This window comes from Streptomyces sp. NBC_01446, from assembly GCF_026340095.1.
Taxonomy (GTDB): domain Bacteria; phylum Actinomycetota; class Actinomycetes; order Streptomycetales; family Streptomycetaceae; genus Streptomyces; species Streptomyces aureus.
The window spans coordinates 1,076,079-1,190,375 of sequence record NZ_JAPEPO010000002.1 but is presented as its reverse complement, the minus strand read 5'-3'; the positions used below and the strand labels follow the sequence as shown (position 1 = coordinate 1,190,375).

General features: G+C 71.1%; 99 protein-coding genes, 3 pseudogenes and 1 riboswitch (2 of these 103 running past the window's edge). Of the genes and pseudogenes, 42 read left to right on the top strand and 60 right to left on the bottom strand.

Annotated features, from left to right (window positions below; genetic code table 11):
• The 3 genes from OG456_RS43165 to OG456_RS43155 form a co-directional block, all read right to left on the bottom strand.
• Positions 1-483: the 5' portion of a DUF3105 domain-containing protein gene (locus OG456_RS43165; protein WP_266570548.1), read on the bottom strand. Its footprint begins 174 nt before the window's first position; 483 of the gene's 657 nt are visible here — the first part of the coding sequence; its start codon is at positions 481-483; its stop codon lies off the left edge, out of view.
• 128 nt (positions 484-611) lie between these two features.
• A complete protein-coding gene (locus tag OG456_RS43160; RefSeq protein WP_266570546.1) occupies positions 612-1,064 on the bottom strand; it encodes a hypothetical protein in 453 nt (150 codons plus the stop codon).
• 65 nt (positions 1,065-1,129) lie between these two features.
• Positions 1,130-2,209: a cation diffusion facilitator family transporter gene (locus tag OG456_RS43155; protein ID WP_266570544.1), complete on the bottom strand. Its 1,080-nt coding sequence runs from the start codon at positions 2,207-2,209 to the stop codon at positions 1,130-1,132.
• 106 nt (positions 2,210-2,315) lie between these two features.
• On the opposite strand from OG456_RS43155, the gene OG456_RS43150 reads away from it, so the two are divergent.
• The gene (locus OG456_RS43150; RefSeq protein ID WP_266570542.1) at positions 2,316-2,696 is read left to right on the top strand and encodes a metalloregulator ArsR/SmtB family transcription factor; all 381 of its coding nucleotides are present in this window, start codon (positions 2,316-2,318) and stop codon (positions 2,694-2,696) included.
• 111 nt (positions 2,697-2,807) lie between these two features.
• On the opposite strand, the gene OG456_RS43145 is transcribed toward OG456_RS43150, so the two are convergent.
• From OG456_RS43145 to OG456_RS43135, 3 genes are all read right to left on the bottom strand, one after another.
• Positions 2,808-3,329: a cupin domain-containing protein gene (locus tag OG456_RS43145; RefSeq protein ID WP_266570540.1), complete on the bottom strand. Its 522-nt coding sequence runs from the start codon at positions 3,327-3,329 to the stop codon at positions 2,808-2,810.
• A 302-nt stretch (positions 3,330-3,631) separates the two neighbouring features.
• The gene (locus OG456_RS43140; RefSeq protein WP_266570539.1) at positions 3,632-4,174 is read right to left on the bottom strand and encodes a GNAT family N-acetyltransferase; all 543 of its coding nucleotides are present in this window, start codon (positions 4,172-4,174) and stop codon (positions 3,632-3,634) included.
• A gap of 147 nt (positions 4,175-4,321) precedes the next feature.
• A complete protein-coding gene (locus OG456_RS43135; RefSeq protein ID WP_266570538.1) occupies positions 4,322-4,951 on the bottom strand; it encodes an alpha-ketoglutarate-dependent dioxygenase AlkB in 630 nt (209 codons plus the stop codon).
• Between the two features lie 80 nt (positions 4,952-5,031).
• Here OG456_RS43135 and OG456_RS43130 point away from each other — a divergent pair, with 80 nt between their 5' ends.
• Complete coding sequence (locus OG456_RS43130) at positions 5,032-5,691, top strand: ATP-dependent endonuclease (RefSeq protein ID WP_266570537.1); 660 nt, start codon at positions 5,032-5,034, stop codon at positions 5,689-5,691.
• Between the two features lie 81 nt (positions 5,692-5,772).
• Here OG456_RS43130 and OG456_RS43125 read toward each other — a convergent pair whose 3' ends face one another.
• Both OG456_RS43125 and OG456_RS43120 read right to left on the bottom strand, forming a co-directional pair.
• Positions 5,773-7,215 (bottom strand): VWA domain-containing protein, encoded by a 1,443-nt coding sequence (locus OG456_RS43125; protein WP_266570536.1) that lies wholly within the window; start codon positions 7,213-7,215, stop codon positions 5,773-5,775.
• Positions 7,212-8,081 (bottom strand): MoxR family ATPase, encoded by an 870-nt coding sequence (locus OG456_RS43120; protein ID WP_127826944.1) that lies wholly within the window; start codon positions 8,079-8,081, stop codon positions 7,212-7,214. The genes OG456_RS43125 and OG456_RS43120 overlap by 4 nt, the downstream gene beginning before the upstream one ends.
• 197 nt (positions 8,082-8,278) lie before the next feature.
• Here OG456_RS43120 and OG456_RS43115 point away from each other — a divergent pair, with 197 nt between their 5' ends.
• The 3 genes from OG456_RS43115 to OG456_RS43105 all read left to right on the top strand — a co-directional run bounded on the left by OG456_RS43115 (position 8,279) and on the right by OG456_RS43105 (position 10,498).
• Positions 8,279-8,776 (top strand): helix-turn-helix domain-containing protein, encoded by a 498-nt coding sequence (locus OG456_RS43115; protein WP_266570535.1) that lies wholly within the window; start codon positions 8,279-8,281, stop codon positions 8,774-8,776.
• A gap of 127 nt (positions 8,777-8,903) precedes the next feature.
• The gene (locus OG456_RS43110; RefSeq protein WP_266570534.1) at positions 8,904-9,440 is read left to right on the top strand and encodes an SRPBCC family protein; all 537 of its coding nucleotides are present in this window, start codon (positions 8,904-8,906) and stop codon (positions 9,438-9,440) included.
• Positions 9,440-10,498 carry an LLM class flavin-dependent oxidoreductase gene (locus OG456_RS43105; protein ID WP_266570533.1) on the top strand — a complete coding sequence of 353 codons (1,059 nt, stop codon included), beginning with the start codon at positions 9,440-9,442 and terminating at the stop codon, positions 10,496-10,498. The genes OG456_RS43110 and OG456_RS43105 overlap by 1 nt, the downstream gene beginning before the upstream one ends.
• On the opposite strand, the gene OG456_RS43100 is transcribed toward OG456_RS43105, so the two are convergent.
• The 6 genes from OG456_RS43100 to OG456_RS43075 form a co-directional block, all read right to left on the bottom strand.
• A complete protein-coding gene (locus tag OG456_RS43100; protein ID WP_266570532.1) occupies positions 10,499-10,903 on the bottom strand; it encodes a VOC family protein in 405 nt (134 codons plus the stop codon).
• An 83-nt stretch (positions 10,904-10,986) separates the two neighbouring features.
• Positions 10,987-11,682 (bottom strand): alpha/beta hydrolase, encoded by a 696-nt coding sequence (locus tag OG456_RS43095; protein ID WP_266570531.1) that lies wholly within the window; start codon positions 11,680-11,682, stop codon positions 10,987-10,989.
• Between the two features lie 116 nt (positions 11,683-11,798).
• The gene (gene rocD / locus OG456_RS43090; protein WP_266570530.1) at positions 11,799-13,022 is read right to left on the bottom strand and encodes an ornithine--oxo-acid transaminase; all 1,224 of its coding nucleotides are present in this window, start codon (positions 13,020-13,022) and stop codon (positions 11,799-11,801) included.
• Positions 13,019-13,810, bottom strand: coding sequence for a dimethylargininase (gene ddaH / locus OG456_RS43085; RefSeq protein WP_354006145.1), 792 nt, complete (start codon positions 13,808-13,810; stop codon positions 13,019-13,021). Before ddaH ends, rocD begins: the two co-directional genes overlap by 4 nt.
• Positions 13,811-13,954: 144 nt before the next feature.
• Positions 13,955-14,458, bottom strand: a complete 504-nt coding sequence (locus OG456_RS43080) for an Lrp/AsnC family transcriptional regulator (RefSeq protein ID WP_266570529.1) — start codon at positions 14,456-14,458, stop codon at positions 13,955-13,957.
• Entirely contained in the window at positions 14,455-15,654 is a 1,200-nt protein-coding gene (locus OG456_RS43075) for a CdaR family transcriptional regulator (RefSeq protein WP_266570528.1), read from the bottom strand. Before OG456_RS43075 ends, OG456_RS43080 begins: the two co-directional genes overlap by 4 nt.
• A gap of 123 nt (positions 15,655-15,777) precedes the next feature.
• Between OG456_RS43075 and OG456_RS43070 the strand changes: the two genes are divergently transcribed.
• The 6 genes from OG456_RS43070 to OG456_RS43045 all read left to right on the top strand — a co-directional run bounded on the left by OG456_RS43070 (position 15,778) and on the right by OG456_RS43045 (position 24,239).
• Positions 15,778-16,371 carry an urease subunit gamma gene (locus OG456_RS43070; protein WP_266570527.1) on the top strand — a complete coding sequence of 198 codons (594 nt, stop codon included), beginning with the start codon at positions 15,778-15,780 and terminating at the stop codon, positions 16,369-16,371.
• Positions 16,368-18,053, top strand: coding sequence for an urease subunit alpha (locus tag OG456_RS43065; protein ID WP_266570526.1), 1,686 nt, complete (start codon positions 16,368-16,370; stop codon positions 18,051-18,053). The genes OG456_RS43070 and OG456_RS43065 overlap by 4 nt, the downstream gene beginning before the upstream one ends.
• A 16-nt stretch (positions 18,054-18,069) precedes the next feature.
• Entirely contained in the window at positions 18,070-19,725 is a 1,656-nt protein-coding gene (locus tag OG456_RS43060) for an amidohydrolase (RefSeq protein ID WP_266570525.1), read from the top strand.
• A gap of 62 nt (positions 19,726-19,787) precedes the next feature.
• The gene (locus OG456_RS43055; RefSeq protein ID WP_266570524.1) at positions 19,788-21,149 is read left to right on the top strand and encodes an MFS transporter; all 1,362 of its coding nucleotides are present in this window, start codon (positions 19,788-19,790) and stop codon (positions 21,147-21,149) included.
• Positions 21,146-22,819 (top strand): thiamine pyrophosphate-dependent enzyme, encoded by a 1,674-nt coding sequence (locus OG456_RS43050; protein ID WP_266570523.1) that lies wholly within the window; start codon positions 21,146-21,148, stop codon positions 22,817-22,819. Before OG456_RS43055 ends, OG456_RS43050 begins: the two co-directional genes overlap by 4 nt.
• Positions 22,812-24,239 carry an aminobutyraldehyde dehydrogenase gene (locus tag OG456_RS43045; RefSeq protein WP_266570522.1) on the top strand — a complete coding sequence of 476 codons (1,428 nt, stop codon included), beginning with the start codon at positions 22,812-22,814 and terminating at the stop codon, positions 24,237-24,239. Before OG456_RS43050 ends, OG456_RS43045 begins: the two co-directional genes overlap by 8 nt.
• A 29-nt stretch (positions 24,240-24,268) precedes the next feature.
• On the opposite strand, the pseudogene OG456_RS43040 reads toward OG456_RS43045, so the two are convergent.
• Positions 24,269-24,799: pseudogene (locus OG456_RS43040) on the bottom strand (hypothetical protein).
• 262 nt (positions 24,800-25,061) lie between these two features.
• Here OG456_RS43040 and OG456_RS43035 point away from each other — a divergent pair.
• The 5 genes from OG456_RS43035 to nhaA all read left to right on the top strand — a co-directional run bounded on the left by OG456_RS43035 (position 25,062) and on the right by nhaA (position 30,365).
• Positions 25,062-25,733, top strand: a complete 672-nt coding sequence (locus OG456_RS43035) for an HAD family phosphatase (protein WP_266570521.1) — start codon at positions 25,062-25,064, stop codon at positions 25,731-25,733.
• A 79-nt stretch (positions 25,734-25,812) separates the two neighbouring features.
• The gene (locus OG456_RS43030; protein WP_266570520.1) at positions 25,813-27,036 is read left to right on the top strand and encodes an acyl-CoA dehydrogenase family protein; all 1,224 of its coding nucleotides are present in this window, start codon (positions 25,813-25,815) and stop codon (positions 27,034-27,036) included.
• A 171-nt stretch (positions 27,037-27,207) separates the two neighbouring features.
• Complete coding sequence (locus tag OG456_RS43025) at positions 27,208-27,885, top strand: TetR/AcrR family transcriptional regulator (RefSeq protein ID WP_266570519.1); 678 nt, start codon at positions 27,208-27,210, stop codon at positions 27,883-27,885.
• 38 nt (positions 27,886-27,923) lie between these two features.
• A complete protein-coding gene (locus OG456_RS43020) occupies positions 27,924-28,301 on the top strand; it encodes a hypothetical protein (protein WP_266570518.1) in 378 nt (125 codons plus the stop codon).
• Positions 28,302-28,466: 165 nt separating this feature from the next.
• Positions 28,467-30,365, top strand: a complete 1,899-nt coding sequence (nhaA, locus tag OG456_RS43015; RefSeq protein ID WP_266570785.1) for a Na+/H+ antiporter NhaA — start codon at positions 28,467-28,469, stop codon at positions 30,363-30,365.
• On the opposite strand, the gene OG456_RS43010 is transcribed toward nhaA, so the two are convergent.
• The 5 genes from OG456_RS43010 to OG456_RS42990 all read right to left on the bottom strand — a co-directional run bounded on the left by OG456_RS43010 (position 30,359) and on the right by OG456_RS42990 (position 37,259).
• On the bottom strand, positions 30,359-31,522 hold the full coding sequence (locus OG456_RS43010; protein ID WP_266570517.1) for an ADP-ribosylglycohydrolase family protein: 1,164 nt from the start codon (positions 31,520-31,522) through the stop codon (positions 30,359-30,361). The two genes, nhaA and OG456_RS43010, sit on opposite strands and share 7 nt — an antisense overlap.
• 77 nt (positions 31,523-31,599) lie before the next feature.
• Positions 31,600-32,676: a serine/threonine-protein kinase gene (locus tag OG456_RS43005; protein ID WP_266570516.1), complete on the bottom strand. Its 1,077-nt coding sequence runs from the start codon at positions 32,674-32,676 to the stop codon at positions 31,600-31,602.
• 226 nt (positions 32,677-32,902) lie between these two features.
• Positions 32,903-34,882: a TrkA family potassium uptake protein gene (locus tag OG456_RS43000; protein WP_266570515.1), complete on the bottom strand. Its 1,980-nt coding sequence runs from the start codon at positions 34,880-34,882 to the stop codon at positions 32,903-32,905.
• A gap of 98 nt (positions 34,883-34,980) precedes the next feature.
• The gene (thiD, locus tag OG456_RS42995) at positions 34,981-35,826 is read right to left on the bottom strand and encodes a bifunctional hydroxymethylpyrimidine kinase/phosphomethylpyrimidine kinase (protein ID WP_266570514.1); all 846 of its coding nucleotides are present in this window, start codon (positions 35,824-35,826) and stop codon (positions 34,981-34,983) included.
• Positions 35,823-37,259 (bottom strand): cytosine permease, encoded by a 1,437-nt coding sequence (locus tag OG456_RS42990; protein WP_266570513.1) that lies wholly within the window; start codon positions 37,257-37,259, stop codon positions 35,823-35,825. Before OG456_RS42990 ends, thiD begins: the two co-directional genes overlap by 4 nt.
• Positions 37,251-37,345: riboswitch (TPP riboswitch) on the bottom strand. (Overlaps the previous gene by 9 nt.)
• A gap of 206 nt (positions 37,346-37,551) precedes the next feature.
• On the opposite strand from OG456_RS42990, the gene OG456_RS42985 reads away from it, so the two are divergent.
• Positions 37,552-38,697: a serine hydrolase gene (locus OG456_RS42985; protein WP_266570512.1), complete on the top strand. Its 1,146-nt coding sequence runs from the start codon at positions 37,552-37,554 to the stop codon at positions 38,695-38,697.
• 58 nt (positions 38,698-38,755) lie between these two features.
• On the opposite strand, the gene OG456_RS42980 is transcribed toward OG456_RS42985, so the two are convergent.
• Positions 38,756-40,078, bottom strand: coding sequence for an MFS transporter (locus OG456_RS42980; protein ID WP_266570511.1), 1,323 nt, complete (start codon positions 40,076-40,078; stop codon positions 38,756-38,758).
• A gap of 153 nt (positions 40,079-40,231) precedes the next feature.
• On the opposite strand from OG456_RS42980, the gene OG456_RS42975 reads away from it, so the two are divergent.
• From OG456_RS42975 to OG456_RS42960, 4 genes are all read left to right on the top strand, one after another.
• Entirely contained in the window at positions 40,232-41,980 is a 1,749-nt protein-coding gene (locus tag OG456_RS42975; protein WP_266570510.1) for an IlvD/Edd family dehydratase, read from the top strand.
• Positions 41,981-42,013: 33 nt separating this feature from the next.
• On the top strand, positions 42,014-42,967 hold the full coding sequence (locus OG456_RS42970) for a dihydrodipicolinate synthase family protein (RefSeq protein WP_266570509.1): 954 nt from the start codon (positions 42,014-42,016) through the stop codon (positions 42,965-42,967).
• 112 nt (positions 42,968-43,079) lie between these two features.
• Positions 43,080-43,799, top strand: coding sequence for a FadR/GntR family transcriptional regulator (locus tag OG456_RS42965; protein WP_266570508.1), 720 nt, complete (start codon positions 43,080-43,082; stop codon positions 43,797-43,799).
• 60 nt (positions 43,800-43,859) lie between these two features.
• Positions 43,860-45,023, top strand: a complete 1,164-nt coding sequence (locus tag OG456_RS42960) for a pentapeptide repeat-containing protein (RefSeq protein ID WP_266570507.1) — start codon at positions 43,860-43,862, stop codon at positions 45,021-45,023.
• Between the two features lie 195 nt (positions 45,024-45,218).
• Here the strand turns inward: OG456_RS42960 and glgB are convergent, their stop codons facing one another.
• From glgB to OG456_RS42935, 5 genes are all read right to left on the bottom strand, one after another.
• Positions 45,219-47,480, bottom strand: coding sequence for a 1,4-alpha-glucan branching enzyme (glgB, locus tag OG456_RS42955; RefSeq protein WP_323136447.1), 2,262 nt, complete (start codon positions 47,478-47,480; stop codon positions 45,219-45,221).
• A gap of 64 nt (positions 47,481-47,544) precedes the next feature.
• On the bottom strand, positions 47,545-48,915 hold the full coding sequence (locus OG456_RS42950; RefSeq protein ID WP_266570506.1) for a phosphotransferase: 1,371 nt from the start codon (positions 48,913-48,915) through the stop codon (positions 47,545-47,547).
• A 55-nt stretch (positions 48,916-48,970) separates the two neighbouring features.
• Complete coding sequence (treS, locus tag OG456_RS42945; protein WP_266570505.1) at positions 48,971-50,683, bottom strand: maltose alpha-D-glucosyltransferase; 1,713 nt, start codon at positions 50,681-50,683, stop codon at positions 48,971-48,973.
• Entirely contained in the window at positions 50,680-52,689 is a 2,010-nt protein-coding gene (locus OG456_RS42940) for an alpha-1,4-glucan--maltose-1-phosphate maltosyltransferase (RefSeq protein WP_323136446.1), read from the bottom strand. The genes treS and OG456_RS42940 overlap by 4 nt, the downstream gene beginning before the upstream one ends.
• A 251-nt stretch (positions 52,690-52,940) precedes the next feature.
• Positions 52,941-53,213, bottom strand: a complete 273-nt coding sequence (locus OG456_RS42935) for a DUF5133 domain-containing protein (protein ID WP_266570504.1) — start codon at positions 53,211-53,213, stop codon at positions 52,941-52,943.
• A 304-nt stretch (positions 53,214-53,517) separates the two neighbouring features.
• Between OG456_RS42935 and OG456_RS42930 the strand changes: the two genes are divergently transcribed.
• Positions 53,518-54,093, top strand: coding sequence for a pep a2 (locus OG456_RS42930; RefSeq protein WP_266570503.1), 576 nt, complete (start codon positions 53,518-53,520; stop codon positions 54,091-54,093).
• 172 nt (positions 54,094-54,265) lie between these two features.
• Positions 54,266-56,395, top strand: coding sequence for a glycogen debranching protein GlgX (gene glgX / locus OG456_RS42925; protein WP_266570502.1), 2,130 nt, complete (start codon positions 54,266-54,268; stop codon positions 56,393-56,395).
• 52 nt (positions 56,396-56,447) lie between these two features.
• Here glgX and OG456_RS42920 read toward each other — a convergent pair whose 3' ends face one another.
• From OG456_RS42920 to OG456_RS42900, 5 genes are all read right to left on the bottom strand, one after another.
• Positions 56,448-59,462 (bottom strand): glycoside hydrolase family 38 C-terminal domain-containing protein, encoded by a 3,015-nt coding sequence (locus tag OG456_RS42920; protein ID WP_266570501.1) that lies wholly within the window; start codon positions 59,460-59,462, stop codon positions 56,448-56,450.
• A gap of 120 nt (positions 59,463-59,582) precedes the next feature.
• Positions 59,583-60,854, bottom strand: coding sequence for a glycosyl hydrolase (locus tag OG456_RS42915; protein ID WP_266570500.1), 1,272 nt, complete (start codon positions 60,852-60,854; stop codon positions 59,583-59,585).
• 62 nt (positions 60,855-60,916) lie between these two features.
• Entirely contained in the window at positions 60,917-61,801 is an 885-nt protein-coding gene (locus tag OG456_RS42910) for a carbohydrate ABC transporter permease (protein WP_266570782.1), read from the bottom strand.
• A 32-nt stretch (positions 61,802-61,833) separates the two neighbouring features.
• Entirely contained in the window at positions 61,834-62,805 is a 972-nt protein-coding gene (locus OG456_RS42905) for a carbohydrate ABC transporter permease (RefSeq protein WP_266570499.1), read from the bottom strand.
• A gap of 18 nt (positions 62,806-62,823) precedes the next feature.
• Positions 62,824-64,116: an ABC transporter substrate-binding protein gene (locus OG456_RS42900; RefSeq protein WP_266570498.1), complete on the bottom strand. Its 1,293-nt coding sequence runs from the start codon at positions 64,114-64,116 to the stop codon at positions 62,824-62,826.
• 256 nt (positions 64,117-64,372) lie between these two features.
• On the opposite strand from OG456_RS42900, the gene OG456_RS42895 reads away from it, so the two are divergent.
• Entirely contained in the window at positions 64,373-65,443 is a 1,071-nt protein-coding gene (locus OG456_RS42895; RefSeq protein WP_266570497.1) for a LacI family DNA-binding transcriptional regulator, read from the top strand.
• Positions 65,444-65,509: 66 nt separating this feature from the next.
• On the opposite strand, the gene OG456_RS42890 is transcribed toward OG456_RS42895, so the two are convergent.
• Entirely contained in the window at positions 65,510-65,980 is a 471-nt protein-coding gene (locus OG456_RS42890; RefSeq protein ID WP_266570781.1) for a luciferase family protein, read from the bottom strand.
• A 142-nt stretch (positions 65,981-66,122) separates the two neighbouring features.
• Positions 66,123-66,279, bottom strand: a pseudogene (locus tag OG456_RS42885) (aminoglycoside phosphotransferase family protein); the annotation flags it as partial.
• A 130-nt stretch (positions 66,280-66,409) separates the two neighbouring features.
• On the opposite strand from OG456_RS42885, the gene OG456_RS42880 reads away from it, so the two are divergent.
• A complete protein-coding gene (locus tag OG456_RS42880; RefSeq protein WP_266570496.1) occupies positions 66,410-66,955 on the top strand; it encodes an HAD domain-containing protein in 546 nt (181 codons plus the stop codon).
• Between the two features lie 28 nt (positions 66,956-66,983).
• Here OG456_RS42880 and OG456_RS42875 read toward each other — a convergent pair whose 3' ends face one another.
• Both OG456_RS42875 and OG456_RS42870 read right to left on the bottom strand, forming a co-directional pair.
• Positions 66,984-67,889: an aminoglycoside phosphotransferase family protein gene (locus tag OG456_RS42875; RefSeq protein WP_266570495.1), complete on the bottom strand. Its 906-nt coding sequence runs from the start codon at positions 67,887-67,889 to the stop codon at positions 66,984-66,986.
• A gap of 59 nt (positions 67,890-67,948) precedes the next feature.
• Positions 67,949-69,268: a transposase gene (locus OG456_RS42870; protein ID WP_266570494.1), complete on the bottom strand. Its 1,320-nt coding sequence runs from the start codon at positions 69,266-69,268 to the stop codon at positions 67,949-67,951.
• 26 nt (positions 69,269-69,294) lie between these two features.
• Here OG456_RS42870 and OG456_RS42865 point away from each other — a divergent pair.
• Positions 69,295-69,496: pseudogene (locus tag OG456_RS42865) on the top strand (transposase); the annotation flags it as partial.
• A gap of 39 nt (positions 69,497-69,535) precedes the next feature.
• Here the strand turns inward: OG456_RS42865 and OG456_RS42860 are convergent.
• Complete coding sequence (locus OG456_RS42860) at positions 69,536-70,450, bottom strand: MerR family transcriptional regulator (RefSeq protein ID WP_266570780.1); 915 nt, start codon at positions 70,448-70,450, stop codon at positions 69,536-69,538.
• Between the two features lie 111 nt (positions 70,451-70,561).
• On the opposite strand from OG456_RS42860, the gene OG456_RS42855 reads away from it, so the two are divergent.
• Positions 70,562-72,076: an alpha/beta fold hydrolase gene (locus OG456_RS42855; protein ID WP_266570493.1), complete on the top strand. Its 1,515-nt coding sequence runs from the start codon at positions 70,562-70,564 to the stop codon at positions 72,074-72,076.
• Here OG456_RS42855 and OG456_RS42850 read toward each other — a convergent pair.
• Positions 72,073-72,507, bottom strand: a complete 435-nt coding sequence (locus tag OG456_RS42850; protein ID WP_266570779.1) for a MarR family winged helix-turn-helix transcriptional regulator — start codon at positions 72,505-72,507, stop codon at positions 72,073-72,075. The genes OG456_RS42855 and OG456_RS42850 overlap by 4 nt on opposite strands.
• A 54-nt stretch (positions 72,508-72,561) precedes the next feature.
• On the opposite strand from OG456_RS42850, the gene OG456_RS42845 reads away from it, so the two are divergent.
• Positions 72,562-73,167, top strand: a complete 606-nt coding sequence (locus tag OG456_RS42845; RefSeq protein ID WP_266570492.1) for a TIGR03086 family metal-binding protein — start codon at positions 72,562-72,564, stop codon at positions 73,165-73,167.
• Positions 73,168-73,222: 55 nt separating this feature from the next.
• Here the strand turns inward: OG456_RS42845 and OG456_RS42840 are convergent, their stop codons facing one another.
• The 5 genes from OG456_RS42840 to OG456_RS42820 are packed head-to-tail and all read right to left on the bottom strand — an operon-like array spanning position 73,223 to position 78,492.
• On the bottom strand, positions 73,223-73,879 hold the full coding sequence (locus OG456_RS42840; RefSeq protein ID WP_266570491.1) for an ABC transporter permease: 657 nt from the start codon (positions 73,877-73,879) through the stop codon (positions 73,223-73,225).
• A complete protein-coding gene (locus OG456_RS42835; protein WP_266570490.1) occupies positions 73,879-74,613 on the bottom strand; it encodes an ABC transporter permease in 735 nt (244 codons plus the stop codon). Before OG456_RS42835 ends, OG456_RS42840 begins: the two co-directional genes overlap by 1 nt.
• Positions 74,610-75,584, bottom strand: coding sequence for an ABC transporter ATP-binding protein (locus OG456_RS42830; protein WP_266570489.1), 975 nt, complete (start codon positions 75,582-75,584; stop codon positions 74,610-74,612). Before OG456_RS42830 ends, OG456_RS42835 begins: the two co-directional genes overlap by 4 nt.
• On the bottom strand, positions 75,581-76,477 hold the full coding sequence (locus OG456_RS42825; protein ID WP_266570488.1) for a glycine betaine ABC transporter substrate-binding protein: 897 nt from the start codon (positions 76,475-76,477) through the stop codon (positions 75,581-75,583). Before OG456_RS42825 ends, OG456_RS42830 begins: the two co-directional genes overlap by 4 nt.
• 2 nt (positions 76,478-76,479) lie before the next feature.
• The gene (locus tag OG456_RS42820) at positions 76,480-78,492 is read right to left on the bottom strand and encodes a CocE/NonD family hydrolase (protein WP_266570487.1); all 2,013 of its coding nucleotides are present in this window, start codon (positions 78,490-78,492) and stop codon (positions 76,480-76,482) included.
• Positions 78,493-78,670: 178 nt separating this feature from the next.
• On the opposite strand from OG456_RS42820, the gene OG456_RS42815 reads away from it, so the two are divergent.
• From OG456_RS42815 to OG456_RS42805, 3 genes are all read left to right on the top strand, one after another.
• Complete coding sequence (locus tag OG456_RS42815; protein ID WP_266570486.1) at positions 78,671-79,498, top strand: N-formylglutamate amidohydrolase; 828 nt, start codon at positions 78,671-78,673, stop codon at positions 79,496-79,498.
• 157 nt (positions 79,499-79,655) lie between these two features.
• Positions 79,656-80,639, top strand: coding sequence for an alpha/beta fold hydrolase (locus tag OG456_RS42810; RefSeq protein WP_266570485.1), 984 nt, complete (start codon positions 79,656-79,658; stop codon positions 80,637-80,639).
• Between the two features lie 140 nt (positions 80,640-80,779).
• Positions 80,780-81,427: a dihydrofolate reductase family protein gene (locus OG456_RS42805; protein ID WP_266570484.1), complete on the top strand. Its 648-nt coding sequence runs from the start codon at positions 80,780-80,782 to the stop codon at positions 81,425-81,427.
• Between the two features lie 18 nt (positions 81,428-81,445).
• On the opposite strand, the gene OG456_RS42800 is transcribed toward OG456_RS42805, so the two are convergent.
• Entirely contained in the window at positions 81,446-82,513 is a 1,068-nt protein-coding gene (locus OG456_RS42800; RefSeq protein ID WP_266570483.1) for a methyltransferase domain-containing protein, read from the bottom strand.
• 250 nt (positions 82,514-82,763) lie between these two features.
• Here OG456_RS42800 and OG456_RS42795 point away from each other — a divergent pair, with 250 nt between their 5' ends.
• Positions 82,764-83,585 carry a VOC family protein gene (locus OG456_RS42795; protein ID WP_266570482.1) on the top strand — a complete coding sequence of 274 codons (822 nt, stop codon included), beginning with the start codon at positions 82,764-82,766 and terminating at the stop codon, positions 83,583-83,585.
• A 9-nt stretch (positions 83,586-83,594) separates the two neighbouring features.
• Here the strand turns inward: OG456_RS42795 and OG456_RS42790 are convergent, their stop codons facing one another.
• A complete protein-coding gene (locus tag OG456_RS42790) occupies positions 83,595-84,362 on the bottom strand; it encodes a sulfite exporter TauE/SafE family protein (protein WP_266570481.1) in 768 nt (255 codons plus the stop codon).
• A gap of 160 nt (positions 84,363-84,522) precedes the next feature.
• On the opposite strand from OG456_RS42790, the gene OG456_RS42785 reads away from it, so the two are divergent.
• Complete coding sequence (locus OG456_RS42785) at positions 84,523-85,254, top strand: class I SAM-dependent methyltransferase (RefSeq protein ID WP_266570480.1); 732 nt, start codon at positions 84,523-84,525, stop codon at positions 85,252-85,254.
• 12 nt (positions 85,255-85,266) lie between these two features.
• Here the strand turns inward: OG456_RS42785 and OG456_RS42780 are convergent, their stop codons facing one another.
• Both OG456_RS42780 and OG456_RS42775 read right to left on the bottom strand, forming a co-directional pair.
• Positions 85,267-86,073 (bottom strand): alpha/beta fold hydrolase, encoded by an 807-nt coding sequence (locus tag OG456_RS42780; protein WP_266570479.1) that lies wholly within the window; start codon positions 86,071-86,073, stop codon positions 85,267-85,269.
• A gap of 118 nt (positions 86,074-86,191) precedes the next feature.
• Positions 86,192-86,383 carry a hypothetical protein gene (locus OG456_RS42775; protein WP_266570478.1) on the bottom strand — a complete coding sequence of 64 codons (192 nt, stop codon included), beginning with the start codon at positions 86,381-86,383 and terminating at the stop codon, positions 86,192-86,194.
• A 441-nt stretch (positions 86,384-86,824) separates the two neighbouring features.
• Between OG456_RS42775 and OG456_RS42770 the strand changes: the two genes are divergently transcribed.
• The 3 genes from OG456_RS42770 (at position 86,825) to OG456_RS42760 (ending at position 91,052) form a co-directional block, all read left to right on the top strand.
• Positions 86,825-88,486 carry an ABC-F family ATP-binding cassette domain-containing protein gene (locus OG456_RS42770; protein ID WP_266570477.1) on the top strand — a complete coding sequence of 554 codons (1,662 nt, stop codon included), beginning with the start codon at positions 86,825-86,827 and terminating at the stop codon, positions 88,484-88,486.
• Between the two features lie 124 nt (positions 88,487-88,610).
• Entirely contained in the window at positions 88,611-90,239 is a 1,629-nt protein-coding gene (locus OG456_RS42765; protein WP_266570476.1) for an MFS transporter, read from the top strand.
• Positions 90,240-90,428: 189 nt separating this feature from the next.
• Positions 90,429-91,052 carry a class I SAM-dependent methyltransferase gene (locus OG456_RS42760; protein ID WP_266570474.1) on the top strand — a complete coding sequence of 208 codons (624 nt, stop codon included), beginning with the start codon at positions 90,429-90,431 and terminating at the stop codon, positions 91,050-91,052.
• A 14-nt stretch (positions 91,053-91,066) separates the two neighbouring features.
• Here the strand turns inward: OG456_RS42760 and OG456_RS42755 are convergent, their stop codons facing one another.
• Positions 91,067-91,705: a LysE family translocator gene (locus OG456_RS42755; protein WP_266570473.1), complete on the bottom strand. Its 639-nt coding sequence runs from the start codon at positions 91,703-91,705 to the stop codon at positions 91,067-91,069.
• Positions 91,706-91,856: 151 nt separating this feature from the next.
• Here OG456_RS42755 and OG456_RS42750 point away from each other — a divergent pair, with 151 nt between their 5' ends.
• Complete coding sequence (locus OG456_RS42750; protein ID WP_266570472.1) at positions 91,857-92,477, top strand: L-threonylcarbamoyladenylate synthase; 621 nt, start codon at positions 91,857-91,859, stop codon at positions 92,475-92,477.
• Between the two features lie 29 nt (positions 92,478-92,506).
• On the opposite strand, the gene OG456_RS42745 is transcribed toward OG456_RS42750, so the two are convergent.
• The 3 genes from OG456_RS42745 to OG456_RS42735 form a co-directional block, all read right to left on the bottom strand.
• Positions 92,507-93,742 carry an epoxide hydrolase family protein gene (locus tag OG456_RS42745; protein ID WP_266570471.1) on the bottom strand — a complete coding sequence of 412 codons (1,236 nt, stop codon included), beginning with the start codon at positions 93,740-93,742 and terminating at the stop codon, positions 92,507-92,509.
• A gap of 10 nt (positions 93,743-93,752) precedes the next feature.
• Entirely contained in the window at positions 93,753-95,090 is a 1,338-nt protein-coding gene (locus OG456_RS42740; protein ID WP_266570470.1) for a M1 family metallopeptidase, read from the bottom strand.
• A gap of 105 nt (positions 95,091-95,195) precedes the next feature.
• Positions 95,196-99,266: a Pls/PosA family non-ribosomal peptide synthetase gene (locus tag OG456_RS42735; protein WP_266570469.1), complete on the bottom strand. Its 4,071-nt coding sequence runs from the start codon at positions 99,264-99,266 to the stop codon at positions 95,196-95,198.
• A 325-nt stretch (positions 99,267-99,591) separates the two neighbouring features.
• Between OG456_RS42735 and OG456_RS42730 the strand changes: the two genes are divergently transcribed.
• Entirely contained in the window at positions 99,592-101,235 is a 1,644-nt protein-coding gene (locus tag OG456_RS42730) for a GMC oxidoreductase (RefSeq protein ID WP_266570468.1), read from the top strand.
• A 39-nt stretch (positions 101,236-101,274) separates the two neighbouring features.
• Here the strand turns inward: OG456_RS42730 and OG456_RS42725 are convergent, their stop codons facing one another.
• Together OG456_RS42725 and OG456_RS42720 are read right to left on the bottom strand one after the other, a co-directional pair.
• The gene (locus OG456_RS42725; protein WP_266570778.1) at positions 101,275-101,754 is read right to left on the bottom strand and encodes a carboxymuconolactone decarboxylase family protein; all 480 of its coding nucleotides are present in this window, start codon (positions 101,752-101,754) and stop codon (positions 101,275-101,277) included.
• Entirely contained in the window at positions 101,754-102,839 is a 1,086-nt protein-coding gene (locus tag OG456_RS42720; protein ID WP_266570467.1) for a dihydrodipicolinate reductase, read from the bottom strand. Before OG456_RS42720 ends, OG456_RS42725 begins: the two co-directional genes overlap by 1 nt.
• Positions 102,840-103,018: 179 nt before the next feature.
• On the opposite strand from OG456_RS42720, the gene OG456_RS42715 reads away from it, so the two are divergent.
• The gene (locus tag OG456_RS42715) at positions 103,019-103,471 is read left to right on the top strand and encodes a hypothetical protein (protein ID WP_266570466.1); all 453 of its coding nucleotides are present in this window, start codon (positions 103,019-103,021) and stop codon (positions 103,469-103,471) included.
• Positions 103,472-103,496: 25 nt separating this feature from the next.
• Here OG456_RS42715 and OG456_RS42710 read toward each other — a convergent pair whose 3' ends face one another.
• The 5 genes from OG456_RS42710 to OG456_RS42690 all read right to left on the bottom strand — a co-directional run bounded on the left by OG456_RS42710 (position 103,497) and on the right by OG456_RS42690 (position 108,648).
• Positions 103,497-103,802 carry a cupin domain-containing protein gene (locus OG456_RS42710; protein ID WP_227299348.1) on the bottom strand — a complete coding sequence of 102 codons (306 nt, stop codon included), beginning with the start codon at positions 103,800-103,802 and terminating at the stop codon, positions 103,497-103,499.
• Between the two features lie 235 nt (positions 103,803-104,037).
• Positions 104,038-104,388 (bottom strand): UBP-type zinc finger domain-containing protein, encoded by a 351-nt coding sequence (locus OG456_RS42705; RefSeq protein ID WP_266570465.1) that lies wholly within the window; start codon positions 104,386-104,388, stop codon positions 104,038-104,040.
• Complete coding sequence (locus OG456_RS42700; RefSeq protein WP_266570464.1) at positions 104,385-105,848, bottom strand: ATP-binding protein; 1,464 nt, start codon at positions 105,846-105,848, stop codon at positions 104,385-104,387. The genes OG456_RS42705 and OG456_RS42700 overlap by 4 nt, the downstream gene beginning before the upstream one ends.
• Positions 105,845-107,521, bottom strand: a complete 1,677-nt coding sequence (locus OG456_RS42695; RefSeq protein WP_266570462.1) for an FAD-dependent oxidoreductase — start codon at positions 107,519-107,521, stop codon at positions 105,845-105,847. Before OG456_RS42695 ends, OG456_RS42700 begins: the two co-directional genes overlap by 4 nt.
• 152 nt (positions 107,522-107,673) lie before the next feature.
• Complete coding sequence (locus OG456_RS42690) at positions 107,674-108,648, bottom strand: threonine/serine dehydratase (protein ID WP_266570461.1); 975 nt, start codon at positions 108,646-108,648, stop codon at positions 107,674-107,676.
• Positions 108,649-108,821: 173 nt separating this feature from the next.
• Here OG456_RS42690 and OG456_RS42685 point away from each other — a divergent pair, with 173 nt between their 5' ends.
• The gene (locus tag OG456_RS42685) at positions 108,822-109,661 is read left to right on the top strand and encodes an ABC transporter ATP-binding protein (protein WP_266570460.1); all 840 of its coding nucleotides are present in this window, start codon (positions 108,822-108,824) and stop codon (positions 109,659-109,661) included.
• Here OG456_RS42685 and OG456_RS42680 read toward each other — a convergent pair.
• On the bottom strand, positions 109,644-110,897 hold the full coding sequence (locus tag OG456_RS42680; protein ID WP_266570459.1) for a transposase: 1,254 nt from the start codon (positions 110,895-110,897) through the stop codon (positions 109,644-109,646). The two genes, OG456_RS42685 and OG456_RS42680, sit on opposite strands and share 18 nt — an antisense overlap.
• Before the next feature lie 283 nt (positions 110,898-111,180).
• Positions 111,181-111,738: an AAA family ATPase gene (locus tag OG456_RS42675; protein ID WP_266570458.1), complete on the bottom strand. Its 558-nt coding sequence runs from the start codon at positions 111,736-111,738 to the stop codon at positions 111,181-111,183.
• Between the two features lie 147 nt (positions 111,739-111,885).
• Here OG456_RS42675 and OG456_RS42670 point away from each other — a divergent pair, with 147 nt between their 5' ends.
• Together OG456_RS42670 and OG456_RS42665 are read left to right on the top strand one after the other, a co-directional pair.
• Complete coding sequence (locus OG456_RS42670) at positions 111,886-112,344, top strand: MarR family winged helix-turn-helix transcriptional regulator (protein WP_266570457.1); 459 nt, start codon at positions 111,886-111,888, stop codon at positions 112,342-112,344.
• A gap of 153 nt (positions 112,345-112,497) precedes the next feature.
• On the top strand, positions 112,498-113,724 hold the full coding sequence (locus OG456_RS42665; RefSeq protein WP_266570456.1) for a SpoIIE family protein phosphatase: 1,227 nt from the start codon (positions 112,498-112,500) through the stop codon (positions 113,722-113,724).
• 52 nt (positions 113,725-113,776) lie between these two features.
• Here OG456_RS42665 and OG456_RS42660 read toward each other — a convergent pair whose 3' ends face one another.
• A protein-coding gene (locus OG456_RS42660) for an FAD-dependent monooxygenase (protein ID WP_266570455.1) crosses the window boundary here: on the bottom strand, positions 113,777-114,297 show its 3' end. Its footprint extends 691 nt past the window's final position; the window shows 521 of its 1,212 coding nt (coding positions 692-1,212); its start codon lies beyond the right edge, outside the window — the gene reads right to left on this strand; the stop codon is at positions 113,777-113,779.

Sequence of the window (114,297 nt, the reverse complement as noted above, 5' to 3'; positions counted from 1 at the left end):
CAGCGAGTAGGGGGTCTTGGCGACCTTCTCGCCGAGCTTCGCGACGTCGGCGTCACCGGCCTTGCCGTTGTACGTCACCCAGACCGCGCCGTGTTCGAGCGAGTGCACGGCGTTCTCGTTCGGTATGGCCTTGGTGTAGACGGTGCCGTCGCAGGTCATCCAGGCCTGGTTGTGGTCCCCGCCGACGGGTGGGTTCATCTTGTAGGTGACGGCCTTGGCGACGTGGTTGCGGCCGAGCTTCTTCGCGTCCCAGCTCTTCTCGCCCCGCACGGGCTCCTTCGCCGCGGCTGTCTGCTGCTCGTCCTTGTCGTTCGCGCTGTCGATGGCGTACGCGCCGAAGCCGACGAGCCCGGCGACGATGACCGTGCTGAGCGTGACGGTGATGATGCGGTTGCGCCGGTCGCGGACCTGCTGGGCGCGGCGCATCTCGTCGATACGGGCCTTGCGTGCGGTGGCCGCTGCCTTCTTGCCGGTTCTGCTCATGGGTATGACTCCTCGCCGCCGCGCGGTGTCGTGGCGCGGCGGTTCTGCGGGACGGCTGATGTCGTGGTGTGCGCGAGCGCGCTGCGGCACGGCGGGGCGATGAGCGCCCGTGCCGGCCCGACATCGGCCTAGGTCCGCTGAATCTGGAGGACGTGGAGATCAGGGGCGGTGCCGGAGGGCGGGAGGCCCGAGGGGCTCGGGGGCGGGGCGTCCGGCAACGCGGCGGCGGGCATCCGGGGCAGCACCGCCGGATGCGGCTGGCCGGGAGCGGAGAGCACGGCGCGTATGCCCCGGGAGACCGGGTCGCAGCACCTGTCCCCGGCCGGGCAGTCGCCCCGGCGCGCGACGGTCTCCACCGCGTGCGGGTACGCGGATCGCGCATGATGCTGAGTCGCGCTGCCGGCCGTGACTGAGGTCACCGTGGGAAGGGAGCCGTCCGCGGTGTCATCGGTGCCGTGGGCCGCGGGGCCCAGGCACATCACCAGCGCCGCGAGCAGCACGCTCAGGGCAGGGCAGAGCGCCGCGATCCGCGTGGCCCACCACGCGCCGCGCCCCGCACGCTGCGTCCTGCTTCCGGTCATCACCGGTGATGTTAAGCGGTGCCTGTGAGTGCCCTGTTGGGCAGGGGGGCGAAGCTCCAGGGTCTCTACGCGGAGTGGTGGGCGAGTACCGCGTGCGGGTCGGGTGCGCCGGGGTCGGGCGCAGGGTCGGCGTGCACGAGCGCGCCGGTGAGCTTGGGGACGGCGTGCAGCAGGGCGTGCTCGGCGGCGACCGCGACCTCGTGGGCGGCTCGCACGCTGAGCGCGCCGTCGACGACGATGGCGACCTCGGCGCGCAGCCGGTGCCCGATCCAGCGCATCCGCAGTTCGCCGACGGCCAGCACGCCGGGGACCTGTTTCAGGGCGTGCTCGGCGCTGTCGACGACGGCCGGGTCGACGGCGTCCATCACACGCCGGAAGACCTCGCGGCAGGCGTCGCGCAGCACCAGAAGGATGGCGGCGGTGATGGCCAGTCCCACGAGCGGGTCGGCGAGCCGCCAGCCGACGGCGGCGCCGCCCGCCCCGATGAGAACGGCGAGCGAGGTGAACCCGTCCGTACGCGCGTGCAGTCCGTCGGCGACCAGCGCCGCGGAGCCGATGTCACGGCCGACGCGGATGCGGTAGCGGGCGACCCATTCGTTTCCGAGGAACCCGATCACGGCGGCCGCGGCCACGGCCGGCAGGTACGTGATGTCGCGCGGGTCGATGAGCCGGTCGACCGCTGTCCAGGCGGCGAAGGCCGCGGAGGCGGCGATGGTCAGGACGATGACGAGCCCGGCGATGTCCTCGGCGCGTCCGTATCCGTAGGTGAAGCGGCGGTTGGCGGCCCGCCGGCCCAGGACGAAGGCGACGCCGAGCGGCAGCGCGGTGAGGGCGTCCGCCGCGTTGTGGACCGTGTCGCCGAGCAGCGCGACCGAGCCCGAGAGGACGACGACGACCGCCTGGGCCGCCGCGGTCACGCCCAGCACGGCCAGCGAGATCCACAGGGCACGCAGGCCCCGGGCCGAGGCTTCGAGCGCCCGGTCGGTCTTGTCGGCGGTTTCGTGGGAGTGCGGGGTGAGGACGTGCGCGAGCCGGTGCCGCCACCGGGCCGCCGACGGCGCGGGGCCGTGGTCGTGGCCGTGGTGGTGACCGTCGCCGTGGTGATGCGGGCCGTCGTGGGGTGCGTGTCCGTGCTGAGGGCTCAAGAGTCGGGCCTTCCTGGACGGGGCGGAGTTCGGAGGTCGCAGGTTGGAGGCTGTGGGATCGGGACCGTGCTGGACACCGGAAGGCGTCCCGTTCCATTATGTGCGTATGAGCGCACGCATGCACCTATCGCCTGCGCACGGTGCGCACCCGCGAGATCCGAGCGACGAGCAGCTTGCCTACGCCGCCGACCTCCTCGGCCTCCTCGCCGACCGCACCCGTCTCGTGCTGCTCCACACGCTCGGCAGGGGCGAGGCGGATGTCACGACGCTCACCGAGACGTGCGGCGCGGCCCGCCCCGCCGTCAGCCAGCACCTGGCGAAACTCCGTCTCGCGGGCCTGGTGACCGCCCGCAAGGAGGGGCGCCGCATGGTCTACGCGCTGCCCGACGGGCATCTGCGACGCCTGGTGAGCGAGGCGCTGAACCTCGCGGACCATCACCTCGGATCCCCGTCCGCCGCGCGCAGTGGGACCGCCCCCTTGGGGTGAGGGGGCGTGAAGGCCCGGTTGCCATCGGAGCGGTGCTGCCCCGATGGCGCTTGAAACTACGGGCTCACCCCCGCGCCGAACCGCTCATGCGACGGTGGCGGTGGAGTGGTGTCAGTTCCCCGTCGGTGAATCCTGGTCGAGTACGTACAGCTCCGGGAGGTTGACGACGATCGCCTCCTGCGTGCTGCGGGCGATCACCACGACCGCCTCCTCGTCCGGGCTCGGGTTCTCCTCGCGGTGCGGGACGTAGGGCGGCACGAAGATGTAGTCGCCGGGTGCCGTGCGGAGCCGGACCTCTTCGGGAGTGCCCGTGGAGTCGTCCAGGAACACGAACTCCGGGTGGCCCTTCACGACATGGATCGCCGTCTCCGACGCCCCGTGGTGGTGGTTGGAGGAGGCGGTGTCGGGGGCCACGTGTGTCTGGCCCATCCAGATGCGCTCGGAGCCGACCCTGCTGCCGCTGATCGCCGCGAACCGCCGCATGCCGCTGGTCTGCGCGGTGTCGCCGTCCAGTTCGCCCGCGCGGATGTGGTGGAGCCGGGCGCGCAGTGGCAGCGGTGTGTCATGGTCCGGGAGGTCGGGGTGGAACGCGTCGCGCTCGGGGGAGTCGCCGGGGTGTGAAGGTGTGGCCATGGCAGTCAGTCCTGCTCGTCGTGGGCGGGCCGTCGGCGGTGGTCCGGCGTTTGGGGCGGTGCGCGGGCCGGTGTGGTGGGTGCCGATGACGACGGGGGCCAGGGAGTTCCGGCTCGCTCGGTGCCGTGCCGTGAACGCTCAAGATCCACGGCCGACCGTAGAGAGCCGGTCGAACGGATGTCAAGGTTTGTCCGTTGCCGCGGCTTCGGGTCCTGATCTCGGTCGGAGCCGTGTCTGACGGTGGCCCGGCAAGGGTGACCGATGGGCCGGTCTCGAAGTTCGGGCGACTGCCTGATGTGCCGTCAGGAGCAGTTGGAACGCGAGGAGTTCAGGGGAACCGCAGGGGCGACGTACGCTCGCATCCGGGCGAGCCGGCCGTCGGCGGTCGTCCAGTCGGCGGTGGACGTGCCGACGTGGCGCCAGCCCGCGCGCTCGTACAGTCCGATGGCGGCGCTCGCGGCCGTCTCGACCTCCAGGACCGGTGTCTGTCCGCGCGCCGCGCCGGTCTCGATCGCCCGGTCGAGCAGCAGCGCAGCCACTCCGCGTCGTCGGGCGCACGTGCTGACGAAGAGCCGCGCGACGGCCAGCAGGCGCCGCTCGGGCAGCCCGGTGGCCGTGGCCAGGGCGAGTCCTGGCGGGGTGAGCGCCATGTGCCCGACGACATCGGCGCTCGCCACGACGACCCAGGCGTCGGTCATGCCGTGGGGAGTCAGCCAGCCCGCCGGGTCGGCGGGCCAGTCCACCGGATAGCGGTCGGCCGCCTGGACCCCGGCGAGGGCCTCGACGCAGCGGGGCAGGTCGGCTTCAGCACGCAGGCGCACCGTGAGTTCGTTCGCGTCCGTCACGCCGGGGATCCTGGCATCCGTGCGGGCTCGCGGGACCACTGCACCTCGTGCGGGCTTGCGGGATCGCTGCACCCCGTGCGGGCTCGCGGGACCAGTGCACCTCGTGCCCTCCCGCCGGATCACTGCACCTCGTGCGGGTTCGCCGGATCACTGAACTCCGTGCGGCCGGAACTGGATGCTGATTCGGCCGCCCGCGGCTCGCGTCGTCTTCGGGACGGCGTGTTCCCACGTCCGCTGGCAGGAGCCGCCCATCACGATCAGGTCGCCGTGGCCCAGCGGCCGGCGAACCACATCGCCGCCGTCGCGCGGACGCAGCAGCAGGTCGCGTGGCGCGCCCACGGAGAGGATGGCGACCATGGTGTCCTCGCGGGCGCCGCGGCCGATGCGGTCGCCGTGCCAGGCGACGCTGTCGCGGCCGTCGCGGTAGTGGCACAGTCCGGCCGTCGTGAAGGGTTCCCCGAGCTCGGCCGCGTAGTGCGCCGACAGCGCCTGTCGGGCCTCGTCGAGGACGGGGTGCGGGAGTGGCTCGCCCGCGCCGTAGAAGGCGAGCAGGCGCGGCACGTCCACGACCCGCTCGTACATCTGCCGCCGCTCGGCCTTCCACGGCACCTCCGTGGCCAGCTGCTCGAACAGCGCGTCGGCGCCGCTGAGCCAGCCCGGCAGCAGGTCGATCCAGGCGCCGTCGCCGAGCACGGTCCTGCGGACCCCGTCCAGCGGGCGCAGTCGCACGTCGTCGCTCTGGTCGAACAGGGACCCCTGGAGTTGGTGCGTTGCCATGGGGACAGCGTACTCCTAGATTCGAACGTGTGAGCTAATTAGCTGGACGCGGACACCCCGTGCCCTGCGAAACTGGGCGTGTGGACGAGATGGGACGGTTCCGTCGGGCGGCCGGAGCGTGGGCGGCGCACGGAGGTGACGACGGGCCGGCCGCGGAGGCGGCCCGCGAGCTGGCCGTCGTGGCCGGTGTGCGCAAGGTCGTCCTGGTCGAGGGGGAGAGCGACCTGGTCGCCGTCGAGGCGCTGGCCCGGCGGCGCGGGCGCAGCCTCGAGGAGGAGGGCGTCGCGGTGCTGCCGCTCGGCGGCGCGATGAGCATCGGGAGATTCCTCGCCGTGTGCGGCCCGGACGGGCTCGACGTCACCGTCGCCGGGCTGTGCGACGCCGGGGAGGAGCACTACTTCCGCAGCGTTCTGGAGCGGAACGGCCCGCGCCCCCACCTCACCCACGCGGACATGGAACAGCTCGGCTTCTACGTGTGTGTCGCGGACCTGGAGGACGAGCTGATCCGCGGCCTCGGCGCGGACACCGTGCAGGAAGTCCTGGACATCGAGGGCGACTTGAGGTCCTTCCGTACCTTCCAGAAGCAGCCGGCGCAGCGGGAACGGGGCGTGGAGCGGCAGTTGCGCCGGTTCATGGGGACGCACAGCGGACGCAAGGCGCAGTACGCGCGCTCACTCGTGGAGCGGCTCGACCTCGACCGGGTGCCACGCCCTCTGGACCGGCTCCTCGCGCATGTCTGACCCCGGCACCCACGCACCCGGCTCCGGCACGCACGTAAGGTCCCCGGCTCGTACAACTGACCCCGTCGCCGCGAAGGGCGGTCAAACAGGCAGCAGCCGCGCGATCAGCGCGCTCAGCTGCTGGGCGTTGCGGCACTCATGCATCTCGACGATCTCCGCATACGTGTCGGCCGCCGAGTCGCCGGTGTCCCACAGCGAGCGCCGTTCGGGGTTGAGCCAGTACACCTTGCGGGCGCGCCCGGCGACGTCCCGCAGCGCCCCCGTGTTGGGGTCGCTCATGTTCGTACGGGCGTCGCCCAGGACGAACACGGTGCTGCGCGGGCCGACCGCGTCCCCGTACCGCTCGGCGAACTCGCCCAGCGACGTGCCGTAGTCGCTGCTTCCGTGCCAGCCCGTCACGGCCGCCGCCGAGAGGATGCGCGTGCTGAGTCCCTCGGGCCCGGCCGCGTCGCGGCCGATGAGGTCGGTCACCTCGTCGACGCGGTTGACGAAGGCGAACACCCGCACCTTGCTGAACTGGTCGTGCAGCGCCTGCACCAGCAGCATCGTGAAGTTGGCGAACCCCGCGACCGAGCCGGACACGTCGCACAGGAGGACGAGCTCGGGGCGCGCGGGACGGCGGCGGCGCAGCACGGGCCGCATCGGGACGCCGCCCGTCGACAGGGACCCACGGAGCGTGCGGCGCAGGTCGATCCGCCCGCGCGCGGCCCGGCGCCGGCGGGCGGCGAGGCGGGTGGCCAGCTTGCGGGCCAGGGGCTGAACCGCCCGGCGCAGCTCGTCCAGCTGGGCGCGCCCCGCGATGAGGAAGTCGACACGGTCGGCGGTGGGTGCGATGGCGCGGCGGGCGATCTCGTCGGTACCGCGACGCTCGGCGACCCGGCGCCGCGCCTCGGTGCCCACGCGCCCGCGGAACGCCTGGATGCGGCGGCGGATCTCGTCCGCCTGGAGCCGGTCGGTGAACTCGTCCTCGCCGGCGGCCCCGGCCCGGATCCCGGCGAGGATCCGGGCGAGCAGGGTCTCCGGGCGCAGCCGGGCCAGCGTCTGGTGCGAGGACCAGCCGTCAGAGCGGCCCGACGGACCCGATCCGCCGGACCCACCCGAGCCGCCCGCCCCGTTCGCCGTGCCGTAGCCGCCGAGGCCGTCCACCGCCTCGGCCGCCAACTGGTCGAGCAGTTCCTGGTCGTTGGCGGCGAGCGCGGCGGCGAGCCGCTCGCGCAGGTCGGCCGTGTCGGAGGCCTGCCACGTACGCCCGGCGCCCGGCTCGTGCCGGGTGTCCTGCGGGGCGCCGACACTCCGGGGAAAGTACAGATCGAAGACGGGGTCGAACACGGACCGCTGCCCCTCGCTGTGCAGCAGCGCCGCCGCCAGGCCCTCCCGCAGGTGCTCGCGGTCGGTCAGGCCGAGCGCATCGACGGCGAGCCCGGCGTCGACGGTCTCGCCGGTGCCGATCCGGACGCCGTGCGAGCGCAGCGCCTGCACGAGCGCGGTGAGCCGCTCCGGGACGCCGGCCGCCGTCGCGCTCACACGGCGTCCAGGTCCAGCTTGGCCGCCGCCTTCAGCACGTCCTCCTGATGCTTGAGGACGACGCCGAGCGTGTCGCGTACGACCTCTTCGTCGAGGGTTCCGGCGCCGAGGGCGAGGAGTGTGCGGGCCCAGTCGATGGTCTCCGCGACCGACGGCACCTTCCGAAGGTCCATCGCGCGCAGCGCGCCGACCACCCGCACCACGGCCTGCGCCAGTGCTTCGTCGAGCCCCGGCACCTTGAGCCGTACGATCCGGCGCTCCAACTCCTCCTCGGGGAAGCCGATATGGAGGAACAGACAGCGGCGGCGCAGCGCCTCGGACAGCTCGCGGCTCGCGTTGGAGGTGAGGACGGTGAACGGGCGGCGCGTCGCGCTGATCGTGCCGAGCTCGGGCACCGTCACCTGGAAGTCGCTGAGCACCTCCAGGAGCAGGCCCTCCACCTCGACGTCGGCCTTGTCGGTCTCGTCGATGAGCAGCACCTTCGGGTCGCTGCCTCGGATCGCCGTCAGCAGCGGGCGCGGCAGCAGGAACTCCTCGCTGAAGATGTCCGTACGGGTCTCGTCCCACGACTCGTCGCGGCCCGCCGTGATGCGCAGGAGCTGCTTGGCGTGGTTCCACTCGTACAGGGCGCGCGACTCGTCCACGCCCTCGTAGCACTGGAGCCGGACGAGGGTGGCGCCCGCGACCTCGGCGACCGCCTTGGCCAGTTCGGTCTTGCCGACGCCCGCGGGGCCCTCGACGAGCAGCGGCTTGCCGAGGCGGTCGGCGAGGAAGACCGTGGTGGCCACCGCAGGGGACGCCAGGTAGCCCGTCGCGGCGAGCCGCGCGGACACATCGTCGACGGACGTGAAGTACCCGGACGTCATGCGTGAGCCCCCTCCTGGTGCGGCGCCGCGCGCCGACTGTCCCGGCCACTGGATCAGTTCCGTGACGGGCTCCACAACAGGGACGCGGAGTTTGCGTCGTAGGTCACGTGCCACAGCCGTACGGAACGCCCGAACCGGCCTCTGCTCGCGAGCCCGAACTGCTGGGTCTCAATCCGAGACCCTCGTATGCTGACGGCATGAGGCGGACCTCCTTTGCCAACTGGCCCTGCTCCATCGCCCGCACCATGGACCTGCTCGGCGACTGGTGGACGCCGCTCGTCCTGCGTGAGGCGTTCTACGGGATCAAGCGGTTCGACGTGTTCCAGGAGGAGCTCGGCATCGCGCGCAACACCCTGGCCGACCGGCTCCGGCGCCTCGTGGACGAGGGACTCATGGAGAAACGGGCCTATCAGCAGGAGCCCGTCCGCTACGACTACGTCCTCACGGACATGGGACGCGACTTCTTCGGCGTGCTCGCCGCCATGAACAGGTGGGGCGACCGCTGGCTCGCGGAGGAGGCCGGACCGCCCGTCGTGTTCCACCACGACCGGTGCGGCCAGGAGAGCCATGCCGAGGTCGTGTGCAGCGCGTGCAAGGAGCCGATGACGGCCGAGAACACGCGGCCCCGTCTCGGCCCGGGCTATCCGCCCCGGCTGGCCGAACGCCCGGACATCAAGGCGCGTTTCGCCGACTGACTCCCCGTGGTCCCACCCCTGTCCCGCCCTCTTGACGGGTGAGTCTATCTACGCAACTCTCATGCTCAGGGCCGCTTTCAACGGACCCCGCACAGTGAACTTCCCGCAGACGGAGAGGCAACCGGCAATGGAGTGGACGGGCGCGCGCTACGCCGACAAACCGACGGTCGAGGTCCGCAGAAGGATCCTGGCGTCGCCGGAGCGGGTGTGGGAGTTCGTCTCCGACATCAACCTGATGCCCACGCTCAGCGCCGAACTCCAGTCGGTCGACTGGCTGGACGGGGCGGCGGGCCCCACGCTCGGCGCGCGGTTCGTCGGACGCAGCAAGCACGAGTCGCTGGGGGAGTGGCAGACCACCTCGTACGTCGTCCGGTGCGAGGCGCCGCGCGTGTTCGCCTGGGCGGTCGAGGACCCCGAACAGCCCGGCGCCCTGTGGAAGTTCACCCTGACACCGCTCGACGACGGCGGCACCGAGCTGGCCCAGTGGATGCAGCTCGGCCCCGGCCGGTCCGGGCTCTCGTACGCGATCGACCGGATGCCGGAGAAGGAGCAGAAGATCGTGTTCGTGCGGCTGCGGGAGTTCGAGCGGAGCATCACCGCCACGCTCGACGCGATCAAGGACCTGGCCGAGGGCGGCCCGGCTCCGGAAGGGCGGGGCGAGTGATGCGTACGTCCACGACGATCGAGGCCTCGGGCGGCAGTTGGCGCGAGACGGTCGACTTCGTGACCGAGGCCGAGCGGCTCGGGATGGACGTCTGCTGGGTGGCCGAGGCGTGGGGCTCGGAGGCCCCCTCGCCGCTCGGATACCTGGCGGCGCGCACGGAGAGGATGCTGCTCGGCTCCGGGATCATCCAGCTGGCCACCCGCACCCCGGCCGCGATCGCCCGCGCGGCGATCACCCTCTCCAACATCTCCGAAGGCCGCTTCCTGCTCGGACTCGGCCCGTCTGGACCGCAGGTGATCGAAGGGCTGCACGGGGTCCCCTTCGCGCGGCCCCTGACCCGTATGCGCGAGACCGTCGAGATCGTCCGGCAGGCGGTGGCGGGAGAGAAACTCGCCTACGAAGGACGGGAGTTCACCCTCCCGCTTCCCGGCGGCGAGGCGAAGCCGATGCGCCTGTCCATGCGGGCCGAGCACGACCTGCCCGTCTATCTGGCCACGCTCTCGCCCAGAATGCTGCGGCTGACCGGCGAGATCGCGGACGGCTGGCTCGGCACGAGTTTCGTGCCCGAGGGCGCGCAGGGGGCCTACTTCGACCATCTGGACGCCGGGCTCGCGGCGGCCGGCCGTAAGCGGTCCGACCTGGACATCTGCCAGGGCGCCGAGGTGGCGTTCGCCGACGACGAGGACGCGCTGCGCGCGATGGTCGCGGGCCGCAAGAAGGAACTGGCCTTCAGCCTGGGCGGCATGGGCTCCGCGACCACCAACTACTACAACAACGCCTACAGCAGGCAGGGCTGGGCCGACACGGCGGCCGAGGTCCGCGCACGCTGGCAGGCGGGCGACCGCGACGGCGCCGCGGAACTGGTCACCGACGACATGGTCCTGGCCACCACCCTCATCGGCACCGAGCCCATGGTCCGCGAACGCCTGCGGGTCTGGAGCGCCGCGGGGGTCGACACGGTCCGCCTCTACCCTGCCGGCGACACACTGGAGGAGCGCCTGACCACGCTGGGCAGGGCGCTGGATCTCGTACGGGATGTGGGGCGCGAGGAGCGCTAGTCAGGATGTGGGCGCGTCCGCCGTGTCCGCATAGTTGCTGAGCTCGATCAGGTTGTCGTCCGGGTCCCGCACGTACACGCTGCGGATGGGGCCGGTGGCGCCCGTGCGCTCCACCGGTCCTTCCTCCAACGGGACTCCGTGGCTTGCCAGTTCGGCGACGATCCGCTCGACGGGCTCGTCGACGATCAGGCACAGGTCCGCGCTGCCGGGTGTGGGGCGGGTCGCCTTCGGCTCGAACTCGTGGCCCGCCTCGTGGAGGTTGATCTTGCTGTGGCCGAAGGCCAGGGCACGGCGGCCGCCTCGGAACGTGACCGCCTCCATGCCCAGGATCTTCGTGTAGAAGGCGACCGTGGCGTCGAGGTCGTGCACGGTGAGGACGAGGTGGTCGAGTCGGTCGATGCGCATGGCGCAACCCAATCAAGCATCGGGGGGCTTGTCGACGCACGCCTTGGCCGCTGTCGGTCCTCTGCGGGGCGCCGCCCCAACCGCTAGCCGGAGAGTTCGTTCGACGCCGTTTCGATCAGGTCGGCGATCGCGGTCGGCTGCGAGGCCAACGAAGCGTGCCCTGCGGCGAGTTCGATGACGGCGCGCGGGTTCATTCGTTCGGCCATGCGGCGTTCGTTGGCCGGATTGATCATGCGGTCGTCCGTCGATACCTGGTACCACGTCGGCTTGACCCGCCAGGCGGGGGCGGTCACGTTGTCCCCGAACGTCGAGGCCAGGGGGGCTTTCTGGGTGACGGCCATGACGAGAGCCTCGTCCGCGGGCAGGTCCTGGCAGAAGCTCTCGTGGAACTTGTCCTGCTTGATCCACAGGTAGCCGTCGGAGTCGGGTGCGAGGTTCTCGATCGCCGCGGGCGCCAGCTCCTGGCTGATCTGCCCCGGGCTCTCGCCCGCATCGGGCGCGAACGCGGCGACGTAGACGAGGCCCGTCACGTTCGGAAGGTCGCCCGCCTCCGTGATGACGGCGCCGCCGTAGGAGTGCCCCACCAGGATCACGGGGCCGTCCACCTGCTTGACCATCTTGCGCGTGCGCTCGGCGTCGTCCACCAGGGAGGTCAGGGGGTTCTCCACGGCGTGCAGGGAGCCGAAGCCGCGGTTGTGCAGCTCCACGACGACCTTGGCCCAGTGGGCGGCGCCGCCCCAGAACCCGTGGACCAGAACGACGGTCGGCTTGTCGGCCATGGCGACACACACCAGTTTCGGTCGGGGGAGCGGACAGCGGTCCCTCCCACGCTAAGCCCGAGGTCACGGCCCGGCCACCGCTGACAGTGGCGGGGCCGTGACCTCGGATCCCGGGGCTAGCCCAGCACCCTCCCCAGCGCGGCGAGCGCCGACTCCAGCTCCTCGCGGGTGATGGTCAGGGGCGGCGCCAGGCGGATCGTCGAGCCGTGGGTGTCCTTGACCAACACGCCTTCGGCCAGAAGGAGTTCGCTGATCCGGCGTCCCGTTCCGATGGCCGGGTCGATGTCGACGCCCGCCCACAGCCCGCGGGCCCGGAAGCCCGTCACGCCCTTGCCGGTGAGGGCCTCGAGTCCGGCACGCAGCACCTCGCCCAGATCGGCCGCCCGGCGCTGGAACTCGCCCGTGGCGAGCAGGTCGACGACGGCGGAGCCGACCGCCGCGGCCAGCGGGTTCCCGCCGAACGTGGAGCCGTGCTCGCCCGGCCGCAGCACCCCGAGGACGTCCCGGCCCGCGACGACCGCCGACACGGGCACGATGCCACCGCCGAGTGCTTTGCCGAGCAGCAGCATGTCGGGGCGTACGGCTTCGTGGTCGACGGCGAGCGTGCGGCCCGTGCGGCCGAGGCCCGACTGGATCTCGTCGGCGATGAACAGACAGCCGGCCCGCCGGGTCAGATCGCGCACCCCGGTGAGATAGCCGTCGTCCGGGATGACGACTCCGGCCTCGCCCTGGATGGGTTCGAGCAGGACGGCCGCCGTCGTCTCGTCGACCGCCGCTTCGAGCGCGGCCAGGTCGTCGTAGGGGACCACGCGGAAGCCCGGCGTGAAGGGCCCGAACCCGGCGCGGGCCGACTCGTCGGTGGAGAAGCTGACGATCGTGGTCGTGCGGCCGTGGAAGTTGCCGTCGGCCACGACGATCGTCGCCCGGTCCGCGGGGACGCCCTTGACCTCGTACGCCCACTTGCGGGTGACCTTGACGGCGCTCTCCACGGCCTCGGCGCCCGTGTTCATCGGCAGGACCATGTCGAGGCCCGTCAGTTCCGCGAGGCCCTCGGCGAAGCCGGCCAGACGGTCGTTGTGGAAGGCACGCGACGTCAGTGTGAGCTGGTCGAGCTGACGGTGGGCGGCATCGATCAGGGCCGGGTGGCGGTGGCCGAAGTTGAGGGCCGAGTATCCGGCGAGGAGGTCGAGGTAGCGGCGGCCCTCGACGTCCTCGACCCACGTGCCCTCGGCGCGGGCGACGACCACGGGCAGGGGGTGGTAGTTGTGCGCGAGCACCGGCGTCTCGGCGCTGATGAGCTCGGCCGAGGAACGCGGGGCCTTAAGGGGGGCGACGGTCATGAACGGATCTCCTGGGTGCAGCACTTGATGCCTCCGCCGGCCTTGTGGAACTCGGAGAGGTCGACGGGGACGGGGACGTATCCGCGGTGGCCGAGCTGTGCGATGAGCCCGGTGGCCTGCGGGGCGACGAACACGTGGCGGCCGTCGGAGACGGAGTTGAGGCCGAAGGCCATCGCGTCGTCGCGGGTGGCGAGGACGGCACGCGGGAAGAGCCGCGCGAGCACCTCGCGGTTCCCGGCCGAGAACGCCTCCGGGTAGTACGCGATGGTGCCGCCGTCGGGATCGTCGGGATCGTCGAGGGCGAACAGCGCGGTGTCCAGATGGTAGAAGTACGGGTCGACCAGACGCAGTCCGATGACCGGTACGCCGAAGAACTCCTGCGCCTCGTCGTGCGCGGCACGCGTCGTACGGAATCCGCTGCCCGCGAGTACGTAGCGGCCCGCCGGTACGAGATCGCCCTCGCCCTCGCAGACCGACGCCGGGTGATGGACGTCGTAGCCCGCCGCCTTGAACCACGTCTCGTACTCCGCCGACTCCGGTCGGCGTTGCTCGGCGTGGAAGTTCGAGCCGAGGACGCGGCCGGCCACGACGAGCGCCGAGTTCGCGGCGAAGACCATGTCGGGCAGGCCCGGGACCGGCGGCACGGTCTCGACCGTGTGCCCGTGCGCGCGGTAGGTGTCGATCAGGTTCTGCCACTGCGCGAGGGCGAGCGCGGTGTCGACCCGCACGTCGTCGCGCATCCACGGGTTGATGGCGTAGTGAACGTCGAAGTATCTGGGCTCACACACCAGATAGCGCCTGGCCACAGACGGATACCTCCGCTTCCTGCGGGACGACGATCAGAGGGTGTCTCCACGGTAGGAAGCGGAGGTCGCGCTCGACAAGACCAGTTGAATGCGTATGCCCGCAGTAATGCTGCGCAGAATGAGAGGTCAGCGCTGGATTGCTGCGTCATCGGGGGCGGGCTCGCGGGCGCCGGCCTCCGCACTGTCCGGCAGCAGGTGGGAAAGCACCATGTAACTGATCGTCTTGCGGATGAACGGCTCGGCCCTGATGCGTTCGAGCACCTCTTCGAAGTGGCCGACGTCCGTGGCCCTGACGTGCAGCAACGCGTCGGCGCCGCCCGTCACGGTCATCGCCGAGGTGATCTCCGGATGGTTGCGCACGACTTCGGCGAGCCGACGGGGCGGCGCCGCGCCGTCGCAGTACACCTCGACGAACGCCTCGGTGCTCCAGCCGAGCGCGGCCGGCCGGACCGTGGCGGTGTACCCGGTGATGACGTCGTTCTCGCGCAGCCGGTCGGCGCGCCGCTTGACGGCGGTGGCGGAGAGGCCGATGGCCGCGCCGATCTCCGCGAAACTCGTCCTGGCGTTGGCGATCAGCGCCGCGACGATCTTGCGGTCGAGGTCGTCGAACGCCACATGCTTGCTGTTCATGGCCGGAGGTCCTTCTCGTGCTGGTCACGGGCGCGCAGAGCGAGGGCCACCAGGGCGGCGTCCTCGGGGCGCCGCACATCGCGGCCGGTCAGCTCGGCGAACCGGTTGATCCGCTGCTGGATCGTGTTGCGATGGCAGTACAGGGCGGCCGCGGTGTCCGCGACGGACCCGGTCCCGGCCAGATGCGACCGTACGGTATCGAGGAGGCGCCTCGTCTCTGCGGCAAGCACGGTTTCCGCGTCGAGCCCGCTGAGGACGTCGTCGGCGAGATCCCGTCCGAAGCCCTCGGCTCGCTGTACCAGGACATCGAGCCAGCTGTCCTCGAGCCGACGGGGCCCCACGGCGTGTGACGGCAGCACGCGCGCCGTGGCCGTCGCGAGCACCACCGCGCGAGGCACGGAGGCAAGGCCCGCCGCGGCGGAGGCGACCCCGCACGGCGTCTCCTGGAGCAGCGCGAGGACGGACTCCGCCGTGGTGCGCCGGCCCAGCTGCACGGCGAGCACCAGATCCGAGGCGACCTCCTGCAACTGGACAGGAGTCTCCGTCGTGCGCAGCGCCGTGGCGGTCCTGCGCAGGCCCGCCCCGTACTGCGGCGGTGCCACCGCGCACAGGAACCGGTCGTCGGCCTGGAAGCCGAGGGCGAGTGCCGCGTCCCGGACCACCGTCGGATTGCGGCCCTCGCTGTCCAGGAGCCGGGCGAACCACATGCGCCGCTCGTCCGCGGCGCGGCGCCCCATGTCCAGGATGGTGCGCTGATACGCGGTCATGATGCCGGTGACGTGCTTCTCCACGGCCTCCCACACGTGGTACGCCGACGTCACCAGCTCGGCCTTGTCCTTCTCGCCCGCCTTTTCGACCAGAGCCGCCCAGACGACGCGGAAGTCGAGGCGCGCCGCCTCGAGGAGGGAGTCCAGCGGGACACCCTCACGGGCACGTCGCTCCCCGACCCGTTCGGAGACGGTGGCGACGCGCTCGGACAGGGGCAGCCGGGCGACCGTGCGCAGCAGGAACTCGAACGCTTCCCACGCCGTGGCGCGGAATTCCTCCTCCGAGACACGGTCCGCATAGGAGGCACGGACCGGCCGCACGCACTCCACCCAGAGGCCGACAAGGCTGTCGATGTCCTCCAGGCAGCGCCGGGCCAGCTCGGTGACCCGGGGATCCGGGGGCGGGAAGAGGATGGACTCACTGTTCATGTGCACAATCCTGGCCGCCCCATCGGCGCCAAATCAACGTTGGCTTCGCGCCACACCCCGTGAATTCTTGGAGTGTCCGGCAGGCCGTGGCCGGAATCTCACCGCATGGAGGGCCGGGAAACTGTGCATTTGACCCCTCGCGAGCTGGAGCGGATCCAGCTGTTCACCGTCGCGGAACTCGCACGCCGCCGCAGGGCGCGCGGGCGGAAACTGAACGCCCCGGAGGCGATCGCCCTGATCTGCGACGAGGTTCTCGAAGCCGCCTGGGACGGCCTGACCCTCGACGAAGTGATCGCGGCGGGCCGCAAGGTCCTCACCGAGGACGACGTCATGGACGGGGTGCCGCAGATGGTCACCACGATCCAGGTCGAGGCGCTGTTCCCGAGCGGTACGTCGCTGGTGGCGATCGACCACCCGATCCCCACCGCGAGCGGGAGCGGCGAGCCGGGGCCGGGCGCCGTCCGCACCGCGCCCGACCCGGTCCTGATCAACACGGGCAGGCTCCGCTCGAGGCTGACCGTCCGCAACAACGGAGACCGCACCGTCTACCTGTCCTCGCACTACCCGCTCGCCGAGGCGAACGCGGCCCTGGAGCTCGACCGCGAGGCCGCCGCGGGAATGCGGCTCGACATCCCGGCGGGCACCGCACTGTCCTTCGAACCCGGCGCCGTGCGCGAAGTCGACGTGGTGACGGCACGCCATGAGGAGGCGTCATGACACAGGTCGACCGCCGCACGTACAACGCCCTCTACGGGCCCACGACCGGCGACCGGATCCGGCTCGGCGACACCTGTCTGTGGGTCGAGGTGGAGCAGGACGACGGCACGCCGGGCGACGAGCTGCTCGGCGGCTGCGGCAAGACGGTCCGCGACGGGCTGCTGGCATCGCCGCGCTCCGAGCGGGACTCCGCGCTCGACATGGTGGTCGCCGGAGTGGTCCTGATGGACCCGGTGCTCGGCGTCCGCAAGACCGACATCGGCATCAAGGACGGCCGGATCGTCGCCGTCGGCGGCGTCGGCAACCCGGACGTCATGGACGTCGAGTTCGCCATCGACTCGCACACCTCCGTCATCCCGGGCGAGGGCCTGATCGCCACCCCCGGCATAGTCGACAGCCACGTCCACCTCTCCTCGCCCGAGGTGGCGCCCGCCGCGCTGTCCGCCGGAGTCACCACCCTCGTGGGCATGGGCCTCGGCGGAGTGTGGGAGATCGGCTGCAACCCGGCGCACAACCTGCACACCCTGATGGCGTCCTGGCGCGGCACCCCGCTCAACATCGCCTTCCTCGCCCGGGGTTCCTCCACGTCGCGCGCCCTGCTCGACGAGTCCGTACTCGCGGGCGCCGGCGGCTTCAAGATCCACGAGGACTTCGGGGCCACCCCGCGCATCATCGAGACGTGCCTGGGCGCCGCGGAACAGGCGGACCTGCCCGTCGCCATGCACACCGACTCCATGAACGAGTCCGGCTATCTGCGCGACACCATCGGCGCCACCCGCGGCCGCACCGTGCACGCCTACCACGTGGAGGGCGGCGGCGGTCACCCCGACCTCCTGGAGATCCTCTCCGAGCCCAACGTGCTCCCCTCGTCGACCACCCCGACGGTTCCGTACACCGCCAACACCGTCGGCGAGCTGTTCCCGATGACGATGACGGTCCACCGGCAGAACCACCACTCGCCCAGCGACGTCGAGATCTCCAAGGGCCGCATCCGAGGCCACGCCATCGCCGCCGAGAACGCCCTGCACGACCTGGGCGCGATCAGCATCGTCAACTCCGACTCCATGGGCATGGGCCGCATGGCCGAGACCGTGCGCAGGACCTGGCAGCTCGCCCATGTGCAGGCCCTCGCGAACGGCGCCGGGGGAGTGGAACACCCCGCCAACGCACGGGCGCTGCGCTACCTGGCGAAGATCACCCTGAACCCGGCGATCGCGCACGGCCTGGCCCACGAGGTGGGCTCGGTCCAGCCGGGCCGCATGGCCGACCTCGTGCTGTGGCACCCCGCGTGGTTCGGCACCAAGCCCGAACTCGTCGTCAAGGGCGGCTTCGTGGCCTGGGGCAACACCGGATCGGGCTCCGGCTCCACCCGCCTGACCCAGCCCCGCACCTACCGCCCCTACTTCGGAGCGCTCGGCGACGCCCCCGCACGCCTCTCGCGAATCTTCGTCGCGCAGGCCGCCCTGGAGGACCGGGCCGCCCGCGCCGCACTCCCGCAAGGCCTGCAGTACGCGCCGATCGCCGGCGCGCGCGGCCTGACCCGGGCCGACATGCTGCACAACACCGCCACGCCACGCGTCCACGTGCCGCGCGAGCCCGCGCCGGTCCTGGTCGACGACGTCCCCACCGGAACCGACGCCGTCACCGAACTGCCCCTCGCCCAACTGCACCACTTCGCCTGAGGGACGGACCCACCCCATGCTCCTCGATCTGCTGGTGCGCAACGCGCGCATCCTCACCCTCGACGACGACCGGCCCACCGCCCGCACCCTGGGAGTCCTGCACGGCAGGATCGCGGGACTCGACGACGACGTCGAAGACCTGCCCGCGCGCCGCGTCCTCGACGCGGGTGGCGCCACCCTCGTCCCCGGCTTCAACGACGCCCACTGCCACACCGCGTGGTTCGGCCTCACCCTCGCCCAGCTCGACCTGTCCAAGGCCCGGTCGGTGGACGAGGTGTACGCCGCCGTCGCCGACCACGCCGAAGGAATGCCGCCGGACGCGTGGGTGATCGGCGCCGGACTCGACCACCACAAACTCGGTGGCGTCCAGCCGCACCGCGACGCCCTCGACCGCGCGGCGGGCGGCCGCCTCGTGTGGCTCAAGCACACCTCCGGGCACGCCTGCGTCGTCAACTCACCCGTTCTGGAGAAGGCCGGCGCGCTCGCCGACGGGTTCGCCGACCCCACCGGCGGCGTCGTCGCCCGGGACGCGGACGGGCGGCCCAACGGACTCCTCGAAGAGACCGCACAGCAGCTCGTGCAACGCCAGGTGCTGCCCTACCCCGTGGCCACCCTCGCCGACGCCATAGGCGCCGCCACCCGGCACTACCTCGCCGAGGGCATCACCAGCTTCACCGAGGCCGGCATCGGCGGCGGCTGGATCGGGCACAGCCCGGTGGAGCTCGCCGCCTACCAACTCACCCGCGACAGCGGCGCGTTGCACACCCGGGCCCAGGTGATGGCCGCATCCGACGTGCTGCACCCGCTCACCGCTCACGCCGACGACGCCATCACCCTCGGCCTCGACCTCGGCATGCGCACCGGCTTCGGCGACGACCGGCTCTCGCTGGGCCCCGTCAAGATCTTCCTCGACGGCTCGCTGCTCGGCCGCACCGCCGCCGTCACCGAACCGTTCTGCGGCTGCCCCCACGACACCTCCGCCACCGGATACTTCCAGGGCGATCCCGAGGCCATGGCCGACACCGTGGTGGCCGCCCACCGGGCCGGCTGGACCGTCGCGGCCCACGCCATCGGAGACCGGGCCGTCGACCTCGCACTCGACACCTTCGCCCGCGCCCAACGCACCCACTCACGCCCCGACGTCCGGCACCGGATCGAACACGCCGGCGTCGTACGCCCCGATCAGCTGGCCCGCTTCGCCGAGCTGCGCGCCGTGCCCGTGCCGCAGCACAACTTCCTGTACGCCTTCGGAGACGCCATGGCGGCTGCGCTCGGGCCGGAGCGCACCCCGTGGTCGTACCGCCTGCGTTCCCTGCTCGACCTGGGCATCGTCGTGCCCGGCAGCTCCGACCGGCCGGTCGCCCCCGGCACCCCGCTGCCCGCGATGCAGTCCATGGTGGAACGCCTCACCGAGACCGGCGCGGCCTATGGCGCGGACGAGAGCGTCACGGCACTCGCCGCCCTGCGCGCCTGGACCGTCGGCTCCGCGCACGCCACCGGCTACGGCGACCGCAAGGGCGTCCTCCGTCCCGGACACCTCGCCGACTTCACCGTTCTGGACGCCGACCCCACCCTCGTCTCGCCGGACCGCATCGGTGCGATCCGGATCCTGGCCACCTCCGTCGGCGGCACCGTCGCCCACGACCCGCTCGGCCTGACCGCCTCCTCCTGAGGCACCCTCCCCGCTCCACCGTCCCCCGACCGCCCAGCGGTCACCGTCCCCCGGGAGATTCCGTGAGCTCCAACAGCACGACGCCGCCAACAGGCCGCACCGTCGCCGGCGCCGCCGACATCAAGCGCCTCCTGTCCGCCGCGTTCATCGGCACCGCCCTGGAGTGGTACGACTACTTCCTCTACGGCACCGCGGCCGCGCTCGTCTTCAACAAGCTGTTCTTCCCCTCGCTCGACGCCACGACGGCGACCATCGCCTCCTTCGTGACCTTCGCCGTCGGCTTCGCGGCCCGGCCCATCGGCGCCGCGATCTTCGGCCACATCGGCGACCGCTACGGACGCAAGGCCGCGCTGATCATCACCGTCGTCATGATGGGCGTCGCGACCGGCTGCATCGGCCTCCTGCCGTCGTACGACACCATCGGCATCTGGGCCCCCGTCCTGCTCGCCGTACTCCGCTTCGTGCAGGGCATCTCGGTCGGCGGGGAGTGGAGCGGCGCGATGCTCCTCACCCTGGAACACACGCCGAAGGAGAAGCACGGAACCTATTCGGCGGTGCCCCAACTCGGCTCACCCGTAGGCACGTTGCTCTCCAGCGGCGCCTTCGCCCTCGTCGGCCTGCTGCCCGACGACGCCTTCTACGCCTGGGGCTGGCGCATCCCGTTCCTCGCCGCCTTCGGCCTGCTCGTCTTCGCGCTCTACCTGCGCCTGCGCATCGAGGAGTCCCCGGTCTTCCGCGCCATGATCGAGGACGCGGAGAAGAACGGCCCCGCGCCCGCACCCCTCGTGGAGGCCTTCCGCAAGACCTGGGGCCGCATGATCATCAGCGTGCTCGCGGCCTTCCTCGGCATCGGCGGCTTCTTCCTGCTGACCACCTTCATGATCTCGTACGGCACCGAACAGCTCGGCATCGCCAAGTCCGTGATGCTCAACGCCACACTCCTCGCCGCCGTGGCCGAGATGGTCGTGATCTACATCGGCGGCCGGATCGCCGACCGCGTCGGCCCCTGGAAGGTGTGTGCCGTCGGCGGTGTGCTGTCCGTCCTGGTCGCCTTCCCCGTCTTCTGGCTCGTCGACACCGGCCGGACCGCCCTCGTCATCCTCGGTGTGACGCTCGGCGTCGCCGTCATCTCCATCCCGTACGCCACCATCGGCGCCGTCGTCACGGACCTGTTCCCGGACACCTTCCGCTACAGCGCCGTCGCCATGTCGTACAACCTCTCCGGTGTCCTCGGCGGCTTCGTCCCGCTGCTCGCCGCCTGGCTGACCGGCGTCACCGACGGCGCGTCCTGGGGTGTCGCCCTCCTCCTCGTCCTCATCGCCGCCTGCACCGCGGCCGGCTCCTTCCTGGCCGGCCCACTGCTCGGCAGCCGGTCCGCCACCCCGTCCGAGAACACCTCCGCACCTCAGAAGGCCACCGCATGACCCAGCACCACCCCGCCCGTCCCGGCGGCCAGGTCCTCATCGACCAGCTGTCCGCACACGGCGTCGAGACCGTCTACGGCGTGCCCGGCGAGAGCTACCTCGCCGCGCTCGACGCCCTGCACGACGCCCCCGTCCACATGGTCGTCTGCCGCCACGAAGGCGGCGCCGCCTACATGGCGGAGGCCCTTGGAAAGCTCACCGGGCGCCCCGGAGTCTGCTTCACGACCCGGGGCCCAGGGGCCACCAACGCGCTGGTCGCCCTGCACACCGCGTACCAGGACGCCACGCCGATGGTCCTCTTCATCGGCCTGGTGCCGCGCGGCCACACCGACCGCGCCTCCTTCCAGGAGCTCGATCTGCGCGGCACGTTCGGCGCGAGCGCCAAGCTCGTCGAGACCATCGACGACGCCGCACGCATCCCCGAGTACGTCGCCCGCGCCTTCGCCGTCGCGACCAGCGGCCGGCCGGGACCCGTGGTCCTGGGCCTGCCGGAGGACATGCTCACGGACGTCGTCAGCGTCGCCGACGCCACCCCGCTGCCCGTCCCCGGCGGCGGCGTGACTCCGGACGAACTCGCTTACATGGAACGGTTGTTGACGACGACCGAACGCCCCCTCCTCTTCCTCGGCGGCGGCCGCTGGACCCCGGAGGCCCGCGCCGCCGTACGGGACTGGGCCGAGGCATGGTCCCTTCCCGTGGCCGTGGACTTCCGCTGCCAGGACCTCATCGACAACGAGTCCGAGGTGTACGTCGGCCCGCTCGGCTACGGACGCGACGACGCGCTCGCCCGGCGAGCGCGCGAGGCCGACCTGCTGCTGGCCGTCGGGACCGCACCGGGTGACGTCGCGACCGACGGATTCACGCTGCTCCCCACCGACGGCACGGGACCGCGGCTCGTCCAGGTGCTGCCCGAACCACAGCCGCCGGGCGCCCTGTACCCCGCCGAACTCACCCTGCTCGCCGCCCCCGAGGCCTTCGCCGACGCGGTACGCACCCTGCGCCCCGGCACCCCCCTGCCGTGGGCCGTGCGGACCAAGCAGGACAGGTCCGCCCATCTGGCGTTCCGCACCCCGGTCCCGGAGGACGATCCGCTCGACCTGGCCACCGTCTTCGCCACGCTCGACGACCGGCTCCCCGCGGACGCCGTCATCACTTTCGGCGCCGGCAACCACGCCATCTGGGCGCAGCGCTTCCTCACCTACCACGACGGCACACGCCAACTCGCCCCGCGCAACGGTTCCATGGGATACGGCATACCCGCCGCCGTGGCCGCCGCGATCCACGATCCGGACCGCCGGGTCGTCTCCGTCGCCGGCGACGGCTGCTTCCTGATGAACGGTCAGGAGCTCGCCACCGCCGTGGCCGAGGGCGCCAAGCCGCTGATCATCGTGTTGAACAACGCCACGTACGGCACCATCCGCCAGCACCAGGAGCAGGCCTACCCGGGACGGGTCAGCGGTACCGGCCTCGGCAACCCCGACTTCGCCGCGTACGCCCGTGCCTTCGGCGCCCACGGCGAAACCGTCACCGTCACGGACGAGTTCGGGCCCGCGCTCCAGCGGGCCCTCGACAGCGGCAAGGCCGCCCTCATCGAGCTGAAGGTGACCGACGGGCGCCTCGCCCCCGGCGTCACCGTCGACTCCCTGCGCAAGGAGAGCTGCCATGTCTGACCTGACCCTGCACAACATCGTCGACGGCCGCAGTGCCGAGGTCGCCGACCGCATGGAGCTGACCGACCCCGCCACCGGAGAGGTCTACGGCACCGCGCCCCGCTCGTCCGCCCCGCACGTGGACGCGGCCGTGGCCGCCGCACGGCGCGCCCTGCCCGCCTGGCGCCGGAGCACCCCGGCCGAGAGGCAGGAGGCACTCCTGCGCCTGGCCGACCTGGTCACCGAGCACGCGGACCTGCTGGTTGACGCGGAGGTGCGCAGCACCGGCAAGCCGCGCGAGACGACCCGGACCCTCGAAGTCGGCCGTGGCGCCGACCAGTTGCGCTTCTTCGCGGGCGCCGCCCGGGTCCTGGAGGGCGTCGCCGCCGGCGAGTACGCGGAGGGCCACACCTCGTACGTCCGCCGTGAGGCCGTGGGCGTCGTCGCCCAGGTCACGCCCTGGAACTATCCGCTGATGATGGCCGTGTGGAAGCTCGGCCCCGCGCTCGCCGCGGGCAACACGGTGGTTCTCAAGCCGTCCGACACCACCCCCTGGTCGACCGTCCTGCTCGGCGAACTCGCCGCGCGCGTCCTCCCGCCGGGCGTCGTCAACATCGTGTGCGGTGACCGGGACACCGGACGCGCGCTCGTCGCCCACCCGGACGTCGACATGGCGGCCATCACCGGCAGCACCCGGGCCGGCTCCGAGGTCATGGCCGAGGCCTCCCGCGAGGTCAAGAACGTCCACCTGGAGCTGGGCGGCAAGGCCCCGGCCGTCGTCTTCGCCGACGTCGACCCCGTCCGCACGGCCCGCGCCCTCGCCGACGCCGCCTTCTTCAACGGCGGCCAGGACTGCACCGCCGTCACCCGGATCCTGGTCCAACGCGAGTCCCACGACGCCTTGTTGACGGCTCTCGTCGACGCCGCACGCGGCACGACGACCGGTGCGCCGGACGAGGACGCCTTCTACGGCCCTCTCAACAGCGTCGCCCACGCAGCACGCGTCGAGTCCGTCATCGCGACGCTCCCCGAGCACGCGCACGTCGAGACAGGGGGCACGCGCCTCGACCGTCCTGGGTACTTCTTCCCGCCCACCGTCATCTCCGGCGTCCGGCAGGACGACGACGTGGTGCAGGGTGAGATCTTCGGCCCCGTCGTCACCGTCCAGCCCTTCGACACCGAGGAAGAGGCCATCGCTCTGGCCAACGGCGTCGACTTCGGCCTGGCGTCCAGCGTCTGGACCGCCGATCTGGGGCGCGCCATGCGACTGAGCGCCGAGCTGGACTTCGGCTGTGTCTGGCTCAACTGCCATCAGGTGGTCCTGGCCGAGATGCCCCACGGCGGATACAAGCAGTCGGGCATCGGCCGCGACCTGAGCCGCTACGGCTTCGACGACTACACGCGGATCAAGCACGTCATGGCCGCGCACGCCGCGCCCTGACGCGCACCGCCGTTGCCGCGCTCGGCCTGCTACTTGATCAGTGCGTTCGCCACGACGACGATCAGGCCGAGCAGTGCGTCGCCCAGGCCGAGGAACAGCGACCGGGGCCACGTCAGGCCGCTGACCCGCGCCGCCGTCAGACCCCAGCCGAAGAGCAGGGCGACGTTGAAGCCGAGGGCGACGTACTCGATCCCCGAGTAGTTCCACTAGCCGAGCCCCGCCCCGAAGAGCATCACGAGCGTCGGCAGGGTGGCGAGGAGCAGCGGCCACTCCTCGGCGAGCGCCCGCACCGCGGCGAGCGCCCCGTGGTGGGTCTCGTCCCCGCGCCGGGCGATGAGGTGCGCGTACCCGTGCGCCAGGGCCGAGGCGAACGCGGTGATCAGGAGCCACTTGGCGTCGTACAAGCGGTCCGCGCGTGACGAGCGCCCGTACTGGGTGAGCGCGGCGACCATGGAACTGGCGAGGACGGCTCCGTAGACGCCGCCGAACAGCACGTTGGGCCGGGCGGCGCCACGGCTCAGGGTGCGGCCGCGACGGTGGAGGGTCTGGCGGGTGTTCATGACGGGGTCCTCGGGGGCGTCCGTGGGGCGCTGTGCCTGGGCGATGAAGTGGGTGGAGGGGGCCGGCAGCCAGGGGTGAGTGGTCGGCTGTCCGGCCACTCTCGCCCGGGGCCGGTGGGGGTGGGCCGGAGCGACACGCGTGGAATATGCCGGTTTCTACCGAGTTCCGGGATGGCCCGGTAGGGGTGGGTGTCATTGAAGTTGAGTCCGGGTTCAGGTACGTTGCGCATGCCTGCCGAATCCGCGACCAGGAGGCTGTCTCTTGAGTACCCGAATCAGCGCCGCCCTCTTCGACTTCGGGGGAGTGCTGACCACCAGCCTGATCGAGGCATTCGAGGCCTTCGGCACCACGCTCGGCGTGGATCCACGGCTCCCGCTCCGGCTGCTCGCGAAGGACGAGCGCTCCAGCGCCCTCCTCGTCGAGCACGAAGAAGGCCGGCTCGGCCAGCGTGAGTTCGAGGACGGCTTCGCCGAGCGGCTGCGCGCGCACGGTGCAGACATCCAGGGGCCGGGCCTCCTGTCCCTGATGCAGACCGGACTGCGCCCCGACCAGGCGATGCTCGACCTCGTCGCCGAAGTGCGGAACGCGGGCCACCGCGTGGGCCTGCTCTCCAACTCCCTGGGCGACGACTGCTACGCGGGCTTCGACCTGGAGTCCATGTTCGACGCCGTGGTCATCTCCGGCGAGATCGGCGTACGCAAACCGTCCCGGCGGGCGTACGCCATCGCATGCGAGCGCCTGGGCACCGAGCCCGGCGAGACCGTCATGGTCGACGACCTCGAACACAACATCGTCGCGGCACGACGCGCCGGCCTCGCAGGCATCCTCCACCGCGAAGCGGCCACGACCGCCGCGGAGTTGAGGGCCTTGCTGCACCAGGACGTGACGACAGCGAAAACACAGGCAGCACAGGCAGCACAGGCAGACGCGTAGCACGGCCCCCGTTACCGCCGGCCGGCCGCGCCGCGCTGCCGCGCCGGTCCCTGAAATGCATCCCCGTGAGGAGAACCACGTGTTCGAGCTGACCGACAGGGCCAAGGAGTACCAGGAGAAGCTGCTCGCCTTCATGGACGAGCGGATCTACCCGGCGGAGCCGGTCTACGAGGCGCAGATGGCGGAGTCGGGCGACCCGCACTTCCACCCGCCCATCCTCGAAGAACTCAAGGCGGACGCGAAGAAGCGCGGGCTGTGGAACCTCTTCCACCCCCACCCCGAGTGGGGCCCCGGACTCACCAACCTCGAGTACGCCCCGCTCGCCGAGATCATGGGCCGCAGCGCGCACCTGGCCCCCGAGGCGACCAACTGCAACGCGCCGGACACCGGCAACATGGAGGTGCTGACGCTCTTCGGCACCGACGAGCACAAGGAGAATTGGCTCAAGCCGCTCCTCGACGGCGAGATAGCCTCCGCCTTCGCGATGACCGAGCCCGCCGTGGCGAGCTCCGACGCCACCAACATCCAGCTCCGGATGGAGCGGGACGGCGACGACTACGTCCTCAACGGACGCAAGTGGTGGACCTCCAACGCCCTGCACAAGAACTGCAAGGTGCTCATCGTGATGGGCAAGACGGAGCCGGAAGCCGCGACGCACCGTCAGCAGAGCATGATGGTCGTGCCGATCGACACCCCCGGCGTCACCGTCCTGCGCAACCTCCCCGTCTTCGGCTACAAGGACCGCGAGGGGCACGCCGAGGTCGTCTTCGAGAACGTCCGCGTCCCGGTCACCGCGCTGCTCGCCGGAGAGGGCGACGGCTTCATGATCAGCCAGGCCCGGCTCGGCCCCGGCCGCATCCACCACTGCATGCGCGCCGTCGGCATGGCCGAGCGCGCCCTCGACCTGATGATCGACCGCGCCCAGGCGCGTACGACCTTCGGCGAGCCCGTTGCGAACCGCGCCAACGTGCAGGACTGGATCGCCGAGGCCCGCATCGAGATCGACATGGTCCGGCTCCTCACCCTCAAGGCCGCGTACCTGATGGACACCGTGGGGAACCGGCACGCGCGCACCGAGATCGCCGCGATCAAGGTGGCCGCACCGGAGGTCGCGCTCAAGGTGGTCGACCGGGCCATCCAGGTGCACGGCGGGGGCGGCGTCTCCGACGACTTCCCGCTCGCCAGCATGTACGCGCATCTGCGCACCCTGCGCCTCGCCGACGGCCCCGACGAGGTCCACAAGCGCACCATCGCCATGCGGGAACTGCGCCGCCGGGAGCCGCAGTGGGGCCGCACCCGCTGACCGCCCGGCCCCCGGTGCGGGGCCCTGCCGGGCCGAGGGAGGACGGAGGCGATCGGCGCACGCGGGTGTGCAAAGATCGCCTCGCTCCCGTACGGCCGGTCACAGGTGTGCGCACTGCCCGGCGGGCAGAACCGGCGAGCAGCAGAAGCCAGTAGAGGAAGGCCCCACGACATGACCACCCGCGGCCACGCACCCGACGGGGAGGGCATCCCCTCGCTCGCGGACACCTCCGCCCTGCGTGAACCGCCCGCCACCGCGCGCGGCGCCCGGACCCGCGCCGCGCTCGTGGCCGCGGCCCGCGTCGTGTTCGAACGGGACGGCTATCTGGACTCGCGCCTCACCGACATCACCGCCGAGGCGTCCTGCTCGACCGGCACCTTCTACACGTACTTCGCCGGCAAGGAGGAGATCTTCCAGGCCGTGCTCGAAGTCGCGCAGGACGACATGCTGCACCCGGGCATGCCGCGCCTCGACCCCGAGGACAGCTCGCCCGTCGGCGTGATCGAGGCCAGCAACCGGGCCTACTTCGAGGCGTACAGGCGCAACGCGAAGCTGATGCTGATCCTCGACCAGGTCGCGGCCGGCGACTCCGGGTTCCGGGAGGTGCGGCGGCGCCGGAGCCGCGCGTTCGCCGACCGCAACGCCCGTGCCATCAAGGACCTCCAGGACCGCGGGCTCGCGGACCGTGACCTCGACCCCCTCATGGCGGCGCGGGCGCTCTCGGGCATGGTGAGCCGCATGGCCTACTACGCGTACGGGCTCGGTGAGGACCACACGCTCGACGAGCTGGTCGAGACGGCCACCGCGCTCTGGGCCAACGCCCTCAAGCTCGACAGGAACGCGGAGTAGCGCGACAGGAACCCAGGCAGAGGGAGCTGTGGCAGCCCATGCCCGACAACGTCGCCGCCGCGGGTCAGCCCATCGACCTGACGGACCGGGCGAAGGACGCAGGGAAGCTGCTGTTCGTGGGCCCGGCGACGCACGGCGACCAGCGCGGCAGCGCCACCGTGACGTTCACCGACGGCTCCACCGCCACCGCGGATCTGTCGTTCGGCGACTGGACGCTGCCGGGCGGCGGGACGGACCCCGTCCTCGGCAACACCGCCGTGGCCCGTACCGATCACCGCAACCAGTCCGGGGGCGCCGGGCCCGCCGCGTACGTCTTCGCCACCGAGCCCTACGACGTGCCGGAAGGCAAGCACATCAAGAGGGTGACGCTGCCGGACCACGGCAACCTGCACGGCTGCGCGGTCGGCCTCGGCTGAGGTCACCCGGTCTGATCGAGCGCCCGCCTCACGGGGCGGGCACGCGCACGCGGACGCCGTGTCGATTCGTCCGTGCCGCCGTGCGTCAACTACCGTCTCACCGCGCTCGGGCGCTCGCCCGAGCAGCCGCCGGCCATGGTCCGCGCGGGCTATCGAGAGACGGGAATGCCGCCGATGAGCTCGGGGTTCGACGGGCAGACAACGAGCGGCGAGGAGCTGCGCACACCGCTGCGCGACTTCCTGCGCACCGAGACCGGCAGCGCCTCCGTGCTGCTCGTCGCCGCGCTCGCGGCACTGGCGTGGGTGAACATCGGGCCCGCCACGTACGAGGAGTTCTGGGGGACACACTTCTCCGTCCGTATCGGGTCCGCCGGGGTGTCTCTGGACCTGCGGGAGTGGGTCAACAGCGGCCTGATGGCGTTCTTCTTCTTCGTCGTCGGCCTGGAGGCGCGACGCGAGTTCGACATGGGGGAGCTCCGCGAACGCCGGCGCGTCACGCTGCCCCTCGTCGCGGGACTCAGCGGCATGGTGGTCCCCGTCGCCGTCTACCTGGCCATCAACGCCGGGCAGAGCACGGCCCACGGCTGGGGCGCCGCGATGTCGACCGACACGGCCTTCGCCCTCGGCATGCTGGCTCTGCTCGGCAACCGGCTGCCCGGCGGGCTGCGCATCTTCATCCTGACCGTGGCCGTCGTCGACGACTTCGTGGCACTGATCATCATCGCTGTCGCCTACAGCGGAGACATCGACGTTGCCGCCCTGCTGGTGGCACTCGGCCTGTTCGGCGTGATCCTGCTGGTACGGGCCACCGGCACCCGGCGCGGCTGGGTGTACTTGCTCCTGGCCGTCGCGGTCTGGGTGGCGCTGCTGGAGTCGGGGGTGGACCCGGTCGTGATCGGCCTGGCCATGGGGCTGCTGACCTTCGCGTACCCGGCGAGCCGTACCGCACTGGAGCGGGCGAGCGGCCTGTTCCGGCTCTTCCGCGAGCAGCCGACCCCCGAACTGGAGCGGTCGGTCCGCCGGGGCCTCGCGTCGGCCCTGTCCCCCAACGAGCGGCTGCAGCGCCTCTACCACCCGTGGACCAGCTATGTGATCGTGCCGCTGTTCGCCCTCGCCAACGCCGGCATCGAGCTCAGCGGCGGCGAACTGGCCCGCGCGTTCGCCTCGCCGATCACCCTCGGCATCCTCTTCGGCTACGTCCTCGGCAAGCCGCTCGGCATCGTCGGCGCGGCCTGGCTGACGACCCGGCTCAGCCGCGGTCGGCTGCGCCCGTCCGTCGGCTGGGGCGCCACAACGGCCGGGGGAACCATCGCAGGCGTCGGATTCACGGTGGCCCTGCTCATCGCCACCCTCGCGTTCGACGGCGGCCAACTGGCCGAGGCGAAGGTCGGCATCCTCAGCGCGGTCGTCGGCGCGTTCCTGATGACCTGGCTGGTCTCCTGGGTCATCGGAATCCTGCCCCGCCCCACCCGGATGCGGGCCCTCCTCGGAACGGCCGAGGGCATCGTCGACCTGGCCGTGCCGGTCGACCCGGACCGCGACCACGTGCGCGGACCACGGCACGCGCCCGTGACGGTCGTCGAGTACGGCGACTTCGAGTGCCCCTACTGCGGCCAGGCCGAACCCGTCGTCCGCGAACTGCTCGCAGGTTCGGGCGACATCCGCTACGTGTGGCGGCACCTGCCCCTGAACGACGTGCACCCGCACGCCCAGCTCGCCGCGGAGGCGGCCGAAGCGGCGGGGGAGCAGGGCGCGTACTGGGAGATGCACGACCTGCTGTTCACCCACCAGGACGCCCTGCGGGCCGCCGACCTCCTCAAGTACGCGGGTGAACTCGGCCTGGACACCGACCGGTTCCACAAGGACCTGCGGGCGCACACCGGCGCCGGGCGGGTCGCCGAGGACGTCGAGTCGGCCGACCTCAGCGGTGTCTCGGGAACACCCACGTTCTTCGTCAACGGACGGCGCCACCACGGGGCGTACGACATCGAAGGGCTGTCGGCGTCGGTGCGGGCGGCCAAGGAGCGGGCCGCGCTGGCCGGCAGGCGCGGGCTCCCTCAGTAGTTCCAGGGACGCTTCTCGCCGGGCCGGATCTCGGCCGCGATGTCGTCGCCGAGCCGGGCGACGGCGGTCCGTCCCTCGATCTCGGTCAGCCACTGGTGCGGCAGGTGCACCTCGCCGTGCAGCGCGCCGAGGATGTTGCCGCACACGGAGCCCGTGGAGTCGCTGTCGCCCGAGTGGTTGACCGAGAGCAGGAACGCGGCCTCGATCGGTGTGCGCGGCGGCTTCGGGTCGCACACCGTGCCCTGCTTGCCGACGTAGAAGGTCTGCGGCCGGGTACGGGCGAGCGCCGCGTACACGCCGATGGCGAGGGCCTCCTCCGCGACCCAGCCGGCGCCGAGCGTCTCCACCTTCTCGGGGGTCGCCTCGCCCTCTTCCTCGGCGAGCACGACGGCCCGGATCAGCGCTGCCGTGGTCTCCTCGTGGCCCCGGTAGCCGGAGAGCAGCCGCAGGGTCCGCAGCACCGCTCCCTCCAGGGACTCGCCGTCCACGAGGTGGCTGATGAGGGCGGCGAACGCACCGGAGGCGAGATAGCCGGTGGGGTGTCCGTGCGTGATCTGGGCGCACTGGGCGGCGAGTTCGAACGAGCGGCGGGCGCCCAGGCCGGTCAGACCGAAGGGCGCGGAGCGCATCACGGCGCCGCAGCCCTTGGACTCCGGGTTCACCGGCCCCGGCTCACCGGTGGGCTTCCCGTACGGGTCGGGGGTGATTCCCGCTTCGACGCCGCTCAGGCAGGCGTTGCCGGGCGCGCGCCGCGCGTACAGCCAGGGCTCGTGCCGCAGCCATCCGATGCGGTGGCGCAGGTCCTCCTCGGGCAGCGGCCCGGGGTTGTTCTGCGTCTCCAGCCACCGCAGGTACGCGTCGTGCACGATGGCTGCCTCGGCGCCGCCGATGCCCCGGTCCCGGGTGCGGCAGTACCCCCGTAGATGCCCCTCGGCGGTGAACAGGGTCATCTGGGTGTCGTCGCTGACCCGGCCCGTCACACCGTCCGCGTCGGCCACCAGGCCGGTGACCCCGGCCGTGCCGTGCGTGGCGCGGATGGCGTCGAGGGAGAGGAACTCGACGGGGTACCCGAGCGCGTCACCGATCGCGCCGCCGAGGAGACAACCGCGTACGCGGCTGCGGTGGACGGCGAGATCGGCCCAGGAACGGGTGTGCACGGTGAGCTCCATGGTGGTCGGTCGAAGGCGTCGCACCCATCATCGCCGCAGCGTGTTCCGCCGGGACGGGCGGCCCGTCAGTGCGCGGACGCGGAGGGGGAAGGGGCGCCCGTCGGTGCGTTCGCGGCACTGTCGTCGGGGGCGAACCACGCCATGCCGATCAGGAGGGATGCGACGAACAGAGCGGCCGCGGCGACGGCCCCGATGATTCTCGGTCTGCGTCTCGCCGCCTCCAGGACGCCGCCGCGCCGTGCCGCCCCGCGGCGCGCCGCCCGGCCGGACGACGGCAGCTGGTAGGTCGTGGACGTGGTCCGGATCTCCGGGGAGGTCTGGAGGTGGGGAGCGGGTGCCGGTGCGGAGGCCACCGGCACAGGCTCCGGGAGGGGTTCGGGGCGGCCCTGCCAGGAACCCGCACGGAACCAGTCCGTGACCTCCTGGGCCGTCGGCCGGTCCTCCGGCTGCTTGGCCAGCAGGCCGAGCAGATAGTTCTCGAACGACGGAGGCAGCTGGACGCCGAGCCGGCCCGGGGCCACGGGCGCGGCGTCCACGTGCTGGTAGAGCAGGCCGGTCGCGGTGTCGGCCCGGAACGGCGGGTTTCCGGTCAGGAGTTGATACAGCACGCAGCCCAGCGAGTACACGTCGGACGCCGGGCCCGCGTTCTTGCCGAGAGCGCGCTCGGGCGCGAGGTACAGGCCGGTGCCGACGATCTGCCCGGTGGTGGTGAGCCCGGCGGCGGGATCGTCGAGGAAGCGGGCGATGCCGAAGTCGCCCAGCTTGACCGTGCCGTCGGGGGTGAGCAGCAGATTGCCCGGCTTGATGTCCCGGTGCACCACGCCCTGGCGGTGGGCGGCAGCGAGCCCGGCGGCCGCGCCGGCCGCGATGTCCGCCACCCGCTGCGGCGTCAGCCGTGCGCCGCCCGCGGTCTCGTGGGCCAGGCTGCCGCCCTCGACGAGTTCCATGACGAGGTAGAAACGGTGCTCCCAGGAGCCGAAGTCGTAGACACCCACCACGTGCGGATGGCTGAGCGACGCCGAAGTCTGCGCCTCCATACGGAACCTGGCCGCCGCCGAAGGGTCCGCGTCCTGGGCGATGAGCAGCTTCACGGCCACGGGCCGGCCGAGCATCTCGTCGGTCGCCTGCCACACCTCACCCATACCACCGCGGCCTATGGCCTTGTGCAACCGGTACCGATCCGCCAGCAACAACCTGCGCACCACCCTTGAAAGACAGCCCCGTCAAATTGGTTGCCACGGAACGAAGTTCGCCCCGCGCGAGCGCGAGGACGAGCGGGAGGGGTGTGGCGGGATCAAGGATAAGGCGCGCGGAGAGCCGATGATCACACTTCGCCGGGTGGCTGGTACGGAAGGCGAGAGGTGGTGATCACACGGCTCGCGGTGCCTCCTGGGAGTCGCCTGCGCGGGTACGGGCCAGAGGGCCGTGCCGCAGGAGTTCCGCCAGGCCCTGGCGCGTGGCGGCCAGCACCACGCGGTCCTCCGGACGCAGCACGTACCCGGGGTGAAGGTCCCACACGAGGCCGGTCGGGCGGTCGGGGTCGTCGTCGGCAGGGGACGCGGCCAGGTCGGGGCGGCGCTCGCTCGGCGCCGTGGCGTCGAGCGCGATCACACGCCGGGAACCGGCCCGGAACGAGTCGGCGACGGTCCGGCCGTCGAGCAGCGGATGTCCCGCCACGTCGAGGGCGGCGAAGAGCAGGACGCTGCGCTCGACGGGGATGGCGCCGAGGATCTGGCGGCCCATCATGGCGCCGGCGAACGCGGGCGCGGCCAGGGTGGAGACACTCCGGCTGCGGGTCAGGGCGCGGGGATGCGCGGAGCGGAGCGTGCGGTAGACGGCGGTCGCGAAACCGTCGTCGAACAGGCGCAGCGCCACCCGCAGGTCGGGCTTGACCGACCGCGCGTGCAGCGCGGCCTCGAGGTTGGTGATGTCGCTGCTGGTGAGGGCGAGCAGGGCGTGTGCGCGGTGCACCTTGGCCGCTTCCAGGACGCCTTCCTGCGTGACGTCACCGATGACGGTCGGTACGCGCAGGCGGCGGGCGAGGGCGACGCCGCGTGCCTCGGGGTCCTCCTCCACGCACACGACGGGGATGCCGAGTTCACGCAGGCGGGCAAGGACGCGGGTACCGATCTTGCCGAGGCCGAGCAGCACGACGTGGCCGGACAGGCCGCGCGGCGGTCGGCGCAGGGCCGACGCCGTCCGGAAGGTGCCGAGGGCTTCGAGCACGGCCGCGAGAAGTACGGGCAGGAGGAGCAGTCCGGCGAGCCCCGTGAGGAGTTGGAGGAGCTGGCGGGCGAGCGGTTCCCCGATGGCCGGGTCGTCGATGGCGAACAGGTCGAGGAGCGTGAGGTATCCGGCGTGCAGCGGGTGGTCGCCGGTGGTGGCCCAGGACGCCACGGCCAGGCCGAGGACGCTCGTGACGAGTCCGGCGAGGGACCAGCGGAGCCGGCGCGAGAACAGCGAGCTGAGGGGCATACGGCGGCTGGTCGTGCGGCCGTTGGGCGCGGCGACCGTGGGGGAGACGGCTTCCAGGACCACCGTGCCGCGCCCGGTGGCCGCGGCGACCGTGCGTTCGTCGGGCAGCAGCAGAGGGCCCTCCGCGCCGCCCACGTCCGAACCCTCGGCGCCCGCCGGGTCGTTGGCGGTCGCGGACAGCAGGGCGAGGGTGCACAGGCCGGGGTCGGCGACCTCGCCCCGGCCCGGCGGGGTGCGCTCCACGGCGCGCAGCAGGAGCCCGTCGGCCTGGACGACCTTGCTGGTACCGGCGACGGCGGTGGCCGCGAGCGCCGGTGCCGCGGTGTCTGCGTCGGACAGGACGGTCGTCGTGGTGTCCAGTGCCTCGGGGTCGAGGCCGGGGGCGGAGAGCGCGGCCGCCTGATCGAGGAGGTGTTCCAGGTGCTGGCCGAGCTTGCGGTTGTAGAGCCGGATGACCAGGCGCAGCTGGGGGTTGAGACGGCGGGCGGCCAGGGCGCCCCGGATGTTGGTCTCGTCGTCGCCGTGGACGAGGGCCAGCGCGGCGGCGTCGGCCACGCCCGCCTCGGCCAGCGCCTCCTCGTCGAGTTCCGGTGCCTCCAGGACGCGTGGCGGCGGAACGCTGTCGTCGGCCGCGGCGGACACCGTGCGGTTCACGACCGCCTGCATCCGCGAGAGCAGGGTGGCCGCCCGCGCTCGTCCGGCGGGACCGGCGCCCTGTCTGGCGACGCGCACGAAGGGCACGACGACCGTGACCCGTTCGCCGTAGACGGCGCGCAGTTCGGCGGCGAGCCGCTCGGCGAGTGCGTCACCACCGCACACGATCATGTGGCCGGTTTGCGGGGCCTGTTGAGGCTGGCGGGGCAGGGTGGTCATGGCAACAGTCAAGTGGACCGGAGCGCCGGAACGCACATCGGGCCCTGATTGTGTGCAGGTGGGCGTGTCGCGCGTGCGTCAGGTGGCCCCGGCGGCTCTCAGTCCGTGCGCTCCGCGGCCTTGGACCGATCGCCCGGCAGGCGCCACCCGTGGTCGACCGGGCCGATGCCCGAACCCAGCGCGAACCCGGCGGCGATCGCCCCCGTGACGTACTCCTTCGCCAGACGGACGGACTCCGGCACGGGCAGGCCGCGGGCGAGACCCACGGCGACGGCCGACGCCAGGGTGCATCCGGTGCCGTGCGTGTGCCGGTTGTCGTGGCGGGGAGCGCGCAGCCAGTGCTCCTCCGTGCCGTCGGTGAGCAGGTCCACGGCCGCCCCGGGCAGATGGCCGCCCTTGACGACCACCCAGCGCGGCCCGAACGACAGGAGCCGCGCCGCGGCCCGGCGCATGCCGTCGTCGTCCGTGACGGCGAGACCGGTCAGCTGTGCCACCTCGTCCAGGTTCGGCGTGGCCACCGTCGCGACCGGCAGCAGCTTGGTGCGCACCGCGTCCAGCGCGTCCTCGGCGAGCAGGGGATCGCCGTGCTTGGAGACGCTCACCGGGTCCACGACCACGGGGGCGTCCGTACCGGCGAGCAGTTCGGCCACCGCCTCGACGAGCACCGGCGAGGAGAGCATCCCGGTCTTGACCGCCTGGACGCCGATGTCGTCCACGACGCTGCGGTACTGCGTGCGCACCGCGTCGACAGGGAGTTCCCACGCTCCCTGGACCCCCAGGGAGTTCTGCGCGGTGACGGCCGTCAGGACGCTCATGCCGTGGGCGCCGAGCGCCAGCATCGTCTTGAGGTCGGCCTGGATCCCGGCGCCACCGCCCGAGTCCGAACCGGCGACGGTCAGGACGCGGGGCGGCGCGACGCGTCCGGTGCTCGCGGGCACGGTCATGTGCGGGCCTCCTGCGGTGCGGTCTCGGTGTCAGAGGTCGGGCGGCGCAGCCTGAGGGGCGCGTACACGACGAGTGCGGCGACGAAGGCCACGTAGTACGCGAGGTCGGCGCCGTGCAGGGCCTTCGCGACCGGGCCCACGTACAGGCCGCTGTCCATGAACGGGACCGCGGCGGCGAAGGCGGCGACGAAGGCGAGGAGCCCGGGCCACCAGGGCTGCGGCCGGGCGCTCTCGGCGGCCAGGTCGACCGGCGCGCCGCCCCGGGCCCTGGCGCGCGCGAACCAGTCGACGGCCACGACCGCGACGAAGCCGGGGATCCAGTAGCCGACGAAGAGCAGCACGTTCTGGAAGCGGGCCGCGGTGTCGGCGGCGTGCATCCACAGCACCAGCGGGAAGCCGAGCACCGCGGCGAGCGCCGCCGCGAGCGGTCGCGGGACCCGGACGCCGATCGTCTGCAGGGCCAGCGAGCCGCTGTAGTCGTTCATGGCGTTGCTGCACAGGGCCGCGAGCGCCACGGCGAGCAGCCCGAAGGAGCCGAGAACGCCCCCGCCGAGCAGCTCGTCGACCCCGCGCGCGGTCTGGTCGGTGAACACTGAGGCGCCCCACAGCCCCAGCGCCTGGACGGCGACGAAGGAGACGGTGACGCCGAGGAGCGTGAACCAGAACATGCGCTTACGGGATGTGGCGGCCGGAAGATAGCGGCTGAAGTCGCTGGCGTAAGGGGCCCAGGACAGTGACAGGCTGAGCGCGATCGTGCTGGTGAGGACGAACGCGCCGGCCTGGTCGGCCCCGTGTGCGGCCCCGGTGGTGACGGGATGGACACCGTCGAGGAGCTTGACGGCCAGGATCACGAACGCGGCGGCGAGTACGAAGGTCATCAGCTTCTGGAGCCGGTGGACGGCCTCGTAGCCGAGCACGCCGAGCGCGCCCTGCGCCAGCATCATCACGAGCACGCCGACCCAGAAGGGCCAGCCGCACAGCCGGGCGAGCGCGTCACCGCCGAACAGGCCGATCAGCGCGTCCCAGGCGACCGACGACAGCCACTGCAGGGCGCCGGGCACCGCGACGGCCCGGCCGAACGCGAGCCGCGCCAGCGGAAGCTGTCCCGCCCCGGTCGCGCTGCCCCACGTACCGAGATACGCGGTGGGCACGGCGCCGACGAGGGTGCCGATGACGACGGCGGCCAGCGCGGTGGCGAAGTCCAGGCCGAGTGCGATGCCGACGGTGCCGGTGAAGACACCGGTCATGGTCAGGTTGGGGGCGAACCACACGGTGAACAGGCGCCCGGCGCCGCCGTAGCGGTGGCTCTCGGGGACCGGCGCGATCCCGTGCGCCTCGACCCGCAGGTCACCGGGCGCGGCCGGCATCCGCCCGTCGAAGACGGAGCGCGGTCCGGTGGTCCCGGTGCTGCTCGGGGCATGGGGCAACGACATGGCTGACATCCCTCCGCCAGTGCTAACTGGTTCAGGTTCGACGGGTGTGATCTCAGCCCTCGTGCGGGGCACCCCGTGTCCGGTACGTCGGCAAGGGTAGCTTCCCTGTTCGAGGAGGCAACCCCGGGGGAGGGGCGGCGTCCGCTGCGTGGGCGTCGCACACCCGCCGCGCGTAATTCGTTGGAGGAGTGCCGCACGCCTCCGTACCGTGATCGATTCGAAGATCGCGGACGGTCCGGGCACCCCTGCACGGCAGTCCGCGTACCCAGGGACGCGCGGAGGACGGGACACGATGGAGCAGCGCCACGGATGGTCCGACGAACGGTTCGGGGCCGTCGCCGACGTGTTCGCGCGGAACTTCACGGAGTTCCCCGAACTCGGCGCCGCCGTCACGGTGTTCGCCGAGGGACGCAAGGTCGTCGACCTGTGGGGCGGTGTCGCGGACGAGCGGACCGGGCGTGCCTGGGAACAGGACACCCCCGTCCCCGTCTTCTCCGTGGCCAAGGGACTGGTGAGCGTCGGCGCGCATCTCCTCGCCCAGGAGGGGCGGCTCGACCTCGACGCGCCCGTCAGCCGGTACTGGCCCGAGTTCGCACAGCACGGCAAGGAGACCATCACTACGCGCATGGTGCTCGGGCACCGGGCGGGAGTCCCTGCCCTCGACCCGGTGCTGTCCTTCGAGGAGATCGCCGGATGGACGCCGGTGATCCGCGCGATCGAGGAGCAGAAGCCGCTGTGGGAGCCCGGCACCGCGTACGAGTACCACGGCCATGTCCTCGGCTTCCTTGTCGGCGAGGTGATCCGGCGGATCACGGGCCTCACCCCGGGCGCGTACTTCCGCCGTGCGATCGGTGACCCGCTCGGGCTGCGGGCCTGGATCGGCCTGCCCGCCCACGAGTCGGAACGCGTGGCCCGGCTCGCCGAGGCCGAGGGGCGCCCCGGTATGCCCGGGCCCGAGCATCTGCTCACGCGCATCGTGACGATGAACGGCGCGCTGGCCTTCCCGGGCCTCGACGAGCCACACGGCTGGAACGACCCCGAACTGCACGCCATGGAACTTCCCGGGGCCGGCGCCGTCGCCTCCGCGAGCGGCCTCGCCGGGCTCTACGCGGCGGCCGTCACCGGGATCGGGGGCCGCGAACGGCTGCTCACGGCGGACACCGTGACCGACGCGCTGCGCGAGCTGTCCTCCGGCAAGGGCTGGCTCGGCTTCGACGCCGGAGCGCGCTGGGGCTCGGGCTTCCTTCTCGACTCGCCTTCCTTCCGCCCGATGCTCGGCGCAAGCAGCTTCGGGAACGACGGTGCCGGCGGCCAATTCGCCTTCGGTGACGACGAGTTCGGGGTCGGCTTCGCCTATGTGGCCAACCGCATGATCGGCCACGGCGACGCCCGCGCCAACCGCCTGATCGCGGCTGTACGCGAGTGCCTCGGCGCGTGAAGCCGTCGCGGTGGGGGCGTCCCGTCGTCCCCACCGTGTCCCGTCGCCCTCGCCGCGTTCAGACCGTCGTACGCCCTGTGGCCGTGGCCGACGTGTCGGGCGCGTGGGCGACCACGGGCCCGCCCTCGACGAGCCGCCGGATACCCGGTGTGGCGACGGCCGCGATGACCATGGCGGCGACCAGGAACCACAGGCCGCCCACGGCCGACCCCGTGCGGTCGACGACCACGCCGATTCCCATCGGTCCGAAGCCGCCGCCCAGATTGCCCACGGCGTTGATCACCGCGATGCCGGAGGCCGCCTGAATCCCCGTCAGGAAGCGTGAGGGGAGCGACCACAGCACCGGCTGCCCCGCGAAGATGCACATCGCGGCCACGCTGATGAAGGCCATCTGCAGCACGTGGTTGCCGGTCAGGGCGCTGGCCGCGAGGCCGAGGGCGCCGAGGGCGGCGGTGCCCGCGATCCACGGGTAGCGCGTACCGCTGCGGTCGGCGAGTTTCGGCACGACGTACAGGCCGATGGCCACGAAGACGTACGGGATGGCGGTGATGAAGCCGGTGGCCGTCGTGGAGAGGCCGCCGAAGCCGTCGACGATCGTCGGCAGCCAGAAGCTCAGCCCGTAGGCGCCGAGCGGGAAGCACAGGTAGAAGAGCGACAGCAGGACCACGCGCTTGTCGCGCAGCGCGCGCAGCGGACTGCCGTGTCCGCGCTCACCCAACACGGCGGCCTCGGCGGTGAGTTCACCGGCGATCCAGGCCCGCTCCTCGGCCGCGAGCCAGCGCACGCCTTCGGGACCGTCGGGCAGGAGCCGCAGGGTGACGAAGCCGAGCACGATCGCCGGCACGCCCGTCGCGATGAAGATCCACTGCCAGCCCTCGAGCCCGAACGTGCCGTCGAGGTCGTCGAGCGCGCCCATCACGGGGTTGCCGATGATGAAGGCGAGCGGCGCGGACATCATGAACCAGCCAGTCATGCGCGCCCGGTAGCGGTACGGGTACCACTTGGTGAGGTAGTAGAGGACTCCCGGGTAGAAGCCGGCCTCGGCGACGCCGAGCAGGAAGCGCGCGGCGTAGAACTGCCAGTCGTTGCTGACCAGCGCCGTCAGTACGGTCACCACGCCCCAGCTGAGCATGATGCGGGTGAACCAGCGGCGCGCGCCGAACCGGTCGAGGTAGACGTTGCTGGGCACCTCGAAGATCGCGTACGCGATGAAGAACGCCACCTGGCCGAAGGTGAACGCGGCGTTCGAAAGGCCGAGTTGGTCCTGGAGCGTCAGCTTGGCGAAGCCGACGTTCGACCGGTCTATGTACGCCACCAGATACAGCAGGACCAGGAACGGCATCAGCCGCCGGGTCACCGCCTTCATGACTGTCGATTCCACGGCTCTCCCACGTCGTTCGTGCCGGATCCGCGTCGATCCTCTGGACACGCCGGGACCGTATCGTGATTTGATAGCACCATTGAAGAGGTGTGTCGGACACGGCTTGATCACGGCCGCGGTCACGGCCCCGGCATCACACCGGAAGGACCACACATGGCCGCGCTCGAACCCACGCCCGCCGACAGCGAGGCGCCGCTGCGCTCCCGCGCCTGGTTCGGCGACGGCGGCAAGAACGGCTTCATCTCCCGCCACCATCTGCGCGCGATGGGCCGCGGCGGTCACAACTTCGACGGCCGCCCGGTCATCGGCATCTGCAACACCTTCTCCGAACTGACGCCCTGCAACGGCCACCTCCAGCTCATCGCCGACGCCGTGAAGCGCGGCGTCCTCCAGGCCGGCGGCTTCCCCCTCGAATTCCCCGCCATGTCCCTGGGCGAGCCGTTCCTGCGCCCCACCTCGATGCTCTACCGCAACCTCGCCGCGATGGAGATCGAGGAACAGATACGGGCCAACCCCCTGGACGCCGTCGTCCTGCTCACCGGCTGTGACAAGACCACCCCCGCCGCCCTCATGGGCGCCGCGAGCGCGGGCGTTCCCGCGATCGTCTTCACCGGCGGCCCGATGCTCAACGGGCGTTTCCAGGGCCACAACGTCGGCTCGGGCACGGACATCTGGCGCATGACCGAGGAATTGCGGGCCGGGACCATCACCCAGGAGGAGTTCACCGAGTTCGAGAGCTCCCTCAACCGCAGCGCCGGTCACTGCATGACGATGGGCACCGCCTCCACCATGGCGTGCCTGACCGAGGCTCTCGGCATGATGCTCCCCGGCGGCTCGGGCCTGCCCGCGGTCGACGCACGCCGCGGCACCCTCGCCGAGGAGACCGGCGCCCGCGCCGTCGCACTCGCCGGCGGCGACCTCACCCCGGGACGCATCATGACGCGCGCCGCCTTCGAGAACGCCATCCGGATCAACGCGGCCATCGGCGGCTCCACCAACGCCGTCGTCCACCTCCTCGCCATCGCGGGCCGCCTCGGCGTGCCGCTCGCCCTCGACGACTTCGACCGTCTCGGCGCCGAACTCCCGCTGCTCATCGACCTGATGCCGTCGGGGCGCTTCCTCATGGAGGAGTTCGCGTACGCCGGCGGACTGCCCGCGCTCGTCAACGACCTGCGCGACCAGCTCCACCGCGACACGGTCACCGTCACCGGACGCGGCCTCGTCGACAACTGCGAGGGCGCGCAGGTCCACGACCGCGAGGTGATCCGGCCCATGGACCGTCCGGTGCAGCCCGCCGGCACCGGCACCGCCGTGCTGCGCGGCAACCTCGCGCCGAACGGCGCCGTCATCAAGCAGTCGGCCGCCGACCCGAAGCTGCTCAGCCACACCGGGCCCGCGCTCGTCTTCGACTCGCTGGAGGACTACCTCGCCGTCGCCGAGGACCCCGACCTGGACGTCACGGCCGACACCGTCCTCATCGTCCGCAACACCGGCCCCAAGGGCTACCCCGGTATGCCCGAGGTCGGCAACCTCCAGCTCCCGAAGAAGCTCCTGGACGCCGGGGTGCGCGACATGGTCCGCATCTCCGACGCCCGCATGTCCGGCACCGCCTTCGGCACCTGCGTCCTGCACGTCGCGCCCGAGGCCGCGGTCGGCGGGCCGCTCGCCCTCGTACGCACGGGGGACGACGTACGCCTCGACGTGCCCGCGCGACGCCTCGACGTGCTGGTCGAGGACGCCGAACTGGAGCGGCGGCGCGGCGAGTGGCAGCCGCCGGCACCGCCCGCCGACCGTGGCTGGACCTACCTGTACACCCAGCACGTCACCCAGGCCGACACCGGTGTGGACCTCGACTTCCTGGTGGGTGCCAGCGACTCCGCCCCGCCCCGCCAGGCGTTCTGATGGCCTGTCATGAGTACTGAGGAATCAGAGAAGTTGACGAAGGATCCAAAGAAGTCGACGAAGGACGTCGACTCCCTCGTTCGCGGAGTCTCACCCGTACTCGAAGTCCCCTTCCGTGACGACGGCGCCCTCGACCCGGACGGTTTCGTCACGGTCGTCGAACGCGTCCTCGACACCGGCGTCGGCTCCGTGATGTTCCCGGGCTTCGCCGGCGAGTTCCACAAGCTCGACGCGGGTGAGCGGGACCTGCTCACCGGCCTTCTCCTGGAGCGCACGCGCGGCCGGACGGACGCCGCCGCGATCGTGTCCGTCCCCGACCACGCCACCCGGCACGCCGTCGCCCAGGCCGTCAGCGCCGCCGAGCGCGGGGCCGACGCGGTCAACATCCTGCCGCCGCACTTCCTCGGCCCCTCACGGGACGCCGTGCTCACCCACGTACGGTCGGTGCTCGCCGCCGTGGACCCGCTGCCCGTCGTCGTCCAGTACGCCCCCGCCCAGACAGGCACCGCCCTGGACGCACCCACCCTGCACACCCTCGCCGCGGAACACCCCAATCTCCGCTGGGTGAAGGTCGAATCGGCCCCGCCCGGACGCCTCATCGCGGCGCTGGCCCAGGGAGAGCGCCCGCTGCCCGCCCTGGTCGGATACGCCGGACTCCAGCTCCCCGACGCTCTGCGTCGCGGCGCGATCGGCGTCCAACCGGGCTGCTCCTTCACGGAGTTGTACGTGGAGCTGTGGCGCCGCTGGGAGCGCGGCGACGAGACCGGCGCCGTCGCCCTGCACACCCGTATGACGCCGTACCTCTCCTACTGGATGCAGGGCGTCGAGCTGATCGTCGCGGCGGAGAAGGAGATATCCGTGCGCCGCGGCTGGTTCGGCTCCGCGCACTGCCGGGCACCCGGGCACACCCTGGACAGCGAGGAGATCGCCACGATCGACCGGTTCTGCGCCGAGTTCGCCGAAATGGTGCCTGAGCTGCTGCGATGATGCCGCGGGTACGTCACACCCGGTGCTCCGATTCCCGCCGGAGGTGTGACAATCAACAGCGCACCGGACGGGATCGCCGGCACCCGATGCACACGACGACACAGGGAGTGGCGTGGAACTTCAGGGCCTGCACGGGCAGGTGGTCGACCGGATCGGCCTGTCCCTCGCGGCGGACGAGATCCGCGCCGGGGAGGTCCTGCGCCTGGAGGACGTTCAGGAGCGGTACGGCGTCTCGCGCACGGTCGCGCGCGAGGCCGTCCGAGTGCTCGAGTCCAAGCGGGCGGTGACCAGCCGCCCGCGCATCGGCATCACGGTCCGCCCGATGGCCGAGTGGAACCTCTACGACCCCCAGGTCATCCGTTGGCGCCTCGCCTCGCCCCGTCGCGAGGTCCAGCTGCGCGAACTGGCCGAGCTGCGCGCCGCGGTGGAGCCCTCGGCGGCGGCCCTCGCCGCTGCGAGCGGTGACGCGGAGGCCCGCCAGGCGCTGTCGGAGTACGCCCGCGCCATGGCGGGCGCGGCCCGGGCCGGCGACGGCGCCGGCTTCGTCGAGGCGGACGCGGCCTTCCACCGAGCGCTGCTCGGGGCATCGGGCAACGGCATGTTCGCCCAGCTCGCGGAGGTGACGGAGGAACTCCTCGTGGCCCGCCGCGAGCTGTCCCTGATGCCGCACGACATCGACATGGCGGCGGTGCGCCGCCACCAGGAGGTGGCCGAAGCGGTGGCCGCGGGCCGCTCGGCCGAAGCGGCGCAAGCGGTGACGGCCATCGTCAACGCCGCCCACAGCGAGGTCGAAGACCTGCTGGCGGGCGGATCCTGCGGGTACGGGGTCTGAGGGGCAGGCGCAACCTGTCCCCTTGATCGCTTACAGGGCCGCGCCTAGGCTCTGATGCCCATGGGGACGGGGGAGCAGGGCAACGGGCGTCAGGCGTGGCTCGACCGGTTGACCAGGCGCCGTGGAGCCGCAGCGCTACTGGCCGGGGCGGCGGGGCTGGTCGTACTGGGCGCGGTGTTCGTGGTGCTGCCGGGGCTGGTGGTCGACCACGATCTCGCCGGGGCGAGCGTCGCCGCGCAAGACCGCCTGAAGGCGGTGAACGATGTCCGTACGGCACTTCTGCAGGCGGTCGGCGGTCTCGTCGTACTCTTCGGCGCCTACGCGACGTGGCGGCAACTACGGGTGAGCCAGGACGGTTTGCGTGCCACCCAGGAGGGCTACGTGACCGACCGGTTCAGCCGGGCGGTCGACCAGCTCGGCAGCGACAAGCTGGACGTGCGCATCGGCGGGCTGCACGCGCTGTGGCGGATCGCGGAGCAGTCGGCTCGCGATCGCGAGGCCATCATCTCCATCCTGGCCGCATATCTGCGTACACACCTGCCCTGGCCGCTCACCGGGCCGGAATCGCCGGCGGCGGACGTACCCATCAACGACATCGCACCCCTGGAGACCCGCGCAGCCGACACCCAGGTGGCGCTGACCGCGCTCGGCGTCCTGTGCCAGCACCGGGAGCAGTCCTGGGTCAATCTCAGCAGCACCGACCTGCGACGGGCCGACTGCGACGGCCTGTGGTTCCCCGAGGTCAACCTCGACCGCGCCTGCCTGGAGGCGGCGGGCCTGTACCGCGCCAATCTGACCCAGGCGTCCCTGGTCTCGGTCAACCTGCGGCACGCCGACCTCACGACCGCGGTTCTCCGCCGGGCTCGCTGCACTCTGGCCGACCTGCGGGGCGCGAAGCTGGTCGCAACCGACCTGCGTGACGCCGACTTCACCGAGGCCGACCTGCGTGAGGCGAACGTGCGCAAGGCCGATGCCCGCGGCGCGGTGCTCCGCCGCGCCGACCTGCGCATGGCCGACCTGCGCGGCACCGACCTGACAAACGCCGACCTGGTCGAAGCACGTCTGACCGGCGCCGTGGCCAGCGAGCAGACGCGCTGGCCCGCCGGCTTCGACCCCTCGGCCGCCGGCGTCGTCGACACCGATGACCCCGGCCCCGAGCCCTCGCCCCTGCTCCAGCCACCAGCGATGACGTGGCAGGCACCGCCGCTGCGGTCCACTCCGTGACTCCACGGGTCCGCGTCGGGGATCGCACCCCACACCGTCCTGGCGCGCCCTACGACGACTCCGAGTGGGCCCTCTACGACCTCCGCGCCGATCCCCCGAGATCCACGACCTGGCCGCCCGGCACCCGGAAGTGGTGAAGGCCGTGGCCGCCGCCCTGCGTGAGGCGGCGGCCTTCGAGTGACGTCTCGACGGTCCTCAGGCAGGACGCAGCCACACCGTCGCCAGGGGTGGCACCGTCAGTCGGAGTGAGACGGGCCGGCCGTGGCTCGGTTCCGGGTTCGGCTTGAGGACACCGGAGTTGACGATGTCGCTGCCGCCGTACCGCGCCGCGTCCGTGTTGAGGACCTCGGACCAGCCGGGGACCGAGTCGGGCACGCCGAGCCGGTAGTCCTCGCGGACCGCCGGGGAGAAGTTGCACACGGCGAGCAGGGGAGTGCCGTCCGCCGCGAACCGCAGGAACGCGAGGACGTTGTCGTCGGCCGCGTCCGCCGTGATCCACGAGAACCCGGCGGGCGTGGTGTCCCGTTCCCACAGGGCAGGAGCGGCCGCGTACTCGTGGTTGAGGTCACGCACCAGATCGAGGACTCCGCGGTGGTCCGCCTCGGCGACGTAGGCCGGGTCGAGGAGCCACCATTCCGGGCCGTGCGCCTCCGACCACTCGGCTCCCTGCGCGAACTCCTGTCCCATGAACAGGAGTTGCTTGCCTGGGTGGGCCCACATGAAGCCCAGGTACGCGCGGTGGTCGGCGCGCCGCTGCCACCAGTCGCCGGGCATCTTCGACACGAGGGCGCGCTTGCCGTGTACCACCTCGTCGTGCGAGAGGGGGAGGAGGTAGTTCTCGCTGTAGGCGTACACCATCGAGAACGTCAGTTCGTTGTGGTGGTACTTGCGGTGCACGGGCTCGTGCACGATGTACGCCAGCGAGTCATGGCTCCACCCCATGTTCCACTTCAGGCCGAAGCCGAGGCCTCCGAAACCGCCGGGGCCGACGTGGTCGGTCTGCCGCGTGACGCCGTCCCAGGCGGTCGACTCCTCGGCGATGGTGACGACACCCGGGCAGCGCCGGTACACCGTCGCGTTCATCTCCTGGAGGAAGGCCACGGCGTCGAGGTTCTCGCGGCCGCCGTGCTCGTTCGGCGACCACTGGCCCTCATCGCGCGAGTAGTCGAGGTAGAGCATGGAGGCCACGGCGTCGACCCGCAGGCCGTCGATGTGGAACTCCTCGCACCAGTACACGGCGTTGGCGACCAGGAAGTTCCGGACCTCCTTGCGGCCGTAGTCGAACTCGAGGGTGCCCCAGTCGGGGTGCTCGGCGCGGCGCGGGTCCTGCGGCTCGTACAGGGCGGTGCCGTCGAAGCCCGCCAGCGCCCAGTCGTCCTTCGGGAAGTGGGCCGGCACCCAGTCCATGAGGACGCCGATCCCCGCCTGGTGCAGGGTGTCGACGAGGTGGCGGAAGTCGTCGGGGGAGCCCATGCGGGACGTCGGGGCGTAGAACCCGGTGACCTGGTAGCCCCACGACCCGCCGAAGGGATGCTCCGCCACCGGCATGAACTCGACGTGGGTGAAGCCCAGATCGCTCACATAGGACGCGAGCTGGTCGGCGAGCTGGCGATAGTTCAGACCCGGGCGCCACGACGGCAGATGCACCTCGTACACCGAGAAGGGCGCCTCGTGCACCGGACGCTGCCCGCGCCGCTCCATCCAGGCCGCGTCCCCCCACGTGTGGGACGACTCCGTCACGACGGACGCGGTCGCGGGCGGCACCTCCGTACGCCGGGCCAGGGGGTCCGCGCGCACGGTGTGCGAACCGTCGGGGCGGGTGATGTCGAACTTGTACAGCGTTCCCTCGCAGATGCCCGGCAGGAACAGCTCCCACACGCCCGACGAACCGAGCGACCGCATCGGGAACGCGGTGCCGTCCCAGGCGCAGAAGTCACCGCAGACGCGCACGCCCCGGGCGTTCGGCGCCCACACCGTGAACCGGGTACCCACGACCCCTTCGTGCGTCATCGGCTGGGCGCCGAGAGCGGTCCACAGCTCCTCGTGCCGCCCCTCGCCGATCAGATGCAGGTCGAACTCCCCGAGCGCGGGCAGGAAGCGATAGGGATCCTCGACCTCTCTCTCGTCCCCGTCGTACGTCACGAGCAGCGTGTACGCGGGAATCGCGTCGAGCGGCAGCACCGCGGTGAACAGACCGTCACCCTCGTCGCGCAACTCCACGCGCCGGCCCTCGACCGACACGGCGACGGCCTGGGCGTACGGCCGCAGCACCCGGAACGCGACACCGTCGTCCACCGGGTGCGCGCCCAGCAGGGAGTGCGGGTCGTGATGCTCACCCCACAGGAGACGTCCGCGGTCCGACCCGTCCAGCGCGGGGGCGGGCGGGACGGTGAGGCGACCGGGGCCGAGCTTGCCGGGCTTGGCAGTCTTGGGGGCGGAGGTCTTGCGAGCTGCCACGGTTTTGTCTCCTCGGGCGGGATGGGGTTTCGGCAGGCGGACGGCGGGGTTGCCGCCGCCTGGTTCAACGGGGTTCGGCGAGGCGGCTGATCGCCGCCATCGGCACGGGCAGCCAGTCGGGCCGGTGCCTCGCCTCGTACAGGACTTCGTACAGCGCCCGGTCCGTCTCGTAGGCGCGGAGCAGGTCGGGTTCCTCGCGCGGGTCCGACTTCGACTCGGCCGCGTAGCCGGCGCAGTACGCGTCCCGGCAGCGCAGCGACCACTCCGGCCGCCAGGGCAGGCGGGTGCGGGCCGCGTAGTCGAAGGAGCGGAGCATGCCCGCGACATCGCGTACGGGGGACTGTGTGTGGCGGCGTTCGGCGAGAGGGCGGGCCGGCTCGCCCTCGAAGTCGATGACGAACCACTGCTGTCCCGACGACAGCACCTGCCCCAGATGGAGATCGCCGTGGATGCGCTGCGCGGGCCGCGCCGAGTCGACGAGCGCGAACGCGTCGAACGCGGCCCGCAGCCCCGGCGCGTGCGGAAGCAGCGCGGGCACGGAACGGGCCGTGGAGTCGAGGCGCTCGATCATCGCAGCGGCGAGGCGCCGGTTGCGGTGGGGCTCAGGTGCGTCGACGGGGAACGCCGCGGTCAGCGCGAGATGGACCTCGGCGGTCGCCCGCCCCAGTTCGTACGCCTCGTCGGTGAAGTCCCTGCCCGAGGAGAGCGACCGGAGCGCGAGGGTCCAGCCGTCGTCCGCGCCGGGCAGGAACGGCTGGAGGACACCGAGCGTCGCCTGCTGGGGCTGCGACGTACGGAACCAGGCCACGGGCCCCGGCACGCAGGTGCAGCCCTGCCGGGCGAGCGCCTGCGGCACCTCCAGATCCGGGTTGACGCCGGCCTGGACGCGCCGGAAGACCTTCAGGATGTACGAATCCCCGTACACCAGCGACGTGTTGGACTGCTCGGCGTCGAGGACGCGCGGCGTGAGCCCCGCGGGCACGCTGACCTGCGGGTCGCGTTCGAAGCGCAGGGGGCCCGCCGCGCCCGGGTGGCGCAGCCGCTCGAGGAGCAGCCCGGCCGAGCGGGGCTCCTGGAAGGCGTCGTACACCATGAGGCCGGTCAGCGGGCCCTCGGTCGCGCGGCCGATGAAGGCGGGCGCTAGAGAGGGCGGCAGCATCTCCCGTACGCCGAGCAGGAGTTGGTAGAGATTGTCGGCAGGGGGCGTGCCCGAGCCGGAGCGGGTCACCTGTTCGGCGTGTTCGGCGCGCACCAGCAGATGCAGGCAGCCCGGGTGCAGCTCGGTCATCGAGGCCAGGGTCAGCCCGGTGACGGGCCGGCCCTTTCCCGCGAACCAGCGCTGCCGGGGCAGCCATTCGTGGAGCAGACCGGCGAGTGAGTTCAGCAGCAGAGAGGGGCTGACGCCGGTCGGACTCTGCAGTGCGGCCTTGGGCATGGCGACGACTCCTTTCGAGGGCGGACAGACGGTCCCAGGGGTGCGGGGCCGCCGGTCACCACGTGGTGCTGACGGCTTCCTTGCGGAGCCTGAACCAGTAGAAGCCGTGGCCCGCGAGGGTCAGCAGGTACGGGAGCCGGCCGATGGCGGGGAAGCGGACGCCACCGATGAGCTCGACCGGGTGGCGGCCGTCGAAGGCCTGGAGGTCGAGTTCGGTGGGCTGGGCGAAGCGCGAGAAGTTGTGCACGCACAGCACGAGGTCGTCCTTGTACTCGCGCAGGAACGCGATCACCGCCGGGTTGGACGAAGGGAGTTCGGTGTACGAGCCCAGGCCGAAGGCTTCGTTCTGCTTGCGGATCTCGATCATGCGCCGGGTCCAGTGCAGGAGCGAGGACGGGGACGACATGGACGCCTCGACGTTCGTGACCTGGTAGCCGTAGACCGGGTCCATGATCGTGGGGAGCGAGAGCCGGCCCGGGTCGCAGGAGGAGAAGCCCGCGTTGCGGTCCGGTGTCCACTGCATCGGTGTACGGACGGCGTCGCGGTCGCCGAGCCAGATGTTGTCGCCCATGCCGATCTCGTCGCCGTAGTAGAGGATCGGCGAGCCCGGCAGGGAGAGCAGGAGGGCGGTGAACAGTTCGATCTGGTTGCGGTCGTTGTCGAGGAGTGGCGCGAGGCGGCGGCGGATGCCGATGTTGGCGCGCATCCGCGGGTCCTTGGCGTACTCCGCGTACATGTAGTCGCGTTCTTCGTCGGTGACCATTTCGAGCGTGAGTTCGTCGTGGTTGCGCAGGAAGATGCCCCACTGGCAACTCGACGGAATGGCGGGGGTCTTGGCCAGGATTTCCGAGACCGGGTAGCGCGACTCCCTGCGCACGGCCATGAAGATGCGTGGCATGACGGGGAAGTGGAAGGCCATGTGGCATTCGTCGCCGCCGGAGGCGTAGTCGCCGAAGTAGTCGACCACGTCTTCAGGCCACTGGTTGGCCTCGGCGAGCAGCACCGTGTCCGGGTAGTGCGCGTCCACCTCGGCCCGTACGCGCTTGAGGAAGGCGTGGGAAGCGGGGAGGTTCTCGCAGTTGGTGCCTTCCTCGGCGTAGAGGTAGGGCACCGCGTCGAGCCGGAAGCCGTCGATGCCGAGGTCCAGCCAGAAGCGCAACGCGGCGAGGATCTCCTCCTGGACGCGCGGGTTCTCGTAGTTGAGGTCCGGCTGGTGGGAGAAGAAGCGGTGCCAGTAGTACTGCTGGCGCACCGGGTCGAACGTCCAGTTGGAGGACTCGGTGTCGACGAAGATGATCCGCGCGTCCTCGTACTGCTTGTCGTCGTCGGCCCAGACGTAGTAGTCGCCGTACGGCCCGTCGGGGTCCTTTCGGGATTCCTGGAACCACGGGTGCTGGTCGCTGGTGTGGTTCATGACGAAGTCGATGATCAAGCGCATCCCGCGCTGGTGCGCGGCGTCGACGAACTCCACGAAGTCCGCGAGATTGCCGAACTCGGGCAGGACCGCCGTGTAGTCCGAGACGTCGTAACCGCCGTCCCGTAGCGGGGACTTGAAGAACGGTGGCAGCCAGAGGCAGTCGACGCCCAGCCACTGGAGATAGTCCAGCCTGGACGTGATGCCCTTGAGGTCGCCGACCCCGTCGCCGTTGCTGTCCTGGAAGGAGCGGACGAGGACCTCGTAGAAGACGGCGCGTTTGAACCAGTCGGGGTCGCGGTCCTTGGTGGGGGTGTCCTCGAAGGTGTCCGGGACGGGCTTGTTGACGATCATGTGGTGGGTGACCCTCCGGTGGGCGGTGAGGACGGTCGCAGGACGGTGAGGATGTGCGCGGGCGCGCGGCCCGGCTCGAGGCGCACATAGTTCGTCCTGCCCCATTGGTATGTCTCGCCGGTCAGCTCGTCGCGGACCGGCACGCTCGCGTGCGCGTCGAGTCCGAGCTGAGGCAGGTCCAGAGAAACCGTCGCCTCCTGGGTGTGGTGGGGGTCGAGGTTGACGACCACCACGACCGTGTCGGGGCCCGAGCGCTTGCTGTACGCGATCAGCGCGTCGTTGTCGGTGTGGTGGAAGTGGAGGTTCCTGAGCAGGCGAAGGGCGCCGTGGTTCCGCCTGACGCGGTTCAGGGTGGTGATGAGCGGGGCGATGGAACGCCCTGACCGCTCGGCCGACTCCCAGTCACGCGGCCGCAGTTCGTACTTCTCCGAGTGCAGATACTCCTCGCTGCCCTCGCGGACCGGCGTGTTCTCGCACAGCTCGTACCCGGCGTACACCCCCCAGGTCGGGGAGAGCGTGGCCGCGAGCACGGCACGCACCTCGAAGGCGCGGCGGCCGCCCTTCTGGAGGTAGCCGGGCAGGATGTCGGGCGTGTTCACGAACAGGTTGGGACGCATGTAGGCGGCCGTGTCCCGGGAGAGCTCCGTGAGGTACTCGGTGAGCTCCTGCTTCGTGTCGCGCCACGTGAAGTACGTGTACGACTGCTGGAAACCGGCCTTGGCGAGCGCCCGCATGACGGGGGGCCGGGTGAAGGCCTCGGCGAGGAACACCACGTCCGGGTCGCTGCGGTTGATGTCGGAGATCACCCGCTCCCAGAAGACGACGGGCTTGGTGTGCGGGTTGTCGACGCGGAAGACGCGGACGCCGTGGTCCATCCAGAAGCGCAGGACGCGGGTCGTCTCGGCGACCAGGCCGGGCATGTCCTGGTCGAAGGCGATCGGGTAGATGTCCTGGTACTTCTTCGGCGGGTTCTCCGCGTACGCGATGGTCCCGTCCGACCGGTGCTGGAACCACTCCGGGTGCTTCTCCACCCACGGGTGGTCCGGCGAGCACTGGAGGGCGAAGTCCAGCGCGATCTCCAGATCGAGTTCCGCGGCCCGGCGCACGAAGGCGTCGAAGTCGTCGAGGGTGCCGAGGTCGGGGTGGATCGCGTCGTGACCGCCCTCGGGTGAGCCGACCGCCCACGGCACTCCGACATCCCACCGGTCGGCCGACAGAGTGTTGTTCGGCCCCTTGCGGAAGGTGGTGCCGATGGGGTGGATCGGGGGCAGGTAGACCACGTCGAAGCCCATGTCGGCGACGGCGGGCAGGCGCTCGGCCGCCGTGCGGAAGGTGCCGCTCACCGGCCGCTCCCCGTCGCGGACCACGGCGCCCTCGGAGCGCGGGAACATCTCGTACCAGGCTCCGTACAGCGCCCGTTCGCGCTCCACGAGCAGGGGCATGGGCGCCGAGCGCGAGACGTGTTCGCGCAGCGGGTGCTCCGCCAGGGCGGCGGTCACGTCCGGCGCGAGGGCCGCGGCGAGCCGGGCGGCGGGCGGCCTGCTCTCGTCGCGGAGCGCGTCCACGGCCGCGAGCACCGCGTCCCGGCCCGCCTGTTCCGGGACGCCGCCTGCGGCCCGCTCGTGCAGCGCGGCGCCTTCCTCCAGGATCAGCTCCGTGTCGATCCCGGCCGGGACCTTGATGCCGGCGGACCGGCGCCACGAGGACACGGGATCGCCCCACGCCTCCACCGTGTACGTCCAGTTGCCCACGCCCGTGGGGGTGACGTCGGCGCCCCAGCGGTCGCTGCCCGGGGACAGTTCGCGCATCGGGATCCACGGGCCCGGCCGGTCGTCGGGGCCGCGCAGCACGACATTGGCGGCGACCGCGGCTTGGCCCTCGCCGAAGAGCGTGGCGGAGACCTCGAACGTCTCGCCCGGGACCGCCTTCGCCGGACGCCTGCCGCAGTCGACGGCCGGGAGTACGTCCACGATCGGGACGCGACCCGTCACCGTGCCTGGGTTCATCGTTTGCACCTCCGGCGTGCTCGAGGCAGGCCCGCTCTCGGTCGGGGGCCCGCCGGGTTCACATGCGCCACGGGACGTGCCGTCACTCGCACACCAGTTGGCCCGGCGCGCGGCCGGGCACAGCAGGCTGTCATCGACGGGCTGCGTCCCTCCGGCGACACGCTACGGGAGCCGACCGGGCTCGGCCTGTCAGGAAATGTCCTGGTTCAGGCGTGTCGGCCGGCGTCCCGCCTCTGCCGGACGGTCCAGCCTTACCGCCCGCTGAGGGCGGCGACCGCGACCGCGGGCGCCGCGAGCGGCGGTGCGGCCATCGGCGGATGCTCCACGCTGGGGCGGAGGTAGCGTTCGGCCGCGTCGGCGGCCTCCCGCCCGCAGCGCTTCCCCATCAGCACGCACAGCGTGTAGGCCGTGTCCTCGAAGTGGGCCCGCACTTGGCGGTCGGCGGGTGCCGCGAGCCGCAGGCGTTCCCATGCGCGGTACTGCGCCAGATGTCTGGCGACTTCGGTTTTGGTAGGTAGCAACATGTCGCTGTTCACTTCCCACTCTTGGAGCGCACGGTGCACCGGGTCGGTGCGCGGGGGCCGTGCACGGAGAGGTACCGAATCGTTACGCCGATCGGTACTCCGTCCCATGGTGCATTTGGCGGCACTTCCCGTCCTGTTGGAGCTTCAACGACGCCGGAAGCGGCTCCTCGTGTTGCACGAATGGAGTAGCGCTCTCATGATGGGGCTGACTCAGGAGCGATCAGTGCTCACGCTACGTGTTCGGGGTACGGCCTGTAGGGGGCGAACGTCGAGCGGGAGCTTCGCCGGTGAGGAGCCGAAGACGATGAATACCGCAGTGCCCTGCTACTACCACCTCGACGTCGAGGTCAGCTCGGAGCGTGTCTCGCAGGTCAGGCGCATTCTGGCCGCCCACCTGCGGTACTGGAAGCTGGACATTCTCGTAGAGCCCGTCTGCCGCGGCGTCGAGGTGCTGCTTCACACGATCGACGAGCACGCCACGGACAAGAACACCGCCGTCGAGATGTGGTGGAACGGCCAGCACCTGATCACCGCGGTGTCCGACCACGAGCGTGACCTGCCGGGCCCGCACTACGCCCCCCAGGGATGTCTCGCGGAGATCGCCGCGTTGAGCGACGGCTGGGGCGGTTGCGCCACGGCCACGGGAAAGATCATCTGGTTCTCCCGCCGTGCCCGTCTCGGTGAGCGCGCCCCGCTGGTTCCCGTCGGTCCCGCGCCGCGCATCGGCGAGGCGCTCGAGATGCCGCGCGAGGTGCCGGTCCCGGCGTTCGCGGGCTCAGCGGTCACGGACCCGCTCGTGGCCGCCGCCCCGGCGGCCCGTGCACACCGGCCCGAACTGTCCGTCCCCCGCAGGGTGGTACGCCCGACGCCGGCGATGTGACATCAGCACCGCGCCCCGTCCGGAGCGCGCCGCACCGGGCCACGGTCTGCTTCCGCAGCCGCGGCCCGGCGGCATGTCAGGACGGCGGCACACGAGGGCCGGGCGCGCGACAGGCGGGGTGCGGGCGGCGCGGTGACGACACCGAATCCAAGATCATCCGTACGGTGGCCGGATGCTCACCTGGACCGGACGCCCCTATCCCCTCGGCGCGGCATTCGACGGCGACGGAACGAACTTCGCCCTGTTCACGGAGGTCGCCGAGCGCGTCGACCTCGTTCTCCTCCACGACGACGGCACCCACGACACGGTCACCATGACCGAGGTCGACGGCTTCGTATGGCACTGCTATCTGCCCGCCGTCGGCCCCGGCCAACGCTACGGCTACCGGGTGCACGGCCCGTGGGACCCGGCGGCGGGCCACCGCTGCAACCCCGCGAAGCTGCTCCTCGACCCGTACGCCACCGCCGTCGACGGGCAGATGGACAACGACCCCTCACTCTTCGAGCGGACGGCCGGCGGACCGTCCCCGGCCGACAGTGCGCCGCACACCCTCGTCGCCGTGGTGACCGACAGCGCCTTCGACTGGGGCAATGACCGCCCGCCCCTGCGCCCGTACGCCGACACCGTCATCTATGAGGCCCACGTACGCGGCCTGACCCGCACCCATCCCAAGGTCCCCGCGAAACTGCGCGGCACCTACGCGGGCCTCGCACACCCGGCGGTCATCGAGCACCTGACCTCGCTGGGCGTGACCGCGGTCGAGCTGATGCCGGTGCACCAGTTCGCGCAGGACGGATTCCTGCGCGACCAGGGTCTGTCGAACTACTGGGGCTACAGCACGATCGGCTTCTTCGCCCCGCACAACGCGTACGCCGCCCAGGGCAGCCGCGGCGGACAGGTCACCGAGTTCAAGTCGATGGTGAAGGCGCTGCACGCGGCCGGCCTCGAAGTGATCCTCGACGTCGTCTACAACCACACGGCGGAAGGCAACGAGAACGGCCCGACGCTCTCCTTCCGCGGCATCGACAACGCGTCCTACTACCGGCTCGTCGACGGCGACCCGGCGCACTACTACGACACCACCGGCACCGGGAACAGCCTGCTGATGCGGCACCCCAGCGTGCTCCAGCTCATCATGGACTCCCTGCGGTACTGGGTCACCGAGATGCACGTCGACGGCTTCCGGTTCGACCTCGCGGCCACCCTCGCCCGGCAGTTCCACGAGGTGGACCGGCTCTCCGCCTTCTTCGACCTTATCCAGCAGGACCCGGTGATCGGCCGCGTCAAGCTCATCGCTGAGCCGTGGGACGTCGGCGAGGGCGGCTACCAGGTCGGCAAGTTCCCGCCCCAGTGGTCGGAGTGGAACGGCAAGTACCGCGACTCCGTAAGGGACTTCTGGCGCTCGGGCGAGAACACCCTCGCCGAGTTCGCCTCCCGGCTCACCGGCTCGTCCGACCTCTACCAGCACGACAGCCGCCGCCCGCGCGCCAGCGTCAACTTCGTCACCGCCCACGACGGGTTCACCCTGCGCGACCTGGTCTCGTACGACGACAAGCACAACGAGGCCAACGGCGAGAACAACCGGGACGGCGAGAGCGCCAACCGGTCCTGGAACTGCGGCGTCGAAGGCCCCACCGACGACGAAGGCGTGCTCGAACTGCGCGGCCGGCAGCAGCGCAACCTCCTCGCCACACTGCTGCTCTCCCAGGGCATCCCCATGCTCGCCCACGGCGACGAACTGGGCCGCACCCAGCAGGGCAACAACAACGCCTACTGCCAGGACAACGAGATCTCCTGGACCGACTGGCGCCTGAACGAGGACCAGCGCGAGCTGATGGAGTTCACCCGGCGCACCATCGCCCTGCGAGCCGCCCACCCGGTGCTGCGCCGCCGCCGCTTCTTCCGCGGTGACACACACACCCACGAGGGCCAGCCCCTGCCCGACCTCGTGTGGCTGCGCCCGGACGCACGCGAGATGGCGGAGGACGACTGGCAGCGCGGCGACGCCCACTCGGTGGCCGTGTTCCTCAACGGAGACGCCATCGCCGAGCCCGACCCGTACGGGCGGCCGGTGGTCGACGACTCGTTCCTGCTGCTCCTCAACAGCTACTGGAAGCCGGTCCGCTTCCGACTCCCTGACGCCACCTACGGCGAGCGGTGGACGACCCGGATCGACACCGCCGACCCGCAGGGCGTCGCGGACGAGACGGAACACAAGCCGGGCACCGACCTACTGGTCGAGGCCCGCAGCCTGGTCCTGCTGTCCCGGGAGGCCAGGACGGCACGCGGCGCGGCGGACTGAACGCGCCGTCCGGTGGGCCGGTTCCGTGACCGGCCCACCGGACGACACCTGCTCAGACCCGCTTCAGACGCAGCGTCACCAGCTCGAAGGGGCGCAGCGTCAGCGTGATCCGGTCGCCGTCGCGCTCCGGGTCCGCCGCGTCGGCGAGCGGACGCTCAAGGAGGTCCGTCGCCGCCGCGGCGGCGATCTCGAAGCCCGCCGTGAGCGTGGCGCGCACCCGTCCGCCGCGGGACTCGTGGAAGCGGATCACCACGTCGCCGCTGCCGTCGTCGGCCAGCTTGACCGCCGTCACCACCACCGCGTCGTGGTCGACACCCACCAGCGGAGCGACCTCGCCGGAGCCGGTCACCTGCCGCTCCGGCAGGTTGATCCGGTAGCCCTCACGGACCGCGTCGCCGATGGCCGCGCCCGGCACCAGCGCGTGCCGGAAACGGTGCACGCCCTGGTCGGTCTCGGGGTCGGGGAAGCGCGGCGCGCGCAGCAGCGAGACGCGGACGGTGGTCGTCGTGCCCGAGTCGCTGTCCCGCACGGTACGCGTCACGTCGTGGCCGTACGTCGAGTCGTTGACGAGCGAGACGCCCCAGCCGGGCTCCTCGATATGCACGAACCGGTGGTTGCACGCCTCGAACTTGGCGGCCTCCCAGCTGGTGTTGGTGTGCGTGGGCCGGTAGAAGTGCCCGAACTGCGTCTCGGACGCGTACCGCTCGGCGTGGATGTCCAGCGGGAACGCCAGCTTCAGGAACTTCTCCGTCTCGTGCCAGTCCACCTCCGTGTCGATCACGAGCCGCCGCTCACCGGCTGCCAGCGAGAGGACCTGGGTGACGCGCGAGTCGCCGAAGGTGCGCACGATCCGTACCGAGGTGCCGTCTCCCGGAGCCACCTCGTCGGCGTCCATCAGATCCGTGACCGTGTTGCGGTAGAACTCGTCGACGTCCCACGCGTCCCACATGTTCGGGAAGTCCGGGTGGATCTGCAGCAGGTTCGCGGCCCGGCCCGGCGCCACGGTCTCGCGGCCCGCGACGAGGTCGTACGCGGACACGACCAGACCCCGGTCGTCGACCTCGACCCTCAACAGCCCGTTTTCCAGGACGAATCCGCCCGCCGCGCGCGAAGCGATCGCGGCCTCGCCCTCGACGACCGGGGTGCGGGCGCCGCCCGCGGGCACACCGTCGCGGGTGTGCGGCGCCGAGTTGAAGACGAGCGTCCCTGGGCCCTCACCGGCCAGCGCGCGCTGGGCCGCGCCGATGATGCCGTTCAGTTCCTCCGCGACCCGCTCGTACGTCCTGCGCGCCTCGCGGTGCACCCAGGCGATCGACGAGCCGGGCAGGATGTCGTGGAACTGGTGCAGCAGCACCGTCTTCCAGATCCGGTCCAACTCCTCGTAGGGGTAAGGGAATCCCGCCCGCACCGCCGCGGTCGCCGCCCACAGCTCGGCCTCGCGCAGGAGGTGCTCGCTGCGCCGGTTGCCCTGCTTCGTCCTGGCCTGGCTGGTGAGTGTGGCGCGGTGGAGTTCGAGGTAGAGCTCGCCGACCCAGACCGGCGGGTTCGGGTACTCCGCCTCCGCCTTCTTGAAGAACTCCTCCGGCGTCTCCCACACCACCTGCGCGGACCCTTCGAGGTCACGAAGGCGGGCCGCCTTCGCGACCATCTCGCGGGTCGTGCCGCCGCCCCCGTCACCCCAGCCGGTCGGCGCGAGTGAGTGCCGGGCGACCCCCTTGTCCTTGAAGTTCTTCGCCGCGTGGGCGATCTCGCTGCCCTTCATGGAGCAGTTGTACGTGTCCACAGGCGGGAAGTGGGTGAAGATCCGGGTGCCGTCGATGCCCTCCCACTGGAACGTGTGGTGGGGGAACTTGTTGGTCTGCGACCACGAAATCTTCTGCGTGAGCAGCCACTTGGAGCCCGCGGCCTTGATGATCTGCGGCAGCCCCGCGGCGAACCCGAAGGTGTCGGGCAGCCACGCCTCGTCGTTCTCGACGCCGAACTCGTCGAGGAAGAACCGCTTGCCGTGCACGAACTGGCGGGCCATCGCCTCCGAGCCCGGCATGTTGGTGTCCGACTCCACCCACATGCCGCCCGCCGGCACGAACCGGCCGTCGGCGACCGCCTTCTTGACCCGCGCCCACACCTCGGGCCGGTGCTCCTTGACCCAAGCCCACTGCTGGGCCTGCGACATCGCGAAGACGAAGTCGGGCTCGTCCTCGAGGAGCGCCGTCATGTTGGACGTGGTCCGCGCCACCTTGCGTACCGTCTCGCGCAGCGGCCACAGCCACGCCGAGTCGATGTGCGCGTGGCCGACGGCGCTGATGCGGTGCGCCGACGGGACGGCGGGAGCGGACAGGACGTCCGTCAGCTGTTCGCGGGCGGCGGCCGCCGTGCCGTTCACGTCCTGGAGGTCGACCGCGTCGAGGGCGCGCTCGACGGCGCGCAGGATGTCGTAGCGCCGTGCCGACTCCACCGACAGCTCGGCCATCAGCTCGCCGAGCACTTCGAGATCCATGACGAGCTGCCACACGGTCTCGTCCAGGACCGCGAGATCCATCCGCGCCAACGTGTACTGCGGCTCGCTGCCCGCGGTCTCCTTGTCGCCCAACTGCGTGGGCAGAAAGGGGTGGTAGTCGAGAATGACCGGGTTGGACGCGGCCTCGATGTGCAGGCGGACCTCCTCGCCGCCCTCCACGGGGGCGCCGATGCGCACCCACTGGTTGCGCGGGTTGAGCCCCTTCACCGGGGTGCCGTCCGGGCGGTAGACCAGGCCCTCGCACTGGAAGCCGGGCATGTTCTCGTCGAAGCCGAGGTCGAGGATCGCCTCGACGGTCCGGCCCGCCCAGGCCTCCGGCACGGTGCCCGTCACGCGGAACCAGCAGGTGGCCCACGGAGCGCCCCAGCGCGCGCCCACCGCGATCGGCTCGGGCGTCGCCGCGAGTCCTTCGGCGACCGGCACCGGCTCACCCGGCGCGTTCCACACCGCGACCTCCAGCGGCACGGACTCGGGATACACGGCGGGTCGGATGCGCTCGTCGAGGACGCGCTTGAGACGGGCTTCGACCAGCGTGCGGTCGTCATGCATGAGGGGTACTCCGTAAGGTCCGAGGTGCGGGTGGTTACCAGGCGGGGGGCGGACGGGACGCTGTACAACTCCCCGACGCGGCGCACCTCGAATCGTGCGGTCCGCATCGGGGACGATCCATTACGGCGTCGTGCCGGCGGTCCGCGTGACATGGTCCGGTGCGACCACTTCCGTGATGCCGCGCGCGGCCAGATGTTCCTTGTCGTCGGCGCGGCTCGCGAGGACCGTGGTGGGCCGGACCCCGTCGGCGGTGAGCCGGGCGAAGGCCTCGAAGACGGCGCCGCCGGGGGCACATACCGAGCGGCGCGGGGCGGACTCGTCGTCACCGGCGTCGACGACGAGCGCGGTGGTGCGGGGCGCGGGCGTACGGGGACGGGCGCGCCGGTCCGCGACGATGCGGGCGAGTGCCTTCGCGGCGGGCTTGGGCTGTCGATCGCTCGTCAACAGGCCCAGACTGTACTCGAGTTCGGGGAAGTCGGCCAGGTCACGGCTGACGTCGTGCGAGCACCACCAGGTCACGCCCCACAGGTCCGGGCAGTCGAGGGCGTTCTCGACGGTCGCCTCGGTGAAGTGCGCCGCGTGCTCGGCCGGGACGAGAGGCGCGGGCGCGCCGACCTCCTGGAGCCAGACGGGCCGGTGCGGATCGCCGGCCCAGGCCTTGGACAGCTCGACGAGGTATGCGCCATGGTGCTCGGTCGCCGTCCCGGTGCGGCCGTGGCGCTGCGCCGTACCGTTGAACACCCACGAATGCACCGCGGTGAGCGCGCCGAGCCGTGCGGAGTGCGTGGGCGTGAACGGCTGGTCGTCCTGGTACCAGGCGGCGTCGTACGAGGCGTGCAGATGGGTCCGCCCCGGCGCTCCCTCCTCGCACGCGGCGAGCACCCGACGCAGCCAACTCCCGGCCTGTTCCCGCGTGATGCGGTCCGGGTCGGGGTGCGGGCCCGCCGCGAACTGGTTGACCTCGTTGCCGATCGTCATGCCGATGAAGTTGGGCCGGTCGGCGAGTGCCCCCGCGAGGGTGCGCAGATACGCCTCCTGGCCCTTGACCACATCAGGGTCGGTGAAGAGGTTCCGCCTGTGCCACGTCTGCGTCCATGCGGGCAGGAAGTCGAAGCTCGACAGGTGGCCCTGCAGACCGTCCACGTTCACGTCGAGCCCGCGTTCGGCCGCCGCGTCGGCGAGCCGGACGAGCTGCTCGACGGCGCGCGGGCGGATCAGGGTGCGGTTGGGCTGGAAGTAGGGCCACAGCGGGAACACCCGGATGTGGTCGAGGCCCAGCGCGGCGATCGAGTCGAGATCGGCGCGCACGGCGTCGAGGTCGAAGTCGAGCCAGTGGTGGAACCACCCCTGGCTGGGGGTGTAGTTGACGCCGAAGCGCACGGCAGAAGTCATGCGGAGTCCTGGTTCTGTGGTACGTGGGGGCCTTGGTGACGAGATGTCCGCGGTACGGACGGTCAGCCCTTGACGGCTCCCTCGCCGACGCCGCGGAAGAAATACCGCTGGAGACAGGCGAAGAGGATGATCAGCGGCGCGACGGCGATGATCGTGCCGGCCGCGACGATCCGCTCGTCGTTGGCGAAGGTGCCGTGCAGATAGTTCAGGCCGATGGTCAGGGTGAACTTCGCCGGGTCGCTGAGCACGATGAGCGGCCACAGGAAGTCGTCCCAGGCGCCCATGAACGCGAAGATCGCGACGACCGCGAGGGTGCCCTTCACGGACGGCAGCGCGATCCGCAGGAACCGCTGCCAGGCGTTCGCCCCGTCGACGTAGGCCGCCTCCTCGATCTCGTAGGGCAGGTTGAGGAACGCGTTGCGCATCAGCAGGACGTTCATGGCGGCGATGCACCCCGGCAGGACCACGCCGACGAGCGTGTTGTTGAGGCCGAGTTCGCGCATCGTCGTGAACTGCGCGATGACGATGCTCTCGACGGGCACCAGCATCGCGAGGATGAACACGAGGGTGGCGATCTTGCGGCCGCGGTAGCGCAGCCGGGCGAGCGCGTAGCCCGCGAGCGCGGAGCCGACGCAGTTGGTGACGACGTTGGCGGTGGCGACCTTCAGGGAGTTGAACGCGTAGTCCCAGACAGGGATGGTGTCGGCGACGCGTTCGTAGTTGTGGAGCGTGGGGTCGGCCGGCAGGAACGTGGGCGGGGAGCTGAAGATGTCCTCGTGCGTCCCTTTGAGCGAGGTGGACAGCTGCCAGAGGAAGGGCCCGACGGTGATCGCGAGCACGGCGAGCAGCAGCGCGTAGCGCAGCACGAGCTCCCAGACACGGATGCGCCGGCCGTTCTCGTCGGTGACGCGCGGCGCACGGCGCCGCCGAACCGGCTTGCGCGTCATGCCTGTTGTGACACGGACGTCCTCGGTGACGCTCACGCGTCCTCCTTCCGGTCGGCGCGGAGCACGAGCAGCATCAGCGCGACGGTGACGACGAAGACGACGACGGAGATCGCCGAGGCGTAGCCGACGCGGCCGGTCAGGCCCGTGCCGGTGCGCTGCACGAGCATCACGAGCGTGGTGTCCTCGCCCGCGGGGCCACCGTTCGGCCCCGCCATCAGATAGACCTCGGAGAACACCTTGAAGGCGGCGACCGAGGAGAGCGCGGCGACCAGGACCATGGTGGAGCGCACGGCGGGCACGGTGACGGTGAAGAAGCGGCGCACCGCGCCCGCACCGTCAACCGAGGCGGCCTCGTGCAGCTCACGCGGCACGTTGGCCAGCGCAGCCAGGTAAATGATCATGTAGTAGCCGAGGCCCTTCCAGACCGTGACGGCCATGGCGCTCAACAGGAGCAGCCACTGGTCGCTGAGGAAGCCGACCCTGCCGATGCCCACGGCTTCGAGCAGTGAGTTCACCAGCCCGCGCTCGTCCAGCATCCACACCCAGATGAGGCCGACCACGACGATGGACGCGACCACCGGCGTGTAGAAGGCCGACCGGAAGAAGGTGATGCCCGGGATGTTCTTCTGGACGAGGAGGGCGAGCAGCAGCGGGAGGAGTACGAGGGCGGGGACGACCCCGACCATGTACAGGACGCTGTTGCGCAGCCCCGTCCAGAACATGTCGTCGTGCAGCAGCTCCCGGAAGTTGGCCAGGCCCACGAACTCGCCGGGGATCAGGGTCCGCCGGTCGGTGAAGGAGTTGACCACGGTGGAGACGAACGGATACAGGATGAAGACGGCGACGACCAGCAGCCCGGGGGCGGCGAACAGCCAGGGGCTGGTGGGCAGATGGCGCCTGACGCGGGAGGCGGGCCGCTCGCCCGACGTCTTCGCGGGTCGCGTCACCTCTGTGTTCGCCGAGGTCTCGGCGGCGGACTTCACGGTCGGAAGGGGACTCGTCATGATGTACGGCTCCGGGGCTCAGCCCTGCTGCTGGAGCAGCCGGTCGCAGGCCTTGACAGCGTTGTCAAGAGCGGTCTTGGGACTCTCCTTGCCCTGCAGGGCCTTGGCGACGGAATTCCGCAGCTCGGTCTTCATCTGCTCGCTGAACAGGACCGGCGTGTAGTTGACCGCGGACTTCAGGGAGTCGGCCGCGGCGATCCGCACCCGCGTCTCGTCCGAGCCGTCCTGCTTCGTGAAGTACGGGTCGTCCAGGGAGCCGGCGGTGCTCGGGAAGATGGCGACCTTCTTGGCGAACTCCATCTGGTGCTGTGCGTCGGTGACGTAGTGCGCGAAGGCCACGGCCGCGGGCTTCTGCTTGGAGCGCGAGTTCACCATCACGCCCATCACGTACATGTTCACCTTGCCGGTGCTGGTGATCTGGTCCGTGATCCCGATGTTCTTGTAGAGGCTCGGCGCCTCCTTCTTGAACTTCGACAGGTCGAGCGCACTGCCCGGGTTCATCGCCACGGCCCCGGTCAGGAACTTCTTGCCGGTCGACTCGGGCGTCGCGGTCAGGGCCTGCGGGTCGAGCGCCTTCGCCTCGTACAACTCCTTGTACTTCGTGAGGAGTTCGACACCCTTGGCGTCGTTGAACGCGAAGCCGGTGCCCTCCTTGTTCATGAGCGGGGCCCCGTAGCGGCCGAAGTCCTCGATGGTGGGGACGTTGGCGAGCGTGGCCACCTTGCCCTTGCTCTTCTTCGCGAGCTGGAGCGCGTCGTCGAACAGCGCGTCGTACGTCTTCGGGGGCTTGGACGCGTCGAGTCCGGCCTTCCTGAACAGGCCCTTGTTGTAGAACAGCGGCCCGGTGTTGAGGTACCAGGGGAAGGCGTACGTGCCGTCCATGCCCGGTATCTGGTGGCTCGCCCAGGCGCCCGGCAGGTACTCCTTCTTGTACTTCGGCGCCGCCTTGTCGAGATCGAGCGCGAGGCCGGCCTTGGCGAGCGGGGCCACGAGGTCGGGGGAGACGTTGACGACGTCGGGCAGCGTGCCGCCGGCGGCGTCGGCGCTGATCTTGTCGGCGTAGCCCTCGCCGGGCTGGTCGATCCACTTCACATGGGTGCCGGGGTACTTCTTCTCGAAGTCCTTGACCAGGCCGTCGAAGTACGGCTTGAAGTTGGCTCTGAGATTCCACGTCTGGAACGTGATGCTGCCTTGGATCTTGCCCGAGGCGTCCGTCGAGCCGCTGTCGTCACCCCCGGAGCCGCACGCGCTCAGCGGCAGGACGACAGCGATGGCGGCGGCAGCGGCTAGTGCTCTGCGAGAGATGGGCACGGTGACACGGCTCCTTTGCGGCGGCGTCGAATGTTGCCGTGCAGACCCTGCATTGCGATCACGGAAAAAGTCAATGCATTCTCGGAAACTGCTGCGAGTCACATCAAGTAATGCCAGCTCAGTGCAGTGGAGTAGACCTTTTGCAGTCCAAGACTAATGCGCTTTAGGGTCTTGAACTCAAGCGCATTAGTGCGCGGATCGCATGCGCTACGCTGGTCGCGGAACCCATCGGGGTTCCACGGGGAAAGGGGCAGCTGTGCCAGCCAAGCGGTCTCCCGCGCGCCGACCGACCATGAAGGACATCGCGCTCAGGGCGGGTGTCTCGGAGAGCGCCGTGTCGTTCGCGCTCAACGACCGGCCAGGGGTCTCCGAGGTCACGCGCGACCGGGTGCGGCGGGTTGCCGAACAGCTCGGCTGGCGGCCCAGCACGGCGGCCCGCGCGCTGTCCGGCGAAGGCGCGGCCACGGTCGGTCTGGTCGTGGCCCGCCCCGCGGACACGCTGGGCGTGGACTCGTTCTTCCTCCAGCTCATCTCGGGCATCCAGGAGGTCCTGGCGGAGCGTCACCTCGGCCTGCTGTTCCAGGTGGTGGAGGACGTCGAGGCGGAGTGCGCCGTCTACCGGCGCTGGTGGGCCGAACACCGGGTGGACGGCGTGCTCGTCGTCGACCCCCGCACCGCCGACCCGCGCCCCGCCCTCCTCGACGAACTCGGGCTGCCCGCCGTGGTGATCGGCGGAGTGCCCGACGCGGAGCACCCCGGCATGTCGACTGTGTGGGCGGACGACGCCGGCGCGATGGCGTCGGTGGTCGACGAGCTGTTCGCGCTCGGGCACCGCCGCATCGTCCACATCGCGGGCCTGCCGGGCCTCGCGCACACCGAGCGGCGCATCCGCACCCTGCGCGCCGAGGCCGAGCGGCGCGGACTGACCGAGGTGCGCTCCGTGACCACGGACTACTCGGACGCCGAGGGCGCCGCGGTCACCCGCCGTGTCATGGAGGGCGACACACCCCCGACCGCGCTGGTCTACGACAACGACGTGATGGCCGTCGCCGGAGTCGCCGCCGCCGGTGAGCTGGGCTTCTCGGTTCCCGGCGACGTCTCGGTGGTGGCCTGGGAGGACTCCCCGCTGTGCCGCATGGTCAAGCCCTGGCTGTCGGCACTCTCCCGCGACACGGTCCAGTTCGGCCGGACCGCGGCCCAGGAACTGACGGCGCTCCTGGACGGCGGCCCCTCGCGGACGGTGCAGGTGCCGCTGCCGCGCCTGATCGAGCGCGACAGCACGGGGGCGGCGCGGGGCGCAGAGGTGGGGGCGAGCGGGGGCAACTGACGTGCGGCCGATGTCAGTTGCCGAGTCCCCGTTACGGACTCCCGCTCACGCACCCCGGCACTTCCGTCAGTGGCCGTGCGGCAGCATCCGGCCGACGGCCTTCCACGCGTCGTGGACGCGGCCGTGGTGAGCGGACGCTGCCACCGGTCCGGCCGCGCGGGGCGAAGGGATCGCCCGCGGCTCCCAGTCGCAGGGCGGAGCCGTACGGGCGGTGCGCGGTCCGCCGTACTCCTCCTCAGGCCCCCTGACGGCGTCGTGTTCCTTGAGGGCCACGCTGATGAGCGTCAGGAGCAGTGCCACGTCGTCGTCGCAGTCGAGCAGCACGGTGATCCACGAGGCACCGGGGCGCACCCGGATCGCGGTGCTGTCGCGCAGCTGTGGAAGGAGGCGTTCGACCGCCGTCCGGGTGAGGTACAGATCCGCCGCATCGTTGGCATGGAAATGCACGATGTCGCACCCCGCTGTCCCGAAGGAGCGCCCTACGGCACACCGGGGAGAGCCACTTACCAGGTTCGGCCACGACTCCAGCTGGGTCATGGCGCGATGGGCCGCGGTCATGTGGACATGGTTGCGCACACTTCACCCCGCCAACCAGCCCTATTCACTGCCTGCTTGATTAATCGGCGGTTTCGGGAACCTCACAAGGGGGTGGAAGGGGACGGCGTGACCCGGCGCCGGGTCACGCGAGCAGGGCCGTCGCAAACGCCTCGCGCTCAGGGGCCGAGCCACGACCGGATCCGGTCCCAGCGCTCCCGGCCGCCGTGGTCGCACCGAGCCTGCGCGCAGACGGGGTCCCGGTCGGCCACGCGCCGGGCGGCGAACGCCCGGCACATTTCGCACGGTCGCGCGCGCGTTCGCCATGCCCCGCCGGTTCGTGTCCCGCCGCAGGCCCCGTGTTCCCCCGTCATGCCCGTCACGTCGGCGGCGCGGGAGGGGGCCTGGTCCCCGAGTCGCTACTGTGCCGAAGTGACCGGATCCGTGCACCTTCCGCTGCTCTTCCTCGACGTCGACGGGCCGCTGATTCCGTTCGGTGGCCCGCCTGACCGCTACCCGACGTATCCTCTGCGCCGGCCGGGATGCCTCGACCCGCTGGGCGCGGACCTGAACCCCCTGCTGGCCAGGATCAACCCCGAGTACGGGCCCCGGCTCGCGGCGCTCCCGTGCGAGCTCGTCTGGGCGACGACCTGGATGGACGACGCCAACGACTGCGTCGCCCCGCGGCTCGGACTGCCGCCGTTGCCGGTCGTGGACTGGCCGGATCCGACGGTGCGGGACGTGCGCGAGGAGTGGCACGGGGCCCGCGGACTCCACTGGAAGACCCGCGCCCTGGTCGGCCAGGCGAAAGGCCGTCCCTTCGCATGGGTCGACGACGAGATCACCGACTTCGACCGCGCCTGGGTCCTCACGCATCACGCGGAACGTGCCCTGCTGCATCGCGTAGACCCTCTACAGGGCCTCACCGAAGCGGACTTCGTCGTCCTGGACGAGTGGTTGCGCGCGGCTGCGTGCTGACCCGGGGCGGTGCCGGCAGGACGGATCGTCAGACCGCCGCCGCCGTGCCGTCGGTGAGGAGTAGTTCCGCGATCACATGGCGGGCGATGGAGGCCATCACCGGGTTGCTCTCCCGGTAGTGCCGGAGCTCCAGGAGGGCGACCGACAGGGCCCAGCCGCGGCCCCGCGCCCAGGCGTCGTCGTCCGCGCCCGAGCCGGTCCGGAAGACCTCGCGCGAACCGGCGGGCAGCAGGTACCAGGCCGCGATGAGGTCGACCGCCGGGTCGCCCAGGCCGAGACACCCGAAGTCGATGACGGCGCTGAGCCGTCCGTCCGCGACGAGCACGTTCCCGGGCTGCAGATCCGCGTGGATCCACACGGCGGGCCCGGCCCACCCGTGCGCCCGCAGGGCCGACTCCCAGACGGCGGTCGCCGCGTCCCCGTCCAGCTCCGCCCGCAGCTCATGGATCGCCGAACGCGTCACTTCGTCCCGCTCCGCCAGCGGCTCGCTGCGATAGGAAGCGGGCCCGCCGGTGGCGTCGGCCCGCCGGAGTACGGTGACGAACTCCGCCAAGTCCTTTGCCAGCATGGCCGGTTCGGAGATACGGCCCGGGGCGGGGTTGGCGCCGTCGAGCCAACGGTAGACGGACCACGGCCACGGGTAGCCCTCGCCGGGAGTTCCCTTGCCAAGTGGCGTGGGGATGGCAAAGGGGAGTGCTGTGGCGAGCAGGGGAAGCCAACGGTGCTCCTTGTCCACGTCCTGCGCGGAGCCCGCAAGGCGGGGGAGCCGCACGGCCATGTCCTCGCCGAGGCGGTACATGGCGTTGGACGTGCCCGCCGAGATGACCTCGGTGAGCGGCAGCCCGGCCCACTCAGGGAACTGCGCGTCGACGAGCCGACGCACCAACGAGGCGTCGATGTCCGCCTCTTCGGGCCGCAACTTACGAGCACACATGGAAGCCTTTCGCTTGAAGTGCTCTCCTCCCTTCGCAAGCTCGGGAAGGAGATTCCCGCCTACCTTGCGGTGGCGGGCTTGGCGCTACGGGTGCGCCTGACGACTGCCCTCCCGGCAGCCGGGATCGCCACGAGGCCGATCCGGTACAGGTGCAGGATGTTCCGGGCCGCGTTCCAGTCGGCGTTGCCGGACCAGCCACAGTCTGGGTTCTTGCACACGAACGTGGCTTGGCCTTCCCGGCTGCCGGGCGTGAGGAAGCCGCATGCGGAGCAGCGCAGGGAAGTGTTCGGGGCGGGAACCCTGTGCAGGGTGCCGCCGTGGCGGGCGGTCTTGTACGTCAGCATGGTCACGGTGCGGCCCCATGCCTCCTGGCTGATGGAGCGGTTCAGGCCGGACTTCTGCGCGACGTTTGTCCCGGGTTCCTCGATGGTGCCCTTGGCCGACTTGACCATGTTCTCGATGTTGAGCTGTTCGGCCACGACCGTGCCGTACTGCTGGGCGATACCGGTGGTGGTCTTGTGCTGCCAGTCAACAGCGCGGCGCGTGGCTTTTGCGCGGAGCTGCTTGATCTGGTCGTAGGTGCGGTTCAGCCGGTGGGAGCTGCGCTCCTTCGGCTTGCGGAAGGACTTGCGGTGCGCGGCCCGTTGTTCCAGGCGGAGCAGCTTGGCCTTTTCATCCGGGTTCAGCCACTTGTCCCGGTCGGCGGTGCCATCCGGGAGCCGGGCGCCTCGTCCGTGATCCTGATGGTTGCCATCGGACAGGGCAAGGGGAAGATTGACCCCGGCGTCGATGCCGATCTCAGGGCCGGTGTGCGGCTCAGGCTTTGATTCCAGAGTCTGGACGCGGAAGGCGATGTGCCATCCGAGTCCGTCTTTGACCAACCGCGCCCCGGTGATCCGATTCTCCCTGTTCGCGAGCTTGCCGACCGGGAGAACCTTGGTCCAGCGGAAGCGGACACGACCGACCTTGGGAATGTTGACCATGCCCCAACGGCGGTGCACACGGGTGATCTGGAGATCGCGGCCCTGCGGGATGTCGACAGACATGACGGTGCGCAAACGGGCCTTGAAGTTCGGTGCGTCCGCACGATGGTCCCAGCAGTTCCGCCACGCCTGGAAGTACGTCTTCAGCACCGCCTGCGCGGCCTGAGCCGGGAGCACTCGGAGCCAGTCGATCTCCTTGCGGGCCTGGCGGATCGCCGCATCAGCGGCGGCCCGGGCACGCTTGTCCTTGGGGAGCATCGTCCACCAGTCGTGCAGGCAGTTCCACATGGTGCGGGCCGCGTGCGCCTGGTCGTCGATGAGCCGGGCCTGTGCAGGCGTCAGCGCCAGCCGGGCACGGTGCCCGAACTGCCGCTTCTCCCAGCCAAGTTCCCTCATCACGATCACTCTACGACGGTTGGCCTATGTCACCACGATGGAATCTGAACCCTCATCCTGATATGCGCATCGGGCGCCACGTCGTTCACCACCTGCACGTCCACTTGGTTTTTTGTCACCAAGTACCGGCGCAAGGCATTCACCGATGCCCTGCTGACGCGCACTGAGGAGATCATGCGCGAGGTCTGCAGGGACTTCGAGGCCGAACTCAAGCAGTTCAACGGCGAGCAGGCAGGCCGCCGGCCCAGCGATTAACCGGCGTCGGCCTCACGCGGCCCGACGCCCGACCTGGGCGTCGAGCGCGGCGCAGAGCCAGTCGTGGGCGGCCCCCGGCGTCGGCCGCGAAGGACCGGTCAGCTCGGCGACGAGCTGCCAGTAGTGGTCGATCCGCGGATCCGCGGCCAGCACCCCGCTGAGCGCACGGCGGAACGCGGGGGTGTCGCGTACGCCCCGTGAGGCGGCGTAGGCGGAGACGAAGCAGTCCAGCGCCTCTCCCTCCCGGGGTGACCGCTGGTCGCACAGGTGAGGTGACGCCAGGGCGTAGGCCTCGCTGAGCCCCTCGTAGAGCACCCCGGGGCGGAACCCGTTTTCCGTACGATGTGCCGCCGGCTGGCCGCGGTCGCCACCCTCGCAGGAACGCGAGGTGAAGGCGTGCAGCCGGGCGAAGGTCAGGACGTGGGCCGGAGTCGGTTCCGCCGGAGGCTGCGGGACGGCCTGGTCGAGGACGGCGGAGACGACGCGCGCGGGCATGCGGAGCGGCAGCCACCGGCGCCAGAAGCGGGCCGGTGCGGCCGTGCTGGGCGGGGCGGACATCGCGCCGACGAGCAGCAGCCGCTCGGCGCGCTCGGCAGGCGTGCAGTCCTGGAGCAGCTGCAGCGCGGCCTCCCGCCAGCGCAGCGCGGCCAGTTGGGAGCCGATGTCCCGCAACTGACCCGCGACGACGTCCTCAAGAGCGCCGTCCAGCCCGTCCTCCCCGCCCAGGACCCGGCGCACGTCCGGCACCGGCAGGCCGAGGGCGCGCAGGGAGCGGATGACGCGGAGCCGGTCGAGCGCCTCGGGCCCGTACCGGCGATGGCCGCCCGTACTGCGGGGGCCTTCGGGCAGCAGACCGCGGTCCGAGTAGAAGCGGACCGTCTTGACAGTGACGCCCGCGCGCTCGGCGAGCTCCCCGATGGACCACATGCTGTCGGCGGGCACGGCTTGAACCTCCCTCAGGGGGAGTTCCTACGGTACCGGCGAGCGCGGACGGCCGGTGCGGCCGGTCCGCGGACCACGGCTTGGGAGGAGACGGGCATGACGGCATTCATTCTGGTGGCGGGGGCCCACACAGGCGGTTGGGTATGGCGTCAAGTGGCCGCCGGGCTGCGGGACTCGGGGGCGCGGGCGTACGAAGTGACGCTCACCGGCATGGACGGCGGCGGTGCTGGTGCGGCGGTGCCGGGCGTGGACCTGGAGACGCACATCGAGGACCTGGTCCGGCTGATCGACCGGGTGGAGGGGCAGGACGTGGTCCTCGTCGGCCACTGCTACGGCATCCACCCGGTGCGCGGTGCCGCGGACCGGCGCCCCGGGCGGATCTCCAGGATCGTCAACGTAGATGTCGGCATCCCCGAGGACGGCGACCCGGCCCTCAAGTTGCTGCCCGCCCGGACGGACCGCGAGCGCGTGCTGAGCCTGGCCCAGGAGAACAGCGCCGGCACGCTGCCCGCGCCGGCGGTGGAGGAGTGGCAGCGCTGGGGCAGCGTCGCCGGCGTCCCGGGTGAGGTGCTGGCACGGCTGACCGAACAGGCCGTTCCCCAGCCCCTGCCCACGCTCACCCAGCCGCTGCGGCTGTCGGGCGCGGTCGCCGAGCTGCCGACGACCGGCGTCCTGTGCACGGCCAACGGGTCGAGCATCGCCGTGGTCGAGACCATGGTGGGCTTGGGTGATCCCGCGTTCCGGGCGCTCGCCGACCCGGGTGTCAGCTTCCTCGAACTCGACACCGGGCACTGGCCGATGCTCTCCGCTCCGCGTGAGCTCGTGGACGTCCTGCTCCGGGCCGCGGCGGGGAAGGGGCACCGGGTGGCCGCCGTGCGTGAGCGGCCCACGCATCTCCGGCCGTTCCTCATGGACGTCAAGGAGCGGCCTCGGGAGCGGACCGGTCGCGTCGACCTGCATCTGCCCGACGCCGACGGTCCCCGGCCGGCTGTGGTGTTCGTCCACGGCGGACCGGTGCCGGCCGGTGCCCGTCCGACACCGCGCGACTGGCCGACCTTCGTGGGCTATGGGCAGTACGTGGCGAACCTGGGAGCCGTCGGTGTGACCGTGGACCACCGGCTCCACGAGCTGACCGCGTACGGGCGGGCCGCCGACGACATCGCCGAGGCGATCGAGCTCGTACGGGCCGATCCGCGGGTGGACGGCGAGCGAGTCGCGCTGTGGTTCGTCTCCGCCGGCGGGCTCCTTGCGGCCGACTGGCTCGCTGCGCCGCCGTCCTGGCTGCGGTGCGTGGCGGCCTCGTACCCGATTCTCGCGCCGCTGCCGGGCTGGGGGCTCGCCGACAGCCGGTTCCGCCCGGCGGCGGCGGTTCGTGGTGCGGGGCGGCTGCCGATCGTGCTGACGCGGGTGGGTCTCGAACGCCCTGAAATCGCGGTGACGGTCGAGGAGTTCGTGTCCGCGGCCGCGGACTGCGGCGCCGCCCTCGAGGTGATCGACGTGCCGCTCGGCCACCACGGTTTCGAGACGACCGACCCCACCGACGCGTCACGCGACGCGGTGCGACGGGCGATGCGCTCGGTGCTCGGACACCTGGGAGCAGGGACCGACTAGGGCGTGTCCGTATCCGGGGTGAGGGTGTGGACCGCGTCGAGGAAGACCCGGCGGTCGGCCGCGGGGAGCCGGGCCAGGAGGCGGTCCTCGTGTGCGTGGATGTCGGCCTGCGCGGACCTGCGCACGCGTCGCCCGTCGTCGGTGATGGAGAGGAGCCGGACTCGGCGGTCGTGCGGGTCCGGGGTGCGGGAGATCAGACCGGACTCCTGCAGCGTGTCCAGTGTGGAGATGATCCGGGTCTTGTCGGCGCCGATCGCCGTCGCGAGCGCGGCCTGGGTTCGGACGGGGCCGTCGTCCAGGGCGCTGAGGACGACGTATCCCCACATCGAGATCCCGTGCGACGCGAGCACCGGCAGCTCGGCGGCGATGAGGGACCGCACCAGGGGCTGCAGCATCGCGGCGAGGTCGCGGCGTCCGCCGTTCTTGGCCATCACGCGCCGATGATAGACGTTGACATGTCATAGGTGCGGGCAGATGATAAGCGTATGCCTACGAATAAGGATCTGGTCGCGCTCGACGCGGAAGCGGTGCGTGCGAGCGTCGACGTGGTGGCGCGGGCGACGGCCGGGGACCTGGCCAGGCCGACACCGTGCGCCGGCTGGACGCTGCGTGAGCTGCTCGGCCACATGACCGCGCAGCACCACGGATTCGCCGCGGCCTCGCGCGGAGAGAAGGACATCGCCCTGTGGCGGCCGCGCCCCCTCGGAGACGACCCCGTGGTGACGTACCGCGAGGCCGCCCAGCACGTCCTGGAGGCCTTCGCCGTCGACGGGGTGACGGAGCGGGCGTTCCCCCTCCCGGAGATCCGCGACGGCGGACCCTTCCCGGGAGCACAGGCCGTCAGCTTCCACTTCATCGACTACGTCGTGCACTCCTGGGACGTGGCGCGGACGCTGGGGCACACGGTGACGTTCGACCCCGAACTCCTCGACGTGGCACTCACCGTGGCGCGAGCGGTGCCCGCAGGGGAGGCGCGCCGCGGCCCCCGTGCGGCCTTCGCGCCGGCGGTCACGGCCGACGGCGGGTCCCGGCTGGACGAGATCGTCGCGATCCTGGGCCGCTCACCGGCATGGCAGCCGGCCCCCGCCTAGGGACACGTTCGCACCGCCGTAATACGGAGTGTTCGGCCCGACAGCGGTGTGCCGGTCACGCGCTCCGTCCCGCGAGGACCCCGCGCGGGGTGAGCCGCTTGCGGAGCGCTCCGAACAGGGCGTCCGCGGCCAGCGCCAGGAACGCCACCCACAGAGCGGCGGCGATCACCCCCGACAAGCCGTACGACACCTGGTTCAGGATGATGTCGCCCAGTCCGCCGCCGCCGGCGACCGCGGCCAGGGTCGCGCTGGAGATGACGTACACCGCCGCGATCCTGATGCCGGTGAAGAGCACCGGCAGGGCCAGGGGCAGTTCGATGCGGGTGAGGATCTGCCACTCCGTCAGGCCCATGCCGCGTCCGGCGCGCACCAGATCCGGGTCCACCTGCTCCACCGAGAGGTACGCGTGTGTGAGCACCGGTGGGACCGCCATCACCACCAGTGCCGTCAGTACATTGACGAAACCGATGCCCAGCAGCCCGAGGAAGATCGCGATGAGCGCCAGCGAGGGCAGCGCACGGCCGATGTTGGAGATGCTGACGGTGAGGAAGGAACCCTTGCCGCGGTGGCCGAGCCACACGCCGAGCGGGAGGGCGAGGACGAGGGCCACCGCGACGGCGGCGGCCGACAGTTTCAGATGGTCCACCGTGCGGTCGGCCAGGAGCCCGAAGTGGTCGGTCATGAACGAGAAACTGGCGAAGAAGGTGTGCATCAGACGGTCCTCCGCGTCCGGGCCCACGGCGTGAGCAGCCGTCCCACCAGCACGATCAGTCCGTCCGCCGCCAGCGCGAGCGCGACGGCCAGCAGCCCGGCCCCGATGAACTGCGTGTTGAACGGCGACTGAAGGCCCTGGATGATCGGCGAGCCGAGCCCCTGGTCGATGATGAACGCGGCGACCTCCACCACGCTGATCGTGGTCACCGTCGCCACGCGCAGCCCGCTGATCACCGCGGGCAGAGCCAGCGGAAGTTCGATGCGCCAGAGGATCTCGCGCCGCGTGAGCCCCATGCCCTCGCCCGCCCGGCGCACCTCCTCCGGCACCTCACCGAGGCCCGTCAGCGACGACTTGAACAGCACCATCAGCGTGTACGACACCAGCGCGATCTCCGCGGTGAGGACGGAGAGGCCGAACACCGGGACGAGCAGCGTGAACAGGGCCATCGGCGGGATCGTGTAGAGGAACGAGGTCAGACCGCCGAGAGGCTTCACCAGACGGCGCCGGAAGTGCGCGAGCAGCGCCAGCGGAAACGCGATGAGGAAGCCGACACCGACCGCGATCACCGTGAGCCGTACATGCTGGACGAGCGCGGGCCCGAACATGCTGGAGAAGTTGGCGGTGAACCAGTCGACGCAGAACAGGCCGTTGTCGCGCACGCAGGAACTGACCGTTCCGAAGTCGGGGATCACCGGCCGCGGGCCGGTCGCCGCGAGCAGGGCGGAGCTCACGCCGCCTCCCTGATGAGGTCCACGGTGACGCTGCCGACGGTCTTCCCCGACTCGTCCGCGACCGGCAGCCGCTCGGCGCCTCCCGCGAGCAGCGCCGACAGCGCGGTCCGCAGGGTGTCGCCGGTGCGGAGCGACGCCTCGTCGTCGCCGGTCGCCGGGTCGAGCTTCAGCTCGCCGAGGCTGCGCAACGTGAGCGCCTTGAGGCCGCGGTCCGTGCCGACGAAACGCGCCACGTAGTCGTCGGCGGGCGCGCGCAGGATGCGTTCGGGGGAGTCGTACTGGAGGAGCCTTCCGCCCTGGGCGAGGATCGCGACGCGGTCGCCCATGCGGACGGCCTCGTCGATGTCGTGACTCACGAACAGCGTGGTCTTGCGGACCTGTTCGTGCAGCCGCAGGAACTCGTCCTGCATGTGCTCGCGCGTCACCGGGTCCAGCGCACCGAACGGCTCGTCCATCAGCATGATCGGCGGGTCCGCTGCCAACGCCCGTGCGATGCCGACGCGTTGGCGCTGCCCGCCGGACAGCTGGGCGGGATAGCGGTCCGCGTACTCCTTGTGGGGAAGGCCGACCAGTTCGAGCAGCTCGCGGACGCGGTCGGCGGTCCGTGACCGCTTCCAGCCGAGGACCTGCGGGACCGTCGCGATGTTCTCCTCGATCGTCATGTGCGGGAAGAGCCCCGCCTGCTGGATGACGTAGCCGATGGAGCGGCGCAGTTCGATGACGTCCTGGTCGCGGATGCTGCGCCCGTCGATGCGGATGTCGCCGGACGTCAGCTCGGTGAGCCGGTTGACGAGGGTGAGCGCGGTCGTCTTGCCGCAGCCGGACGCCCCGAGCAGGACGCAGATCTCCCCGGCCGGGACGGTCAGGGACAGTGCGTCCACGGCGGGTTCGGCGGAGCCCGCGTAGGTCTTGGTGGCCGCGTCGAAGACGATGTCGGCAGCGCTCTGCATGATCGTGGACTCCTCGGTCATTTCAGGTCGTTGGCGCGCAGGAATCGGTCGGCGACCTTCGCCGGGCTCAGCCGCATCATGGCGGCGGCCTCGTTCAGCGCCTGCATGGCCTTCTCGGTGAGCAGCGCGTTCACCGCGTCGAGCGGCTCGGTGAGCCGGCTGCCGTACCGCTCGACGAGCGAGCGCCGCACCACCGGCGACACGTTCTGGAAGCCGAAGATCGCCTGGTCGTCCTCCAGGACGGTGAAGTCGTAGCGCCGCAGCTGGGGGTCGGTGGTGAAGACGTCGGCGGCGTCCACGTCACCGTTCTTGAGCGCCGGGTACTGCAGGCCGATGTTGAGCGGCCTGACCTTCATGGCGGAGAGCCGGTACGCCTTGACGATGGCGTCGTAACCGAGCGGGCCCGTGATGTTGTCGGGGTACTCGGCGTACGAGATCCGCCCCATCCGGCGCAGATCGCCGACGGTCCGCAGCCCGTACTTGCGGGCGTCGGAGGTGCGCACGGCGACGGCGTTGCGGTTCTGGAACGGGGTGGGTCTCAGCAGGGTGAGACCGCGCCCCTCCTCGAACCGCTTCGCCGCCTCATACGTTCCGTGCGCCGTGACCGGCATCCGCTTCGGCATCGCGAACGTCTGGAGGATGACGCCCGTGTACTCGGGATAGAGGTCGATCTGGTGGCTGCGCAGCGCTCGGTCGATGATGTCGGCGCTGCCGATGTTCGACTTGAGGACGACCTGGAAGCCACGGGCCGTGAGGATCTGCGCGTACAGCTCGCCCATCACCCACGACTCGGTGAACTGCTTCGAGCCGACGGTGATCACGGGGCCGGTGCCCGCGACGGAGCCGGCCGCCGTGCTCACCCCGGCGGCGGCCGCGACGGCGAGGGAGCCGGTGAGCAGGGTGCGGCGGCGCATGCTCACACTCCCCGGCGAGGTATCACGGCATCGGTGGTGCGGTGGTGCACGCGGTCGTCCCCCTCGTAGGCGGTGATGGTATTGGTGACAGTGAACGCCTCAGCGTCGGCGCGCATGTGACTGACCGTCACGACCTTCCAGCTCCAGCCGCCGCGCCCGCCCTCCTCGGTGCGTTCGCACCGGACGAGCGCGGAGTGCGGATCACCTTCGGTGAGCGTGAAGCGGTCGACGCTGTCGGCGCGCCGCCAGGACCCGTCCGCGAGGTCGGTGAACTCGCCGTCGTCGACGCGGAGGGTGACGACGGTCGTGCCGCTCACCGGATCGTGCTCGACGCGGCGCCCGGTGACCCCGGGGGACTGGCGCAGCGGCGCGGGCAGATCCGGCAGGGGCACCCCGTACGGGCGCAGCTTCGCGTCGTCGGCGCTCGCCGGGCGTACGGGCAGGTGCAGCGCGGCGGACGGCGCCGGGTGGAGGGTGACCGTGACGGGCCGCGGCGAGGGCCAGGCCAGGGGCCAGTACGAGGCCGAGACCGCGACGCGGATGCGGTGACCGGGCGCGAAGGAGTGCGCGGTCGCCACCAGCGGCACGGTCACGTCGTAGGCGCGCCCCGGCTCAAGAGCCTGCGGATCCTCGTGGCCGTCGCGATGGGTGAGGTTGAGCAGACCGCGCGTGACGAGACGCGAACTGCCGTCGGGCGCGACGTCGTTGAGGCGTACGGCGAGCTGCGCGTCCGGGCCGTCGGCGCTGACCCGAAGGGTCACGGTCGGCACGCCGAGGATCTCCGCGCTCTCGTCGAGGGGCACGGTCGTGAACGTGTGCGAGAGACCGTCGTCACCGCCCTGCGCCCCGAACTGACCTGCCGCGTCGCCGAATTGGAGCCAGCTGCCACCCGCGATGCCGATCATCCGAGTGCTGTCGAGGTGCGCGGCACGCTCGCGCAGCGGATCGCTCCCGGCGGCCGTCCCCGCCGACTCGCCGGCCAGGGCGTACGCGCGCCGCTCGATCCGGGGCGACGGCCAGCTCTCCTCGGCGACCCAGCGCCCCGGCCGCACATCGCGGTCGCTGCCGGGCGCCGCCCACTCGGGCATCCACACCCGCAGCGCCGGATCGTCCAGGGCGCCGCTGTCCCGCTCGCGCAAGAACTGGTCGAACCAGCGCACGACCTCGGCGTGGAAGTCGATGGCGGGACCGGGCTCGGCCTGGTGCGGATAGGTGTGGGCCCACGGCCCCACCAGTCCCCGCACCGGCACTTCGAGCCCTTCGAGCAGCCGCAGTACGGCCCCGCAGTACGGGTCGTGCCAGCCGCCGACGGCAAGCACCGGAGCCTGGATCGCGCCGAAGTCCTCGCACACGGACCCGTGCTTCCAGTACGCGTCGCGCGCCTGGTGCCGCAGCCACTCCTCCACGTACACGGGGGTGTCCGCCATCCGCCGCAGCCACTGCTCGCGCCAGCCGTCGCCGACGACGGCCGGATCGGCGGGGCGGGCGTTGTAGGCCAGCATGGTCGACGCCCACGGCAGCATCTCGGAGGCGATCAGTGAGCCGCCGGTGTAGTGGACGTCGTCCGCATACCGGTCGTCCGTCGAGCAGACCGTGACGACCGCCTTGAGCGCGGGCGGGCGCAGCGCGGCGATCTGGAGGCCGTTGAAGCCGCCCCAGGACTTGCCGATCATGCCGACGTTCCCGTCGCACCACGGCTGCCGCGCCAGCCAATCGATCACCTCGACGCCGTCGGCCAGTTCCTGCCGCGCGTACTCGTCGAGCATCAGTCCGTCCGAGTCGCCGCTGCCGCGCAGGTCGACGCGGACGGCGGCGTAGCCGGCCTCGGCGAAGCGGGCGTGGAGGCTGTTGTCGCGTGCCGCGGTCGCGTCGTTCTTGCGGTACGGGATGTACTCGAGGACCGCGGGGGCGGGGTGGCTCCCGGCGGCGGGCAGCCACACGCGGGCGGCGAGCCGTGTGCCGTCCGCCAGAGGGATCCAGAGGTGGCGCAGCAGATTCGACGGTGCGTCGGGCAAGGTGAAGAACTCCTCGCGAACGAAGGTCACATGCGTAGGTCCGGGCGGAACGGCAGGGTCCCGTCCACCACTACTCAACGGCCGTTCAGTAGTGGATGACTGGGCACCCTACCCGTGGCGCCCGGGTGCCGTAACCCCGTGTTTCACCAGTTGGGATCAGGCGGGGGAGAGTGGGGACATGGACACCACGGACAGTTCCGTACAGGACACCCGGCCGTCGTACAGGCTGATTCCGGGGAGCGCGGCATCGCCCGTCCTCCTCCACGTGCCGCACGGCTCGCGTGTCGTGCCGCCGCACGTGCGGAAGGGCATCGTGCTCGACGACGCTTCCCTGGAACGCGAGTTGGACCTGATCACGGACGCTCGCACGCAGGACATCGCCGAACTCGCCGCACGTGACGCGGCGGTGACGCCCTGGCGATTCGTCAACGACCTGTCCCGCCTCGTCGTGGACCCCGAACGCTTTCCCGACGAACGAGAGGAGATGAGCGCGGTCGGCATGGGCGCGGTGTACACCCGCACCACATACCGCCGACTCCTCAGGCCCGAACCTCCCGCCGACGGGACCGAGCTCCTCGACACCTACTTCCACCCCTACGCCGCCGCGATGACGGACGCCGTCGGGGACCGGCTCGTCGCCGCCGGGCGCGCGGTGATCGTCGATGTGCACTCGTACCCCAGCCGGGCCCTGCCCTACGAGCTCCACGGCGCAGATCCGCGCCCGCCCGTGTGCCTGGGCACCGACCCTTTCCACACGCCCGACGCGTTGCTGGCACAGGCGCGCGCCGCCTTCGAGGGGCTCGGGGGCATCGCCCTCGACACGCCGTTCGCCGGGACGTACGTGCCGTTGCGGCACTACGGCAAGGATCCGCGGGTCAGCGCTCTCATGATCGAACTCCGACGGGACGTCTACCTGGACGAACCGGTGACGCCCGCGCCGGGCCTGCCGAAGGCGGCCGCCGCGCTGGCGGAACTGGTGGACATGATCGGCGGCGCGGGCGACTGAGCCGAACGCACCGGAACGGACCGCCCCGGCCGAGCGGATTCTTTGCCGAAGCGGCAAGAAGGCTCGGTGCCGCGCGACGGCCCGTTGCATGATCGGCGTCAGGGCCGCCACCGCCAGTTGCACCCGGCGGGGCGGCACGGTGTCCACCGGAGGTCGCATGTCGCAGCACGCCGCGGAACCCACACACCGACTCGTCGACGGGCCCGCGGGCCGGATCCACCTCGTGGAGCAGGGCACCGGTCCGCTGGTCCTGCTCGTGCACGGGTTCCCCGAGACCTCGTACTCGTGGCGCCGCCAGCTGCCGGCGCTCGCGGCGGCCGGATACCGGGCCGTCGCCCTGGACGTCCGCGGCTACGGCCGCTCCTCGAAGCCCGCCGACCCGGCCGCGTACGGAATGCTCGACCTGGTGGACGACAACGTCGCCCTCGTGCAGGCCCTGGGTGAGCGCTCCGCGGTGCTCGTCGGGCACGACTGGGGCGCGACCATCGCCGCCGACTCGGCGCTGCTCAGGCCGGACGTCTTCCGCGCGGTCGCGCTGCTGAGCGTCCCCTACACCCCGCCCGGCGGGCCGCGGCCCAGCGACGTCTTCGCGGGCATGGGAGGGGACGAGGAGCTCTACGTCTCGTACTTCCAGGAGCCCGGCAGGGCGGAGGCGGAGATCGAGCCGGACGTGCGCGGCTGGCTCGCGGGCATCTTCGCCGCGCTGTCGGCCGACACGATGCCCGCGCCCGGCGCACCCGACCCGCACTTCGTCCCCCGGGGCGGAAGGATGCGCGACCGCTTCCCCGCCGGCCGGCTCCCCGCCTGGCTCGACGAGATCGAACTCGACGTGTACGCCGAGGAGTTCGAACGTACGGGGCTGACCGGAGCGCTCAACCGCTACCGGAACATGGACCGGGACTGGGAGGACCTCGCGGCCCATGGAGGCGCCCCCGTCACCCAGCCGTCCCTGTTCATCGGCGGCGCCCTGGACGCGTCCACCACGTGGCTGTCCGACGCCATTGCTGCCTACCCGACCACCCTGCCGGGCCTGCGCTCGTCGCACCTCCTCGACGGCTGCGGCCACTGGATCCAGCAGGAGCGCGGCGAAGACGTCAACCGCATCCTCATCGAGTGGCTGGCCGGTCTCCCCGACGCCTGAGGCGGCCCGTGCCAGGTGCGCGCTGCGGTGACGGGATTCCTGCAAGAACATCGGGAGGGGCTGTCGATCCGGCCCCGCTCCGTTCGACGCAAGGGTGAGAGCGGGAACAGCCCCGCTACCGTCACCACGAAGGAGACGTCATGCCGAAGCTCCGCGTACACAACGTCACTGTCTCGCTCGACGGGTTCGCCGCCGGTACCGACCAGCGCATGGACGCGCCCTTCGGCGACGGGATCGACGACAGCCTGCATGACTGGATGTTCGCCGCGATGAAGGACCACGCCGACGGCAAGCAGGGCACCGACGTCGACTTCGTCGCGCGCAGCGAGGACAACATCGGCGCCACGATCATGGGCCGCAACATGTTCGGCCCCTGTCGCGGACCGTGGGAGAACGAGGCGTGGACCGGCTGGTGGGGCGACAACCCGCCGTTCCACCACCCGGTGTTCGTGCACACGCACCACACGCGTCCGTCGGTGTCGATGAAGGGCGGAACGGACTTCCACTTCACCGACGAGCCCGTCGAGGCGGTCCTCGCCAGGGCGTACGAGGCGGCAAACGGCAAGGACGTGCGCATCGGCGGGGGCCCGGCCACGATCCAGCAGTACCTGCGCGCCGGCCTCGTCGACGAACTGCACCTGGCCATCGTGCCGCTCCTCGTCGGCAAGGGCGAGCGGTTGCTCGACAACCTCGGCGAAGGCGTCGCCGGCTACGAGGTCGTGGAACTCGTCAGCTCCCCGGCGGCCACGCACGCGCGTCTCGTCCGCCGCTCCCAGGCCGGCGAATGACCCGGCAACCGGCGGTGGTCACTTACGGGCCACGTAGTACACGTTGAGGATGTCGCCCTCGACCTGCTCCACGTCGATGTCACCGAACCCGGCGTCGGCGAGCATCTGCAGTGCCCGCTGCCGCCCCCACACCGTGCCGAGCCCCGCACCGCCCTCGCCCAGCGACACGGTCATGCAGTAGAAGACCGAGAAGGTGTACAGGGTGGGGCCGAGGGGGTGGTCGATGTTCTCCTCCAGCTTGCTGGAGGCGGAGATGTCGCCCATGAGGAATACGCCGTCGTCGCGCAGCGCGGCGGCCACCGCGTCCAGGGTGCGCGCCGGGCGGGCCAGGTCGTGGATCACGTCGAACGCCGTGATGAGGTCGTACGTACCGCTGAGATCGGCGGTGTCGACCACGTCGAACCGGACGTTGTCGAGGCCGAGCCGCTCCGCCTCGGCGCGTGCGGCCGCGATGCCTGTCTCGGAGATGTCGATGCCGTGGAACCGGCTGGCGGGGAACGCCTGGGCCAGCAGATTCACCGCGTGGCCCTGCCCGGTCCCGATGTCCAGCGCGTCGATTCCGGCGCGCAGCCGCTCCGGCAGGCCCGGCGCCAGCGGAACGATCGCGTCGACCAGGGCCACGTCGTACACGCGCCCCGTCTCCTCGGCCTGGAGCTCCTGGAACCGCGGATACGAGGAGTAGGGGACGCCGCCGCCCTTGCGGAACGCGTCGAGGACCTCGTCCTCGACAATGCCGAGGAGTGCGAGATCCTGAAGGAGCGAGGCCATGTTCTCCGGCCCCGCTGCCCGGGTGAGAGAGGCGGCGTGCTCGGGCGGGAGCCAGTACGTGCCGTCGGCCGGCCGGTATTCGACGACACCGGCGACGGTCAGACCGCCGAGCCACTCCCGTACGTACCGCTCGTCGAGATCCGCGGCCTTGGCGATCTGGACGCTGGTCGACGGCGGAAGAGGTGCCATCGTGTCGAAGAGCCCCGTCCGATGGCCGAGGCTGCACAGATAGCCCAGACACGCGTCATTGACCACCTGGACCATGCGTCCGGCGAACTCTTCTTTCCGCCCGGAATCGACTGCCTGCCCGGTCGTCATCGTGGACTCCTTCCGGCGGGACCGCGGCACGACCCTCCCCGAGCCCACGACGCCGACGCGGCACCACCCACAGCGTGCCCGTTCGGCACCTTTTATCCTGATTCTACGCTGGGCGTTCCGAGGGGCCCCCGGCTTCAGGCCTCTCGCCCCAGTGGCTCCCGGCCAGGTGCGTGTCGCCCCACTGGGCGATGGCCGCACGAGGCCGTTCTTGCTGCAATGGGCGCAGGCCGTGATTCAGGGATGGTGCACGATGACCGACAGACTGGCCACCGAGGCCGGTGACGAGGACGGCCCGCCGAGCGGCGCCGTGCTCGGGGCCCCTTGCTGGGTGAGCCTCGCGGCGCACGACCTGGCCGCCACCAGAGCGTTCTACGAGGCCGTGCTCGGCTGGGAATTCCGCCCGGGCCGCCTCGGTGACGGGTTCGCCGTCGCGATGTCGGACGGCAGACCGGTGGCGGGCATCGGCGCGATGGCGCCCACCCTCGCCGTGGCCGCGGCCTGGCTGCCGTACTTCGGCGTCGCCGACCCGGACGAGACCGCGAGCCGGGTGCGCGAACGCGGCGGCACCGTCGGCGTGGGCCCGATCCCCTTCCCCCTGGGCCGCGCCGCACTGCTCGCCGACAGCAGCGGCGCCGCCTTCGGGATCTGGTCCGGTCACCTCGTACGGGACTGGAGCGGATGGCACCAGGATGCACAGGTCGGGCTCCGGCTCGTGACCAGGAACGCCTTCGACGCCGCCATCTTCTACGGCGAGGTCCTGGGCTGGACCCGGCCCGGCGGCTGCGACGTCCGCTACGAGAACGAGGAGGTCGTCCTGGTCTGCGGCGGCCTGGCCATGGCCCGGATCACCTCCGGCGCCGTCGAGGCGGCCCCCGATCCCGACGTCCGGCCGCACTGGGAGGTCCGGTTCACGGTGGACGACGTCGCGGAGTGCACCCGCGCGGCGCTCAAGCGCGACGGCACCGTGACGGGCGAGTGGGCGGACGAGGCCGGACACTGGGCCACCGTGCGGGACGCCCAGGGTGCGCAGTTCACGGTGTTCGAACCCGGTGGGGGCCCCTTGGCGGGGTGAGCGACTCGGTCACCGGAGCAGCAGCTGGACGACGGCGAACGTCCCCACCGTCACGACGAGGGCGCGCAGGACGCCGGGGCTGAGGCGCCGGCCTGCCTTGGCGCCGACCTGACCTCCGACTGCGGAACCGGCCGCGATGAGCAGTACGGCCGTCCAGTCGAAGTCGGCGACGAAGAGGAAGAAGAGGGCGGCGACGGCGTTGACCAGGGCGACCAGGACGTTCTTGACGGCGTTCAGGCGTTGCAGCGGCTCGTCCAGAAGCATGCCCATCAGCGCCACGTAGAGGATTCCCTGAGCGGCGGCGAAGTAGCCGCCGTAGACGCTGGCGAGCGTGAGAGAGGTGAACAGGAGCGGTCCCGCGTCGCCGCGCGGGCGGGCGCCGGACCGCTCGCGCCGTCGCCGTACTCGGCCGCTGATCAGCGGCTGGAACGCGACCAGGACGACGGCGAGGCCGACGAGGACCGGCACGATCGTCTCGAATGCCGCCGCCGGAAGGGTGAGCAGAAGGGTGGCGCCCGCGAACCCGCCGAGCACGGCACCGGCGCCCAGCTTCAGGATGCGCCGCCGCTGCCCGCCGAGTTCGGCGCGGTAGCCGATGGCGCCGCTGATGGATCCCGGGATCAGACCGAGCGCGTTCGACACCGTGGCGGTGACGGGCGGCAGACCGGTGGCGAGCAGAACGGGGAACGTGATCAGCGTCCCTGAGCCCACGGCGGTGTTGATGGCCCCGGCACCCACCCCGGCGGCACAGACAGCGACCATCTCCCACACCGTCACCGCGCCTCGCCCCTCACCGATTCGTCTCGCATGCCGCAGACGCTAGGCCGCGGACAGTTCGGCGCGTGTCGAAGTGTCCGCGACGGCCGGAGCCAGGGGCGCCGAACTCTCCCAAGGGGCCTCGCGAAACTAGGATCGCCGGACAGGAAAGGGGAGCCGGATGGACCGGAACATACGCAGTGTCGACGACGTACTCACGCTCCTGGACGGGCTGTTCGCACCGGAGGCCGACCGCTGGACCGGCGGCGCGGCCACCTGGTGGGACGGCTTCTACGCGGATCGCACCAGGCCCGTGCCGTTCTTCGCGGACAAGCCCGACGAGAACCTCGTGTCCTACCTCCGGCGCGGGCTCATCACCCCGGGCCGGGCACTCGACCTCGGCTGCGGGCCCGGGCGCAACGCGATCCACCTCGCTGCGCAGGGTTTCGAGGTGGACGCGGTCGACCTGTCACCGGAGGCCGTCGCCTGGGCCGAGGAACGGGCGGTGGAAGCGGGCGCCGCCGTCAGCTTCCACTGCGGCGACGCCTTCGCCCTGGCCGACGCCGAACTCCGCGGCCCGTACGACCTGATCTACGACTCCGGCTGCTTCCATCATCTGCCGCCGCACCGCCGGATCAGCTATCTCGACCTCCTCGACCGCACCCTCGCCCCCGGCGGCCAACTCGCCCTCACCTGCTTCGCGGCCGGCGCGATGGGCTCGGAGGTGGCCGACGCCGACCTCTACCGCGGGTCCGGCCTGCACGGCGGACTCGCGTACACGCCGGAGTCCTTGCGCTGGATCTTCTCCGGCCTGACCGAGGTCGAACAGCGCCGCATGCGCGACGAGGCGCCGGAATCGCCGAGCTTCGGCGAACCCTTCCTCTGGACGGCCCTCTTCCGGCAGGACCCCTGATCCGCCAGGTAGTCAAAGAGTCAGGGAGTTGAGGAAGCCGACCAGTGCGGTGTTGAAGGCCTCGGGCTGTTCCATGTTCGGCAGGTGTCCCGCGTGGTCGACGACGGTGAGGGTCGCGTGCGGGACCAGGCGCTGGATGCCCTGGGCGTCCTCGGGCGGGGTGTACACGTCGTCCGCGCCCACCACGACGAGGGTGGGAGCGGTCGTGGCCGCCAACGTCGCGCGGTAGTCGGCGCGTTCGGCACGCCCGCGCAGCGCCGCCGCGGCGCCCGCCGGGTCGGTGGTCCGCATCATCTCCTTGACGTGCGCAGCCACTTCGGGCATCGCGGTGACGTTGTAGGCGGCCAGCATCTTGTCGATGACCTCACCCGCGTAACCGTCCATGCCCTCCCCGAGGAGCCGGTCGGCGAGGCGGTTGCGGAAGGTCTTGCCCTCCTCGGTCTCGGCCACGGGCGAGGTGTCGGCGAGGACCAGCGCACGCACGCGCCGTGGGTGGCTGCGCTGGAACTCCATGGCGATCTGGCCGCCCATGGACACACCGCCGATCACCGCGCGGTCGAGCCCCAGGTGGTCGAGGAGGACGGCGATGTCGTCCGCGAAGGCGGGGAACGAGGTGGTACCCGCGACCGTGTCGCTGGCTCCGTAACCGCGCAGGTCAGGGGTGATGAGACGGTATCCGGCGGCGCTGAGCGCGGCGGACTGGGGGCGCCACATGCTGCGGTTGAAGGGGTGGCCGTGGATCAGGACGACGGGCATGCCGTCCGCCGGGCCCAGGTCGTCGAAGTGGATCGTGGCACCGTTCGAAATGATGCGGCTCATGGCGGCACTCTAGGGCCGCGATCCTGACCGTCCGGGCGGCGGGCGGGGCACGACTGACAGACGCGGGGCCGTGACCCCGCGTCGCAGCGTGTGACGGTATGGTCAGCCGGCCCGCGCGTCAGTTGTGGCCGAACTTCCGCGGCTGCTTGTGCGAGTGGTGCTCCGAGATCCGGCGTGCGGGCTCCTCGGACGGGTCGGTCGCCTTCGTCGTCGGCTCCGGCGTAGCCCGCTTCTCGGCGGTGGAGCTGTGGTCATGGCCGTGGCCACCCGACCGGGCGCCGCGGTTCTGGCGGCTCTGTTTCTTGCTCATGATCGTTCCTCCTGGCCGGAATGCGCCGGAGTGCCCGACGACAGGCCGGCCCACTCCCAGACTTGCACGCTGCCGCAGAGGGTGCATGTCGGGCGGGATCGGGCTCGTGACCTGGGACTCTTGCCTTCTGATCACCCGGTCGTTAAGGTTTTTGGCGTCTCTGTTGTCTCCGATTGAGGTGGACGTTGCGCATCTGAGGATCGCGATCACCGCGCCGTACGGCATTCGCCGCCGTACGCCCGTCACGCCGTAGCGGCCGTTCGGTGCCGCCCGTGACCCCGCGTGGATGCGACCTCGGTGCATGAGCCGTCCCCGATGATCTCTCGGACAGCCGCACCCTCCCTTTCCGGGTTCTCGGATTTCCGCCTTCCCGGTTCGGTCGTCGCGTGGTGCTCGCATACGTAGTCCTTTCCCACCGCGCCTGCGAATGCGAGATACACCATGGCGACACCCACCGCGCCCAGCGCATCCCTGACCTGCTCCGCCCTGTCCTTCCAGTGGCAGGACGGCACCCCCGTCCTCGACGGGCTCTCCCTCGCCATCGGCCGGGGCCGCACCGGACTCGTCGGCACGAACGGCACCGGCAAGTCCACCCTGCTGCGCCTGCTCGCCGGTCAACTCGCCCCCTCCCAGGGCTCGGTGACCGTCGGCGGCAGCCTCGCCTACCTTCCGCAGAACATCACCCTCGACACCGCGCTGCGCGTCGACCAGGCCCTCGGTATCGCGGAGCGGCGCGCAGCGCTGCGCGCCATCGAGAACGGTGACGTGAGCGAGGAGCACTTCGACACGGTCGGCGACGACTGGGACGTCGAGGAGCGGGCCCTCGCGACACTCGGCTCACTCGGCCTCGCGGACGTCGAACTCGACCGCACCGTAGGCCAGTTGTCCGGCGGAGAGACCACCCTCCTGCGCCTGGCCGCCCTGCTCCTGGAGCGCCCCGACGTACTCCTGCTGGACGAGCCGACCAACAACCTGGACGTCTTCGCGCGCCGCAGGCTCTACGAGGCCGTCGACTCCTGGCGTTCCGGCGTCCTCCTGGTGGTCAGCCACGACCGCGAACTCCTCGAACGGGTCGACCGCATCGCCGAACTGCGCTCCGGCTCCGTGAACTGGTACGGCGGCGGCTGGTCCGCTTACGAGGAGGCGCTCGCCACCCAGCAGGAGGCGGCCGGGCGGATGCTGCGGGCCGCCGAGGCCGACGTGCGCCGGCAGAAACGCGAACTGGAGGAAACCCAGATCAAGGTGGCCCGCCGCGCCCGGCACAGCAAGAAGATGGACGCCCAGCGCAAGGCCCCGAGAATCGTCGCCGGGGAGAAGAAGAGGTCCGCGCAGGAGTCCGGCGACAAACTGCGCGGGCTGCACGAGGACCGGCTCAGCGACGCGCACGAGCGGCGCGAGGAGGCCGCGGAGGCGATCCGCAACGACGCCGAGATCCGCGTGAGCCTGCCCCACACCGCCGTACCCACGGGCCGTACCGTCCTCAGCATCGACGAACTGAGCCTCCCGCACGGCAAGTTGCGCGACGGCAGCCTCCACATCCACGGCCCCGAACGCATCGCGCTGGTGGGCCGCAACGGAGCCGGAAAGACCACGCTCCTGCGCACCCTCACCGGTGAGCTCGAACCGCTCTGCGGCCAGGCGAAGACGTTCGTACCGCTACGGTTCCTGCCGCAGCGCCTCGACGTACTGGACGAGGAGCTGAGCGTCGCGGCGAACGTGGCCCGCATGGCCCCGGGCGTCGCCGACAACCACATCCGCTCCCAGCTCGCGCGGTTCCTGTTCAAGGGCGCCCGCGCGGAGCAGCCGGCCGGCACTCTCTCCGGCGGCGAACGCTTCCGCGCGACACTGGCGGCGACGATGCTCGCCGCACCGGCCCCGCAGCTCCTGATGCTCGACGAGCCGACCAACAGCCTGGACATGGCCAGCGTGCGGCAGTTGACGAGCGCACTGGAGTCGTACGAGGGCGCCCTCCTGATCGCCAGCCACGACCTGCCCTTCCTCGAGTCGATCGGCATCACCCGCTGGCTGCTGCTCGGCGAGGACCTTCAGGAGACGACGGCGGAGGAGGTGCGCGACCTGCTGGAAGCGCCCGAGGCCGGGTGAAACGAGGAGCGTGGTCGGAGCGGTCCCGGGATCGTTGATCGATTGGCGGGGCCGCACGGCCAGGCTTAACGTCGGTGTAGTTGACGAGAGCGTTCACTGCAGTTCTGAGGTGCACCCCTTTCCCATGTCGGGTATTCAGTCGACACCCTCGAAGCCTGCCGAAGCCCCGGCGCGGGGCCACGGCAGGGGGATCGCACTACTCGTCATCTGTTCGTGCCAGCTGATGGTGGTCCTCGACATCACCATCGTGAACATCGCTCTCCCGCACATCCAGACCGCGCTCGGTTTCTCGACCGAGAACCTGTCCTGGGTGATCAACGCGTACACGCTGACCTTCGGCGGTCTGCTGCTGCTCGGCGGGCGTCTCGGTGACATCCTCGGCCGGCGCCGCGTCTTCATGGCCGGCGTCCTGCTCTTCGTGCTCGCCTCCTTCCTCGGCGGCCTCTCGCAGGAGTCGTGGCAACTGCTCGCCGCTCGCTCGCTGCAGGGCGTCGGCGGTGCCATCGCGTCCCCCACCGCCCTCGCACTGATCACGACGACCTTCCGCGAAGGGCCCGAGCGGAACAGGGCGTTCGGCGTGTTCGCCGCCGTCTCCGCGGGCGGCAGCGCGATCGGCCTGATCGCGGGCGGTGTGCTCGTCGAGTGGCTCGACTGGCGCTGGGTCCTCTTCGTCAACGTGCCCATCGGCATCCTGATCGCGCTCGCCATACCTCGCTGCATCAGGGAGTCGGAACGCCACCCGGGCAACTTCGACATCCTCGGCGCGCTCACCTCGACCGTCGGCATGGTGCTGCTCGTCTACGGCTTCATCCGCGCCTCGAAGGACGGCTGGAGCGACAGCCTGACCCTCGGCGCGTTCGGCGCCGCCATCGTCCTCCTCACCGCGTTCATCGCCATCGAGAGCCGGTCGAAACAGCCCGTCATCCCGCTGTGGATGTTCCGCGACCGCAACCGCGCGGGCGTCTACGGAATGATGCTGTGCCTGGCCGCCGCGATGTTCGGCATGTTCTTCTTCCTGACCCTCTTCGTGCAGAACATCCTGGGCTTCAGCCCGCTGCGGGCCGGCCTCGCCTTCCTGCCGATCAGCGCGATCATCGCGGTGGCCGCGGGAATCGCCTCGCAGTTCCTGCCCAGGTGGGGGCCCAAGCCCTTCATGGTGGTGGGCGCGGTCCTGGCTGCCCTGGGCCTCGCCTGGCTGACCATGACCGACGTCAACAGCACGTACGTGGGCGGCATCCTCGGCCCCACGCTGGTGTTCGGCTGCGGAATGGGCCTGCAGTTCGTGTCGCTGACTCTCATGGCGCTCTCCGGTGTGGCGCCGAAGGACTCGGGAGCGGCTTCCGGAGTGCTCAACGCAAACCAGCAGGTCGGCGGCTCGCTCGGCCTGTCCATCCTGGTCACGGTCTTCGGTACGGCCAGCCGCAACGAGGCCCAGGACCAGGTGCCGAAGTTCCTGTCGCAGGCGACCCCGGCCCAGCAGCTCCAGTTCCGCAGGACCGGGCAACTCCCGTCTCCCTGGGGCGACCAGGTGCTCGCGTCGGGCATCTCCAGTGCCTTCGTCGTCGCCGCCGTCTTCGCCGTCGCCGCCGCGGTGATCGCCCTCGTCGTCATCCAGGTACGCGCCTCCGACCTGGAACGGCTCCAGGGCGGCACCATGCCCCTCGTGCCCGCCGAGGAGAGCGCGGGCCGCGCGGCGTCCAGTGCCTCGCCGACGAGCCGGGCCACCCGTGACGGTCCACCGCCGGACGGCTGAGCCCTACGCGGTACGCGGCGGGAGCCCGAGCCCTGACGGGTCCAGGAACTGGATCCGACCTGCCGTGGGTGAGCTACGGATGGGACCGCTCGGGAACAGTCATGGTTGCGGTTCGGGAGATCGCGGTTCCGCAACGTCGCTCGGTGGCCACCGCGGTGCCATGCTGGAAGCGAGACTTGGAGGACCGCCATGGGGTTCTATGCCGAGCAGGTGCTGCCCCGGATCATCGATGTCGCCTGTGGCGTGAGGATGGCCGCACCGCTGCGGCGGCGGGTCTGCGAGGGGCTGCGGGGCCAGGTCGTGGAGATCGGGTTCGGCACGGGACACAACGTCCCCTACTACCCGTCGACCGTCGAGGGCGTCATCGCGATCGAACCCTCCGACGTCGGATGGCGACTCGCAGCCGAGCGGGTCGGCGCGGCATCCGTCCCGGTGCGCCGCGCGGGCCCGGACGGCCAGTCGCTGCCCTTCGAGGACGACTGCTTCGACACCGCCCTGTCGACGTGGACGCTGTGCACCATCCCCGACGCCGGGGCCGCGCTGCGCGAAGTGCGCCGTGTGCTGCGGCCCGGAGGGACACTGCACTTCCTGGAACACGGGCTCGCACCGAAAGAGGACGAGAACGTACGCCGCTGGCAGCGACGCATGGAACCGGTGAACAAGCGGCTCTTCGGCGGCTGTCACCTCACGCGCCCGATCACCGACCTGCTGGCGGAGGCCGGATTCACGATCACGGCACTCGACGTCTTCTACGAGAAGGGCGCACCGAAGCCCATCGGCGCCAACTCCCTGGGCGTCGCGCTTGCGCCGTAGGCAGGCGTATGTCCCTAGTCGGCGCGGCCCGTCGCCGCGACCGTCACACCCAGGCCGATCATCGTGAGCCCACCGACACCGCCGACCATGCCGAGCCGCCGCGGCGAGCGGGCGAACCAGCTCCGCGTCGTCGCCGCGACCAGGCCCCACACGCTGTCGGACACCACCGCGATGACGTTGAAGACCAGGCCGAGCAGCAGCATCTGAAGGGTGACGTGTCCCTGGCCGCGGTCCACGAACTGCGGCAGCACGGCGGCGAAGAACACGATCGTCTTCGGGTTGGCCACACCGACGGCGAACCCCTCCCACAACGTGCGCAGACTGCCGTGCGCGACCCCGTCACCGGTGAACGCGGCGTGCAGCGACCGCCGTTGACGCACCGCCTTGACGCCGAGGTACACCAGATACGCGGCGCCCACGAGCTTCAGCGTGGTGAAGACGAGGACCGAGCGCTCCACGACGGCGCCGACACCGAGCGCCACGGCCACGACGAGCACGTAGGCGCCGAGCGTGTTGCCCACGACCGTGGTCAGCGCGGCGCGGCGCCCCTGCGAGAGCGCCCGCCCGATCACGAACAGCACGCTGGGACCCGGAATCACGATCAGCAGGAACGACATGGCCGCGAAGGCCAGCAGTCGGTCGGAAGACACCATGGAACTCATACAACACCTCTGCGCGTCCTACCCGCACGGGATTTTTCGCACATCAGCCAGGGTCTTCCGTTCTGTTTTCGGGGACTACTTTCGGGGGAGAGCCGCCCCCGTTCGGAGATCCATTCACTCCCTCGGCCACTACACTCGGCGAATGGCGAAGTACTTCGACGTACACCCCGAGAACCCCCAGCGGCGCACGATCAGCGGTGTGGCCGACAGCATCCGCGCCGACGAACTCGTCGCGTATCCGACCGACTCCTGCTACGCCCTCGGGTGCCGGCTCGGCAGCCGGGACGGCATCAGCCGGATCCGGGCGATCCGCCACCTCGACGACCGGCACCACTTCACGCTCATGTGCCAGAACTTCGCCCAGCTCGGGCAGTTCGTGCACATCGACAACGACGTGTTCCGCGCGATCAAGGCGGCGACGCCCGGCAGCTACACCTTCATCCTGCCCGCCACGAAGGAGGTGCCGCGCCAGCTGCTGCACCCGAAGAAGAAGACGGTCGGCGTCCGGATCCCCGACCACGCCGTCGTGCAGGCCCTGCTGGCCGAACTGGGCGAGCCGATCCTCTCCAGCACGCTGCTCCTGCCCGACGAGGAAGAGCCGCTGACGCAGGGCTGGGAGATCAAGGAGCGGCTCGACCACGAGGTCGACGTCGTGGTCGACTCCGGCGACTGCGGCACCGAGCCGACCACGGTCATCGACTTCTCCGGCGGCGAGACGGAGATCGTACGGCGCGGGGCGGGCGACCCTTCGCGGTTCGAGTAGCGGTCGGAGCCGTCGCTCAGCGCCGCCGCTCAGCGCCGCCCGCGGAACGTGCGGCGCAGGTCGTCGACCCAGGCGTCGGGGACCTCCCACGGGATGAAGTGCCCGCCTTCGTCATGAGCGCTGACGTTGACGTGGTGGTACCAGTCGGCACGGTCGCTCGCGAGCCAGTTGTCGACGCGCTGCTGCGCCGTCGTGACACCGGGCGGGTTCTCGTGGGCGACGAAGGTCAGCCCGGTGGGGGCCTCGACCACGGGCGTACGGGTGTGGGCGGGCGCCCACGGGTAGCGGTTGGCGTTCGCGTAGTACCGCGTCGACGTGCCGATCGTGTTGCAGGCCCAGAAGATCGTGGCGTGGGTGAGGAGGTCGTCCTTCGTGAAGACGGTCTCGATGTCGCCGTGGTGGTCGCTCCAGCTGACCCAGCGCTCCAGGATCCAGGCGAGCAGGCCGACCGGGGAGTCGCTCAGGCCGTAGGCGAGCGTGCTGGAGTCGAGGACGTGGACGGCGAGGTGGGAGGCGAAGCGGCGGTCGAGGGCCAGGATCCGGGCGCGGATGTCGTCGGGCAGTCCGTCGGGGATGGGCTGGCCGCCACTCAGGTCCCAGGCCCGGTCGCCGTTGAAGAAGGTGAGCTTCTGGCCCGATCCGATGTGGATGCCCAGGAGTTCGTCCGCGTACTTGTGGCCCAGCTGACCGGTGACCAGGGCGCCGATGTCGCAGCCTCCGGCGGCGTACCGGGTGTGGCCGAGGGTGTCGGTCATGAGGGTGTGCCAGAGGTCGGCGACCTTCCAGAAGTTCATGTCGGGGTGGTCGCGCAGCGGCGCCGAGAAGCCGAACCCGGGCAGGGACGGGACGATGACGTCGAATGCGTCGGCCGGGTCCCCGCCGAAGGCCGCGGGGTCGGCGAGCGGGTCGACGACCTTGGACCAGTGCCAGAACGTCCAGGGCCAGCCGTGGGTGAGGATCAGTGGGGTGGGGTTCGGGCCGGCCCCGGGCCTGCGCATGAAGTGCACCGGGACACCGTCCACGCGCACCTGGTAGTGCTCGTAGGCGTTGATCGCGGCTTCGGCCTTGCGCCAGTCGTAGCTGTGGAGCCAGTACTCGGCCAGCTCCTGCAGGTAGCCGCGGTCGACTCCGTAGAACCAGTCGCCGTTCCCGACGTCGTCGGGCCAGCGCGTCATGTCGAGGCGCCGGCGTAGGTCCTCCAGGACGGCGTCGGGCACGTGGACGGGCGTGGGATCCAGGGGGAAGCGCGGTACACCGTCAGCCACGGGGGAATCCTTACCTGTAGGGGACGAGAAGTGCCGGGAGCGGCGGAAGCGGCCTGCGGCGCAGCCACGCCGTCATGAGGTCGCCGACCGGCGCCGCCGTGTAACGGGCGACGTGCGCCGTGAACGCCTCGGTGGTCACCACACCGTGCCGGTGCGCCGAGACCCAGTCGCGCACCATGCGGAAGAACGGCTCGTCGCCCAGCGCGCAGCGGATCGCGTGCACGGTCAGCCCGCCGCGCTCGTAGACCTGGTCGTCGAACAGCGACTTGCGGCCCGGGTCGGCAAGGAGCAGGCCCTGTGGCAGCGCGGAGAGTTCCCGGTGTGCGGCGGCGGCCAGTTCCTGCGTGGCGCGGCCGCCCGAGCGCTCCGACCACAGCCATTCCGCGTACTTGGCGAAGCCCTCGTTCAGCCAGATGTCCCGCCAGTCGGCGATGGTGAGGCTGTTGCCGAACCACTGGTGGGCGAGCTCGTGCGCGACGAGCCGCTCCCAGCCCCGCGCGCCGTCCACGTGGTTGGCGCCGAACAGGGAGAGCCCCTGCGCCTCGACCGGGACGTCGAAGTCCTCGTCGGCCACCACGACAGCGTACTCACCGAAGGGATAGGGGCCGAAGAGCTCCTCGAAGAGCCGCATCATCTCGGGCTGCCGGGCGAAGTCCCGCGAGAACTCCGACAGCAGACGCACAGGGACGTACGCGCTCTGCGGCACACCGCCGAGCCCCGGCTCGCCCAGCAGGACCGTCTGGTAGATGCCGATCGAGAGGCCCACGAGATAGCTCGGCGTCGGTGCCGGCTGCTCGTACACCCAGGTCGTCGTCGACGACTTCGTCGTGCGCGTGAGCAGGCGCCCGCCGACGACCACCGTGTACGGCGAGGGGACCGTGAGGGAGATCTGGTAGGCGGCCTTGTCGTCGGGCCGGTCGTTGCACGGGAACCAGGACGGTGCTCCGACGGGCTGGCTCGCGACGAGCGCGCCCTCGCTCAGTTCATCCCAGCCGAGGCCGCCCCAGGGGCTGTTGACCGGCTTCGGATTGCCCGACCAGTGCACCTCCACGGTGAACGCGGCGCCGGCCCGCAGCGGCTTCGAGGGCCGGATCCGCAGCTTGCCGCCCCGGTGCGTGTAGCGCGGCTGCCGGCCGTCGACGAGCACCTTGCCGAGCCGGAAGGCCTCGAGGTTGAGCTGGAACTCGGTCAGTGGAGCCCGGCCCGCTATGGCGCTGATACGGGCGTTCCCCGCGAGGCGGTTGGGGCCGGGGCGGTAGTCGAGGGACAGCTCGTAGCGGTGCACCCGGTAGCGGGGGTCGCCGTGGCCGGGGAAGTACGGCTCCGAAGCCGCTGTCTGGCCGCTCACTGAAGTGTCCACTCCCTGCGCCGTACTCAACGTGTCTGTGTCGTGCCCCCCACCCCGTGCCGTACGCATCGAAGCCCTGACCGACCTTAAGGTGTGTCCGCCCTTCTAGGACCGCCAGGCCTCGATCGGATTGCCCAGCCAGCGTGTGTCGTCGGGTACGGACTCCGCGGCCATGACCAGGGACGCGGGGCCCAGAGTGGCGCGAGCGCCGACCGTACTGCCCGGCAGGACGATTCCGCCAGGGCCCACCGTCGAACCCCCGCCGAGCGTCACCTTGTCCATCCGCAGGATCCGGTCGTGGAAGAGGTGCGTCTGCAGCACGCAGCCACGGTTCACGCTGACCGCGCTGCCGAGGGTCACGAGGTCCGTCTCCGGCAGCCAGTAACTCTCGCACCACACGCCCCGGCCGACGCGCGCGCCCAGGCCGCGCAGCCACAGCGTCATGAGCGGGGTGCCCGGCACCGCGCCGATCAGCCAGGGCACGGCGACCACCTCGACGAACGTGTCGGCGAGCTCGTCGCGCCAGACGAAGCCGCTCCACAGCGGGTGCTCACCGGCCCTGTGCCGGCCCACGAGAAGCCACTTCGCGGCGACCGCGGACAACGCGCCCACGACGCCCGCGCCGAGGAGCACGGCCCCGGACAGAGCGGCGGCACCCCACCAGCCCACGCCCGCCGGCCCGGCGAGCGCACAGAGTCCCCCGCCTGTCAGCACGGCGAGCGCCGCCGAGCAGAAGACGGGCACGAGCCGGAACAGTTCCACCGCGCCGCGCGCCCACACCAGCCGCGCCGGCGGGTCGTACGTACGCGAGTGGTCGCCGCCCTCGGGAGCGCGCGGCAGCTTCATCGGCGGCAGCCCCAGATACGAGGTGCCCTTCTTGGCCTTCTTCGGGGCGGCCGACAGGACACCGACCAGACCTCCGTCGGGGACGCTCCGGCCCGGCCCGGTCATGCCGGAGTTACCGAGGAACGCCCGCCGGCCGATCGCCGCCCGCCCGATCCGGACCCAGCCGCCACCGAGTTCGTACGGAGCCGTCAGGGTGTCGTCGGCGAGGAACGCCCCGTCGCCGACCGTGGTGAGGCTCGGCAGGGCGAGGACCGTGGAGACCTCCGCGCGACGGCCGATCTTCATGCCGAGCAGCCGCAGCCACAGAGGGGTGACGAGGCCCGCGTACAGCGGGAACAGCGTCTGCCGGGCCGCGTCCATCAGCTGCGTGACCGTCCAGGCCTGCCAGCCGGTGCGGCTGTGCGTCGGATGCAGGCCCGGCCGCAGTCCGAGGCTCAGCAGCCGCACGGCGCCCACCAGCAGCAGCGCGTACGCGCATCCGAAGGCCAGTGCCGCGGGCACCACCGCGACCAGGGCGCCGCGCAGAGCCTCGTCGAGACCCGCGTCCGCGGGCACGAAGCGGAGCGCCACCGCGAGTGCGGGCACGGCCGCGAGCACCGGCAGCGCGGAGAGGGCGAGGCCCGACGCGCCGTACATCAGCCGCCACCCGTACGAGCGCTTCGGCCGCTGCTTCGGCCAGTCCCGCTTGGCCTTGCCCAGCTTCACGGCGGGGGAGCCGGCCCAGCGCTGGCCGGTCGGGATCTGGCCGGTCACCGCGGATCCGGGGGCCACCTCGGCCTTCTTGCCGACGCGCGCACCGGGGAACAGCAGGCTGCGGGTGCCGACGACCGCTCCGCCGCCGACCTTGACGGCACCGATCACCAGACGGTCGCCGTCGAGCCAGTGTCCGGAGAGGTCCACGTCGGCCTCGACGGCGCAGCCGCGCCCCAGCTTGAGCATGCCGGTCACCGGCGGCAGCGAGTGCAGGTCCACGTCGGCGCCGATCCGGGCGCCGAGGGCGCGCGCGTACCGCAGCAGCCACGAGCCGGTCAGCGAGGTCGCGCCGCTGTACTCGGCGAGCCGCTCAGCAGTCCACAGCCGCAGATGGACAGGGCCGCCGCGTGGATACGTGCCGGGCCCGACGCCCCGCAGCAGCAGCCGTGCGCCTCCCGCGGCGATCGCGAGCCTTCCCGCGGGGCTGAACAGCACCGCCGCCCCCGCGGCCACCCACCACCAGGACACGGCCGGAGCCCAGGCATAGGCCCCGAACGAGTGCAGGACGTTGCCGAGCGCGGCCAGAGCCACGCACCATCGCAGCCCTACGAGTGTGAACAGCGGGACCAGAAGGAGGAGTTGGAGGACCTGGGCGCGTACCGGAACCGGCCCGACGTCTCGGTGAGCCTCCGTGCCCTGCGCGGACTCCTCCAGATGGCGGGCGAGCTTGCGCAGCGTCGGGTGCTGGTAGATGTCGAGGACGGCGGCGCTGGGGTAGCGGGTGCGCAGCCGGGTGGTCAGCTGGGCGGCGGCCAGGCTGGAGCCGCCGATCGCGAAGAAGTCGTCCTTGGCGCCGGTCACGGACACCCCGAGCGTGTGCGCCCACTGTTCGGCGAGCCACGCCTCCGTGCCGTACAGCTGCTCGGTGGGTCCGGTGGACGTCTCCAGGTCGGGCAGCGGCCAGGGCAGGGCGGCGCGGTGGACCTTGCCGGACGTGCGGGTGGGCAGGCTCTCGACAGGGGCGAGGAGCGGCACCAGGGCGGCGGGCAGCGCGGCCCGCAGGCGCTCGACGGCTTCGGCGCGGTCCCAGCCGTCCTGCGTGACGACGTAGCCGACGAGCAGTTGGTTGCCGCTGCGCGCCGTGCGCACGGCGGCGGCCGCCCCGGCGACGCCGGGCAGTGCCTGCAGAGCCGCATCGACCTCGCCGAGCTCGATGCGGCGCCCGCCGAGTTTGATCTGCTCGTCCCCGCGCCCCAGGAACACGAGGCCTTCCGGGTCCGCCTTGACGAGGTCGCCGCTGCGGTAGGCGCGCTCCCAGCCGAGGGAGGGCAGCGGCGCGTACTTCTCGGCGTCCTTGGCGGGGTCGAGATAGCGGGCCAGGCCCACGCCGCCGATGACGAGCTCGCCGGTGGCGCCGAGCGGGACGGGGTCGCCGGCCTCGTCGACGACGGCCAACTCCCAGCCTTCCAGCGGCAGTCCGATCCTGACCGGCTCCTCGCCGGTCATGAGGCACGCGCAGGCGACGACCGTGGCCTCCGTGGGACCGTACGTGTTCCACACCTCGCGGCCCTCGGTGACCAGGCGCTGGGCCAGCTCGGGCGGGCACGCCTCACCGCCGAAGATCAGAAGGCGTACGTCGTCGAGGACTTGGGGCTCCCACAGCGCGGCGAGCGTGGGCACGGTGGACACGACGCTGATGTCCTGCTCGACGAGCCAGGGCCCGAGGTCGGCGCCGCTGCGGACGCGGGAGCGCGGCACCGGCACCAGGCAGGCGCCGTTGCGCCAGGCCAGCCACATCTCCTCGCACGACGCGTCGAAGGCGACGGACAGACCGGCCATCACGCGGTCGCCGGGGCCGATCGGCTCGTCGGCGAGGAACAGCGCGGCCTCGGCGTCGACGAAGGCGGCGGCGCTGCGGTGCGAGACCGCGACGCCCTTGGGCTTCCCGGTGGAGCCGGACGTGAAGATGATCCAGGCGTCGTCGTCGGTGCCGGGCAGACAGTCGGCGGATCCCCGGGGAGTCCTGGCGCCGCCCTCCTCCTTACCGTCGGGTCCCCACGCGGTCAGGTCGTGGCCGGCGCCGATGACGGCGCGGACCCCGGCTTCGCCGAACACCAACTCGGCGCGCTCGTCCGGGTCTTCGGCGTCCACGGGGACGTAGGCCGCACCGACGGCGAGTACCGACAGGATCGCGATGTAGAGATCATTGGTCCCGGACGGGACGCGGACCCCGACCCGGTCGCCCCTGCGGACCCCGGCCAGCGCGAGCCGCACCCGCAGGTTCTCCACCTCGTCGGCGAGCGCGCGGTACGTGAGCTGCTTCGCCCCGTCGTCCAGGGCCACCTCGTCGCGGTGGTCGCGCACGGACGCGCCGAAGATGTTCATGAGGGTGCGGGGAGGAGCGGCCGGTCCCGCGGTGAACAAGGCTGTGCCGCCGCGTGCCGCGACGGCGCAGTCCTCGAAGGACTCCGCGTCGGGGGTGGTGACGGTCAGGTCCAGCGGTTCGGCCAGGTTCAGGGGTTCGACCGGCGGCGCCTCGCGCTCCACGACGACGCCCGCCGCGTCGTCGAGTGTCACCGTGCCGGGCAGCGGTTTGTCCAGCGGGGGGACGTCGCTGCCGTTGTCTGAGGTCGTCATGGGTTCCTTGCGTGTCGCCGCCGGAGCTGGATCAACGGTGATCCCGCATGAAAGCCGTGCTGCCGGTCCGGCCGGGCGCCGAACAACCTGACGAAGTGTAGTAACCCGCTCGATTGTTTACATGGAGGGACTTGCCTGGATCTGTGTGACAGTGCTAACTCTTCCGCGGCCGCCGGCAGCCCGCCCGGGGCCGTCGGCGCACCCGGGGGCGAGTGGACGCGAGTTACCTATTCGACGCACATGAATTACCTGTTCGTGTGTAGTGACTTGATGCGCGAACAGCAGTAGAACTCGTTTCGATTCCATCGAAAGTGAGGAACGTGCCATGAGTGGTTCCACCACGCGTGCAATCGGTTCCAGGAACGTCTCGCGACGCACTTTTATCGCTGGAACCGGTTCTATTCTGAGCGCCGCGGCGCTGTCGGCCCACGCCCCCGCGGCCCATGCGGCCACCGCCCCCGTCGGCGCACCGATCGACTCCGGCGCGCACGTCACCGCCCTCGTCGTCGGCACGGGATACGGCGGCTCCGTGGCAGCGCTGAGACTCGCCCGGGCGGGTGTCGACGTCCACATGATCGAAATGGGGATGGCCTGGGACACCCCCGGACCGGACGGCAAGATATTCGCCAACACGACCAGTCCGGACGCCCGTTCCTACTGGCTCCGGACCAAGACCAAACAGCCCCTCAGCAACTTCCTCGGCTTCCCGCTCGACAAAGACGTCCCCCGCTACACCGGAATTCTGGACGCCGAGGAAATGGGCGGGATCGTCGTCTACCAGGGCCGCGGCGTCGGCGGCGGTTCCCTGGTCAACGGCGGCATGGCGGTCACGCCCAAGCGCGAGAACTTCGGCGCCATCCTCCCGTCGGTCGACGCCGGCGAGATGTACGCGACGTACTACCCGCGCGCCAACGCCGCGCTCGGCGTCGGCACCGTCGACCCGGCCTGGTTCGAGAGTGCCGAGTGCTACCAGTTCGCGCGCGTCGGCCGTAAGCACGCCCAGCGCTCCGGCTTCCCGTTCGTCTTCGTGCCCGACGTGTACGACTGGGACTACATGAAGCAGGAAGCGGCCGGCACCGTCCCCAAGTCGGCGCTCGCCGGCGAGATCCTCTACGGCAACAACTACGGCAAGAAGTCACTCCAGAAGACCTACCTGGCCCAGGCCGCGGCCACCGGCAAGGTCTCCATCTCGCCGCTGCACAAGGTGACTTCGGTCGCGCCCGCACCCGGCGGCGGGTACACGGTCGTCATCGAGCAGATCGACACCACCGGCACGACCACGGCCACCAAGACCGTCACCGCGGACAAGGTGTTCTTCGCGGCCGGCAGCGTCGGCACCAGCAAGCTCCTGGTCGAGCTCAAGGCCACCGGCGCCCTGCCCGCCCTGAACGGCGAGGTGGGCAAGGGCTGGGGCGACAACGGCAACGTCATGTGCGGCCGCGCCAACCACCTGTGGGACCCGACCGGCAAGGTCCAGGCGTCGATCCCCTGCGGCGGCATCGACAACTGGGCCGCCGGAGGAGCGTTCGCCGAGGTCGCGCCGCTGCCGACCGGGATCGAGACCTACGCCTCGTTCTATCTGTCGATCACGAACACCCCGCACCGTGCCGAGTTCTCGTGGAACGCCCAGGCGGGCAGGGCCGATCTGAACTGGCAGACGGCCTGGAAGCAGACCTCCATCGACATGGCCAAGACGATCTTCGACAAGATCAACGCGAAGGAGGGCACGATCTACCGCACCGATCTCTTCGGCACGTACAAGATCTGGGGCGACCACCTCACGTACCACCCGCTCGGTGGCGCGGTCCTGAACAAGGCCACCGACAACTACGGCCGCCTGCACGGCTATTCGGGCCTCTATGTCATCGACGGCTCGCTGATCCCCGGCAACACGAGCGTCAACCCGTTCGTGACGATCACGGCGCTCGCCGAGCGGAACATCGAGAAGATCATCGCCACTGATCTGTAGTGGATGCACAACGCGGGGGCCGGCCGCGGCCCCCGCGTCTCAGGCCGTGGGCAGGACGCACGCGGTGTCGAGGCCCAGCACATGGTTGAGCCGGCCGAACGCCAGCCAGGAACCGATGCTCATGCTCAGCTCCACGATCTCGACCTGGCTGTACAGCGCGGTCATCCGGGACCAGAACTCCTCGTCCAGACCGTGGTGATCGAGCGCGTACCGCTCGGCGTACTCGGCCGCGAGCCGCGTGCGGTCGTCGAAGGCGTCGCTGGTGCGCCACTCGGTCACCGAGTCCGCGAAGGACTCCTCGACCTTCTCCCCGTCCCGGTCGGTACGCCAGTCCAGGCAGAACTGACACCCGTTGATCTGCGCGATCCGCAGCCGTGCCGCCTCGAACTCCCGCAGGCCCAGCGTCGTATGGGCGTACACGGACAGCGAGAAGTTGGCGGCCGCCATGCCGATACCGGGGACCATGTCCCCCCAGACGTAGCCGATCGGTTCCTGTCCCTCGGGGATCTCGATGATCATCATTGCTTCCTTCCGCGATGGCCGAGCTTTCCGACTGCGGGGCGCAGCGGGACGTCGAGCGCGTCGTAGAGGCCCGGGGCCTGGTCCACGAGCCAGTCGATGGCGTTCACCAGCCGGCCGACCGCGGTGGCGTTGCCGCCGGCCGACCGGTTCTCGCCCTCGTCCGCGGCCTCGACGGTGACCTCGATGCGCGGACGGCCCTCGATGACCACCCGGTGCGCCCCGGTGCCGTCGGGGGGCGTCGGCCAGTCCGGCGCGCAGGACGGGTGGATGCGGGTGACGTGCTCGATGACGATGAGGGGTTCGCCCCCGACGATGCCCTGCACCTCGAACCGTACGGCGCCCTGTGTGCCCGCCTCGAAGTCGCCCATCGTGCGCGTACTCACCGTGGTGTCGAGCGGGCGGCGGTCCAACGTCTCGCGGATCTCGTCGAGTTCGACCCCGAGCGCCCGCGCCATCAGACGTATCTGCCCGCCCCACACCATCGTCGGGACGGTCTCCCACAGCATGGGCGGGTCGTAGTCCATCGGCTGGCCCATGCCCACCAGGAGCCGTACCGAGTCGGGCTGGTCGTACGTCGAGTAGTCGAAGATCTCCTGGCAGCGGATCGCGTCGACGGTGCTGCCGAGCCCGCTGACGAGGAGCGGCAGGACGTCGTTGCCCCAGCCCGGGTCGACGCCGGAGGCGAACAGGGAGCCGCCGCCCTCCGCGATCGCGGCCACCACCGGATCCCGGAACTCCGGCGGCGCGCCGCGGTGGTCGTAGAGCGGATAGAGGGCGGGAGAGACGACGACGGCGCCCGACCGCAGGGCCCGGGTGATGTCGGCGAGGGCGTCGTCGGGGCGGATGTCGCCGGAGGCCGCGTACACGACGGCCCGGGGCCGGGCGGCCAGCACCGCTTCGATGTCGTCGCTCGCCCTGACCTCCAACTCGTGGGCGAGGCCCGCGAGTTCACCCGCGTCGCGGCCGACCTTCGCGGGGTCGTGGACCAGTACGGCGACGAGCTCCAGTGCCGGGTGGGCCTCGACGGCACGGATGGCCGCGCGCCCGACATTTCCGGTACCCCAGACAACGGTCGAAATCATGCGCGGAGAGTAGCGCCGGGACCCGAACCTTCCTAGACACATGACGTGTTCGGGAGATGCCGACCGACGGCCTACGCACCGAGTGACCGTCCCGGGCGCCCCACTATGCTCAGCAGTTCGGCCCGGGCGAGGTGTGCCCGGGCCGACATGCTGAGTTGTACGGGGATCACGGAGGAAATGTGCGCAGGACGGTAACCGGTATTGCTCTGGTCGCGGCGACAGCCGCTCTGCTGGCCGGGTGCGGCAGCGGCGGGGGAGACAGCAAGGGGGCGGGGGCGAAGCAGGACACGTCGCAGGCCCCCTCGCCCGCCGCCTCGAAGCCGGCCGGGGGTCAGGAGGCGACCCGCGAAGTGACCTTCGAGGTGCGGGGCCAGGGCAGTACGCAGGTCTTGTGGACGGCCGGAGACAGCAAGACGGAGCAGGTGAACCTGCCCTGGACGAAGACGATCCAACTGACCGTCAAGGGCGCCGAACTGAAGGTCGGCAGCCTGGTGTCGGTCGTCCCCGGCTCGGTGACCGGCTCGGACGGACAGCTCGTGCCGGCCTCCTGCGTCATCAAGGTCGACGGCAAGCAGGTCGCGGACAACAAGGACGGCAAGTCGATCGCGGGCTGCAAGTACCTCGTCAAGTGACCGCCCTCAGGTGAGCGACGGGGCGCTACGCCACGGCTTTCGACGTCCCCTTGAGCTCGATCTCGACGAACGCCAGCCACGTGCCGCCCGTGTTGACGACGTCGTGCTCGCCGCCCGCCGGGCGCGCGTAGGACTCGCCGGCGCGCAGCTGTGACTCGGTCACGGTGCCGTCGGGGGCGAACGCGCTGATCCGGCCGTCCACCACGGGCACGACCACGTAGTCGTGCTCGTGGACGTGACGGCCGGTACGCGTGTCGGGCTCGAAGTCCCAGCGGGTCACCCGTACCTGCTCGTCCTCGTGCTGCACGCTCGGCTTCGCGGTCGTCGTCATCGGAACTCTCCCTGCTGTCGATCACGGGGCGTCGGCTCCATGCCCACGTCAGAGGCCTGATCGGCATCCGAGGTCAGTGGATCACAGGATTCGGAGGCGTACGAAACCGTGTGGAGGCGCGCGGCTCCGACGGTCCGCTCGGCAGCGACGCGGACACGACCACGCACTCGGCGGACGTGTCGTTCACGGCCCCGGAGTCGGCCTGATCCGGCGCTCTTCCGTCCAGGGATGCCCGTCAGCCCAGCAACTCGGCCCAGTTCGAGGGGACTCGGTCCGCGGGGCCGGGGGTCCGCTGTGTCTCGGGATGGCTGACGGGGGGAGCGAGGTCCGGGCCCGTCTCGATGAGCGAGGACGTGTTGTAGTCCCAGAACCAGTTCTCGCCCGGCTCGAAGCTCTGGATCACCGGGTGGCCGCTCGTCTTGGCGTGATCCGTCGCGTGCTTGCCCTGTGAGTCGTCGCAGCAGCCGATGTGGCCGCACTGCGCGCAGCGCCGCAGATGGAACCACCAGCCGCCGGCCGCGTCGCACTCGACGCATCCGGTGCCGCTCGGCGGGACCGAGGGGTCGATTCCGTTCGTGGTACTCATGAAGGCTCCTGTGGGGGGTCGGATTCGGGGTTCGTGGACGTGAGGGGGAGACGCACCTGGAAGCGGGTGTCTCCGGGCTCGGAGTGCACTTCGAGCTGGCCGTGGTGCTTGTTGACGACGATGCGCCAGGAGATGTCCAGGCCGAGCCCGGTTCCCTCGCCCACCGGTTTGGTGGTGAAGAACGGGTCGAAGATGCGGCCACGGATGTCCGCGGGGATCCCCGGCCCCGTGTCGCGGAACTCCACGAGCAGATGGTCACGGTCGAGCGCGGTGCGCACTGTCAACGTGCCCTCGCCGCCTGTGCTGTTCATCGCCGCGACCGCGTTGTCGACGAGGTTCGTCCACACCTGGTTGAGTTCGCCGGGGTAGGCCGGGACCTCGGGCAGTGTGCGGTCGTAGTCCTTGACGACCTTGATTCCGTTCCCGAACTTGCCGGAGAGCATCATCAGCGTGCTGTCGAGCAGTTCGTGCACGTCGGCGAACCGGGAAGGGGCCCGGTCGATCTGGGAGTACTGTTTGGCCGCGTCGACGAGGTGGGAGATCCGGGCGGTGGAGTCCTCGATCTCGTTCATGAGGAGTTCGGTCTCGACCGTGTAGTTCAGCCACCGCATGGCGCCTTCGAGGGTTTCCTCGCCGACGGCCGTGGCGACCTGGTCGAGCCAGTCGACATCGAGGCCGGCCTGGACGAAGTTCGGCGCCAGCTGCCAGCCGGCGGTGATCCCGTGGTCGTCCAGCCAGTCCGTGAGGACGTCCTCGCGGTCGGAGGTCTCCAGAGGAGTCAGGACAGGAGCCTTGGACACCTGCTCGGCCGTCCGCTCCTGGATCTCGATGAGGGTCTCCAGCGTGGCCCGCCGGTACGGGCCCGAGGCGATCGCGCCCAGCTTGTGCCGCATGCCCGCGACCCGCTCGCGCAGTGAAGACGTGGCACGCGCCGCCGCCGCGGCCGGGTTGTTGAGCTCGTGGGTGAGCCCGGCGGACAGCGAGCCGAGCGCCAGCAGCCGCTCCCGCTGGCCGATCGTCTGCTGGGTGTTCCGCACACCGAAGAACAGCCCTTCAAGCAGGTGGACGGCCATGGGGAACCATTCCCGCACGACGTCCGCGAAGGTGTCCGCGGGCAGGATGAAGAACCGCGAGGGCTCCGTGACCCGCATCGAGCTGTTGTACGTCTGCGGGGCGCGATCGCCGAGATAGGACTGGAAGGCGCCCGCGTACACACCGCGGCTGGAACTCCGGTTCACCTCCACGTCGTCGGCGCCGACGCGGCGCGACAGGACGAGCGTGCCCGCGAGGAGTACGTAGAAGCAGGTCGACGGATCGCCTTCCGCGTACACGGGCCCGGGATCGAAGGCCTCCACGCGGCCCTCGCGGCACAGCCGGTCGAGCTGGTCCGGGTCGAGCTTCTCGAACAGGAACAGTGAGCCCAGTTCCTCGCGGTTGCACGGAACCGGCCGCCCGTTCACGGCTGCTCCAGATACCGGTGCACGAGCATGACGGCCATGGCTCCCTCTCCGACGGCGGACGCGACGCGCTTGGCGGACTCGGAGCGCGCGTCCCCGGCCACGAACACACCGGGCACATTGGTCTCCAGGTGGTACGGCGGCCGGTCGAGATCCCAGTCCGCGGGCGGCCGTCCGTCCGGGGTGAGGTCGGGACCGGCCATGATGAACCCCCGCCCGTCCCGCAGCACCGTCCCCTCCAGCCAGCCGGTCAGCGGCGCGGCCCCGATGAACACGAACAGCCACTGCGCATCCACGAGTTCGGTGTCCCCGCTCGCCACGTCGCGCAGGGTCAGCTGTTCTAGATGATCGGATCCGTGCGCGGATTCGAGGACGGTGCCGGTGCGTACGGAGACGTTGGGCGCGTCCTCGATCTGCTGGACGAGATAGTGCGACATCGAGGCGGACAGCGACGGGCTCCGTACGAGGAGGGTGACGGACTTGGCGCCCCTGGCCAGGTACATGGCGGCCTGACCCGCCGAGTTCGCGCCACCGACGATGTACACGTCCTGGCCCTGGCAGGCGCTCGCCTCGGTCAGCGCGGAACCGTAGAAGACCCCGCACCCCGTGAGTCCCGCGAGGCCGGGGGCGTCGAGCTGCCGGTACGACACTCCGGTCGCGAGGATCACGCTGTGCGCGGAGACGGCGGAGCCGTCGGAGAACAGCACGGTGCGCGCGGGCCCGTTCACCTCCAGGCCCGTCACCTCACGTGCGGTGAGGATCTCGGCGCCGAACCGCGCGGCCTGGCGCCGGGCGCGTTCGGTGAGCTGGGACCCGGACACACCGTCCGGGAAGCCGAGGTAGTTCTCGATCCGTGAGCTCTGGCCCGCCTGCCCGCCGGTCGCCGAGCGTTCCACGAGCACGGTCCGCAGTCCCTCGGACGCCCCGTAGACGGCGGCGCCGAGCCCCGCGGGGCCGCCGCCGACGACGACCAGGTCGTAGAAGTCGGCCGTCGGCGTCGTCGCCAGGCCGACCCGCGCGGCCAGCTCGGCGTCCTCGGGTTCGACGAGCGCGGTGCCGTCCGGGGTGATCACGAGCGGGAGCCGCGAGCCGTCCTGCCCGGCGGCGGCCAGCAGACAGCGTGCTTCCGGATCCTCGGACGAGTACCACCGGTACGGCACCTGGTTGCGGGCGAGGAACTCCCGTACGTCCGACGACCGGGCCGACCACCGGTGCCCGACGACCTTCGTGGTCGCCACGGGCTTGCGGTCGGTGGCCCGCCACGTCTCCAGCAGGTCCTCCACGACGGGATAGAGCTTCTCCTCCGGCGGGTCCCATGGCTTGAGAAGGTAGTGGTCGAGGTCGACGACGTTGATCGCGTCGATGGCGGCGCTCGTGTCGGCGTACGCGGTCAGCAGGACCCGGCGCGCGCCCGGATAGATGTCGATGGCCTGCTCGAGGAACTCGATGCCGTTCATCTCGGGCATCCGGTAGTCGGCCAGGATCACCGCCACCAGGTCGCCGCGCAGCTTGAGCTCGCGCAGCGCGTCCAGGGCGGACGCCCCGGACTCCGCGCGGACGATGCGGTATGACTCGCCGAAGCGTCGCCGCAGGTCACGGGCGACGGCGCGGGAGACCCCCGGGTCGTCGTCCACGGTCAGGATGACGGTGCGCGCTGGGCCTGCGGCCTGTGCCATGCGTCTTCCACCCCGAACTCATCGGCGTCTCGCTCCGGCGCCGGTTCCCGCGGACGTGCGCGCGGGAGCGGCCGGAGAACAAACCCCATCGTAAGTTCGATCGCCCGGGTTCGCGCTGGAATGCCCGCGGGGTGCGTGACCGCGGGGATGCGTCAGTGCGGGAGGCGTGTGCCCCGCGTGAGGTCGCCGGGGTCCGTGTTCGCGCCGCAAAGGATCACGGCGACCCGCTCGCCGGGTGCGGGCGTGCAGACGCCTGAGGTCACCGCCGCCAGCGCCGCGGCCGCCGCGTGCTCGACTGCGAGCCGCCGGTCGTCCCACAGGGCCTGACGTGCGGACACGATCGCCTCGTCGGTCACGAGAACGGACCGTACATGGTCCTTGCCCGCCCATTCGAGCGCCATCTCGGAGGTACGGCGTGCGCCGAGGGAGTCCGCCGCGACGGAGTCGACCGGGACGTCGACCACCGCGCCCGCCTCCAGCGCGGAGTGCAGGGCGCAGCAGCGCTCCGGCTCCACGGCCACGACACGCACGCCGCGCTCCAGCGCCGACGCGGCGATGCCCGTGAACAGTCCGCCGCCGCCCACCGACACCAGGACGGTGTCGACGCCGGGCAGCGCCTGAACGAGCTCCTCCATGACCGTGCCGGCACCGGCCGCGATCAACGGGTGGTCGTACGCGTGGGACTCCAGGGCCCCGCTCTCGGCCGCGTACTTCTGCGAGGCCGTCAGCGCCTCCGCGTACTCCGAGCCGACCTGCCGGACCGTGGCACCCAGCCGCCGGAGCCTGTCGACCTTCACCGCGGGCGCCGTCTCGGGGACGAAGACGGTGGCCTGGACCGAGTGCCGGGCCGCGGCCCAGGCGCAGGCGAGCCCGGCGTTGCCCCCGGAGGCGATGACGACGCCCGCGTCCGGCATCAGGCCCGCCTCGATGTGGCTGCTGACGAAGTTGAAGGCACCACGCGCCTTGAACGAGCCGGTGTGCTGCATGAACTCCAGCGCAAGCCACCCTTCGGCCTCGCCGAACGCACCGTCGAACGCCCGGTCGCCCAAGGGGGCCACCATGAGCGGGCGGGTGTGCCCCGCGATGCGGTCCGCCGCGGCCCGTACGTCGTTGAAGGCAATGGTCACGAGCTTCTCCTCGGATGAGCGGGTGGTGACGACCCTACGAGAAGGGGTAGGCGCCCCGGCCGTCACCCGTTCCCTCGCACCGCGTGCCCCCGCAACGTCCACGAACTGGACCTCTCCGCGTTTGAGTGCCGTGTGCAGCTAACCTGTGCCGGTCCATTCGACAGGAGGCGTCAGTGAGCAACGGACGGATCGTCGCCGCCCTCGACGGGGCCTGCGTGCGCAGGTTCACGACGGGCCAGGTCATCCTCGACGACATCAACTGGACGGTGCGCTCCGGCGAACACTGGGCCCTGCTCGGCGCCAACGGCGCCGGCAAGACCAGCGTGCTCCGCCTCATCGGCGCCCTGATGCACCCCACCACCGGCACCGTCGAGGTCCTCGGCCACCGCCTCGGCACGGTCGACGTACGCGAACTGCGCGCACACATCGGCCTGGTGTCGAGCGCGCAGCGCGTGCCGCAGGACCTCACCGGGCACACCGTCGTCCTGACCGGGCACACCGGCACCGTGCAGCCGCTGTGGCGCAAGTACGACGCCGACGTGCGCGAGCGCGCGCACACGCTCCTGGCCGAACTCGACATCAAGGAGCTCGCCGACCGGCCGTACGGCGTCTGCTCCGGCGGCCAGCGGGCCCGCATCCTCATCGCCCGCGCGCTGATGGCGGACCCGTCCCTGCTCCTGCTCGACGAACCCTTCAACGCGCTCGACCTGCCCTCGCGCGAGGACCTCATCGACACGATGCGTCAACTCGCCGAGGGACGAAGGGGGCTGGCGACCATCACCGTCACCCACCACCTGGAAGAGCTGTCACCGGCGATCGGCCACGCGCTGCTCCTGCGCGACGGCCGAGTTCTGGCGGGAGGCCGGGCCGACGAGGTGCTCACGTCCGCCCGGATGACGGCCTGCTTCGGCCGCCCCATCGAGGTGTCACGCCACGGGGGCCGCTGGCTGGCCAGCTCGGGCACCGCGAGCCAGGTCCCCCCGGTCGCGGGAGGGTCAACGACCCGGGGCTGAAAGTCGCGGGCTTGCACAACGGGCGCCACTGGCTGTGGTGCTGGGTTTGCGTCCTGTCCCACGCCCGGTGTTCGGGGGTGGGTCTGGGGCGGTTGACTGCGCCCCGCGTCGCCACAACTCTTCCGCACGGTGGCGGATGTTGCGGGAGCCGTTCCAGTCCGCGTGTGCAACAACACCGCAGGACCGGCATACGAAGCGGGACTGACTGGCCCGGTTCGCCTTGTCGATGTGCCCGCATTCGGCGCAGGTGCGGGAGGTGTACGCCGGATTGACGTGCACCACCACTACCCCTGCCTTGCGGGCCTTGTACGCGATGAACTGGCCGAGCTGAGCAAAGGCCCAGGAGTGGAGGGTGGCCCGTTGGGGCTTGCGAAGCCGTACCCGTGCGCGGATGCCGGTGAGGTCTTCCAGGGCGATTCCGCGTCCGGTGCGTTCTGCCTCGGCCACCACATGTTTCGCGATCTTGTGGTTGATGTCCCGTCCACGCCGCGCCTCCTTACGACGCCGCTTCCTCAGGCGCCGTTTGGCGGACGGGGTGTTCTTACGCTGGAGTTTCGTACGCAGGACGCGCTCGCGCAGGCGCCCACGGTTCAGCCGACGCCCGGCCATGATCTGACCGTCCGAGGTGGTCGCGATGTTCACGATCCCCAGGTCGATCCCCAGGAACTGGGTGATGCTGGTGTCGAGTTCGGCCTCGGGAACCTCGCAGGTGGCGATCAGGAACCACATCCCGTCGCGGAACAGCAGGTCGGACTCGCCCTTGCGGCACAGGGCCAGGCGGGCCAAGTTTGCGGGGGCGGCGGTGAACGCCACCTCTTTCATCCGGCCCGACAGGGTCCAGATCGACACCGTGCGCTCCGTGTGCTGCCAGGACAGCATCCGGTCGTCATACGGCTGCGCGCCCTCCGGCCGGAAAGCGATCGGTTTTTCGGTGGCCCGCCGGTAGCGCTTGGAGGAGGGCCTGCCGAGATTCCCGGCCTTCAGGTTCGCCCTCAACGTGCGGTACGCGTCGCAGGTCTTCTTGATGACATGCTGGGCCGCCTGAGCGCCGAGCCCCCACCGGTCCTTGACCTGGGTGTAGGTGTGCTCACGCAGGCGGAAGTTGCGCTTGATGTCCTTCTCGAACGCCATCTGGGAGACCCAGGTCGCGGCTTGATTGCAGGCATGCAGGGTTTCCTCAAGTGCCGCCGCCTGCACGGGCGTCGGCAGGAGTTTCACCTGCACGGTCAACTTCACGACCGTGACGTTACCTGCCGCCCGACATGCCGGCATTCGAACAGCGCACATTCCTCACCGGGCACTCCGGCCCGGTTTCTTGCGGGCGCTCCGCGCCCGTTGCCGCGGCGATGCTCCGCATCGCCATCACCGGATGCGAATCCTCCCAGGGGTGAACCCCCGGGGTTCCTCGCAAGAGCACGCTGAAGCCAGGGCCATTTCGTCTGGATCAGGGGCTCGCGGGGTCTGGTGCGCACATCTGAGGCGTTTTCGTCTGTTGTCGTCTCGATGCGAACGAAAGACCTTAGGTCCACCCGGTGACAGGCGGCCGCACGGTCCAGCCGGTCGTTGCCACCACCTCGCGGGCGATGTCGCCGACCGTCCGTCCGTCGGTCGCCACTCGCACGGTGTCCGCGGGGGCCCGCTCGTCCAGGAGGCGTGCCTTGCGGGCGCTGCCCCGCAGCTCCGTCTCCAGCTCCGAGCCGAGCTCCCGGGCGGTCAGCCGCTCGCCCGCGGTGGCGTCGGACGCGGTGAGCAGGACCCGTACGATCCGGACGCCCGGTCCCATAGCGCGCTCGAACATGCCCGCCGCCTCGGGCAGCACGCTCACTGTGTTCGTGTAGATGAGGCGGCGGTAGCCGCGCCGGGCGAAGTTGCCCCACACGGCCGTCAGGTTGTCCTCGGTGACCCCGGCCCGGTGCGGGTCGCCCTCCGGCGCCGGATGCACCTGCCCCATGAAGTCGCCCTCGATCACGGCGTGCGACACCTCCATGGCACGCAGGAGGGCCGACACCTCCCATCCCACGGTCGTCTTGCCGACACCGGCCCGTCCGCCGAGGAGCAGCACTTCGGCATCACTCATGACAGCAGGGTGACAGGGCACACCCGCCATGCGCGATCCGAAATCGCCGCGAACTTCTCCGTCGCGAGTCCTGGACCTCAAGTGCGGTTGAGTTTCTAGGCTCGGATGCACCGAAGAATCGTGCGCACCGGACGGAGCGAACCAGTCATGGAGTACTCGCACAGCGACGCAGAACTGATCGAGCAGCCCATCGGCTACTGGGCCTGGGCCGCCTACAAGGCTGTCGTCACCCGCACCCGGGGCGCCCTCGCGGAGAAGGGCACCACCCAGCCGCAGTGGTGGGTCCTCGCGCAGGTGGCACGGGCCGACCGCATCAAGACCCGGACGGAGGTGTCCGAAACTCTCAGCGGCTACCTGGACGCGGGTGAGGCCGTCCTGGCGGAGGAGATCGACACGACGATCGCCCACGGCTGGATCACCGAGGACGCCGAGGGGCGGCTCTCGCTCACGCCGGAGGGCAAGGACTTCTTCGATGAAGTCGCCCTGCTCCAGAGGGAGTTGTGGGCCGAGCGGCACGCGGGAGTCTCGGACGAGGAGTATCTGACCACTCTCAAGGTGCTTCAGCGCTTCATCCACAACACGGGCGGCCACGCCTGGCACCACTGACGGCGGCCGGGCGGTCCGGCCACAGGACACGCCGCCGATGACGTAATCGGAGCTCCGGCCCTCGAGGCTGGGACACCCTGTGGTCGTCCGACCGCGGGGTGCCCGGTCACCCGTCGCCGCACACGCGGTACACGCAAGGAGGCGGGACGCGTCGTGAGGAATTCCGGAATCGACTACGAGCAGGTGTTCCAGGCGCTGCCCGGATCGGTCGCACTGCTCAGACCCGACCTCGTGTACGTGGACGCCAACGAGGAGTTCTGCCAGATGTCGGGGCGTACCCGTGAACAGCTCGTCGGCCGGTATCTGTTCGACGTCTTCCCGGACAACCCCAACGACGACGGTGCGACCGGCATGCGCAACCTGGAGCTGTCGCTGCGGAGGGTGGTGGCCACCGGGGAACGCGACGCCATGGCGCTCCAGCGGTACGACGTCGAGTACCCCGACCGGCCCGGCCAGTGGCACGAGCGCTACTGGAGTCCGGTCAACGCCCCTGTCTTCGGCCCCGACGGCAGCGTCGTACTGCTGCTGCACCGGGTGGAGGAGGTCACCGAGCTGATCCGCGCCAAGGGCGGCCGCGACGGTGACCGGGCCCAGGTACTGGAGGCGGAGCTGTACACCCGCGCCAGGGAACTTCAGGAGGTCAACGAGCGGCTGCGCCGGGCCCACGCCCGTGAGCGCGAGGTCGCCCTGACCCTTCAGGCCGCGATGCTGCCCGTGCCGGAACGCGTCGGCGGTGGCAGGGCGGCCGTGCGCTACCGGCCGGCCGTGGGCGCCCTGAACGTCTGCGGCGACTGGTACGACCTGGCCGAGCTGCCCGGCAATCGGCTCGCGGTGGCCGTGGGTGACGTGGTCGGCCACGGCCTGCACGCGGCCGGCGTCATGGGCCAACTCCGCAGCGCTCTGAGCGCCGCCGTGCTCGTGGCCGACGGCCCCGCGGCCGCGCTCGACGCACTCGGCCTCTATGCCCGCTCGGTCGAGGGCGCCGAGTCCACCACCGCCGCACTGGCGGTCGTCGACTTCGACCGCCACACCCTCGCCTACAGCAGCGCGGGTCACCTTCCGCCCGCACTGCTGCACACCGACGGCACTGTGGAGTTCCTGGACCGGGCGACCGACCCGCCCCTCGGCGCCCGCCCCGAACACGTCCCCAGACCGGAGGCCGAGACCGCCTTCGAGGACGGTGCCACGCTCGTCCTCTACACCGACGGCCTGGTCGAGCGGCGCCGCGAGGACATCGACACGGGCCTGGCCCGCCTCGCGGACTGCCTGGCCCGCCACGCGTCGGCGGACGCGGAACGCCTCGCCGACACCGTGCTCGCCGAACTGATCCCGCGTGGCGGCAACTCCGACGACACGGCAGTCGTGATCATCCGGCTCTGAGCCTCTGAGCCTCTGAGCCTCTGAGCCTCTGAAGCCTCTGATTCGAAGTGCCTTACCCGCGCGCGGAGTTGTGGTGCTGGAGGGTGCGGGCGAGGCGCGGTCCCAGCCACTGCTTGAGTCTGCGCAGTGACTGCAACTGATCGGCGGCCCGGTCGATCCGGTAGTAGAGCTGGGGCGGGATGTGGGGGAGCAGCGGGGAGTGCCGCTGGCCGAGGAGGGCGAACATGTGGGCCGGCGGGAGCTGGATGTAGCGGGGGAGGTTCTCGTACCACTGCGCGCTGTGCCGGGCCGCGCTCTGGACGGACAGCAGCTCGCTCTTGCGGGTGCGCTCGTAGTGGCTGAGCGCCGGCTGGATCGTCTTCGCCGCGGCGAGGGAGCTGGCCAGGACCATCGCGTCCTGCATCGCGAGCGTCGTGCCCGCGCCGATCGAGTAGTGCGTGGTGTGCGCGGCGTCGCCGAGCAGCACCAGATTGCCGTGCGACCAGGTGCGGTTGGTGAGGGTGCGGAAGGTCTGCCAGGGGGCCGGGCCGCCGAGGTCGCTGCGGCCGATGAGCGAGTGGCCGTCGAGGAGAG

Excerpts from the sequence above, each read along its gene's own strand:
- OG456_RS43160 (WP_266570546.1), bottom strand. The coding sequence starts at position 1,064 with ATGACCGGAAGCAGGACGCAGCGTGCGGGGCGCGGCGCGTGGTGGGCC.
- OG456_RS43150 (WP_266570542.1), top strand. The coding sequence starts at position 2,316 with ATGAGCGCACGCATGCACCTATCGCCTGCGCACGGTGCGCACCCGCGA.
- OG456_RS43145 (WP_266570540.1), bottom strand. The coding sequence starts at position 3,329 with ATGGCCACACCTTCACACCCCGGCGACTCCCCCGAGCGCGACGCGTTC.
- OG456_RS43135 (WP_266570538.1), bottom strand. The coding sequence starts at position 4,951 with ATGGCAACGCACCAACTCCAGGGGTCCCTGTTCGACCAGAGCGACGAC.
- OG456_RS43120 (WP_127826944.1), bottom strand. The coding sequence starts at position 8,081 with ATGACGTCCGGGTACTTCACGTCCGTCGACGATGTGTCCGCGCGGCTC.
- OG456_RS43115 (WP_266570535.1), top strand. The coding sequence starts at position 8,279 with ATGAGGCGGACCTCCTTTGCCAACTGGCCCTGCTCCATCGCCCGCACC.
- OG456_RS43110 (WP_266570534.1), top strand. The coding sequence starts at position 8,904 with ATGGAGTGGACGGGCGCGCGCTACGCCGACAAACCGACGGTCGAGGTC.
- OG456_RS43105 (WP_266570533.1), top strand. The coding sequence starts at position 9,440 with ATGCGTACGTCCACGACGATCGAGGCCTCGGGCGGCAGTTGGCGCGAG.
- OG456_RS43100 (WP_266570532.1), bottom strand. The coding sequence starts at position 10,903 with ATGCGCATCGACCGACTCGACCACCTCGTCCTCACCGTGCACGACCTC.
- OG456_RS43095 (WP_266570531.1), bottom strand. The coding sequence starts at position 11,682 with ATGGCCGACAAGCCGACCGTCGTTCTGGTCCACGGGTTCTGGGGCGGC.
- rocD (WP_266570530.1), bottom strand. The coding sequence starts at position 13,022 with ATGACCGTCGCCCCCCTTAAGGCCCCGCGTTCCTCGGCCGAGCTCATC.
- OG456_RS43080 (WP_266570529.1), bottom strand. The coding sequence starts at position 14,458 with ATGAACAGCAAGCATGTGGCGTTCGACGACCTCGACCGCAAGATCGTC.
- OG456_RS43075 (WP_266570528.1), bottom strand. The coding sequence starts at position 15,654 with ATGAACAGTGAGTCCATCCTCTTCCCGCCCCCGGATCCCCGGGTCACC.
- OG456_RS43065 (WP_266570526.1), top strand. The coding sequence starts at position 16,368 with ATGACACAGGTCGACCGCCGCACGTACAACGCCCTCTACGGGCCCACG.
- OG456_RS43060 (WP_266570525.1), top strand. The coding sequence starts at position 18,070 with ATGCTCCTCGATCTGCTGGTGCGCAACGCGCGCATCCTCACCCTCGAC.
- OG456_RS43050 (WP_266570523.1), top strand. The coding sequence starts at position 21,146 with ATGACCCAGCACCACCCCGCCCGTCCCGGCGGCCAGGTCCTCATCGAC.
- OG456_RS43045 (WP_266570522.1), top strand. The coding sequence starts at position 22,812 with ATGTCTGACCTGACCCTGCACAACATCGTCGACGGCCGCAGTGCCGAG.
- OG456_RS43025 (WP_266570519.1), top strand. The coding sequence starts at position 27,208 with ATGACCACCCGCGGCCACGCACCCGACGGGGAGGGCATCCCCTCGCTC.
- OG456_RS43020 (WP_266570518.1), top strand. The coding sequence starts at position 27,924 with ATGCCCGACAACGTCGCCGCCGCGGGTCAGCCCATCGACCTGACGGAC.
- nhaA (WP_266570785.1), top strand. The coding sequence starts at position 28,467 with ATGCCGCCGATGAGCTCGGGGTTCGACGGGCAGACAACGAGCGGCGAG.
- OG456_RS43005 (WP_266570516.1), bottom strand. The coding sequence starts at position 32,676 with ATGGGTGAGGTGTGGCAGGCGACCGACGAGATGCTCGGCCGGCCCGTG.
- OG456_RS43000 (WP_266570515.1), bottom strand. The coding sequence starts at position 34,882 with ATGACCACCCTGCCCCGCCAGCCTCAACAGGCCCCGCAAACCGGCCAC.
- thiD (WP_266570514.1), bottom strand. The coding sequence starts at position 35,826 with ATGACCGTGCCCGCGAGCACCGGACGCGTCGCGCCGCCCCGCGTCCTG.
- OG456_RS42990 (WP_266570513.1), bottom strand. The coding sequence starts at position 37,259 with ATGTCGTTGCCCCATGCCCCGAGCAGCACCGGGACCACCGGACCGCGC.
- OG456_RS42985 (WP_266570512.1), top strand. The coding sequence starts at position 37,552 with ATGGAGCAGCGCCACGGATGGTCCGACGAACGGTTCGGGGCCGTCGCC.
- OG456_RS42975 (WP_266570510.1), top strand. The coding sequence starts at position 40,232 with ATGGCCGCGCTCGAACCCACGCCCGCCGACAGCGAGGCGCCGCTGCGC.
- OG456_RS42960 (WP_266570507.1), top strand. The coding sequence starts at position 43,860 with ATGGGGACGGGGGAGCAGGGCAACGGGCGTCAGGCGTGGCTCGACCGG.
- OG456_RS42950 (WP_266570506.1), bottom strand. The coding sequence starts at position 48,915 with ATGCCCAAGGCCGCACTGCAGAGTCCGACCGGCGTCAGCCCCTCTCTG.
- treS (WP_266570505.1), bottom strand. The coding sequence starts at position 50,683 with ATGATCGTCAACAAGCCCGTCCCGGACACCTTCGAGGACACCCCCACC.
- OG456_RS42940 (WP_323136446.1), bottom strand. The coding sequence starts at position 52,689 with ATGAACCCAGGCACGGTGACGGGTCGCGTCCCGATCGTGGACGTACTC.
- OG456_RS42935 (WP_266570504.1), bottom strand. The coding sequence starts at position 53,213 with ATGTTGCTACCTACCAAAACCGAAGTCGCCAGACATCTGGCGCAGTAC.
- OG456_RS42930 (WP_266570503.1), top strand. The coding sequence starts at position 53,518 with ATGAATACCGCAGTGCCCTGCTACTACCACCTCGACGTCGAGGTCAGC.
- glgX (WP_266570502.1), top strand. The coding sequence starts at position 54,266 with ATGCTCACCTGGACCGGACGCCCCTATCCCCTCGGCGCGGCATTCGAC.
- OG456_RS42920 (WP_266570501.1), bottom strand. The coding sequence starts at position 59,462 with ATGCATGACGACCGCACGCTGGTCGAAGCCCGTCTCAAGCGCGTCCTC.
- OG456_RS42915 (WP_266570500.1), bottom strand. The coding sequence starts at position 60,854 with ATGACTTCTGCCGTGCGCTTCGGCGTCAACTACACCCCCAGCCAGGGG.
- OG456_RS42910 (WP_266570782.1), bottom strand. The coding sequence starts at position 61,801 with ATGACGCGCAAGCCGGTTCGGCGGCGCCGTGCGCCGCGCGTCACCGAC.
- OG456_RS42905 (WP_266570499.1), bottom strand. The coding sequence starts at position 62,805 with ATGACGAGTCCCCTTCCGACCGTGAAGTCCGCCGCCGAGACCTCGGCG.
- OG456_RS42890 (WP_266570781.1), bottom strand. The coding sequence starts at position 65,980 with ATGACCCAGCTGGAGTCGTGGCCGAACCTGGTAAGTGGCTCTCCCCGG.
- OG456_RS42875 (WP_266570495.1), bottom strand. The coding sequence starts at position 67,889 with ATGTGTGCTCGTAAGTTGCGGCCCGAAGAGGCGGACATCGACGCCTCG.
- OG456_RS42870 (WP_266570494.1), bottom strand. The coding sequence starts at position 69,268 with ATGAGGGAACTTGGCTGGGAGAAGCGGCAGTTCGGGCACCGTGCCCGG.
- OG456_RS42860 (WP_266570780.1), bottom strand. The coding sequence starts at position 70,450 with ATGTGGTCCATCGGGGAGCTCGCCGAGCGCGCGGGCGTCACTGTCAAG.
- OG456_RS42855 (WP_266570493.1), top strand. The coding sequence starts at position 70,562 with ATGACGGCATTCATTCTGGTGGCGGGGGCCCACACAGGCGGTTGGGTA.
- OG456_RS42850 (WP_266570779.1), bottom strand. The coding sequence starts at position 72,507 with ATGGCCAAGAACGGCGGACGCCGCGACCTCGCCGCGATGCTGCAGCCC.
- OG456_RS42845 (WP_266570492.1), top strand. The coding sequence starts at position 72,562 with ATGCCTACGAATAAGGATCTGGTCGCGCTCGACGCGGAAGCGGTGCGT.
- OG456_RS42840 (WP_266570491.1), bottom strand. The coding sequence starts at position 73,879 with ATGCACACCTTCTTCGCCAGTTTCTCGTTCATGACCGACCACTTCGGG.
- OG456_RS42830 (WP_266570489.1), bottom strand. The coding sequence starts at position 75,584 with ATGACCGAGGAGTCCACGATCATGCAGAGCGCTGCCGACATCGTCTTC.
- OG456_RS42825 (WP_266570488.1), bottom strand. The coding sequence starts at position 76,477 with ATGCGCCGCCGCACCCTGCTCACCGGCTCCCTCGCCGTCGCGGCCGCC.
- OG456_RS42815 (WP_266570486.1), top strand. The coding sequence starts at position 78,671 with ATGGACACCACGGACAGTTCCGTACAGGACACCCGGCCGTCGTACAGG.
- OG456_RS42810 (WP_266570485.1), top strand. The coding sequence starts at position 79,656 with ATGTCGCAGCACGCCGCGGAACCCACACACCGACTCGTCGACGGGCCC.
- OG456_RS42805 (WP_266570484.1), top strand. The coding sequence starts at position 80,780 with ATGCCGAAGCTCCGCGTACACAACGTCACTGTCTCGCTCGACGGGTTC.
- OG456_RS42800 (WP_266570483.1), bottom strand. The coding sequence starts at position 82,513 with ATGACGACCGGGCAGGCAGTCGATTCCGGGCGGAAAGAAGAGTTCGCC.
- OG456_RS42795 (WP_266570482.1), top strand. The coding sequence starts at position 82,764 with ATGACCGACAGACTGGCCACCGAGGCCGGTGACGAGGACGGCCCGCCG.
- OG456_RS42785 (WP_266570480.1), top strand. The coding sequence starts at position 84,523 with ATGGACCGGAACATACGCAGTGTCGACGACGTACTCACGCTCCTGGAC.
- OG456_RS42780 (WP_266570479.1), bottom strand. The coding sequence starts at position 86,073 with ATGAGCCGCATCATTTCGAACGGTGCCACGATCCACTTCGACGACCTG.
- OG456_RS42775 (WP_266570478.1), bottom strand. The coding sequence starts at position 86,383 with ATGAGCAAGAAACAGAGCCGCCAGAACCGCGGCGCCCGGTCGGGTGGC.
- OG456_RS42770 (WP_266570477.1), top strand. The coding sequence starts at position 86,825 with ATGGCGACACCCACCGCGCCCAGCGCATCCCTGACCTGCTCCGCCCTG.
- OG456_RS42765 (WP_266570476.1), top strand. The coding sequence starts at position 88,611 with ATGTCGGGTATTCAGTCGACACCCTCGAAGCCTGCCGAAGCCCCGGCG.
- OG456_RS42760 (WP_266570474.1), top strand. The coding sequence starts at position 90,429 with ATGGGGTTCTATGCCGAGCAGGTGCTGCCCCGGATCATCGATGTCGCC.
- OG456_RS42755 (WP_266570473.1), bottom strand. The coding sequence starts at position 91,705 with ATGGTGTCTTCCGACCGACTGCTGGCCTTCGCGGCCATGTCGTTCCTG.
- OG456_RS42750 (WP_266570472.1), top strand. The coding sequence starts at position 91,857 with ATGGCGAAGTACTTCGACGTACACCCCGAGAACCCCCAGCGGCGCACG.
- OG456_RS42735 (WP_266570469.1), bottom strand. The coding sequence starts at position 99,266 with ATGACGACCTCAGACAACGGCAGCGACGTCCCCCCGCTGGACAAACCG.
- OG456_RS42730 (WP_266570468.1), top strand. The coding sequence starts at position 99,592 with ATGAGTGGTTCCACCACGCGTGCAATCGGTTCCAGGAACGTCTCGCGA.
- OG456_RS42725 (WP_266570778.1), bottom strand. The coding sequence starts at position 101,754 with ATGATCATCGAGATCCCCGAGGGACAGGAACCGATCGGCTACGTCTGG.
- OG456_RS42720 (WP_266570467.1), bottom strand. The coding sequence starts at position 102,839 with ATGATTTCGACCGTTGTCTGGGGTACCGGAAATGTCGGGCGCGCGGCC.
- OG456_RS42710 (WP_227299348.1), bottom strand. The coding sequence starts at position 103,802 with ATGACGACGACCGCGAAGCCGAGCGTGCAGCACGAGGACGAGCAGGTA.
- OG456_RS42705 (WP_266570465.1), bottom strand. The coding sequence starts at position 104,388 with ATGAGTACCACGAACGGAATCGACCCCTCGGTCCCGCCGAGCGGCACC.
- OG456_RS42695 (WP_266570462.1), bottom strand. The coding sequence starts at position 107,521 with ATGGCACAGGCCGCAGGCCCAGCGCGCACCGTCATCCTGACCGTGGAC.
- OG456_RS42675 (WP_266570458.1), bottom strand. The coding sequence starts at position 111,738 with ATGAGTGATGCCGAAGTGCTGCTCCTCGGCGGACGGGCCGGTGTCGGC.
- OG456_RS42670 (WP_266570457.1), top strand. The coding sequence starts at position 111,886 with ATGGAGTACTCGCACAGCGACGCAGAACTGATCGAGCAGCCCATCGGC.